Here is a 107,682-nt window from a genome sequence, read left to right on the forward strand (position 1 = left end):
CTTTGCGCCGATGATAGTGCTGCAACCAGTGTGAAAGTAGGTTATCGTCAGGCTTGTTATATAAAAAAACCCCGCTAGGTGCGGGGTTTTTTTTCGTCTGCAGCATTCATCGGATCAGATGCCCCAGGTGATGCTTTCATTTTCCGCCTTGGCCGAGCGCAGCATTTCCATCAAAGGGTAGGCGCGCTGCGAAAAATGCACTTTTTGCGCGCGCGCATGGGCGCCCGTTTCACCATCTTCCAGGGTTTCCGGGGTATGCGCATCGTGTTCGATGTCATTTTCCGGATGCAGTTTGCTTTCCGCGACTTCTTTTTCCAGCAGGGCCAGGGCATCGCCCGCTTCGGCAGGCGTGATGACGCCGCGCGTGGGGTTCTTGTGCAGGATGTCGAGGATGCGCTGGGCATGTTCCTGGTACATCAGCACTTCTGGGGAGGATTTGGATTTGAATGAGATCAACATAAGCGCTTTCTGAAACTTGTTGTTAGTGTCGAAACAATATCACGACTTGAAATGTCGCACAGGCCGTCCGTTTGCCCGGATTGCACATTTGCAAGCCGGATAGGTCCATCTGTTGGACAACGCACGCATTTACAAGAGCTCGCTTATCGTGAAAACACCCGTTTAAGCGATTGTTAAGTCTCAATCCAGTTTCACCGAGTCCATGAAGGTGTCGATGGTGTCGCGCGACAGCTTGCTTTCTTCGCCGAGAATGATGATCTGGAAGATGCGTTTGTCCTGCGCCACAAAACGCCCGACCAGCAGGACGGGCTTGCCTTGCTGCATCCCCGTCGCTTCGATGCTCAGCGAGCTGCGCTGATGCGTTCCGGCCGCCGTGCTGCTGGCCGTCGATGCCGATTTTTCGCTGCGCACGGTGCCGTTGATGTTTTTCAACAGGGCAGTCTGCATGGCGGGCAGGGCCGCTTGCGCCTGTTCCGGACTGTCGAGCACGGCGCTGCCGATGGCGAAGGTATTGCCATCGACCTCGCTGGCCGTCATGGTCAGGCTGACTTTCTTGCCATCGAGATCGATCTCGCGTGTCAGCACGGCCGGCTTGCCTGGAAACAAGGCCGTGAACTGGGCGTCGGGGCTGCGATAGTCGCGCCAGTCGAATTTCGGACTGCAGGCGGACAGGACGCTGGCAGCCGCGAGCGTCGCCAGGAAGAGGGCAAGTGATGTTTTTTTCATCAGCAGATGGTAGCAGCGCCGCCACTCACGCGCAATCGCGCACGTGTGGCGGGCACCGGCCACCTTATATTTCACGCAGCACGCGCCGATACTGGATCGCTTCGGCGACATGTGGCGGTGTGATGGCCGGGCTGCCCGCCAGGTCCGCGATGCTGCGCGCCACGCGTAATACCCGGTGGTAGGTGCGCGCGGACCAGTGCAATCGCGTCATGGCGCCATGCAGCAACTGTTCGCCATGCGTTTCCAGCCGACAATGCTGTTCGATTTCCGTGTTGCTCAGCCGCTGGTTCGTTTTTCCCTGGCGTGCCAGCTGCAGGGCATAGGCTGCCGCTACCCGCGTGGCGATGGCTTGCGTGCTTTCGCCGGCGCCGGCACGCCGCCCCAGCGCCGCGGGCGGCATGGCGGCCACTTCAATTTGCAGGTCGATACGGTCGAGCAGCGGGCCGGACAGGCGATTGTGATAACGCAGCACGGCGTCTGGCGTGCAGCGGCAACGGCCGGAAGCGTGGCCCAGATAGCCGCACGGGCAGGGATTCATGGCGGCGATCAACTGAAAGCGGGCGGGAAACTCCGCCTGGCGGGCCGCCCGTGAAATGCTGATCACACCCGATTCCATGGGCTGGCGCAAGACATCGAGCACCCGGCGCTGGAATTCGGCAATTTCGTCGAGAAACAGCACGCCGCAGTGGGCCAGCGAGATTTCGCCAGGCCGCGGCACGTTGCCGCCGCCCACCAGGGCTACGCCGGACGCCGTCTGATGCGGCGCGCGATAGGGGCGCCGTTTCCAGTGCTCCACTTTGAAGTGGCCGCCCAGCGAATGCACGGCAGCCGATTCCAGCGCCTCTTCATCACTCATGGGCGGCAGCACGCCGGGGAAGCGGCTGGCCAGCATGGTCTTGCCTGCGCCTGGAGGGCCAATCATCAGGACGTTATGGCCGCCTGCCGCCGCCACTTCCAGCGCCCGTCGCGCTTGCTGCTGCCCTTGCACATCGGCAAAGTCGGGATAGGGAAAAGCGTGCGCCGCCAGCACGGGCTGGTGGCGTTGCAAGGCCGTCTGGCTGGCGTGCGCGGCAAAGTGCGCGCAGACCTCGAGCAGGCTGTGGGCGGGATAGATGCAGGCATCGCTGACGAGGGCCGCTTCGTCCGCGTTCGCCCGCGGCAGGATGAAGGCGCGTGGTGCGCCCAACTGGCTGCGCTGCATGGCAAAGGTCATGGCCAGGGCGCCGCGGATGGGGCGCAGCTGGCCTGAGAGCGACAGTTCGCCCGCGAATTCATAGTGGTGTAATTGGTCGCCCGGCAACTGGCCGGAGGCGGCCAGGATGCCCAGCGCAATGGGCAGGTCGAAGCGGCCCGATTCCTTGGGCAGGTCGGCCGGCGCCAGATTGGCCGTGATGCGCCGCGCCGGCATCTCAAAGCCGCAGTTTTGCAGCGCGGCCCGCACGCGGTCGCGCGATTCTTTTACTTCCGTATCCGGCAGGCCGACAATCGTAAACGAAGGCAAGCCATTGGCAAGGTGGACTTCGACACTTACCTCGGGCGCCTCCATGCCGGACAGGGCGCGGCTTTTCAGGACGGCCAGACTCATCAGACTCCCCTGTAGCGCGGACGCGGGCAGTATCAGTCTAGCGCTTGAAACGGCATCAGGCTTGAGGTATGCCAGCAAGGCCGCCGATTACGGCGCCCTGCATACAACAGCGGTTCAGGCTTTTGGATCGTTCAGGCGCGTTTCCAGTTCGATCAGGCGCAATTCCAGTGCATCCAGCTTGGCGCGCGTCTTGGCCAGCACTTGCGCCTGGATATCGAATTCCTCGCGCGTGACCAGATCGAGGCGGGCGAAGCCCTGGGTCATCATCGATTTCACGTTTTTCTCGATATCCTTGGCCGGCGAGTTTTCGATGGCTTGATGGATCTTGCCTTGCAAGTCGTTAAAGAAGGTATTCATGTCCATGGTCAGTCCTTTTATGGTGCGGCCTGTGCATCGCACCATTGCGGTGCACAGCGGCGTTAATCTGGTGCGAAACTGGGCAAATTCACAATGCTTCAGCAGCCCATACCCGCATGCCGACAGGCTTGCAGGGTATGTATGGCCGGAAACGCACCTGTCAAGGTGGCAAGTGAGCTGGCACGTATTCTGCTAAAGAAGGTATGAACGCTTTGTGATCTCCAGCCAAGATTTTAAACCTCAACCGCTTTAAAAGTTCAATAAAAGGGAATCGCCATGAAGAATCTGTCCAAGAACATGACTTTAGCTGCAGCGTTGACGCTGGCCATGACCGCCGTGTGCGGTAGCGCCATGGCCCAGGATGCAGTGGCGGCGCCTGCTGCGGCCGAAGCCGTGCCTGATAACGTGGTTAGCTACAACGTGGCGCTGACCAGCGACTACCGTTACCGCGGCATTTCGCAAAGCCGCTTGAACCCGGCCATCAGCGGGGGTGCCGACTATACCCATAACCCGACGGGCCTGTATGTGGGCACCTGGCTGTCGAGCATCAAATGGATCAAGGATGGCGGCGGCGATACCGATCTGGAATGGGATATCTACGGCGGCAAGCGGGGCGAGATCAGCAAGGATTTTACCTATGACGTGGGCGGCCTGTACTATTTCTATCCCTCGAATGGTCTGAGCACCAATGCCAACACCTTCGAGCTGTACGGCCAACTCGGCTACGGCCCGATGTATATCAAATACTCGCATTCGACCACCAATCTGTTCGGTGTTGCCGACAGCAAGAACAGCGGCTACCTGGACGTGGGCGCCAACGTCGAGGTGCATGATGGCTACATGCTGAACCTGCATGTGGGCCGTCAGAAAGTCGAGCACAACGATTCCCTCAGCTACAGCGATTACAAGATCGGCGTGACCAAGGACTTTGGCATGGCGACCGTTTCCCTGGCTGCCGTCAAAGCCAACATCACGTCGCTGGCACCGAATGGCAAGAATCTGGCGAAATCGGGTCTCGTGCTGACCGTGTCCAAAACCTTTTAAGCGAGACTGCCATGAAAATGATTACCGCAATCATTAAACCGTTCAAATTGGACGAAGTACGCGAAGCTTTGTCGGCTATCAATGTGCAAGGCATAACCGTCACGGAAGTCAAAGGTTTCGGCCGCCAGAAAGGTCACACGGAACTCTACCGTGGCGCCGAGTATGTCGTTGATTTCTTGCCAAAGACCAAGATTGAAGCAGCCGTCGATGACGCTATTGTCGACCAGGCCATTGAAGCGATCGAAGGTGCCGCGCGTACCGGTAAAATCGGTGATGGCAAGATTTTCGTCTACAACCTGGAACAGGTCATCCGCATCCGTACCGGTGAAACCGGCAACGAAGCGCTCTAAGGGGAATATTGATGCATAAAAATATAACAAAATTGCTAGCCGGGATAGCCTGTCTGTGTGCGTTTGGCGTTGCCACGCCGAGCTTTGCCGATGCGCCCGCCAAGACGGAGGCGGCCACGACCACGGCCGTCGCCGCCCCTGCCGTCACGCCGGTGCCTGATGCAGCGCCTGCCGCCGCCGCGCCGGCCCCGGCCGCTGCCGCGCCAGCCGCCGCGCCCGTCGCCAACAAAGGCGACACCAGCTTCATGATGATCAGCACCTTGCTGGTGATCTTGATGACCATCCCCGGCCTGGCCCTGTTCTACGGCGGCCTGGTGCGCTCGAAAAACATGCTGTCGGTGCTGATGCAAGTGTTCATGGTGTTCGCGCTGGTCATCGTGCTATGGTGTATCTACGGCTACTCGATCGCCTTCACGGAAAAAACCGCCTTCTTCGGTGGCTTCGACCGCCTGTTCCTGAACGGCATCTGGGATCCGGCCAAGGGTACGTTTGCCGCCGCCGCCACCTTCAGCAAGGGCGTCGTCATCCCCGAGTTCGTCTTCGTGGCCTTCCAGGGCACGTTTGCCGCCATCACCTGCGCACTGATCGTCGGCGCCTTTGCCGAGCGCGCCAAGTTTTCCGCCGTGCTGGCCTTCGTCGTGCTGTGGTTCACGTTCGCCTACTTGCCAGCGGCCCACATGGTGTGGTTCTGGACCGGTCCTGACCTGATCACCAACGCCGCCACCTCGGCCAGCGAAGCCCTGAAGGCCGGCTGGATCTGGCAAAAAGGCGCGCTGGACTTCGCCGGCGGCACCGTCGTGCACATCAACGCCGCTGTCGCAGGCCTGGTGGGCGCCATCATGATCGGCAAACGCGTCGGTTACGGCCGCGAATCGATGGCACCGCACTCGCTGACGATGACCATGATAGGCGCATCGCTGTTGTGGGTGGGCTGGTTCGGTTTCAATGCCGGTTCCTCGCTGGAAGCAGGCGACGTGGCTGCCCTGGCCTTCGTCAATACGCTGTTGGCCACTGCTGCAGCGACCCTGTCGTGGGTATTTGGCGAATGGATCAGCAAAGGCAAGCCTTCGATGCTCGGTGGCGCATCGGGCGCCGTGGCCGGCCTGGTGGCGATCACCCCGGCGGCCGGCTTTGTCGGCCCGATGGGCGGCCTGGTCATCGGCTTGCTGGCCGGTGTCGTCTGCCTGTGGGGCGTGAATGGCCTGAAACGCCTGATCGGTGCCGACGATTCGCTCGACGTGTTCGGCGTGCATGGCGTGGGCGGCATCCTCGGCGCCCTGCTGACGGGTGTGTTTGCTGCGCCACAACTGGGCGGCCAGGGCGTTTTCGACTACGTCACCAACAAGATGTCGGCCGATCCGTACTCGATCGGCCATCAGGTGTGGGTGCAGGCGCAAGCGGTCGGCACCACCATCCTCTGGTCGGCCGTGGTCTCCGTCATCGCCTATAAACTGGTCGACATCGTCATCGGCCTGCGCGTACCGGAAGAAGAAGAGCGCGAAGGCCTCGATATCACGAGCCATGGCGAGCAAGCGTATCATGGTTAAATAGCAATCATCTGGCATGCCAGCGCCCCGGCGCGGCATGTCCGGCTGGAAAAGGCGCCTCATTGAGGTGCCTTTTTTTCGTTGTGGGAATGTAAAAGGTCTTTAAAACAAGGCTTTTGCCCCGATTTGGGGTACTTACACGGTAATATAGTCGGCAGTTCTGTGTGCTTTTTTGAATACTGCACATAATTTAAGGATGTAACTATGGTTCCCCATCTCGTCACGGCCCTGACCGGACCGCTGCTCGACCTCGAAAAAAAGATTCTGGCCGCGACGCCGGCCATTGAGCGCTGGTTTCGCATGGAGTGGCAAGAGCACACGCCGCCCTTCTATTGCTCGGTAGACTTGCGCAACGCCGGCTACAAGCTGGCGCCCGTCGATACGAATCTGTTCCCTGGCGGTTTTCATAATCTGGCCACGGAAATGCTGCCCCTGTCCGTGCAAGCGGCCATGGCCGCCATCGACAAGTATTGCCCGGACGCCCGCAACCTGCTGATCGTGCCGGAATTGCACAACACCACGCCGCAGTATCTGCAAAACGTGGCGCGCCTGATGCAGATCTTCCGCCAGACGGGACTGCACGTGCGCTTCGGCTCGTGGTCGCCCGAGATCACCCAGCCGACACCGCTGGCGTTGCCAGATGGCAACATGCTCGTCATCGAGCCGCTCGTGCGCCTGAACAATGGCCGCCGCCTGGGCTTGAAGGATTTCGACCCGTGCACGATTCTGCTGAATAACGACTTGTCGGACGGCATCCCCGATATCTTGCAAAATATTCATGAGCAAAGCCTGCTGCCGCCCTTGCATGCGGGCTGGGCCTTGCGCCGCAAGAGCAACCACTACACGGCCTACGATGAAGTGGTGAAAAAATTCGGCAAGATGATCGATGTCGACCCGTGGATGCTCAATCCCTTCCACGCCAAGTGCAGCGACGTCAATTTCCAGGAAGGCGAGGGCGAAGATGCGCTGGCCGCCAGCGTCGACGTGCTGCTGGCCAAGATCCGCAAGAAATACAAGGAATACGGTATCAAGGAAAAGCCGTTCGTCATCGTCAAGCCCGATGCGGGCACGTATGGCACCGGCATCATGACGGTGCGCGACGCCAGCGAAGTGCGCGACCTGTCGCGCAAGCAGCGCGAAAAAATGTCCATCGTCAAGGATGGCCAGCTGGTGACCGACGTGATCATCCAGGAAGGCGTGCCGACCTTTGAAAGCATCAAGGATGCCGTGGCCGAGCCCGTCGTCTACATGATCGACCGCTACGTGGTGGGCGGTTTCTATCGCGTGCATGCGGAGCGTGGCGTGGACCAGAACCTGAACGCGCCCGGCTCGCAGTACGTGCCGCTGGCGTTTGCCCAGCAGCACGCCGTGCCGGACTTGAAGGCCAAGCCGGGCACGGCCGCGCCGAACCGCTTCTATGTGTACGGCGTGGTGGCGCGCCTGGCCTTGCTGGCCGCATCGCTGGAAATGGAGCGCACGGACCCGAATCCCGAGGTGTATTGATCCATCACGGAGGCTTGCCAGGCGCGGCGACTACCGCGCCTGGCGATCTCGGCTAGAATCAAGCATTCCTTATCCAGGCTCCCCGATTGGACGCACCATGAAAATTGCATTCCTTGCCGACCCGCTGGCAGGCTTCAAGACTTACAAAGATTCCACCTTCGCCATGATGCGCGAGGCGGCCAAACGCGGCCACGCCGTGTATGCATTCGAACAGAAAGACATGGCGCTGGAAGAGGGCATCGTCACGGCATTGGTAAAACACATCGAGCTGACCGGCGACGAACACGACTGGTACAAGGTGCTCTCCACCGAGGAAGTGCGCCTGTCGACCCTGGACGCCATCATTGAGCGCAAGGATCCGCCGTTCGACATGGAATACGTGTACGGCACGTATCTGCTGGAACTGGCGGAAAAGCAGGGCGCTTGCGTCTTCAACAAGCCGTCCGCCATCCGCGACAACAATGAAAAGCTGGCCATTGCGCAGTTTTCCGAATTCACTTCGCCGACCCTGGTGACGTCGAACGAAGCGCGCCTGCGCGCCTTCCATGTCAAGCACCAGGACGTCATCTTCAAGCCGCTCGACGGCATGGGCGGCACGGGCATCTTCCGCGTCAAGGCCGATGGCCTGAACCTGGGCGCCATCATCGAGACGCTGACGGACAACGGCGCGCAAACCATCATGGCGCAGCGCTTTATCGCCGACATCGACAAGGGTGACAAGCGCATCCTCGTCATCGGCGGCAAGCCGGTGCCGTTTTCGCTGGCGCGCATTCCGCAGGCCGGCGAAGTACGCGGCAACCTGGCCGCCGGCGGCACGGGCGTGGCGCAGCCATTGACGGCGCGCGACCTGGAAATCGCAGAAAAGCTTGGGCCGATCCTGGCCGCGCGCGGCCTGATGCTGGTAGGATTGGACGTGATCGGCGACTATCTGACGGAAGTCAATGTCACCAGCCCGACCTGCTTCCAGGAAATCATGCAGCAGACGGGTTTTGACGTGGCGGCCATGTTTGTCGACGCCGTCGAGCATGGCGTTGCGCAAGCGCAGCAGCGCTAGAAGGTGAAATGACTATGGTAGGGATTTTGCTCATGACACATGCACCGCTGGGACAGGCCTTCATCGCCGCCTGTGCGCATGTGTTTCGGGGGCCAACGGAACGGTTTGAAGCCATCGACGTCGTCGCCGACCAGGATCTGGCCGAAGTGCAAAAGCTGGCGTCGGACGCCATCTGCCGCCTCGACGACGGTTCCGGCGTGCTGGTGATTACCGATGTGAAGGGCGGCACACCGTCGAACTGCTGCAACAAGCTGGCCGATGCGGGTCGCGTGGAAGTCATCGCTGGCATCAGCCTGCCGATGTTGCTGCGCGCCATCACGTATCGCCGCGACACGCTCGACGTGGTGGTGGAGATGGCGCTGGCCGGTGCGCAAAGCGGCGCCGTGCGCGTCGATAACCGCATTCGCGTGGGCGAGTAAAGAGTGACATGGCCGCCGCCCTGAAGGCGGCGGATTTTATAGGCCAAGGCTGGCAACAATGCAGTGCATTCAGGGATAGAGACCATACAAAAATGATTCAAAAAGAACTCGAAATCATCAACAAGCTGGGACTGCACGCACGCGCCTCCGCCAAATTTACCCAGCTCGCCGCCAAGTTCAAGAGCGACGTCTGGCTGACCCGCAACGCGCGCCGCATCAATGCCAAGTCCATCATGGGCGTGATGATGCTGGCCGCCGGCAAGGGCGCGAAAGTGACGCTGGAAGCCGAGGGCGATGATGAGCAGGCATGTGTCGATGCGCTCACCGCCCTGATTAATGACAGGTTTGGCGAAGGCGAGTAATGCTCGCCGAACGCAGCCGCAGCCGCATTCCGACAGGTCACCCCATGGCATCTTTCACGCTCCACGGCATCCCGGTCTCCCGCGGCATCGCCATTGGCCGCGCGCATCTGCTGGCGCCGGCCGCCCTTGACGTCAAACACTACCTGGTCGCCCAGGAACAGATCGAAGCCGAAGTCCAGCGCTTGCAAAACGCCATCGCCGCCGTCCACAAGGAACTGCAAACCTTGTGGAACGAGCTGCCGAAGGACGCCCCCACGGAACTGGGCGCCTTCATCGACGTGCATGCGCTGATCCTGTCGGACCCGTTGATCGCCGAAGCGCCGCTCGACATCATCCGCTCGCGCCACTACAACGCCGAATGGGCGCTGCTGACGCAAATCGATGAATTGTCGGCCCAGTTCGACGAAATCGAAGACCCGTATCTGCGCGAACGCAAGGCCGACATCCAGCAAGTGGCCGAACGCGTGCTGAAAGTCTTGCTGGGCACGGAACAGCTGCTGCCAAAAGCGGCCACGGCGGATGAGCTGGTGGCGCAGATGATCGTCGTCGCTCACGATATCTCGCCGGCCGACATGCTGCAGTTCCGCGACCGCTCCTTCATCGGCTTCATCACCGACGTGGGCGGGCAGAACTCGCACACGGCCATCGTCGCGCGCAGCCTGGATATCCCGGCCGCCGTCGGCATGTCGCAGGCATCGATGCTGATCGACCAGGACGACTGGCTGATCATCGACGGCGACGCCGGCGTCGTCATCGCCAACCCCAGCGCCCTGGTGCTGGAACAGTACCGCGAGCGCCAGACGGCCATGCAGCGCGCGCGCAAGAAGCTGGGCAAGCTGAAAAAGACGCCGGCCGTGACCAAATGCGGCACGCCCGTCACCCTGCTGGCGAATATCGAACTGCCCGAGGATTGCGCGTTTGCGCTGGAATCGGGCGCCAGCGGCGTGGGCCTGTTCCGCTCCGAATTCCTGTTCATGGGCCGCGCCCACAAGATTCCCACCGAGGACGAGCAATTCGAGGCTTACCGCAACACGGTGCAGTCGATGAAAGGGCGCGTGGTGACCATTCGCACGCTCGACATCGGCGCCGACAAGCCGCTCGACCAGGCCGACCATACGGCCTTGAATCCCGCGCTGGGCCTGCGCGCCATCCGTTACTGCCTGGCCGAGCCGCAACTGTTCCTGACGCAGCTGCGCGCGATCCTGCGCGCCTCGGCCTTTGGCAAGGTGCGCATCCTGATCCCCATGCTCGCGCATGCCTTCGAGATCGACCAGTCGCTGGCCATGATCGCGCAAGCGAAGGCCAGCCTGCGCGAGGAGGGCGTCAAGTTCGACGACGAGGTCGAGGTGGGCGCCATGATCGAGATCCCCGCCGCCGCGCTGGCCTTGCCCATGTTCGTCAAGCGCATGGATTTCCTGTCGATCGGCACGAATGATTTGATCCAGTACACGCTGGCCATCGACCGCGTCGACTATGAGGTGGCGCATTTGTACAATCCGCTGCACCCGGCCGTGCTGCAACTGATCTCCATGACGATCGCCGCCGGCCACAAGGCGGGCATCGATGTGGCCGTCTGCGGTGAAATGGCGGGTGACGTGAAGCTCACACGCTTGCTGCTGGGCATGGGCTTGCGCGAGTTTTCCATGCACCCGGCGCAGCTGTTGGCGGTCAAGCAAGAGATCCTCAACAGCGATCTGGGCCTGATTGCGCCACAAATGCGCAAAATTATGCGTTCCATGGAACCAAATGTGATCGCGGAAGCCGTACAACAGTTGCAGCTCATGTAAACTGTCACCTATCAGCATCAGGACACATCGCGCGCGGCAAGAGGTGTCCTGATGCTAAAGTTGCAGCACCTATCATCGCGGTGCTGCATCGACCATGGCCCGTGGGGCCGCCCCCCTTTTATAAACCGACACACATGTCATCCATTGGAATCGTTTCGCCGCAAACCATGTATTTTGCGCAACCCTTGCAGCTGCAAAGCGGCGCATCGCTGCAAGACTATATGTTGATGTATGAAACCTACGGCACCCTGAACGCCGACAAATCGAACGCGGTGCTGGTCTGCCACGCCCTGAACGCCTCGCACCACGTGGCCGGCGTCTACGCGGATGAACCGAAAAGCACGGGCTGGTGGGACAATATGGTCGGTCCCGGCAAGCCGCTCGACACGGATAAATTCTTCGTCATCGGCGTCAACAACCTCGGTTCCTGCTTCGGTTCGACGGGCCCCATGCACACCAATCCCGCCACCGGCAAGCCGTATGGCGCCGCTTTCCCCGTCGTCACGGTGGAAGACTGGGTCAGCGCGCAGGCGCGCCTGGCCGATGAACTGGGCATCACCCAGTTCGCCGCCGTGATGGGGGGGTCTTTGGGCGGCATGCAGGCGCTGGCGTGGAGCATCATGTTCCCCGAGCGTTTGCGCCACTGCGTGGTGATCGCCTCGACGGCCAAGCTGTCGGCGCAAAACATCGCCTTCAACGACGTGGCGCGCCAGGCCATCCTGTCCGACCCCGATTACCATGGCGGCGACTTCTATGCGCACGGCGTGGTGCCGAAGAATGGCTTGCGCGTGGCGCGCATGGTGGGCCACATCACGTATCTGTCGAATGACGACATGGCCGAAAAATTCGGCCGCAAGCTGCGCGACGCGGCGCAGACGGGCGACTACAAATTCGGTTTCGGCATCGACTTCGAGATCGAATCGTATTTGCGCTACCAGGGCGACAAGTTCTCCGAATACTTCGACGCGAACACCTACCTGCTCATTACCAAGGCGCTCGACTACTTCGATCCGGCGCGCGCGCATGGCGGCGACCTGGCCAAGGCCCTGTCGGGCACCAAGGCCAAGTTCTTCCTCGCCTCGTTTTCCACCGACTGGCGTTTTTCGCCCGAGCGCAGCCGCGAAATCGTCGAGGCGCTCGTCTGCAACCGCCGCCAGGTCACGTATGCGGAAATCGACGCGCCGCACGGCCACGACGCCTTCCTTCTGGAAGACGCGCGCTACATGAACATGGTGCGCGCCTATTATGGCCAGGTATGGAACGACATCGGCGCGGGCTTGCCCGCTCCCGCACAGCACACCGCCGTCCGCCAGGGCGCCAAGGAGACCGCATGACTTTTGACGAATTGAGCGCGCTGCGCCCCGACCTGGCCTTCATCGCCCACTGGGTGCCGAACAACGCGCACGTGCTGGATGTGGGCTGCGGCGAAGGCGTGATGCTGCAATATCTGCAAAGCGACAAGGAGTGCAGCGGCTATGGCATCGAGATTGCCGACGACAAGGTGCTGGCCAGCACCCGCCGTGGCGTGAACGTGATCCAGCAGGACATGGAAAAGGGTTTGTCGATTTTTGGCGACAACAGTTTTGATACGGTGCTGTGCCTGTCGTCCCTGCAGATGATGAAGCAGGTCGAGCCGCTGCTGCGCGACATCGTGCGCGTGGGCGCCGAAGCCATCGTCTCGTTCCCCAATTTCGCCTACTGGCCGCACCGCGTGGCGCTGCTGAAAGGGCGCATGCCCGTGTCGAAATCGCTGCCCTACCAGTGGTACGACACGCCGAACGTGCGCTGCGCAACCATCAACGACTTCCGCGAACTGGCCGAGGAATGCGGCCTGGAAGTGATCGAATGCGTGGCCCTGGCCGAAGGCAAGATGGTCTCCGTGCTGCCGAATCTGCGCGGCGACCTGGCCGTCTTCCGCCTGCGTAAAAAAGCGGTGCATTGATGAGCAAAAGCCCGGCGCCAGGATGGCGTTCCCATGCCAATGGCCGCATGCTGGCCGTGCTGGTGCTGGGCTTCAGTTCCGGCCTGCCCCTGTTCATCCTGCTGTATCTGCTGCAGGCATGGCTGGCCAAGTCGGGCCTGAACGTCAAGGCGCTGGGGCTGTTCGCCCTGGTGCAGTTCCCCTACATCTGGAAATTCCTGTGGGCGCCCCTGATGGACCGCTACCGCATCCTGGGACTGGGACGGCGGCGCGGCTGGATGGCGCTCACGCAAGTGGCGCTGTTCTTTGCCATCGGCGGCATGGGCATGCTGGACCCGCTCACGCAGATCGGCCTGATCGCGGCCGCTGCCGGCGGCGTGGCCTTCCTGTCGGCCAGCCAGGACATCGTCATCGACGCCTACCGGCGCGAAATCCTTTCCGACAATGAGCAGGGCCTGGGCGCGGCCGTCATCGTCAACGCGTATAAAGTGGCGGGCATGGTGCCGGGCGCGCTGTCGCTGATCCTGGCCGACCGCATGCCGTGGCAGCCCGTCTTCTGGATCACGGCCGCCTTCATGCTGCCGGGGTTTGTCTGCACCCTGCTGATCAAGGAACCCACCGTGTACGGCTCGCCGCCGAAGACCATGCGCGAAGCGATCATTCTGCCGTTCCAGGAATTCATCGCGCGCGATGGTTGGCGTAACGCAATGTGGATCCTCGCCTTCGTATTACTCTACAAAATCGGCGACAGCATGGCCACGGCGCTGGCGACGAAGTTTTACCTTGACCTGGGTTTTAGCATGACGCAGATCGGCCTGGCCGCCAATACCACGGGTTTCTGGGCCAGCCTGGCCGGTGGCGTGGTGGGCGGTGTGTGGATGCTCAAGCTGGGCATCAACCGGGGCTTGTGGGTGTTTGGCGCATTGCAGGCGATCGCGATTCTGGGCTTCGCCTGGCTGGCGCAGGTGGGGCCGAACACCATGCTATTGAGCGCCGTGATCGGTTTTGAAGCTTTCGCCAGCCTGGGCCTGGGCGCGGCCGCCTTTGTCGCGTTCCTGTCGCGCAGCACGGACCCGCGCTACACTGCCACGCAATATGCCTTGTTTTCCAGCCTGAGCGCCGTGCCGCGCACCCTGATCAACGCCTCGGTGGGTTTCCTCGTCGCCGAGCTGGGCTGGTTCTCGTTTTTCATCGTGTGCTTCTTCCTGGCCTTCCCGGCCATGATGATGCTGCCTAAAATCGCTCCATGGAGGTCTGCCAATGGCACCAATATCCCTTAAACGTTACACCGTCCTGGCCAGCCTGTGCGCGGCCACCGCACTGGCGCCCCTGTCCGTCCACGCACAGCAGGCGACGGTACAGGATGGCATCAAGGTGCGTCCCTTGTCGACTACGCGCATCTTTGCCGGCGGCGCCGATTTCAATGCGGAATCGAAGCAGCAATATACGCAGCTGGTCAACGAAGCGAAGCAAAAAAATGCGCTGGTTCCCGACAGCGATCCGCAAGTAAAACGCCTGCGTGCCATCGCCCAGCGCATCATCCCGTTCGCCACGCGCTGGAACGAGGCGGCGGCCAGCTGGAACTGGCAGGTCAACCTGCTCAACTCGGACGAGGTCAATGCCTTTTGCATGCCGGGCGGGCAGATCGCTTTTTACAGCGGCATCATCACCAAACTGAACCTGACCGACGATGAAGTCGCCGTCGTCATGGGCCATGAAATTTCGCACGCCCTGCGCGAACACTCGCAGGCGCAGGCTGGCAAGGGCAACCTGGCCGCCGTCGGCTCGAAGCTGGTGGGTGCGGGCCTGTCGGCCTGGCTCGGCGTCGACCCGAACCTGACCAGCACCGCCACGAACATGGCGGCCAAGGGCGTGATGCTGAAGTTCTCGCGCGACGATGAACGCGAAGCGGACCTGATCGGCATGGACCTGGCCGCGCGCGCCGGTTTCGATCCGCGCGCCGGCGTGGTGCTGTGGCAGAAGATGGCGGCCGTGAGCGCGGGTGCACCGCCGGAATTCCTCTCGACCCACCCGTCGGGCAAGGACCGCATTTCGCAGATGAACAGCCACATGGCGCAAGTGTTGCCCCTGTACGCGCGCAGCAAGGGCGTCAGCGTGGACGCTTTGCCGCCGTATCGCAGCAACGCCATCGCGCAGCGCTAGGATGTCCAGCCGCCACACCGCCGCACCCTTGCCCATGCGCGACGGCGTGGCGCCCAGCTACCTGTGGCTGCCGGACGGGCAGTGGCCCGATATGCTGTCGTTTCTGCTCGAGCGCTATCCGCAGATCAGCGCGGCGCAATGGCGGGACCGCATGGCGCGCGGTGAGGTGCTCAATGGCGACGGCGCCGTGCTGGCGCCCGATAGCGCGTACCGGCGCGGCATGCGCATTTTTTACTACCGCGAGCTGGAACGGGAAACACCGATCCCCTTCCAGGAAGCTATCCTGTTCCAGGATGAACACCTGGTGGTGGTCGACAAGCCGCACTTTCTACCCATGACGCCGGCCGGTCGCTTCGTGCAGGAGACCTTGCTGACGCGGCTGAAGAAAAACCTGGATTGCGCCGAGCTGACGCCGATCCACCGCCTCGACCGCGAGACGGCCGGCGTGGTGATTTTTTCGCGCCAGGTGACCAGCCGTGGCGCCTACCAGTCGCTGTTCCAGCGCCGCGAAGTGCGCAAGACGTACGAGGCGCTGGCGCCCGTGCTGGCGGGGCGCGATTTCCCATTCACCTACCGCAGCCGCATGGTCGAGGGCGAGCAGTTTTTCCTCATGCGCGAGGAAGCGGGCGAGCCGAATTCGGAAACCATCATCGAGGTGATCGAAGAGCGCGGCGACGTCAACCTGTACCGGCTGCAGCCGCACACGGGCCGCAAGCACCAGCTGCGCGTGCACCTGGCGTCGCTGGGCATCCCCATCGTCAACGATGCGTTTTACCCGGTGGCCCTGCCGTGCAAGGAAGACGACATGTCGCAGCCCTTGCAGCTGCTGGCGCGGGCCATCGAGTTCACGGATCCGTTGAGCGGCGAGCCGCGCCGTTTTGAAAGCCGGCGCAGCCTAGAAGCTTAACCCTTGATCGTGTAATCGATGATCAAGGGCGCATGGTCGGAAAAACGCTCGTCCTTGTAGACGCTGACCGTGTGCGCCTGGGCTGCGATGCCGGGTGTGGCGACGTGGTAATCGATGCGCCAGCCCACGTTTTTCGCATAGGCTTGTCCGCGGTTGCTCCACCACGTGTACTGGTCTTCGCGCTTGTCCAGGCCGCGGTGCACGTCGACGAAGCCCACTTCGTCGAAGACGCGCGTCAGCCAGGCCCGTTCCTCTGGCAGGAAGCCGGAATTCTTCTTGTTGCCCTTCCAGTTCTTCAGGTCGATTTCATGGTGGGCGATGTTCCAGTCGCCGCAGATGACCACTTCGCGGCCCAGCGCCTTCAATGCCAGCAAATGCGGCAGGAACAGCTCCATGAAGCGGAACTTGGCTTCCTGGCGCTCGGGGCCGGACGAGCCGGACGGGCAATACACGGAAATGACGGACAGCTTGCCAAAATCGCAGCGCACGTAGCGGCCTTCGGCATCGAATTCAGGGCTGCCGAAACCGATATGCACGGCGTCCGGTTCGACCTTGCTGTACACGCCCGTGCCGGAGTAACCCTTTTTCTCGGCATAGTGGAAATGGCCATGGTAGCCGTGCGGGTTGAGGAATTCCGGCGTCATGTCGGGCAGTTGCGCCTTCAATTCCTGCACGCAGATGAAATCGGCCGTCTGCGTGCCCATCCAGTTGAAAAAGCCTTTTTTGGCGGCGGAACGGATACCGTTCAGGTTGGCGGAGATAATTTTTGGCATAGGCTGAGAGTGAAAGGGCGTTGTACGGGGCCGGCGGGCGCGGCATGGCGATTGTCTCGCCGGTGCGCGCGGATTAAAATACAGGCACTTTTAAAAAATGAGGCTAATGTGAATAATTTACGCCAGCAGTTTATCGCGTTTTCAGTATCCAAGGGAGTCTTGCGGTTCGGCGAGTTCACCACCAAGGCCGGGCGCCAGTCGCCGTACTTCTTCAATGCGGGCCTGTTCCACGACGGCGCCACCCTGGCCGAGCTGGCGCAGTTCTACGCGCAGACCCTGCTCGACTCGGGCGTGGAGTTCGACATGCTGTTCGGTCCCGCCTACAAGGGAATCACCCTGGCGTCGGCCACCGCCGTGGCGCTGGCCGGCAAGGGCCGCAACACTTCGTTTGCCTTCAACCGCAAGGAAGCCAAGGACCACGGCGAAGGCGGCACCATCGTCGGCGCCAAGCTGCATGGCAAAGTCGTCATCATTGACGATGTGATCTCGGCCGGCACGTCGGTGCGCGAATCGGTGGACATGATCCGCGCCGCCGGCGCCGAGCCATGCGCCGTGCTGATCGCCCTGGACCGCATGGAGCGTTCCGGCCCGGACGGCCAGCTGTCGCCAAGTTCGGCCGTGCAGGAAGTGTCGAAACAGTACGGCATCCCCGTCATCTCGATCGGTAACCTGGATGACTTGTTCGGCTACCTGAATGGCGCGGGCGCCGATCCGGAATTGCTCAAGCATAAAGAGGCTGTTTCCGCCTACCGCACCCGCTACGGTATTTAAGTCGTCCTCTCCAGCAGCGCCCGCAGCCGCGGGTCGCTGCAGGCGGCAGCAGCTTGCGGGTGGCGTTGCAACAGCCGCCGCAGCAGCGCGCCACCGATGCCGCGCCGCCGGAATGGCGGCTTCACGAACAGCATGTTTACCGTCACTTCATCGGCGCGTTTGCTGATGTCGAGCATGGCCACCTGCTGGCCGTCGATCCACGCGCATAGTGCGCCGTCCCCTTGCCAGTCTATCCGCATCACGCCAGCCATGGTTTCAACGCCGCGTGCAAGCCCAGGGCAAACAGGCCGATAAAAAAGCACCGCTTGAATACTGGCTGCGCGATGCGCCTGCGCAGCCATTGACCGGCCAGCATGCCGGCCAGCGCTGGCAGCAGCTCATAGGCGGAAGCGCCGGCCGCGCCGAGGCTGAAGTCGCCGTGCAGGGCCAGGCTGGCCGCCAGCGCCACGGTCGACGCCGTAAACGCCAGGCCCAGCGCCTGCACCAGCGCATCGCGCGCCAGCCCCAGTCCCTGCAGATACGGCACGGCGGGGATGACGAACACGCCCGTGGCGGCCGTCACCAGTCCCGTCACCGCGCCCGCCAGAGGCCCCAGCCACGTTTCGCGCCGCGCCGGCACGCGCAGCTGCAGCGAGAATAATCCCGCCAGCGCATACAGCATCAGCGCCACGCCCAGCGCGACGACGGCCCAGGCGCCGCTGCCCTTCGGCAGCAGGGCGCCGCCCGCCAGGGTGCCTGCCATGATGGCGGCCAGCATGGGCCACAACCGTCGCAGCAGCGCCTGCAGGCCGGGGCCGGCCGCCAGCTGCCACACGTTCGTCACCATCGATGGCACGATCAGCAGGGCGGCCGCCTGCACGGGCGGCATGACGAGGCTGAGCGTGCCCATGGCCACCGTCGGCAAGCCTAGTCCGACTACGCCCTTGACGAAGCCAGCGACGAGGAAGCTGGCGCCGACGGCCAGCAGGAATGACGTCTCCATCTTTTCTATCCAGAGTGAACTGCGTGGATTTTGCGCTTGTCAGGGACTTTCGCCAAGGCGGATTATTTTGAGTCAGCCTTAGTAAAATACGAAGGCTGATAAGATGGCGAAAAGGAGAGCCGCCATGCGCTTTGATCTGGTCGATTTGCAGCTGTTTGTCAACGTGGTGGAGGCGGGCAGCCTGACGGCGGGCGCCGCGCGCAGCCATCTCGCATTGGCGTCGAGCAGCGCGCGCGTGCGCGGCATGGAAGAGATGCTGGGTATGCCCCTGCTGCTGCGCGGCCGGCGCGGCGTGGAACCGACGCCAGTGGGCCAGACCTTGCTGCATCACGCGCGCCTGGTGCTGCTGCAAATGGAGAAAATGCGCGGCGAACTCGGTGAATTTGCGCGCGGCTTGAAAGGGCAGTTGCGGCTGCTGTGCAATACGGCCGCGCTCAGCGAATTTTTGCCCGAAGCGCTAGGCGCTTTTCTCGACCGTCATCCGAACCTGACCATCGACCTGGAAGAGCGCCTCAGTTACGATATCGTCAAGGCCGTCTCGGAAGGACTGGCCGACATGGGCATCGTGTCCGATTCGGTCGACATGCGCGGCTTGCAGACGTTTTTGTTCCGCCCCGACCGGCTGGTGGTGATCGCCGCGGCCGACGGCGTGCATCACCGTGCCCTGGGCCAGGATGGCGTCGTCGACTTTGCCAGCGTGCTGGATCACGATTTCATCGGCCTGGCCGACGACAGCGCGATGCAGCAGTACCTGGGCATGCATGCGGCGCGCCTGGGGCGTCCGTTGAAGGTGCGCGTGCGCCTGCGCAGTTTCGATGCAGTCTGCCGCATGGTGGCCAGCGGCGTGGGCATCAGCGTGGTGCCGCTGGCGGCTGCCAGCCGCTGCCAGCAGACGATGGCGCTGCGCTGCCTGGAATTATCCGATCCCTGGTCGGTACGCAATCTGACGATCTGCGTGCGCCAGTTCAGTGAATTACCCCTGTATGCGCGCCAGTTGATCGATCATCTGAAGGCGTGACAGGGCATGACAGGAGCAGCGATGCGTTTTTCAGAAGACAAGATGGCCAGCCTGCGGTGCAGCGACCAGGTCGAGCGGCCGATCCACATCTGGCAGCCAGCAGCGCCACCACGTGCCGTGATCCTGGCGATCCACGGCGGCATGGCGCATGCGGGCGACTACGTCACGCCGGCGCTGGCCTTCCGCCAGCACGGCATCGCCACCGTCAGCTTCGACATGGTGGGCCACGATGGCCAGCGCAAGGTCGATATCCCTTCGTTCGATGCCTTCCTCGACGACGAGGAGTTGTTCCTCGCGTGGGTCAAGGCCACGTATCCAGGCGTGCCTATCTTCGTCATGGGCCACTCGATGGGCGGCCTGATCGCCACGCACCTGGGCTTGCGGCGCTTTGCGGGCGACCCGGCGCTCAAAGGCTTCATCATCTCGTCGCCGTATTATGTGAATGCGATTCCCGTGCCGAAGGTGTTGCAGATGCTGTCCGGATGGCTGGCGCAGCGTTTCCCCACGATGAAGGTACCGCTGGGGAACCTGACCATGCTGCTGACGCACGATCAGACCATCACCGCGCGCCATTTCCAGGATGAGCGTGACGGCATCCGCGCCAGTGCCGCATCGGTGCGCTTTGCCCATGCCTTGACGTCGGCGCAAAAGGAGCTGGCGGGCGGCTTGTCCGGCTGGCGCTTCCCCCTGTTCGCCGTGGTGGCCGGCGACGACAAGCTGGCCGACAGCCGCGCCACGGAAAGCATGCTGCGCAGCGTGCCCGATGGCCTGCTCGACTATCACTACTATCCAGCCAATTATCACGAGAATTTCAATGAAGTAAACCGCGACGTGATCTTTGCCGCCATCCTGGCGTGGATGGAGAAACTCCTGGCACCCGTAGCGCCGTGAGGCGCCAGTATCGTTATAATCGGATTCACTGAATTGATCGCCGGCGCATGCCGGCCCGGTCCCCGCGGCACAGGGGAATACTCAAGGAATGAACGATGCGCTTGCTGATTGCCCTGATACTCCCGTGGCTGACCTTTTTCACCATCGGCCGTCCGATCGCCGGCATCATTTGCCTGATCCTGCAAATCACCCTGATCGGCTGGCTGCCGGCGGCGATCTGGGCCGTGTATTCGCTGAGCCAGTACAAGACGGACCAGAAGATCGCCGAGGCCATGCGCCGGCGCTGATGCGGGGCTAAGTCTTGTTTAAGCTGCGCTTCCTATCTTGATTCAACCGACATGAGGAGAGTGAGATGGCACCAGACAGACGCGGTACCCTGACCCTGGCGGCGGCAATGCTGGCCGCCGGGCTGTTGCTGGGAAGTGCGGCGCAGGCGCAAAGCGACAGCGCACTGCCGCCCGTGCAGAAAAGCGGGGCGGTGGAATACCTGAGTGGCGGCATCGGCCTCGATGAATCGACGGCCATCAAGAGCGCCAGCCGGCACTGGCCCTTGAGCCTCGTGTTTTCCGTGCAGGCGGCGGGCAAGGCGGAATTTGCCTCCGACGTGAAGCTGACCATACGCGACGCCAAGGGCGCGCCAGTGCTGGAAACGACGGCCAGCGGACCGTTCCTGCTGGCGAAACTGGCGCCGGGCAGCTACAGCCTGCATGCCACCCTGGCCGGCAAGACGCTGGAGCGCAAGGTGCAGGTCAAGGCGGGCAGTTCCGCGCGGGTGGAGCTGGTCTGGCCGGCGGGAACGAATCAAGGTAAATCCTGATGGCTGGCGACGGCAAGGCACCTGAACTGGGCTTGTCGGCGCGGGGCTTGTCGGCACATATCCTGCCCACGTCGGCGACGATGGTCGGGGTGTGCATGACGGTGCTGTCGATCGGACACCTGGCGCCGCGCGGCGAGGTGCGCGTAGCCATCGACAAGCTGCTCGCTATCGATGCCATCGTATTTCTCGTCAGCGCCGTGCTCTCGTTCATGTCGCTGCGCCCCGGCCAGTCGCGCTTGCGCTACGAATGGTGGGGCGAGCTGCTGTTCATTTGCGGTCTGGCCCTGCTGGCGCTGGGCGCCGTGGTGCTGGCCTTCGTCATCAATTGAACCCGATCAGCTGACCGCGAGCACGCGCCCTTCGGCGGCGCTTTGCAGTGCCAGTTCGATCAGGCGTATCGTTGCCGCCGCATCTTCGGCTGCCACGGGCACCGCTGCGCCATGGCGGATGGCGTCGGCCATGCCCTGGTAAAAGTCCTGGTAGCGGCCCGCCTGCATCTCCAGGTGCTCGAACTGGCCGTCCGGCTGCGCGCCCAAATGCAGCGCACCGCGCACGGGGTCCATGCCCCAGCCAGGCTGTCCCGGCCTGCCGCCCGCCTTCAGGGCGTCTTCCTGCGGGTCGAGGCCAAACTTCACGAAACTGCCCTTGTCGCCATGCACGGCGAAGCGCGCCGTCGGCGCTTTTACAAGGCAGCCCGCTTGCAGCACCACGCGCAACCGGTCGTAGTACAACACAATGTGCATGTAGTCGACGGCTTGCGCGCCATCGCGCTGCAGGGCGATATCGGCGTACAGCTTTTCCGGCATGCCGAACAGCTGCATGGCCTGGTCCAGCATGTGCGGACCCAGGTCGTACAGCAAGCCGCCGCCGGGTGCGCCGGACTCGCGCCAGCGCTGGCGGATCTCGGGGCGGAAACGGTCGAAGTGCGATTCGACGCTGGCGATGCGCCCGAGGGTACCCTGTGCCAGCAGCGCTTTCAGGGTCAGGAAATCGCCATCCCAGCGGCGGTTGTGATACACGCTGAGCACCAGCTTGCGCTCTTTCGCCAGCGCGATCAGGCTCAGTGCCTCGGCACTGGAAATGGTGAAGGGCTTGTCGACCACCACGTGCTTGCCCGCTTGCAGGGCCGCTTGCGCCAGGCTGAAATGCGCTTCATTGGGCGCGGCGATGACGACCAGTTCGATCGATGGATCGGCAAACAGCTGCGCGGGCTGCGCATACACGGTGGCGTGCGGCCAATCCTTGTGCACGAGCTCCGGCTTGCTGGAGGCGACGGCCGTCAGTTCCAGGGCATCGATGGCGGACAGCACGGGAGCGTGGAAGGTGGAGCCGGCAAAGCCGTAGCCGACCAGGCCGGTTTTGATCTTGTTCATGGCGTGTTCACAGGTGCGTGGAAGAATCCATGATCATACCCGCAAGCGGGCGGCGGCAGCGCTGTTGCGATGTTGCTGCGCTGCCGCCGCCCCGACATTACTTCAGACTCCAGACGTATTGCACCTTCACGCTGGCGCTGACAGGCTTGCCGCCGGCGAGGGCCGGCTTGAACGTGCACTTGGCGATGCCGGTGCGCGCCGCTTCGTCGAGGGCCGGATGGCCGCTGCTTTTGACGACGCTCGAATTCATTACCTTGCCGGCGGCATCGACGTCGAAGGACATGTTGACCGTGCCCTCCTCCTTCGCCTGCAGTGATGCGGCTGGCCAGGCCGGTTTGCCACACACGCCAAAGTCGATGACGGGGCGGCGTTCCAGCACGGGCGCGCTGTCGGCGGCGACGGCCTGGCCGTAGATGCCGAGGCAGGCGCCGGCCAGGGCCAGCAGCGGCACGGCCGCCTTCCAGTTCAGGTTGTGTGGTGCGGGGCGCAGCAATCGTTTGATACGTGACATAAGATCTCCTCCGTTGGCCGCCTGGGCCAGGTGGTGGGTTGAGAACTGGAGACGTTCCAGTTCCGAGAGTGCAAGAGCCAGACGCCGCGGTTCGCCCAGTTGTCTTGCTGCGAAATCATCTGCAATGTGTTCGCGTTCGAGGCGCACGCCGCGTGAAATCCACCAGACGGCAGGGTGGAAGAACAGCAGCGCCTCGATGGCGTTTTGCAGCAGGTTGATCAGATAATCGTGGCGCCGGATGTGCGCCAGTTCGTGCGCCAGCAGCGCGTCGAGCAGGTGCGGCGGCATGCCGGTCAACAGTGCGGCGGGCACCAGCACCATGGGGCGCCAGATGCCGGCCGTGAGCGGGCTGGTGATGTTGTCGAGCACGCGCAGCCGCACGGGCCGCGTCACGCCCGCATCGTGCGCCATGTGCGACAGCCTTGCTTGCAGTGGTCCATGCGTGGCGCCCGTGTTCCTGGCGCTGCGTTCTATCCACAGCATGCCCAGCGCCATGCGCACGGCCAGCACGGCGGCGCACAAAGCCCACACGCCGACGACGGCGCGCAGCAGCAGATCCAGGTCGGGCAGGCTGTCGGGTGCCAGCAGGGCGGCCGGCAGCAAGGCGCTGGAGTACAGGGCGCCCGTGGCGTCGCCGCCGGCCAGGCGCAGATACAGGCCCGCCGCCGGCCATGCCAGGCAGGCCAGCAGGGCACCGCAACCGACGGCGTAGCGCGCTTCCGGACGCGCATTGCGCAGGGCCGCCCACGCCAGCGCCGTGGCGCAGCCGATCAGCAAGCCTTGCCACAGGAAGTGCAGCAGGGTCCAGCCCAGCGCTGGCACGAAGCCGCTCATGACTGATCGTCCTTGAGCATTTTTTCGATTTCTTCGCGTTCGGCGCGCGACACGCCCGTGCGCAGCGCCGCCAGCACCAGCGCCTTGGCCGAACCGGCAAAGGCCTTCTGCATCAATTCCTTGAGCAGGTTCGTCTGCAAGCTGTCCTGTGCCTGCGCCGGCGCATACACGTGCGAGCGCTGGCTTTCGTCGCGGATCAGCAAGCCCTTGCTGTGCATGATCTGCATCAGGCGCAGCACGGTGCCGTACGTGATGGCTGGCTTGGCCAGTGCCATCGCCTCGTGCACCTGCTTGGCCGTGGCGGCGCCCAGCGGCCACAGTGCCTGCAGCAGATCGAGTTCGGCTGCCGTCGGTTTCGGGATGTCGTGCGTCTTGGCCATGCGGTTTTCCTCTTGCCTGAAATTCAATATGGCTAGAGTAAACCGTGTAGACAAAAATGTATACTTTAATTTTAATAGGCCTTCAAACGCCTTTCAGTGCGCAGGAAAAGTCTAGACAAGGCTGTTTATACGCGATCTGTGCAGGCGAAAAAAAAGACGCCGCAGCGTCTTTTTTTTGGGGGCGGTGAAAAATTACCCCGCCAGCTTGGCCTTCAGCAACTCTGTCAGCTGGGCCGGGTTGGCCTTGCCTTTGGACGCTTTCATGGCCTGGCCGATCAGCGCGTTGATGGCCGCTTCCTTGCCGGCGCGGTACTGCTCCACCGACTTGGCGTTCGCCGCCAGCACTTCATCGACGATGGCTTCCAGGGCGCCAGAGTCCGAGATCTGCTTGAGACCCTTGGCGTCGATGATGGTGTCGACCAGGTTCTCGTCGCTGGACTTCGCTTCCCACATGCCGGCGAAGACTTCCTTTGCCGCCTTGTTCGAGATGGTGCCGTCGGCGATGCGCTTGAGCATGGCGGCCAGCTGCGCGGCGGAGACGGGGGCGTCGTCCAGGTCCACGCCTTCGCGGTTCAGGGTCGACGATACGTCGCCCATCAGCCAGTTGGCGGCGGCCTTGGCGTTTTCCTTGCCGGCCTTGTCGACGACGGCGACGAAATAGGTGGCCATGGCTTTCGATTGCGTGAGCACCAGCGCATCGTAGTCCGGCAGCGCGTATTCGCTGATGAAACGGGCGCGCATGGCGGCCGGCAGTTCCGGCATCGATGCCTTGACCGTGTCGATCCACGCTTGCGAGATGACCAGCGGCGGCAGGTCAGGGTCCGGGAAGTAGCGGTAATCCTGCGCGTCTTCCTTGCTGCGCATTTCGCGCGTTTCCTTGCGGTCCGGATCGTACAAACGCGTCGCCTGCACGACCTTGCCGCCGTCTTCGATCAGTTCGATCTGGCGGCGCACTTCGACGTGCACGGCTTCTTCGATGAAACGGAAGGAGTTCAGGTTCTTGATTTCGCAGCGGGTGCCGAATTCCTTCTGGCCGACGGGGCGCACGGAGACGTTGACGTCGCAGCGGAACGAACCTTCCTGCATGTTGCCGTCGCAAACGCCCAGCCACATGACCAGCGAGTGCAGGGCCTTGGCGTAGGCCACGGCTTCGGCTGCGCTGCGGATTTCCGGTTCCGAGACAATTTCCAGCAGCGGCGTGCCGGCGCGGTTCAAGTCGATGCCGCTCATGCCGGCATAGTCTTCGTGCAAGGACTTGCCGGCGTCTTCTTCCAGGTGGGCGCGCGTCAGGTTGACCGTCTTGGTGACGAATTCGCCATCCTTTTCGTAGCCGAAGGTCAGGGCGCCGCCGATGACGACGGGGTCTTCGAACTGGCTGATCTGGTAACCCTTGGGTGAATCAGGGTAAAAATAGTTTTTGCGCGCGAAGACCGAGTGCGGCGCGACGGTGGCGCCCACGGCCAAACCAAAACGGATTGCGCGGTCGACGGCTTGCTTGTTCATCACCGGCAGCACGCCTGGCAGCGCCAGGTCGACCGGGCTCGCTTGCGTGTTGGCGTCGGCGCCGTACTTGATCGGCGAACCGCTGAAAATTTTGGATTCGGTCGTGAGCTGCACGTGGTTCTCAAGACCGATGACGACTTCCCATTGCATAGTGTTCTCGCTTATTTTTTGGTGGCGCCGCCTGGGCGGCGCGTCTGTTCTTATTAAATACCGGCAGGGCTGCGCGTATGCCAGTCCGTCACTTGCTGGAACTGGTGGGCCACGTTCAGCAGCCTGGCTTCGCCAAAGTAATTGCCGATGATTTGCAGGCCGACGGGGCGCTTGCTGTTTTTCTCGCCTTCGCCAAAGCCGCAAGGGATCGACATGCCGGGCAGGCCGGCCAGGCTGGTCGACAGGGTGTAGATGTCGGCCAGGTAGTTCGCCACCGGGTCGTCCGTCTTGTCGCCCAGGTCCCAGGCGACGGTCGGCGCGACCGGTCCCATGATGACGTCGCAGACGGCGTTCGGGCCATTCAGGACGGCGTCGAAATCCTGCGCGATCAGGCGGCGGATCTTTTGCGCTTTCAAGTAGTAGGCGTCGTAGTAGCCGTGGCACAGCACATAGGTGCCGACCATGATGCGGCGCTGCACTTCCGGACCGAAACCCTGCGCGCGCGACTTCTTGTACATGTCCTGCAAGTCCTTGTACTCGGTGGCGCGGTGGCCGTAGCGCACGCCGTCGTAGCGCGACAGGTTCGACGACGCTTCGGCCGGGGCGATCATGTAGTAGGCGGGAATCGACAGGGCCGTGTTTGGCAGCGAGATGTCGACCAGGGTGGCGCCCAGCTTTTCATACTGCGCCAGCGCGCCGCGCACGGCCGCTTCCACGTCCTTGGCCAGGCCCTCGCCGAAGTATTCGCGCGGCACGCCGATGCGCAGGCCCGTGAGGGGTTGTCCCAGCTCGCGCGAAAAATCTTCCGCCACGCCGCCCTGTTCCGGCGACAGGCTGGTCGAGTCGCGCTCATCGAAGCCGGCCATGGCCGTGAGCAGCAGGGCGCAGTCTTCGGCCGAGCGGGCCATCGGGCCGCCCTGGTCCAGCGACGAGGCAAAGGCGATCATGCCGAAGCGCGAGACGCGGCCATACGTCGGCTTGATGCCGGTGATGCCGCAAAAAGCGGCAGGCTGGCGGATCGAGCCGCCCGTGTCGGTGCCGGTGGCCGCTGGCGTCAGGCCAGCCGCCACGGCGGCGGCCGAGCCGCCGGACGAGCCGCCTGGCACGGCGTTTTTGTCCCACGGATTTTGCACGGCGCCGAAGGCCGAGTTCTCGTTGCCGGAACCCATGGCGAATTCATCGCAGTTAACTTTACCCAGGGTGACCATGCCGGCCGCCTGGAATTTCTCCACCACGGTGGCGTCAAACGGGCTGGCGTAGTCGGCCAGCATTTTCGAGCCGGCCGTCGTGCGCCAGCCTTTCGTGACGAACAAGTCCTTGTGCGCGATCGGCACGCCCGTCAATGGCGTGGCCGTGCCGGCGGCGATGCGCGCATCCGCTTCGGCAGCTTGCGCCAGGGTCAGGGCACGGTCGACGTGCAAGAAGGCGTTCGAGTTGTCCGCTGCGATGCGGTCGAGGAAATGCGTCGCCAGCGCAACGGCGGAAATTTCCTTGTTCTGCAAGAGCGTGGACAGCTGTTTGATGGATTTTGTATGCATGGCGTTTCTATTTTGATATTCGACGGGAAGGCAACAGCATGGAGCGGCGCAGTTACTCGATCACTTTTGGCACGAGATACAGGCCATCCTGTACCTTCGGCGCCACGGCCTGGTAGGCGTCGCGGCGGTTTTGTTCCGTGGCGATGTCTTCGCGCAGGCGCAGGGCGATATTGTCCATGTGCGCGGCCAGTGGGTGGCTCAGGGGCGCCACGCCATCGGTATTGACGGCTTGCATTTGTTCCGCGAGTGCAAAAATCTTGTTCAATTGGGCCAAAGACGTGACGGCCTGGTCGTCGGCCATTTCAAGTTGGGCCAGGTGGGCGATGCGTTTTACGTCGGAGAGTGTCAGGGACATGGCGAATGGCGCGGAGTGCCGCGCATTAGTATTAAGTTGGCGTTTTGATAAAACGCGGGTATTTACTGCTATTTTGCTCACAAAAATCGAGGAATGCCGCGTAACTCGCGGCTGCAAGAGTCGCACTTTTCCATGGTTTTTGAGCAAATCGCATTCAAATTATAAGGTAGAATGGCGGGTTAATGCGTTGCCGGCGCTGATGGACCGCTGCCGCAGCATAGAAAAGATTGCGCAAGCGCCAAGCGAAACCCGAAAAAATCGCCTCCACGGATTTTCAGGGTGCCTGAAAGCGCCCGCTTTGAAACTCCCCATAAACAGCTTTTGCGCAGCTCGATGCGCTACAGGACACTCATGTTTGGTTTTTTACGCAGGTATATCTCCACCGATCTGGCCATTGACTTGGGCACGGCCAACACCCTTATTTATGTACGCGGCCTCGGTATCGTCCTGGACGAGCCATCCGTCGTCGCCATCCGCCAGGAAGGCGGTCCGAATGGCAAGAAGACCATTCAGGCAGTCGGCAAGGAAGCCAAGCAGATGCTGGGCAAAGTGCCGGGCAATATTGAAGCGATTCGTCCGATGAAAGATGGCGTGATCGCCGACTTCACCGTCACCGAGCAAATGCTCAAGCAATTCATCCGCATGGTGCACGACTCGAAATTCTTCCGTCCATCGCCGCGCATCATCATTTGCGTGCCGTGCGGTTCGACCCAGGTCGAACGCCGCGCGATCCGCGAATCGGCCCTGGGCGCCGGCGCCTCGCAGGTGTACCTGATCGAAGAACCGATGGCAGCGGCCATCGGCGCGGGCTTGCCCGTGTCCGAAGCGACCGGCTCGATGGTGGTCGACATCGGCGGCGGCACCACCGAAGTGGGCATCATTTCGCTGGGCGGCATGGTCTACAAGGGTTCCGTGCGCGTCGGCGGCGACAAATTCGATGAAGCCATCGTCAACTACATCCGCCGCAACTACGGCATGCTGATCGGCGAACAGACGGCTGAAGCCATCAAGAAGGCCATCGGTTCGGCTTTCCCTGGCTCGGAAGTGAAGGAAATGGAAGTCAAGGGCCGCAATCTGTCCGAAGGCATCCCGCGTTCGTTCACCATCTCCAGCAACGAGATCCTCGAAGCGCTGACCGACCCGTTGAACAACATCGTCTCGGCCGTGAAGAACGCGCTGGAACAGACGCCGCCGGAACTGGGTGCCGACATCGCCGAAAAAGGCATGATGTTGACGGGCGGCGGCGCACTGTTGCGCGACCTGGACCGCCTGCTGATGGAGGAAACCGGCCTGCCGGTGCTGGTGGCCGAGGATCCGCTCACCTGCGTGGTGCGCGGTTCCGGGATGGCACTGGAACGTATGGACAAGCTCGGCTCGATCTTCTCCTACGAATAATCTGACAGAAGGGCCGGAAACCAATCCGGCCTTTTTTTGGTTTTGGCGCCGGCGTCTGACCGGGGCCTGCACGTTGGCGCACTGCGCCTGGCCTGATCATTGGAAGTCATGGAATACAGTCCTCCGCCACTTTTCAAACAAGGCGCCTCCGCCCGCGTCAAGATGATGGTGTTCGCCGGCATTTCTATCGCCCTGCTGCTGGTCGATTCGCGCATGCACGCGCTGACGGCCGTGCGCCAGGCAGTCGGCACCGTGCTGTATCCGGTGCAGATGGCGGCGCTGGTGCCGCGCGACGTGGCGCTTGGCGTCGGCAATTACTTTTCTTCGCTGTCCGCCCTGGAAAAACAGGTGCGCGACCTGAAACACGAACAGATCGCCTCGGCGCAGATCCTGCAGCAGGCGCAGCTCAACATCGTTGAAAACAACCACTTGCGCAAATTGATGGAAGCGCGCGAGCGCGTGCCCGTCAAGACCATGATGGCTGAAGTGCTGTACGACACGCGCGATTCGGCCACGCGCAAGATCGTGCTCGATCGCGGTATCCAGCATGGCGTGGAACTGGGCCGCCCCGTGATCGACAACCTCGGTGTGGTGGGGCAGGTCACGCGCGTGTTCCCGTTCACCTCCGAAGTGACGCTCTTGACGGATGAAGAGCAGGCCATTCCCGTGCAGCTGCTGCGCAATGGCGTGCGCAGCGTGGCCATCGGGCGCGGCAAGTCCGGCACCATGGAGCTGCGCTTCACGGCCCCCAGCGCCGACATCCAGATCGGCGACATCGTCATTACCTCGGGCCTCGACGGCCTGTATCCTGCCGGCCTGGCCGTGGCGCGCGTGACCCTGGTCGAGCGCAATGCACATGGCCCGTTCGGCCGCGTCGTGTGCCAGCCGCTGGCCGGCATCGAACGCAACACCCAGCTGCTCATCCTGATGACGTCGCCCGAGATTCCACCGCGTCCGCCCGCTGAAGATATCAAGACGGGCCGCAAGATCGCCGGCAAGATGGCGCCGATCAAGGATCCGGCCAAGGATGCCGCCGCTGCGGTGCCTGCCGCCAAGCCGCCTGCCGCCAACGCGGCTGCGCCCGCGCCCGCAAAACCTGCGACGCCAGCGCCCGCACCCGCCGCCGTGCCACCGAAGGAAGCGACACGATGAACCGCCCGCATTACATCCTGCTGCCGGTCAGCCCCCTGTTCATCGGGTTTTCCCTGCTGTGCGCTTTTTTGCTGAATCTGCTGCCGTGGGGGCAGTTCGTCGGCGTGCCTGATTTCGTCGCGCTGGTGCTGGTCTTCTGGGGCATCCACCAGCCGCGCAAGGTCGGCATCGGCGTGGCGTTCTTCATGGGCCTCATGATGGACGTGCACGACTCGACCCTGCTGGGCGAGAATGCGCTGGCCTATACCTTGCTGTCGTACTTCGCCATCATGATGCACCGCCGCGTGCTGTGGTTCCCCATCCTGACGCAGGCGCTGCACGTGCTGCCACTGCTGCTGCTGACGCAGGCGCTGCAATTGCTGACGCGGCTGATCGTCTCGGGTCGCTTCCCCGGCTGGCTCAATTTCATCGAGAGCTTCGTCGCCGTGGCCCTATGGCCTTTTGTGACGTGGATCTTGCTGGCGCCGCAGCGCCGCGCCGTGGACCGCGACCATAACCGGCCGATCTGACGAGCGCCTGCCATGACTGAACTCAAGAACACCGAGCGCGAACTGCATTTTTTCCGCATGCGCCTGACCATCCTGGGCGCGCTCGTCTTCGTCTGCTTTTCGCTGCTGCTGGCGCGCTTCATCTGGCTGCAGGTGATCAAGCACGAAGACTATGCGACCAAGGCCGAGGACAATCGCATCGCCGTGGTGCCCATCGTGCCCACGCGCGGCCTGATCCTCGACCGCAACGGCGTGGTCCTGGCGCGCAATTACTCGGCCTATACGCTGGAAATCACGCCATCGAAACTGAGCGCCAGCCTCGATTCCGTGATCGACGAGCTGTCGACCCTGGTGCAGATCGACATCAAGGACCGCCGCCGTTTCAAGAAGCTGCTGGAAGAATCGAAGAACTTCGTCAGCGTGCCGCTGCGCACGCGATTGACGGACGAGGAAGTGGCGCGCTTCACGGCGCAGCGTTTCCGCTTCCCCGGCGTCGAGGTACAGGCGCGCTTGTTCCGCCAGTATCCGATGGGCGAGGTGGCCTCGCACGTGGTGGGCTTCATCGGCCGCATCAACCGCAACGAAGCCAAGGCGCTGGAAGAGGGCGAGGACGCGGCCAACTACAACGGCACCGACCATATCGGCAAGGAAGGCCTGGAAAAAAGCTACGAGAAGCAGCTGCATGGCACCACCGGCTACGAAGAAGTGGAAGTGTCGGCCGGCGGGCGCGCCATGCGCACCCTGTCGCGCACGGCGGCCACCCCTGGCAATAACCTGATCCTGTCGATTGACATCGAACTGCAAAAAGTGGTCGAGGAAGCGTTCGGCGAATGGCGCGGCGCGGCCGTGGCCATCGATCCGGCCACGGGCGACATTCTCGCCTACGTCTCCAAGCCAGGCTACGACCCCAACCTGTTCGTCGACGGCATCGACCAGCAAAGCTGGAACGAACTCAATACCTCGCTGGACCGGCCGATGGTCAACCGGCCCCTGTCCGGCACCTACGCGCCCGGCTCGACCTTCAAGCCCTTCATGGCGCTGGCCGCACTCGAATTGGGCAAGCGCACGCCGAGCCAGTCGATTTCCGACCCCGGTTTCTTCATCCTCGGCGGCCATACCTTCCGCGACGACAAGGTGGGCGGTCACGGCACGGTGGACATGCACAAGTCCATCGTCGTCTCGTGCAACACCTATTACTATCAGCTGGGCCGCGACATGGGCATCGACGCCATCCACGACTTCATGAAGCCGTTCGGCTTCGGCCAGCTGACGGGCATCGACCTGAATAACGAAAAGACGGGCGTGCTGCCGTCGACGGAATGGAAGCGCAACCGCTTCAAGACGCCGCAGCAGAAAAAATGGGTGGGCGGCGACACGATTTCGGTGAGTAACGGCTCCGGCTACAACTCGTATACGCCGCTGCAGATCGCCCACGCGACGGCCAACCTGGCCAACAACGGCGTGGTGATGAAGCCGCATCTGGTGAAAATCATCGAAGACGCGGCCACGCGCGCGCGCACCCTGACGGTACCCAAGGAAAGCTACCGCATTCCGCTCAAGCAGGAAAACATCGACACCATCAAGCGCGCCATGGTCGGCGTGACCAGCGAGCAGGGTGGCACGGCCGCGCGCATCTTCACCGGCGTGCAGTACACGGTGGGCGGCAAGACGGGGACGGCGCAGGTGGTGGGCATCAAGAAAAACGAGAAGTACAATGCCAAGCTGCTGGCCGAGCGCCTGCGCGACAACGCCTTGTTTACGGCCTTCGCGCCGGCCGACAAGCCGCGCATCGCGATTGCCATCGTGGTGGAAAACGCGGGCTTCGGCGCCGGCGTGGCCGCCCCGATCGCGCGCAAGGCGCTCGACTACTACCTGCTGGGCAAGCGTCCGAGCGACAAGGAAAAAGACACCACCAAGGTGCCCAAGGAAGATGTCGACGAAGTGCGCACCCTGGAAGAAATCACTGACGAGCAGGCCGCCCCGGCGACTCCTGCCAGGCAATAAGGAAGCACATGCCCATTAACGAGAGGCGCTCGCTGTGGCGGCGCGCCAAACCCTATCTGGCGGTGTTCGATCCGCCGCTGATGATCATCATCCTGATGCTGCTCAGCACCAGCTTGCTGACCCTGTATTCGGCCAGCATCGGCATCCCCGGCAAGATCGAAGACCACCTGCGCAACATCCTGCTGTGCTTTTTCGTCATGTGGGTGGCGGCCAACGTCACGCCGCAGATGATGATGCGCATCGCCGTGCCGGCATATACGGTGTCCGTGATCCTGCTGGTGGCCGTGGCGCTGTTCGGCACCATCAAGCTCGGTGCGCGGCGCTGGCTGCATATCGGCGTGATCGACATCCAGCCATCCGAATTCCTGAAGATCGCCACACCGCTGATGCTGGCCTGGTTCTTCCAGCACAATGCGGGCGCCCTGCGCTGGAAATCGTTCCTGATGGCGGCGATACTGTTGCTGGTGCCCGTCTATCTGATCGCGCGCCAGCCCGACCTGGGCACGGCGCTGCTGGTGGTGGCGGCCGGCTTTACCGTCATCTTCCTGGCCGGCCTGTCGTGGAAGGTGCTGGCCGGCTTGCTGATCACCTTTGTTTCCTGCCTGCCGATTGCCTGGTCGCACCTGCATGATTACCAGCGCGACCGCGTGATGATGCTGATCGACCCGACCAAGGACCCGCTGGGCAAGGGCTTCCATATCATCCAGTCCATCATCGCCATCGGTTCCGGCGGCATGACGGGCAAGGGCTGGACGCACGGCACGCAAGCCCACCTGGAGTTTGTTCCGGAACGCACGACCGATTTTATTTTTGCCGTGTATTCCGAGGAATTCGGCCTGGTTGGTAACTTGATCCTGATGCTGATGTATTTGCTGCTGGTGGGACGGGGGCTGATGATCGCCGCCAACGCCCCCAGTTTTTTCACTCGCCTGCTGGCAGGAGCGATCACCATGATTTTCTTTACTTACGCCTTCGTTAATATGGGTATGGTCAGCGGCATCGTGCCGGTGGTCGGCGTACCCCTTCCATTCCTCAGTTATGGCGGCACCGCGCTGCTGACCCTGGGCGTGGCCACCGGTATCCTGATGAGCATTCAGCGCCACCGCAAGCTGGTGCAGACCTGATGCGCGCGCCTTTCGATACCTTCGCCATGCGCGGATTGAGCCTGGCCGCTTTGCTGACCCTGGCCGCCTGTGGCACGACGCCGCAAAAGCCCGCATCGAATAACGTGCCGCTGCCATCCGGCGGCAAGGTCAAGGTGCCCGTGCGCCAGGATCCCACCCTGCCGGTATTGCCGGCGGCCGGCTCCGGGCGCGGCGGCTACTACAAGGATGATGGCCCGGGCGACAATCCGCCCGCCAACCTGCGCGACGTGCCCGACGCGGAAGTGCGCAACGAGCCGTATTCGACGCGCTCGAACCGCCCCTATGTCGTCTTCGGCAAGACGTACACGCCGATCACCGACAACGAACCTTTCAAGCAGAAGGGCACGGGCACCTGGTATGGCAAGAAATTCCATGGCCAGCGCACTTCGTCGGGCGAAATTTACGATATGTACAAGATGACGGCGGCCCATCCAACCTTGCCGATTCCGTCGTATGCGCGCGTGACGAGCATCGACAGCGGCGAGCAGGTGATCGTGCGCATCAACGACCGCGGCCCGTTCCACGCCACGCGCGTCATCGACGTGTCCTACACGGCGGCGCTGAAACTGGGCTTCCTTGGCAAGGGCAGCCATCAGGTGGTCGTCGAACGCCTGCTGCCAGCCGATATCGACGCCATCCTGGCGGCCCGTGCGGCGCCGAAGCCTGTACCTTCCGTGGTCGCCATCTCCATCGACACGCCCGTGGAAACGGGCGCCGTGGTGCAGCCGGAAGTGTCGTCGCAGATGCTGCCCGTCGATGCGACGGTGGCCATGCCGGCACCGGCGGCGCTGGCCAGCGGCTTTTATCTGCAGCTGGGCGCCTACTCGCGCGCCGACAATGCGGAATCGGGACGTTCGCGCCTGGCGCCGTATGCGGCGGGCCTGGGGACCCTGGGCGTGGTGCAGGCCGGTAACCTGTTCCGCCTGTACGGCGGACCGTTCTCCAGCCGCGCCGAAGCGGCACGGGCGGCGGCGAATTTACCGGAATCGACGGGCATCAAGCCTATTGTCATCCAACGCTAGCTACTTACAACTGCGCAATTCCTGCTCCGGGAATTGCGTTTTGATTTTCTCCAGCCGGGCGCGCGTGGCGGCGTCGAGGTCGCGGAACTGGTAAGCGAACTGCTTGCTGGCGCTGTAGCGCGGTGCGACGCGGGCGCTGTGCACGCCCTGTTTGTTGAGTGATGCCAGCTGGCTTTGCGCGCTGGTTTCCGACTTGAATACGCCCAGTGAAATGCCCCAGCGCAGCGGGCTGCTTTCATTCATGATGAAGTAATTCGTCACGCCCAGCTGCTTCAATTCGCCGGCCTTGCGGTCGGCGCCTTCCTTGCTGCCCTGCGGCGGGATGTACACCATGTAGCTGGAAATGTCCTGGCCTGCCACGTTGCGGCGCGACTGGCGGTCGCCCAGGTCCAGTGCCGCCACTTGCGCCTCGAAGCGGCGCCCGTCCGCCAGCAGGAAATTGCCCACTTCCGTACAGGCATACGATGGCGGCGGCGCCGGTGCCGCCGCAGGCTTCGCAGCCTCTTCGGCGGCTGGCGGCGCGGCGGATGCGGTGGCCTGCTCCTGCGTCAGCAAGCTGAGTTTATTCGCTTGCAGCTGGTTTTTCAGGCGCGCCGGCTCGCGCGTCTCCGTGCGAAAACTGCCCAGATAACCCTGGCCGATGGCCAGCACCAGCAGGTTGACGCCGGCCAGCAGCCAGAAGACGAATTTCAGCATACGTGGTTTCCTTGTGTTCCTGCGGCCCCGGCGCGCGCAGCCGCCTGCAGGCCGAGCATGACGATATTATCGACCAGGTGCAGCGGTACCGCCAGCGCCAGGGCCGGCGCGATGCGTGCTGCGGCGCCGCCCGACAACAGACAGGCGCTGGCGCCGTGCATGCGCACGGCCCGTTCGATGGCGCCCGCCTGGGCCGCCAGGCAGCCGGAGAGGATGGCGTCGTCCGTGTTGTCGGCAAAGCCGGCCGGCAGCGCGGCGTCGCTGGCGATTTGCGGCAGCTGCGCCGTATTGCGCGCCAGCGAGCTGGCCATCAATCCCAGTCCCGGCAAGATCATCCCGCCAAGGAAAACGCCATCGGCCGTGATGGCGTCGATGGTGGTGGCGGTGCCGCAATTGGCGACGATGACGGCCTGGCCAGGCGCCAGCGCGTGCGCGCCGATGGCGGCGGCAAAGCGGTCGCAGCCCAGCTGAGATGGCGTGCGGTAGCCGTTCGTCAGGCCCGCCAGCTGCGGCAGCGAGACAAAGTCGCGGGCCGCGACCGGCAGCATGGCGCGCAGGCGCGCGCCGATGATGGCGCCTGCCACATTCGACAGCAGCACCTCATGAATGGCGAGTGTCGCCCATTGCGCGGCCAGCGTGTCGATCTGCGCATGCGCGACGGCGCCGCTGGCCAGCCAGCCGCCGGCGGTACTGCCGGCGGCCACGAGTGCCCATTTGATGCGCGTATTGCCGGCGTCGATCAGCAGCAGCATGTGCTTACTCCCCCAGCAGGCGCAGGGACACGTCGCCGGACATGACTTCCTGCAGCCCGCCATCGGTGCGCAGCAGCAGGCGGCCCAGTTGGTCCACGCCGGCCGCCACGCCTTGCTGCAGCAGCTGGCCGTTGTCGAGAATTTTCACGTGCTGGCCCTGCCACGCGTGCAGCGCGTTCCAGCGCTCCGTGAAAGGCGCGAAGCCCGTGTCGTCGAATTCGGCCAGCACGCCGGCCAGGCGGCTCAAGAGCCCTGCCACCAGCGTATTGCGCTCCATCTGCGCCAGCCAGGGCACGGCCGAGACGCTGCGCCCGATCTGCCGTTCCAGTGCATCGGGCATCAGCAGATTGATGCCGCAGCCGATCACGGCCCACACGGCACCATCGGTCGTCTGCTGCGTCTCGACGAGGATGCCGGCCAGTTTATGGCCATCCTTGAGCAGATCGTTCGGCCACTTCAGTTGCACCGGCACGCCCAGCGCCGTCATGGTCTCGGCCAGCGCCACGCCGACGGCCAGCGGCAATCCCACCAGCTGGTGCAGCGGTCCCTTGAAGCGCCAGGCCAGCGAGAACATCAGGCTGGCGTCCGCCTGCGACACCCACGGCCGCCCGGCGCGCCCGCGTCCGGCCGTCTGCTGGCCGGCGATGCGCAGGGTGGGGCCGGCCAAGGTGGCGCAGCGCGCCAGCAGGTCGGCGTTGGTCGATCCCGTTTCGTCGACCACTTCAATTGCCACGTGGGAGGCGCCGGTGGCGCAATGGGCGGCGATGGCCGCGCTGTTCAGGTCTGAGTGCTTCGTCATGGGGAGGATATGGTTTTACTGGCTGTCGCCGGATGGCTTGCTGCGCGCTTTGTGCGGCGCGTTGGCGAAGGCCAGGTCGTAGACGGCATTGGGCAGCGCGCGCAGCAGCTTGGCGACGACGCCCATCTGCCACGGGATTACGCGATAGCTGTCGCCGTCGGCGATGGCGCGCGCGGCGCGTGCGGCGAATTTTTCGGCCGGCATCAAAAAGGGCATGCGGTAGGCGTTGTGGCGCGTCATCGGCGTGTCGATGTAGCCGGGCGTGATGGTGACGACCTTGACGCCAGCCGGTTTCAGTTCCAGGCGCAGCGATTCGCAGTAGCTGATGACGGCCGCTTTCGAGGCGCTGTAGGCTTCGGCGCCGGGCAGGCCGCGGATGCCGGCCACGCTGCCGATGCCCACCAGGCGTCCGCTGCCCTGGCTTTTCATGCTGGCGATGAAGGGCGCGAAGGTGGCGACGGTGGCCGTGACGTTGATGGCGATCAGGCGCGCGAAGGCGTCCAGGTCTTCCGCGTGCTCGCTCAGGGTGCCGTAGGACACGCCGGCGCTGGCGATGACGACGTCGATGCCGCCGGCATGGGCGATGAAGTCGGCGGCCGCGCTTTTCAGGGCGGCGTGATCGCACACATCGACGGCGTAGGCGCGGTGGCGTTCAGGGTGGGGCAGGGAGGCGATCAGTTGCTGCAGGGTGTCGCCGCGGCGGGCCAGCAAGCCCAGATGGGCGCCCTGACGCGCGTACTGCAGCGCCAGGGCGGCGCCCAAGCCGCTCGACGCGCCCGTGATGAATACGCTGTAAAGCACGCGTTGCATCAGACGATGCCCGGGCGCGCCAGGGAAGTGGCCATGCTTATTTCTTTTCCGCTTTGGCTTTCGCGACCAGCACGTCCATCACGCTGAGCGCCTGGGCGTTCAGCTGCTCTTCGTTCTTGGCCGATTTGCTGCCCTGATCGGCTTGCGACGGCGAGGTGATGTAGCGGCCATCGATGGCGATCATGGGCCAGAACGTCACGTTATAACCCTGCATCATGGCGTCCGCGCGGCGCACGCGGGCCGAGACACCCATGGAACGGTAGGTGTCGATGAATTTCTGGCGGTCCACGCCCTGTTTGGCGACGAAATCGAAAACGGCGTCGTCGGTGTTCAGGCGGTTGCGTTCCACGTGCATGGCGTGGAAGACGCTGGTGTGCAGCTTGTCGACCAGGCCCATGGCTTGCAGGGTGAAGAACAGCCGCTGCTGCGGCGCCACGCTGTCATCGCGCGACACGTGCACGCGCTTGAAGACGATGTTGTCGCCCTGTTTCTTGACCCAGGCCGCCAGCTGCGGTTCGAGCACGTTGCAATGCGGGCAGTAATAGGCGAAGAATTCCGTCACTTCGATTTTCTTGCCCGCTTCCGTCGCCTGCGGCGTGGGCAGGGTTTCGTACTCGACGCCGTTTTTCGGCTCGGCCGGCGAGGCCGATGCGCCCATGGCGGCCGTGCACAGTGCGACGGCGATCAGAATGTTCTTCAGAAAACGCATGCTGGTTCCTTATTTTTGGTTGCGGACGACGGCGACGTCGATGCCGTTTTCAGACAGTTTCGTGCGCGCGCGGTTCATCGCTTCGAGCTGGTTGAACGGTCCGACGCGCACGCGGTGCAGCACGCCGGCGTCGGTGCTGCGGTCGCTGATGGCCGCTTCGAAGCCGAGCAGCGCCAGTTTGCCGCGCGTGCTTTCGGCGTCCGACATGTCATGGAAGGCGCCGGCCTGCAGATAATAAATCCATTTGTCGCTGGCTGCATCGGCCTTGGCTTCTTTCACGTCGGCCTTGGCTTGCGGCGCTGCTGGTGCTGCCGCCGGCGTTTTCGGCGCCGGCTTGTCCTTCAACGTACCGATCAATTCCTGCAGCGCGTCCGGCGGCGGCGCCTTTGGCTGCTGCGCTGGCGCCGGTGCCGGGGCAGCTGGCTGCGTCGGCGTGACGATCTCGCGCGGCTCCTTGGAGAAGTCGCGCGCCGCTTCCTTGGCCGCTTCCTTGTTGCCGTACATCGGCTTGTTCGGATCGGCGATCTGGCCGGCCGTCGGTTCGGTCGATTTGCCGGCCTTGCCCGACTTGTCGGTGAAGGGCGAGGCGCCCTTGGTGATCACCAGGGCGACCACCACGGCGATGCCCAGGCCGATGACCAGGCCGATGATGATGCCGACCAGGGTATTGCCCTGCTGGCGCCGGGTCGAAGAGAAACGGGAAGCGTGATTCATTGACGGTTTGACCTTCGCGATTACATTTTGTTTGGCGCGGATACGCCGATCAGTGCCAGGCCGTTGCGCAGTACCTGGCGCGCGGCGATGACGAGGGCCAGGCGGGCCATCTTGACGGCTTCGTCCTCGACCAGCACTTTTTCGGCGAAGTAGAAGCTGTGCAGGTTGGCGGCCAGGTCGCGCAGGTAGAAGGCGACCTGGTGCGGTCCCAGTTCCGCTTGCGCACGCGCCAGCATTTCCGGGTAGGCGGCCAGGGTCGCCAGCAGGGTTGCTTCGGTCGGCGCCGTCAGTGGGGAAAGGTCGACGTTGGCGGCCGTGCTGGCATCGCCGCCCCAGTTTTCCAGGATGCGGCAGATGCGCGCATGCGCGTACTGCACGTAATAGACGGGGTTTTCATCGGTGGTTTTCAGCGCCACGTCGACGTCGAAGACGAATTCCGTGTCGGCCTTGCGCGAGATCAGGAAGAAGCGCACGGCGTCGCGGCCTTTGGCGATGTCGCCGCCGCCCGACCATTCGATCAGGTCGCGCACGGTGACGTAGGAGCCGGCGCGCTTCGAAATCTTGACTTCTTCGCCGTCCTTCATGACGGTGACCATCTTGTGCAGCACGTAGTCGGGGTAGCCTTGCGGGATGCCCATGTCGACCGCCTGCAGACCGGCGCGTACGCGCGCGATGGTGCCGTGGTGGTCGCTGCCCTGAATATTGATGGCTTGCACGAAGCCGCGCTGCCATTTCACCAGGTGGTACGCGACGTCCGGCACGAAATACGTGTAGGTGCCGTCCGTCTTGCGCATCACGCGGTCCTTGTCGTCGCCGAAGTCGGTGGTGCGCAGCCACAGCGCGCCATCCTGCTCGTAGGTGTGGCCCGCCTTGATCAGGGTTTCGACGGCGCTATTGACCTTGCCGTCCGCGTACAGCGACGATTCCAGGTAGTAATTGTCGAACTTCACGCCAAACGCCTGCAAGTCGATGTCCTGCTCGTTGCGCAGGTAAGTCACGGCGAACGGGCGGATCGAATCGATGTCTTCCACGTTGCCATTGGCCGACGCCGGCTGGCCATCGCTGGCCGAGACGGTCTTGCCGGCCTTGAAGTCGTTGGCGATGTCGGCGATGTAGTCGCCGTTGTAGGCGGACTCTGGCCATTCGGCATCGCCGGGCTTGAAGCCGCGCGCGCGCGCCTGCACGGAATTGGCCAGGGTCTGGATCTGCACGCCTGCGTCGTTATAGTAGAACTCGCGCGTCACCTGGTAGCCTTGCGCGTCGAACAGCGAGGACAGGGCGTCGCCCAGCGCCGCCTGGCGGCCGTGGCCCACGTGCAGCGGACCGGTCGGATTGGCCGAGACGAATTCCAGGATGACTTGCTTGCCGGCGCCTGCCGTGCTGCGGCCATAGCCGTCGGCTTCGCTCAGGATGGTTTTCACCACGGCCTGCTTGGCGGCGTTTGACACGCGCACGTTGATGAAGCCGGGACCGGCGATTTCCACTGCCTCGATCAGGCCCTTGCCGGCCGGGTTAGCCAGTACGGCCGTCACGATGGTTTGCGCCAGTTCGCGGGGATTCTGTTTCAGCTGCTTGGCCAGTTGCATGGCGATATTGCAGGCGACGTCGCCATGCGATGCATCGCGTGGTCGCTCGAGCACCACGGCAGGCGCTAGCGAAGTGCCGGCCAGGACGGGAGCGAGGGCGGCCTGGAACAGGGCGATGATTTCTTGTTTCTGTTGGGCGAGCATGAGCAGGATGGCGGCGGAACCGCGTTAAGAATGAATAGAATGAATCAAAAAGCAAAACGGACGGCCAGTACCCAAGCCGCCCAGACTGCGTTAATTATACTGGTTTGCTGCCGGGAACAATACGCTGGCAGGCAGTGTGCCCGTGCCGGCGCGTTTCACGATATTATCAGGACAGCATGCCCATGTTGGTGCACGAAAACATCAGCATGGGGCATTCTGCTTGTATATATGCAGTTTTTTGCCGCAATTTACAGGTATCGCTGCAATCGCCTGGGCCAGAGGGCGCCACAAACGCTACAATCGACCCTTTATTGATGACGCGCGGCCGCGACTTTGCCACCATGCAGCCCGCCGCGCGCAGCCACACCGGATAACTATGAACAAGCGCCCTACGCTGAAATTGAAAACCAAGCCGGCGCCAGGCCAGGCGCCTGCCGCACCGAAACTGCGTCCCAGCTACCATCCCGACCTGAAACCGGTCTTGCAGCCAGGCTTCCAACCCGATTTGCGCGCCGACTCGCTGGCGTTTTGCCTGCTGGGCGCGGCCAATGCCGTGGCGCAAGTGCGCACGGGCACGGCCCTGCCGCAGGCGCTGGCCAAGGTGTTTATGCAATCGAACGCCAGCCCGCAGGCGCGCGGCGCGATCCAGGATATTTCCTATCGCACCATGCGCCAGCTGGGCCGCAGCGAAACCCTGGTCGGCCTGATGACGTCGAAGGCGCCCGAGCCGCCGATGCTGGCCGCGCTGCTGTGCTGTGCGCTGTCGCTGATGTCGGCCGAGCCGGGCGAGCAGCCGTACGAAGAATTCACGGTGGTGGACCAGGCCGTCACGGTCGCCACCTCGCACCCTGACCTGGCGCACGCCAAGGGCATGGTGAATGCCGTGCTGCGCCGTTTCTTGCGCGAGCGCAAATCCTTGCTGGAAGCGGCCCTGCAGCAGCCGTTGGCGCAATGGAATTATCCGCAGTGGTGGATCGACTCGCTGCGCCTGGCTTATCCGCGCGACTGGCAAGCCATTTTGACGGCCGGCAATGCCGTGCCGCCCTTGACCCTGCGCGTGAACCGCCGCAAGAGTACGGTCGAAGCGTATCTGGCCGTGCTGGCGGAGGCGGGCATTGCCGCGCGCCAGGTGGGACCGTTCGCCGTGCGCCTGGACAAGCCGATCGGCGTGGCCCTGATTCCCGGCTTTGAGCAGGGCGTCGTCTCCGTGCAAGATGCTGGCGCGCAACTGGCCGCGCCGCTGCTGGACTTGCACGATGGCATGCGCGTGCTGGACGCCTGCGCGGCACCTGGCGGCAAGACGTGCCACATCCTGGAACTGGCCGACGTGCACGTGACGGCCATCGACGCGGACGCCAAGCGCCTGCCGCGCATCGCGGAAAACCTCGAGCGTCTGGGCCTGGACGCCACCCTGAAGGCGCAGGATGCGCAATCGAGCGCGTGGTGGGACGGCCAGCAGTTCGACCGCATCCTGGCCGACGTGCCGTGCACGGCCTCGGGCATCGTGCGCCGCCATCCGGACATTCGCTGGTTGCGCCGCAAGGGCGATGCGTTCCAACTTGCAACACTTTCATCCAAAATTCTGGACAACCTGTGGCAGATGCTGCGCCCCGATGGTAAATTGCTGTTCGTGACATGTTCATTGTGGCCGCAAGAATCCGAGGCACAGGCGGCGGCATTTGCGGTACGCAATAATGCAACCCGATTGACAGCGCCTGGCCAGCTGTTGCCGACTGGCAGCGCGGAGCAGGACCACGACGGTTTGTTCTATGCGCTCTTCCAAAAAAATGCGGCTTGAGCGATTCGTCGAACCTTATCCTACGGACTACACCGGCACACTTGTGACAACACGACTCTTCCGACTCCTGGCCCTGCTGCTGATGCTGGCATGTACCATGCCACGCGCGCATGCCGCCGACATGGTCGACATCACCCGTGCCTACATCGAGTCGGGCGAAGAGGGCTACAAGCTGGCCGCCACGTATTCCTTCGAGCTCAATCACGACCTCGATGATGCGGTACAGCATGGCGTGCCGCTGTATTTCACGACCGAAATCGAACTGACCCGGCCCCGCTGGTACTGGTTCGATGAAAAAGCCATCGTGGCGCGCCAGACCAGCAAACTGTCCTACAACGTGCTCACGCGCCAGTATCATGTGTCTGGCGTTGGCTTGCAGCAAAGCTTCCCCACGCTCGACGATGCGCTGTTCCTGATCCGCCGTCCCAGCCGCTGGCTGGTGGCGCGGCGCGGCGAGCTGAAAGTGGGGCAGACGTATAACGTCACCTTGCGCATGGGCATGGACCGCGACTACCTGCCCAAGCCGATACAGGTCAATGCCTTCAATAACAGCGACTGGCGCCTGGCTTCGAATAAAAAAACCTTCTTGTATACGGCGGAGTAGTGAGTCAAGCATTGCGCTATCTGCTGGTGGTGGGCGGCGGCATTGTCAGTATCCTGCTGTTCCTGCTGGCGTCGGCTTCCGACAATTCCGGCTTTTTCGACCGTTACTACACCTGGCTGCTGGGCCTGAACGCGGCTGTCGCCGTGTCGCTGCTGGCGCTGGTGGGCATTTCCCTGGCCCGCCTGTACGCGCGCTACAAGAGCGGCAAGTTCGGCTCCAAGCTGATGACGCGCCTGGTGATGCTGTTCGCCGCCGTCGGCATCCTGCCGGGCCTGGTGATTTTCCTTGTGTCAGTGCAATTTGTTTCCCACTCGATCGAATCCTGGTTCAACGTCAAGATCGAAGCGGCGCTGGAATCGGGGATTGAGCTGGGCCGTGCCGGCCTCGACGCGGCCTTGGTCGAGCTCGACCACCGGGGCCGCAAGGCCGTCGAAGAAATGGGCGCCGACCCGGTGGCCGGCCCGGCCGTGCTGACCAGTCTGCTGCGCGAAGAGGGCATGCAAAATGCCATGCTCGTCAGCGGCGACGGTGTGCTGCTGGCCAGCGCCGGGCCGCACAGCGCGGCCGACTTGCCGACGCCGGCCATGCTGGTGCAGGCGGCCTTGCCGGCCGGCTATGCCTCGGCCGAAGGGGGGCTGGAGTTGCACGATGATGGCGCGGAATCGGGTGGCGGTGGTTTCCGCTCGGGCCTGCCAGCGTCGCTGGAAACGGCGGCCAGCCTGCGCCTGCGCGTGCTGGTAGCCGTGCCGGGACCGTCCGTCTCGCCCCGCTATTTGCAACTGCTGCAATCGGTGCCGCCCAAGCTGGCGACGAACGGCGAGGTGCTGCGCGCCGCCTACAGCGAATACAAGGAACGTTTCGTCGCGCGCGTGGGCTTGCGCAAGATGTATATGGAAATCCTCACCCTGACCTTGCTGCTGGCCATCTTTGGCGCCATCGGCAGCGCTTTCCTGATCGCGGGCAACCTGGCCCAGCCCCTGCTGCTGCTGGCCGAAGGCACGCGCGCCGTGGCCGAGGGTGACCTGTCGCCGCGTCCCATCGTTGCCACCAAGGATGAACTGGGCACCCTGACGCAGTCGTTCAACATCATGACGCGCCAGTTGCTCGATGCGCGCACGGCTGTGGAAAGCAACCGCGCCGCCTTGCAAAACGCCAAGGCCCACCTGGAATCGGTGCTGGCGAACATGTCGGCCGGCGTGATGGTGCTCGACGGCGACTTCAAACTGGTGACCTGCAATGAATCGGTTGAGCGCATCCTGCAGCATTCGGGCATGAGCATGGTGGGCCAGCCGCTGGCGCATATTGTTGGAATGGAAGAGTTTGGCGGCGCCATCATCAGCGCCTTCACGGCGCAAAGCGCGCAATCGGCGTCGGGCCGCAACCAGCAGCGATTGCACTGGCAGCGGCAGATCGAGATTCCGCGCCGCCTGGGCAGTAGTGCCGACGAGCATGACATCACCTTGCTGGCGCGCGGCTCGCGCCTGCCGCTGGAGTCCGGCAGCGGCTACATCGTCGTCTTCGATGATATTTCCGACGTGATTTCCGCGCAGCGCTCGATCGCCTGGGGCGAGGTGGCGCGCCGCCTGGCGCATGAAATCAAGAATCCGCTCACGCCGATCCAGCTGTCGGCCGAGCGCCTGCAGATGAAGCTCGAAGGCAAGCTGGAGCAGCTCGATGCCGATCTGCTCAACCGCGCCACCACCACCATCGTCAAGCAGGTCGATGCGATGAAGCGCATGGTCGACGACTTCCGCGACTATGCGCGCACGCCGCCGGCCGTGCTCACGCCGCTGCGCCTGAACGAGCTGATCGAGGAAATCCTGAACCTGTACCTGCGCGGCGACGATGGCGACATCATCCACCCGCTGCTGGCGCCGAATCTGCCGATGGTGATGGGCGATCCGACCCAGTTGCGCCAGGTGATCCATAACCTGCTGCAGAATGCGCAGGACGCGATGGCCGACCTGCCGCCGGACTCGCCGCATCCGCGGATTGACGTAAGGACGGAAGCAATTCATTATCGCAGTGCGGACGGCGGCGTGAATATCGCCGTGCGGCTGGCCATCAGCGACAATGGCCCTGGTTTCGCGCCAAAAATCCTGGCACGGGCTTTCGAGCCCTACGTGACCTCGAAGGCGCGCGGCACGGGATTGGGCCTGGCGATGGTCAAGAAAATTATCGATGAACACGGCGGACGCATCGATATCGAGAACCGGGTCGACGGCAATGGCGCTTCGGTGGTCATTTTGCTGTTAAAGTTAGCTCCCGACACTCCTGCCCAGGAATTCCTGGCGTGAGGGTCTGGTTTAGTATTTAAAACACTAATAAAATCATAGTTGTCCGCCGTGTGCATCTTGTGCGCGACGGCCGGCGAAATGAGGAAGGCAAGACACGAATGGCAAACATACTCGTAGTGGATGATGAAATGGGTATCCGTGAGTTGCTCTCGGAAATTTTGGGCGACGAAGGACATGCTATCCAGCTGGCCGAAAATGCGCAGCAGGCACGCGAAGCGCGTGCCGCCGGTGCGCCGGATCTGGTATTGCTGGATATCTGGATGCCCGACACCGATGGCGTCACCTTGCTCAAGGAATGGCAGCGCGACGGTTTGCTGACCATGCCGGTGATCATGATGTCGGGCCACGCCACCATCGATACGGCGGTCGAGGCGACGCGCATCGGCGCCATGAACTTCCTGGAAAAACCGATTGCCCTGCAAAAACTGCTGAAGGCGGTCCAGCAAGGCTTGACGCGGGCACAGGAAACCGTGCGCGCGCCGAGCGTGGCAGCGCGTCCCGTGGCGCCCGTGGTGGCCGAGGAAAGCAGCCATCCCGTGCCCAGCTTTGGCGGCAGCGCGCCGCAACAGCTGATGGTACGCCCAGGCATCGCCGTCCCGGCGGTGGCCGAAGGCCATGGCTACAACCTGTCGTTCGACTTGCCCCTGCGCGAGGCGCGCGACGCGTTCGAGCGCATGTATTTCGAACACCACCTGGGTCGCGAAGGCGGCAGCATGACCCGCGTGGCGGAAAAAACGGGCCTGGAGCGCACCCATTTGTACCGCAAGCTGAAACAGCTGGGCGTCGAACCGGGCAAGCTGGCCAAGAAAAGCCTGTGACGGCAGCCGTGCGGCGTCCGACGCCGCTGACCCTGGTCAGCGGTGGACGCGCCGCCGGGCGCGAGGCTGCCATCGCGCAAGCCTTGCCGCCGAACCAGCCGGCCGCCGTGATCCTCGAAGGCCTTGCCGATGGCAACGCCATCCTGGCCGACCTGGCCGAGCAAGTTTCCCCTTCTCCATCATTTCCCTTGCAACTGTTGCGCATCGCACCCGGTTGCCTGTGCTGCAGCGGCAATCTCGTATTGCGTGTAACATTGAATCGTCTGCTGCGCCATCCACCCGCGCACTTGTTCATCAGCCTGGCTGACGCCACGCACATCGAACAATTGCGCACCTGGCTCACCGCCAGTCCCTACGATGCCTTGCTGGCGCTGCAAGCGGACATCGTGCTTGCCTGACGATTTTTCGATCGACTTACCGCAGTCGCAGTTTGCATCTCGTTACAACTCTGTAGCCCGCAGGGTGGCCTGGCCGCTTGAAATGGCGGCGTGTGAACCCCACCTCTGTCCTGAAACCGCAGGAGCTTCTCCTGCTTGAGCGAAGGATGCAAAATGAACCTGATCTATAACAGCGAACAATACAGCGTCGTGGAATTCGGCATCGACGGCGACCTGGAAGCCCTGCGCTTTGGCGGCTATGAAATCGTCGACAAGGGGGGCAAACGCGAGACATTTATCGCCGGCATCCTGGCGCAAAACTTTCGCCGCGACGTCACGGAGCTGATCGCCAGCGAACCCAGCATGGAAGAGATCGATGAATTCCTGGGCAGCTACGATTCCCTCATGAGCCAGCCCGTGCTGTTGCACTGATCGGATGGCCATCGCCGCCATACCAATCCGCCAGGCGGCGTGGTATGGTGGCCGTGTTATCCCGCTGCAAACAGACCATGTGCCAACTTCTCGGAATGAATTGCAATGTCCCCACGGACATTGTCTTTAGTTTTACCGGCTTCGCCATGCGCGGCGGCCATACCGATACCCACCATGACGGCTGGGGCATCGCCTTTTTCGAAGGCGCCGGCGTGCGCCATTTCGTCGACCACCAGGCGGCCATCGCCTCGCCAGTGGCCGAACTGATCAAGCGCTACCCGATCAAGTCGCGCAATGTCATCGCGCATATCCGCAAGGCCACGCAAGGCCAGGTGGCGCTGGAAAACTGCCACCCCTTCGTGCGCGAACTGTGGGGCCGCTACTGGGTCTTTGCCCACAATGGCGATTTGAAGGAATTCCATCCCGTGCTGACGGGCAGTTACCGCCCCGTCGGCTGCACCGACAGCGAACTGGCTTTCTGCTACCTGCTGCAGGAATTGCACGCGCGCTTTGGCGACGCTCCGCCGGCCTTGCCGCAACTGCATGCGGCCCTGGGGGAGTTGTTGCCCAGCATCGCTGCCCACGGCACCTTCAACATGATGCTGTCGAGCGGCGAGGCGCTGTTTGCCCATTGCTCGACCAGCTTGCACTATCTGGTGCGACAACATCCGTTTCCAACTGCTAAACTCTCCGATGAAGACCTGAGCGTGGACTTTTCCCAGGTCACGACACCGCAGGACAGAGTGGCCGTGATCGTTACCCAGCCGCTGACGACAAATGAGCAATGGACGGCGTTTGCGCCGGGCGAGTTGAAATTATTTGTCGACGGGATGGTGCAAGACACGCCAGTGCCCTAATTTGTTGACGACAATAAACTGGATTGCTGCCAAAATACCCACAGCGCGGGCGGAATTCAGCTAAAGTATTGTCAATAGTGAACCTTGATACGGGCGCGGCGCGGCCGGTGTCACTCGACGTGATTGATGAAGAGTTAATGATCGATATTTCCAGCAACGACATCACCCCGAAACCCTTGCGCGTGCGCGAGTTCTATCTGGGGCGACAACCTATTCTTGACCGCAATCAAGCCCTGTTTGGCTATGAGTTGCTATTCCGCAACGCTCCGGTCGGTCCCGCCAACATTACCAGCGACCTGTCCGCCACGGCGTCCGTCATCGCCCACGCTTCCCAGCTGGGCATGGAAAAGGTCATCGGCGACGCGCTCGGTTTCGTCAACGTCGATGCCGACGTGATCATGAGCGACATCTTCGTCTTCCTGCCGCGTGAAAAAGTGGTGCTGGAAATCGTCGAATCGATGCCCGTCACGCCGGAAGTGCGCGCGCGCATCAGTGAACTGGTGGGCCATGGCTTCACCTTTGCGCTGGAAAACGTCGTCTCCGACACGGCGCAAGTGCAGGAACTGCTGCCGCTGGTGCAATACGTCAAGATGGACATGAGCACGGTCGATCCGAAAGTGCTGGCGGCCCTGGCGCCCCGTTTCAAGCAGGAAAACAAGAAACTGGTGGCGGAAAAGGTCGAGACGCGCGAAGAATTCAAATCGGGCCTGGACCTGGGCTTCGATTACTTCCAGGGTTATTACTTTGCCAAGCCCGCCATCATGACGGGCAAGAAGCTGTCGCCGTCGCAACTGGCCGTCATGGAACTGATGACACTGGTGACGTCCGACGCCGACAATATGGACATCGAGCGCGCCATCAAGCGCGACGTGTCGCTGGCCCTGAACCTGCTGCGCCTGGTCAATACGCCGGCCGTGGGCGCGCGCCAGCGCATCGATTCGCTGAGCCAGGCCGTCACCGTGCTGGGCCGCCGCCAATTGCAGCGCTGGCTGCAAATCATGCTGTATGCGGAGCCAAGCAAGCGCGGTCATAGCATGACGCCGCTGCTGATGCTGGCCACCACGCGCGGCCGTTTGCTGGAATTGCTTGCGCATAAACTGCGCCCCAACCACGCCCATTCGGCCGATATCGCCTTTACGGTCGGCATCATGTCGCTGATGGATACCCTGTTCGGCGTGCCGATGTCGGAAATCCTCAGCCAGATCGAAGTCATCGACGAAGTGGCCGAAGCGCTGCTGTCGCGCGAAGGTTTCTATGGCGACCTGCTGCGCCTGGCCGAATGCATCGAGCGCATCGAAGACATGGAAGGCGAGATCGTGCCAACCCTGCGCGACCTGGCCATGTCGCCGGACGACCTGGTGGAGCTGGAAATGGCCGCCTACGAATGGAGCGATAACGTTGTAAGGTATGCGCTGTAGGTCGGATTAGCGCGGCCGCCAGGCCACGCGTAATCCGACAACATTGTTGGCGATGACTGTGGTGTCGGATTACGCGCAAGCGCTAATCCGACCTACGCGACCCGTCCAAAAAAACAGCCCTGCACGGCGTCGCCGTGACAGGGCTTTTTTGCGCCGCTACGCCGCCGCACCTGGCCAGTGCTTGTGCAGCTCGGGGTCGGTGCGCAATTCCCACAGGGCCAGCACGACGACGGCGATACCGACGATCAGCTCGTTCCACATGACGACGGGCTGATCGGCCAGCCGCAGCACCCACGGCGAGGCCGCCACCCACACGCCCACCAGCAGGTTGACGACGACGGCCCAGAAATAGGTCTTGTACAGGTCGAAGGCGGCCAGACCGGCGATCACCAGGCCCGAGACAAAGGCGTTGATCATCTGCGGTGACCCCTCGGGGTAGGAAAAGGCCCAGGGCGAGACGACGAGCCACAGGCCCAGCAACAGGATCACCTGATCCTGCCAGCGTTTCAGTTTGAAGTTGCTTGCCATATTACCTCCTTGCCAATTGAGAACGGGCCGGAGCGGGCATGCAGCATGCCGGCCGGCATACTGCGTTAGTGCGCTGCGGCGCGCGAAAAGTTCCGCGCGCCTTCTCACCGCTTATGACAGGTTCGGCGACAGCCAGCGTTCCACGTCCTCGATATTGGCGCCACGGCGCTTGGCCATGTCTTCCACCTGGTCCATGCCGATCTTGCCGACGACGAAGTATTTCGATTCCGGGTGGGCAAAATAGAAGCCGGACACGGCCGCGCCGGGGAACATGGCGTACGATTCCGTCAGCTGCATGCCGATTTCCTCGGCCTGCATGACCTCGAACATCTGTTTCTTGACCGTGTGCTCGGGGCACGCGGGGTAGCCTGGCGCCGGGCGGATGCCGACATATTTCTCGGCGATCATGTCGTCGTTGCCCAGGTGTTCATCCGGCACATAGCCCCACAAATCCTTGCGTACGCGCTCGTGCAGGTATTCGGCAAACGCCTCGGCCAGGCGGTCGGCCAGCGATTTGAGCATGATGGACGAGTAATCGTCGTGCGCATCCTCGAAGCGTTTTTCGTACTTTTCAATGCCCAGGCCGGACGTGACGGCGAACATGCCGATGTAATCTTTCACGCCCGATGCCTTCGGCGCAATGAAATCGGCCAGGCACTGGTTTGGACGCTGCACGCCGTCGACCACGGGTTTGACGCCCTGCTGGCGCATGCCGTAGTAGGTGAACGCCACGCTACTGCGCGTATCGTCCGTGTACACCTCGATATCGTCGTCATTGACGCTGTTGGCCGGCAGCAAGGACACGACGCCATTGGCCGTCAGCCAGCGTCCGTCGATGAGCTTTTTCAGCAAGGCCTGGCCTTCCGCGTACACCTTGGTGGCCGCGTCGCCCACCACTTCATCCGTCAAAATGGCGGGGAAGGGGCCAGCCAGGTCCCAGGTCTGGAAGAACGGGCCCCAGTCGATATAGTTGGCCAGGGTGGCCAGGTCGACATTTTTAAACAGGCGGCGGCCGATGAACTTTGGTTTCACGGGCGTGCAGGCGCCGTCGAAAGGCACGACCATCCGGTTGGCACGCGCTTGCGCCAGCGGCAGGATGGGCAGGGCCTTCTTGTTGGCGTGCTGCTCGCGGATGCGCGCGTAGTCGAGTTCGATGTCTTCCACGTACTTGTCGCGCTGTTCCGGCGTCAACAGCGACTGCGCCACGGACACGGAACGCGAGGCATCCGGCACGTAGATCACGGGGCCTTCGTAGTTATGCGCGATTTTCACGGCCGTGTGGGCGCGGCTGGTGGTGGCGCCGCCGATCAGCAGGGGAATCTTGAGCATGCGGAAATGTTCGTCGCGCTGCATTTCCTTGGCGACATACGCCATTTCTTCCAGGGACGGCGTGATCAGGCCAGACAGACCAATGATGTCGGCGTTTTCCACCTTGGCGCGGGCCAGGATTTCCGAGCACGGCACCATCACGCCCATGTTCACCACTTCGAAGTTATTGCATTGCAGAACGACGGTCACGATGTTCTTGCCGATGTCATGCACGTCGCCTTTCACGGTCGCCATGATGATCTTGCCCTTCGGCTTGGCGACGATACCCGTGCGCTTTTCTTCCAGCAGCTTTTCTTCCTCGATAAACGGGATCAAGTGGGCCACGGCCTGTTTCATCACGCGCGCCGATTTCACCACTTGCGGCAGGAACATCTTGCCCTGGCCAAACAGGTCGCCGACCACGTCCATGCCGGCCATCAGCGGCCCCTCGATCACGTGGATCGGGCGCCCGCCATTGTGCAGCAGCTCCTGGCGCGCTTCTTCCGTGTCTTCCACGATGAATTGCGTGATGCCGTGCACCAGCGCATGCGACAGGCGCGCCTGCACCGTGCCTTCGCGCCAGGCCAGGGTTTGCGCCTCGGCCTTGCCGCCCGCCTTCAGGGTGCCGGCAAATTCGATCATGCGCTCGGTCGAGTCTTCGCGGCGGTTCAGCACCACGTCTTCCACGCGCTCGCGCAATTCCGGGTCCAGGTTGTCGTAGACGCCCACCATGCCGGCGTTGACGATGCCCATGGTCATGCCGGCCTTGATGGCGTGGTACAGGAAGACCGTGTGGATGGCTTCGCGGGCGGGATCGTTGCCGCGAAAACTGAAGGACACGTTCGATACGCCGCCCGAGATCTTCGCGTACGGCAAGTTTTCCTTGATCCAGCGCGTGGCGTTGATGAAGTCGACGGCGTAGTTGTTGTGCTCTTCGATGCCGGTGGCGACGGCAAAGATGTTCGGGTCGAAAATGATGTCTTCCGGCGGGAAGTCCAGCGCGTCGATCAGCAGCTGATACGCGCGCGCGCAAATCTCGATCTTGCGCTCGAAGGTGTCGGCCTGGCCCTTCTCATCGAAGGCCATGACGATGACGGCCGCGCCATAGCGGCGGCACAGTTTCGCCTGGCGCAGGAATTCCTCTTCGCCTTCCTTCATGGAAATCGAGTTGACGATGGCCTTGCCCTGCACGCATTTCAGGCCCGCTTCGATGACCGACCATTTCGACGAGTCGACCATGATGGGCACGCGCGAAATATCGGGTTCCGAGGCGATCAGGTTCAAAAAGCGCGTCATGGCGGCCAGCGAATCGAGCATCGCTTCATCCATGTTGATGTCGATCACTTGCGCGCCGTTTTCCACTTGCTGGCGCGCCACGGACAGGGCTTCGTCGTATTGCTCGTTGAGAATCATGCGCGCGAACGCTTTCGAACCCGTGACGTTGGTGCGCTCGCCCACGTTGACGAACAGCGACTCGTCATTGACGACGAACGGTTCCAGGCCCGCCAGGCGCAAGTCGTGCGATGGCGCCGGTACGGTGCGCGGGGTGTTTTTCGACAGCAATGCGCCGATGGCGGCGATGTGCTCGGGCGTGGTGCCGCAGCAGCCGCCCGCCATGTTCAAAAAGCCCGCGTCGGCAAATTCGCGCAGCAGGGCGGACGTGTCGGCTGGCAACTCGTCAAAGCCCGTGTCGCTCATGGGGTTGGGCAAGCCCGCGTTCGGGTAGATGCAGACGAAAGTGTCGGCGATCTTGGCCAGCTCTTCCGCGTACGGACGCATCAGGGCGGCGCCCAGCGCGCAGTTCAGGCCGATGGTCAGCGGTTTTGCGTGGCGCACGGAATTCCAGAAGGCGGGCACGGTCTGGCCCGACAGGATGCGTCCCGACGCATCCGTGACGGTGCCGGAAATCATCAAGGGCAGGCGCACGACGGTCGGGTTTTGCTCGTAGAACAGGTCGATGGCGAACAGGGCCGCCTTGCAGTTGAGGGTATCGAAAATGGTTTCCACCAGCAGCACGTCGGCGCCGCCTTCCACCAGGCCCTGCGTCTGCTGCAGGTAGGCGGCCACCAGCTGGTCGAAACTGACGTTGCGCGCGGCCGGGTCGTTCACGTCGGGCGAGATCGACGCCGTCTTCGGCGTGGGCCCGAGGGCGCCGGCGACGAAGCGCGGCTTGTGCGGGGTGGAATACTTGTCGCAGGCGGCGCGCGCCAGTTTTGCCGCCTGCACGTTCATTTCATAGGCCAGGTGGGCCATGTGGTAATCGTCTTGCGCGATGGTCGTGGCGCCGAAGGTATTCGTTTCGATCAGGTCGGCGCCGGCCGCCAGGTAGCGCTCGTGGATTTCCTGGATGATGTGCGGCTGCGTCAGGGTCAGCAATTCATTATTGCCCTTGACGAACAGTTCGCGCGCGCCACTGTCGGCCGGCGCGGTGAAATCGATGAAGCGGCCGGCGGGGCCGCCACGGTACGCTTCTTCGTCGAGCTTGTATTGCTGGATGATCGTGCCCATCGCGCCGTCGAGAATCATGATCCGTCGCGCAAGAATGGCGCGCAAGGTGGCTTCGGTCGGGGACATGGCGGGGATCACGGTATCGTTCATTTCATGCTTTCAATAGGCAAACGGGCGGCGGCGCGGCGACAAGACAGGTACGAGGCGGATGCGGCCAGCAGGATCAGCTGACGGAGAGTGCCGGCCGGGTAGGGCAGGCAGAAGGTGGCAATCGCCTGATTTCACCGGGTCTAAAATTATACGGCATCAGGCTGCTTTGGTTTTAAGCAAAAGCGGCCGTTCGCCCCACGGCAGGCGTGGTTGCAACACATTGCAACACATCGCCCTCCGCCACGCCAGCTTCTGAAAATTACATTCCTGAAAATCTTACTCAAAACGTTAATTTTTCCGCCAAAGTTGGCAGGGAGATACTGCTCTCTAGACTGTGGAAAAATTTCCACATTATTTGCGCCATATCCGCATATTTTTAATGAGCCGAATAGCAATAGCTGCAAAGGAAAGTAATTTCGATTTAAGTCAATACAGAGTGAAGCCAATAATGCTCAAAATAAAATTTGCCAAGACGATATTTTAATTATTATCAAAACCAATTGAATCAAAAGCATTAATAGTTGTCTTTAGGAATCGAATTAACCCATAATATTGGTTCTTCGAAAATAAATTCTCACCAAAAGTCACCAATATGTCACATTTATCTCGTGTCCTCCCCGGCATCGCGCTGCATCAACATGGTTGCCAGCCATGAAAAACCATTTGCTTGTAGCATTGTTTGTCATGCTGGGCCTGTCCGCCTGCGGCGGCGGGGGCGGTGGTGGTGGCGACACGGTGGTGGCGACCACCTCGGGTACGCCCGTCCTGATTCCCGCCGTGACGGCCGTCTCGGCGGCGAATGTCGCCATCGGTGGCAGCCTGGTGGTGACGGGCACGAATCTGAGCCGTGTGACGGCTTTCCAGGTGGGTGGCGTGAACGTTGCCGCCAGTGCCAGCAGCGACACCAGCGTGACTCTGGCCATGCCGGGCGTGCCCGTCACGGGCGCCTTGAGCCTGGTCAGCGCCAGCGGCACGGCGGCCACCAGCTATAACGTCACTGTGTACCTGCCATTGAGCGTGGGCAGCGTCGCACCGGCGACGGGCGGTGTCGGTTCCAGCGTGACGATCACGGGCGCCGGCATGGGCGCCGTGACGGCGGTACAGTTTGGCAATGGCGCGGCGGCAACGCCGCAAAGCCAGACGGCCAGCAGCGTGACGGTGGTAGTGCCTGCGGGCGCCGCGACTGGCGCGCTGACGGTGCGCGGCCCCTACAACGATGTCGCCAGCGGCGACGCGTACACGGTCCTGGCCAGCGTGGCGGTGACGTCGATCTCGTCGGTCGTCAACGGCACGACCTTGTCGGTGACGTTGCAGGGCAGCAATCTCGATCAGGTCAGCTCGGCTTCGGTGGGCAATACGCCTGCCGTCATCGTCAGCGCCAGCGCCAGCCAGCTGCTGCTGTCCGCGCCAGCCTCGGCAACGGGCAACGTGATGTTGTCGGCCGCGTCGCGCATCGCCGTGAATGCGGGCACGGTGTCGGCCTTTACCTTGGGCAGTATTGATTTCGCGCAAGTACTGAATTTGAACGCCAGCAATACAGCCTTGCGCCTGACGCGCGGCAAGCCGGCCGCCGTGCGCGTGTCCGTGCTGGGCGCGCAAGTGGGCCAGACCAGCCCGGCTGTCACCTTGAATGCGACGGCCGCCAATGGCAGCAATCTGGGCAGCATCGCGATGACGGGGCCGGCGCTCTTGCCGGCGACGAAGAACGATGACAGTTTCAATGGCAACTTCAGTGCCGTCCTGCCTTCCGGCTGGATCTTGCCCGGCGTGCGCGTGCGCGTGACGGCTGTCGGCAATGATGGCGTGCAAGTGAGCCAGGAAGCGGCGCCTGCGGTGGCCAGCCTGGCCAAAATTCGTCTGGTGCTCGTGCCCTTGAGCACCGATGATGGCGTGGCGCAACTGCCTGACGCCGAGGTGATCCGCGCCGCGCTGCTGCGCGTGTATCCGTATGCGACGGAAAATATCAGCATCACGACGCGCACTGCGCTGAGCATGCCAGGCAGCAGCACGGCCGACAGCTGGTGGAGCGATACCCTGGGCAAGCTGGAAAACCAGCGCGCGCTGGAAGACAGCGGCGCCTATTATTATGGTTTCGTGCCGAAGATGTCCGTCAACAACGCCGCCGGCCTGGCCTATATCAACCAGCGCAGCAGCGGCAGCGACTTCACGTCGGCCATCGGCCTCGATGCCAGTTCCAACCGCATCGCAGCGGTCGACCCCTTCGGCAATCAATGGCCTCTATGGCTGACCACGCTCGTGCATGAGCTGGGCCACAACCACTCGCTGCAGCACGTAGCCTGCGGCGGTCCAGCCAATGCGGCTCCCGACTACCCGTATGCCAATGGCGATCTGGGTCCGCAAGCGCTGTACAACAGCAACTACGCGGGCAGCATCGGCCAGCTGAGCAAGGCAGTCTATGGCAGCACGCCGATGAAGGACGTGATGAGCTATTGCAGCGGCGCCTGGTTCTCCGACTACAGCTATGCGCGGGTGCAGCAATTCCTGGAAAAACGCAGCACGCAAGTTACGGGCAGCAATGTGCTGGCCGCCAGCATGTCCGTGGCCGAGAATGGCTATCTGACGATTTCCGGCCGCATCACGCCATCGGGCGTGGGTCTGCGTCCCGCCGTTGCTTCGTCGGTGCGCATCGGCGTCGCTGCCAGTGGCAGCGGCCATGCTTATACCTTGCGCGTGCTGACGGCGTCGGGGCAGACTATCGACTTGCCCTTCGATGCCGTCTCCGTGGCCGACCATGGCGGTAACGCCATGAGCCATTTCCGCGTCAGCTTCGCCAACCCGGGCGATATCAGCGACGTGCAAGTGCTGCAAAACGGCAAGGCTTTAGCCAAGCTGGAGCGCCCGGCGCGCCGCAGCAAGGTCGCCGCCAACGATGCCACGTTCGATGCGACACAAAGCGGCGGCAAGCTGGCGCTGGTCTGGAATGCCCAGTCGGAACCGTATGCCGCCGTGCTGTACGTGGCCGCCGATGGCCGCAAGACGGTGGTCGCCACTGACTTGACGGGTGGCAAAGCCAGCGTCGACGTGAGCGCCTTGCCGGCCGGCGGCCGTTTCGAGGTCAGCCTGTCGTCGTCCGTGGGCGCACGCCTGATGAAGGTGCAGCGCCGCTAAGCCAGGGCGCTGGATGCAACAAGGGCTTGCCGCGGCAAGCCCTTTTTTTATGTGCGCAGCATTCGTGCGCAAACTGCACAAATCCTGTGCCGCGCGCAGGCTGCCATTTCTCATCCCGCCTGCCTAGAATGGGACTTCATCCACTTGCGGAGCATCCCATGCCCATCCTGAACCTGCGTTTGTCCACCGCGCCCGATGCGCGCCAGTCGGCCGCCATCGCCGCCACCCTGAGCCAATTGACGGCGCAGCTGTTGCACAAGGCGCCCGAACTGACGTCGGTGGCGATCAGCCATCTTGACGCGGCGCACTGGTTTGTCGGCGGGCCATCCTTGCAAGCGCAAGGCAAGGCCAGTTTTTTCCTCGATATCCTGATCAGCGATGAAACGAATACGGCCGCCGAAAAGGCCGCGTATATCGCTGCCGTGTTCGCCGCCATGCGGGAGTATCTCGGTGCCTTGCATGACGTCAGCTACATCCACGTGCATGACGCGCGCCAGGCGGCCTGGGGCTACGGCGGCTTGACGCAGCAGTTCCGCGCCGTGCGCAAGGTGCTGCAGCAGCCGTAATCAATCCCAGCGGCGATCTTGATAGTGTTGCACGGCAAAATCGATGAAGGCCCTGACCTTGGGCGACAGCTGGCGGCTGTGCGGATACAGCGCGTACAGGGTGCGTGGACGCAAGGTGTAGCCGGGTAGCACTTCCACCAGCTGGCCGCTGCGCAGCGCGTCGCGCACGATGAAGGCGGCCGCGCCGGCAATCCCCATGCCGCCCACGGCCGCTTCGCGCAAGGCGACGCTGGTATTGGCTTGCAGGCTGCCGCGCACGGCCACCTTGTGCGCGGCGCCGTCGTTATCCGTGAACGACCACTCCGCCGGCTTGTCGCCGGAGGTGTACATCAGGCAATTGTGCTGCGCCAGCTCTTGCGGCGTGGCCGGATGGCCATGGCGCGCCAGGTAGGCGGGCGCGGCGACGGCCACCGTGCGGCTGCTGGCCAGCTGGCGCGCCACCAAGGTGGAATCGGGCAAGCCGCGCGCCAGGCGCAGTGCCACATCGAAGCCATCGTCGATCAGGTCGACGATGCGGTCATTGCAGACGAGGTCGATGTGGATGTGCGGGTATTGGCGGCTGAAATCGGGCAGCCAGGCGGCCAGTTCCAGTGTGCCGAAAGCCATCGGCGCATTGATGCGCAGGCTGCCGGACGGCTGCGCCTGGTGCATGGCGACGGCGCGGTCGGCCGCGTCAAGGGCGTCGAGGATGTCGCGGCTGGCCAGGTAGTATTCCTGGCCGGCGGCCGTCAGGGCGAAGCGGCGCGTGGTGCGGTTGAGCAGCTGGGCGCCCAGCTGGCTTTCCAGCTGGCGGATCTGGCGCGAGACGATGGAGTGGGAAATGCCCAGCGCGGCACCCGCGGCCGTGAAGCTGCCCAGTTCCACGACGCGGCGCAGGGCGCGCAGGGCGGTCAGCTGGTCCATGGGCGCGTGTTGCGGGTATCGGTTACTAATTAAACGAAGCGCTTGCCGTCGAGGGGGAAGCCCTTGATGAATTCGGCCGCGGGCAAACGCTTGCCGCCCGGTTTTTGCAGTTCCGTCAGGCGCAGCGACCCATTGCCGCAAGCGACGACGATGCCGTGCTGGGCGTCGGCCGCCAGCACCTGGCCGGGCGCTTCCTTGCTGTCCGCTTCGATTACCTCGGCGGCCCAGATCTTGACGGTGGTGCCATCGACCTGGCCGCAGGCGCCGGGAAACGGATTGAAGGCGCGGATTTTCAGGCCCAGTTCCAGCGCCGGCAAGCTGAAATCGAGCGCCGCTTCTTCCTTGGCGATTTTCGCCGCGTAGGTCACGCCCGCCTCCGGCTGCGGCACGGCTTCGAGCGGCTGCTGCTGCATCTTGCGCAGGGTTTCGACGATCATCTTGCCGCCCAGGGCGGCCAGCTTGTCGTGCAGGGTGGCGGTGGAGTCGCCCGCTTCGATGGGCGTGCGCTCGATGGCCAGCATCGGCCCCGTATCGAGGCCTTCTTCCATCTGCATGATGGTCACGCCCGTTTCATCGTCACCGGCTTCGATGGCGCGGTGGATGGGCGCGGCGCCGCGCCAGCGCGGCAGCAAGGAACCGTGGATATTGATGCAGGGTTTGATGTCGAGCGTGCTGCGCGGCAAGATCAAGCCGTAGGCCGCCACCACCATGACATCGTAGTCCGTGGCCAGCAGGCGCTCGTGGGCCGCCTTCGCTTCGGCGGCGCGCTGCGGGTCCTTGCTGTCCATGCGCAGGGACAAGGGCTGCAGCACCTCGATGCCGTGCTGCTGTGCGTACTGCTTGACGGCCGAGGCGTGCAATTGCATGCCGCGTCCGGCAGGGCGGTCGGGCTGGGTCAGCACCAGCGGAATCTCGAATCCCGCTTCGTGCAAGTCTTTCAGAGCCGTGGCGGCGAATTCAGGCGTGCCTGCGAAGATCACTTTCATATGGTTCCTTGACGTGAGGTGCGCAGGCCCGCGCCCGAGGGCGCCAGGCTGGCGTGGTAAGACGACTACTGTTGCTGCTTAGTCTATCAGCAGTAGCTTAGAAACGGCGGTTCTGTGCACGCAAGCTGGCTTCGCGCTCGAGACCACGGATTTCCTTGATCATCTTGGTCTTGATGCGGTTGCGCTTGAGCGGCGACAGGTATTCGACGAATACCTTGCCCAGCAAGTGATCCATCTCATGCTGGATGCAGACGGCCAGCAAGCCATCGGCTTCCAGTTCGAACTGCTTGCCGTGGCGGTCCTGGGCGCGCACCTTGATGCGGGCCGGGCGCTCGACGCCATCGTAGACGCCAGGTACGGACAGACAGCCTTCGTCGTAGACCTGCTTTTCCTCGCTGGCCCAGGTGATTTCCGGGTTGACGAACACTTGCAGCTGGTTTTTCTCTTCGGTGGTGTCGATCACCATCATCTGGATATGTTCGTCCACTTGCGACGCGGCCAGACCGACGCCTGGGGCGTCGTACATGGTTTCAGCCATGTCGTCGATCAGGGTTTGCAGGCGCGCGTCAAATTCGGTGACGGGCTTGGCGATCGTGTGCAGGCGCGGATCGGGGTAACGCAGGATATTTAATATGGACATACGGATTCGACTGGTTAAGGTGGGCGCCGGTGCGCCGGATTATTCATGCCTGGGCCATGCGAACGATGGCAGGGCTATTTTATTTTTGAGTACGCTACGGTTGGGCGCGTGTGGCGCAACGGCGCGGCAGATGCGTTTGCCAGTGCGCTATTCGTTTGCTGCAAAGGGAAATTTTATCACAGACGCCCCTTTCCCTGTGGACGGCGGGCCGTTTTGCACGGCCATTGCACGCATTGTTGCGCGCGTCGGTATCGCGTGCGCGCCATGGCGCTAGCATGGAATGGCACCGTACACAGCGAGGTTGTCATGCATGCAATTGCAACGACGGCAGACACGGCCACGGAACTGGCGGGCTGGCTGCGCCTGCAGCACCTGCCCGGCGTGGGTCCCGTGGCGGCGCGCGCCTTGCTGGCCCGCTTCGGCTTGCCGCCGGCCATCTTCGCCGCATCATTCGAGGCCTTGCGCGAAGTGGTACCGGCCAGCGTGGCGCGCGCCATCGCGCAGCCGCCCAAGCCGGTGGCCAACAGCCAGCTCGAACTCACCCTGCAATGGCTGCAGCGGCCCGGCAACGCCGTGCTGACCCTGGCCGATGCCGCGTATCCGCCCCTGCTGCTGGAAATCGCCGATCCGCCGCTCTTGTTATATGTACGGGGGCGGGCCGAACTGCTGTCGCGTCCCGGTGTGGCCATCATCGGCAGCCGCAATGCCAGCGCGCAAGGCATGCAGAATGCGGCAGCCTTTGCGCAAGCCCTCAGCGCGGCAGGCTTGACCATTATTTCCGGGCTGGCGCTGGGCATCGACACGCACGCGCACGAGGGCGGTTTGCGCGGCGCGGGCGGCACGGTGGCCGTGATCGGCACGGGCGCCGATCTGGTGTATCCGCGACGTAACCTTGATCTGGCGCAAAGAATCGCCGAACAAGGCTGCATCGTCAGCGAGTATGCGCTGGGTTTGCCGGCCATGCCAGGTAACTTTCCGCGCCGCAATCGCCTGATCAGCGGCCTGGCGCGCGGCGTGCTGGTGATCGAGGCGGCCGCGCAATCGGGTTCATTGATCACGGCGCGCCTGGCCGGCGAGCAGGGGCGCGACGTATATGCCTTGCCCGGTTCCATCCATGCGACGTTGGCCAAGGGTTGCCATGCACTCATCAAGCAGGGCGCCAAGCTGGTCGAGTCGGCGGACGATGTGCTGCAGGAACTGCAATGGCTGGGCGGCGTTCCCCACGTGCCGCCAACGGTGGAAGACGAACCGCCGCTGCTGGCCGCGCTGGGCCACGATCCCCTCGACGCCGATACCCTGGCCGCGCGCAGCGGTCTGGCCATGGGCGCGCTGATGGGCGAATTGCTGGCGCTGGAGCTGGCGGGCCGGGTGGAACGCTTGCCGGGAGGACTGTTTCAACGCTGCAAATGACAGCTAGGCACTTGTGTGGCGGCCTTGCCGCACGGGCGCGCTTTGTCTGTGCACACCCTTGTGTCTTAGCGAACTTAGCTGCTAGAGTAGAGCCATGTTCGATATCCTGGTGTACCTCTACGAGACTTACTATCGCCCCGATGCCTGCCCCGAGCCGGCGGTCCTGGCGCGCAAACTGTCGGCCGTCGGTTTCGACGACGTGGAGATTTCCGAGGCGCTCGTCTGGCTGACGGACTTGAACGCCATGGCCGGCGTCGAACAGACCCTGACGGCCAGTTCCACGGGCACGCGCTTCTATGTGCAGCAGGAAAGCGACGTGCTGGGCACGGCCGCCATCGGCTTCATCCAGTTCCTCGAAAGCGCCAAAGTGCTCTCGCCCTTGCAGCGCGAAATCGTCATCGAACGGGCGCTGGCGCTCGACGAGGCGCCCGTGTCGCTGGGCAAGCTGAAAGTCATCGTGCTGATGCTGCTGTGGAGCCAGGGCAAGGAACCGGACGCCCTGATGTTCGACGACTTGTTTGTCGACGATGAAGATCTTCCCCCGCGCCTGCTGCACTAGTTTCTACACCCCCCCCGCCGCACCTGGCGCCGCTGCCGCGCCATCTCCCTTACTATATGCTGCGGCACCGCGCACGCCAGACCATTCTGTTTGCGCCTGCGCATTCTTGCTTGCAGATAACTTGCCGAATTCTTCAATAGGCGCTTATCATTGGCCGCTTGACAAGACCACAAGTCACAAGGCCTTGCGCAGACAAAAGCGTCGGCGCCTGGCAATGCACTGTATGATGCGCATGCTGAAACTATCCTAGAGCATTTTTCGAGACTAAAAAATATGACAAAAACCCTCATCATCGCCGAGAAGCCTTCTGTCGCGAACGATATCGCGAAGACGCTTGGCGGCTTCACCAAGCACGATGAGTACTTTGAATCGGATGAATACGTCCTGTCGTCGGCGGTCGGCCACTTGCTGGAGATCGCCGTACCGGAAGAATTCGACGTGAAGCGCGGCAAATGGAGTTTCGCGCACTTGCCGATGATTCCACCGTATTTCGCGCTGAACCCGATCGCCAAGACGGAAGCGCGTCTCAAAGTATTAAACAAGCTGATCAAACGTAAAGACGTTACCACCCTCATCAACGCATGCGATGCGGGGCGCGAAGGCGAGCTGATTTTCCGCCTGATCGCGCAAAACGCGAAAGCCAAGCAACCGGTCAAGCGCCTGTGGCTGCAGTCGATGACGCCGGGCGCCATCCGCGACGGTTTCTCGCACCTGCGCAGCGACGAAGAAATGCTGCCGCTGGCGGACGCGGCCCGCTGCCGCTCGGAAGCCGATTGGTTGATCGGCATCAATGGCACGCGTGCCATGACGGCGTTCAATTCAAAAGAAGGCGGCTTTTACCTGACCACCGTGGGTCGCGTGCAAACGCCAACCCTGTCCATCGTCGTCGAACGCGAAGATAAAATTAAAAAATTCGTGCCGCGCGACTTCTGGGAAGTGCGCGCCGAATTCGTTTGCGCGGCCGGTATCTATGAAGGCCGCTGGCTGGACACGAAATTCAAGAAGGACGAGAACGATCCCGAGAAGCGCGCCGAGCGCCTGTGGAGCAAGACGGCTGCCGATTCGATCGCCACCGCCTGCCGCGGCCGCCAAGGCAATGTCACGGAAGAATCGAAACCGACCACCTCGATGGCGCCTGGCCTGTTCGACCTGACCAGCCTGCAGCGCGAAGCGAACTCGCGTTTCGGTTTCTCCGCTAAAAATACCCTGGGCCTGGCCCAGGCGCTGTATGAAAAGCACAAGGTGCTGACGTATCCGCGTACCGATTCGCGCCACCTGCCGGAAGACTACATGCCGACCGTGCTGCAGGCGCTGGAAACGGTCAAGGAAAACAGCAACTACCACCAGTTCGCCAAGCAGATCATCGACAAGGGCTGGGTCAAGCCGAACAAGCGCATCTTCGACAACACGAAGATCTCGGATCACTTCGCGATCATCCCGACGACGATCGCGCCAAAGAATTTGTCCGAGCCGGAACAGAAGTTGTACGACCTGGTCACGCGCCGCTTCATGGCCGTGTTCTTCCCGCCTGCGGAATTCCAGGTCACCACGCGCTACACGGAAGTGTCCGGCCATCAGTTCAAGACTGAAGGCAAGGTCATGACCAATCCGGGCTGGCTGGCCATCTACGGCAAGGAAGCCTCGACGGACGCCGACAAGGAAAGCAATGGCAACGGCAATCTGGTGCCAGTGGCCAAGGGCGAGAAAGTACAGACGGAAAGCGTCAACGCGAATGGCCTGGTGACGAAACCGCCTGCGCGCTTCACGGAGGCGACCTTGCTGTCGGCCATGGAAGGCGCCGGCAAGCTGATCGACGACGACGAGTTGCGCGATGCGATGGCTGGCAAGGGCCTCGGCACGCCAGCGACGCGCGCGGCCACCATCGAAGGCTTGCTGACGGAACGCTATCTGATCCGCGAAGGCCGCGAACTGATCCCGACGGCCAAGGCGTCGCAGCTGATGACCTTGTTGAAAGGCCTGGGCGTCAACGAATTGACGGCGCCGGAGTTGACGGGCGAGTGGGAATACAAGCTGTCGCAGATGGAAAAAGGCAAGATTTCGCGCGAAGAATTCATGCGCGAAATCGCGCAGATGACGCAAATCATCGTCAAGCGCGCCAAGGAATACGACAACGACACGATTCCCGGCGACTACGCGACCCTGGAAACGCCATGCCCGAATTGCAGCGGCGTGGTGAAGGAAAACTACCGTCGTTTCGCCTGCACCAAGTGCGAATTTTCGATGAGCAAGACGCCGGGTTCGCGCCAGTTCGAAATCGCCGAAGTGGAACAATTGCTGAAGGACCGCACCATCGGCCCGCTGCAAGGCTTCCGCTCGAAGATGGGCCGTCCGTTCGCCGCCATCCTGCGCATCGTGCGCGATGAAGAGATCAAGAACTTCAAGCTGGAATTCGATTTCGGCCAGAACGACGAGAGCGAAGATGGCGAAGGCGTCGATTTCACGGGCCAGACGCCCGTGGGACCTTGCCCCAAGTGCAATGCCGGCGTGTACGAAATGGGCCTGGCCTATGTATGCGAACACAGCATGGCCAAGCCGAAGACGTGCGACTTCCGCAGCGGCCGCATCATCTTGCAGCAGGAAATCTTGCCGGAACAAATGGCAAAACTGCTCAACGATGGCAAGACGGATTTGTTGCCTGGGTTCGTATCCCAGCGTACCCGTCGTCCGTTCAAGGCCTTCCTCGTGCGCGGCAAGGATGGCAAGGTGAGCTTCGAGTTTGAAGAGCGCAAGGCCAAGCCGGGCGCGAAGACGAAGGCGGCAGCCGTCGAGGCCGAAGGCGAAGAAGGCGCGGCGCCAGCGAAGAAAACGGCGGTCAAAAAGGCTGCCGTGAAGAAAGCGCCAGCGAAGAAAGCTGCGGCCGTGAAAAAGCCGGCCGCCAAGAAGGCGCCGGCGAAGAAAGCGGCAGCGGCGGAGTAATCTAGCCTCAGCCAGACAAAAGCCAGGGATGTCCCTGGCTTTTTTTACGTCCCGATTTTAGTTGGCGCTTAGTCCAGGTAGTCGGAATACTCGCGCTGCGCGTAGTTCTGCAAATTCGCCCACGGCTGCGCCTTGCTGACGGTCGGCTGCAGCTTGACGTCGACCCGGCGATAGAAGGTATTCGCGCGGTCGCCGCTTTCGATGACCAGGGGAATCTGCTTTTGCTCATCCCACAGGATGCGCTGGAACACGCCATTCTTTTCCACTTCGCGCCAGCGCGCGCCCGTCACGGTCGACGCCTGTTTCGACAGCGGCATGGCGGCCACCAGTTTCGGGTCCAGCAGGTAAAAACTGTTTTCCCAGGAGCCGTCGAAATTGACGTTTTCGTACTCGGCTTTGGGGATGGCGACGACGATTTTGTCATGCGCATCGATGTATTCCACGCGCACGGTATTCTTTTCCAGCATCACGTGGCGCGGGATCAGCACGGGATTGAAGTGCTTGTGTTCATGCTGCGTGGCCTTCAGCGCCACTTTCCTGTTGTCGCCGTGGTTGTGGCCCGCATGCGCATCGCTCGACGGCGCCAGCACGCGCTCGACCCACACGTGGCCGGGGCGGCGCAGCATCTTTTCTTCGTAGCGGCTCTCGCGCGTTACGCCTTCCGGCGTCAGGACACGGCTGTAATAGGTGATGCCCAGGTCCAGGTCGGCAGGAGCGGACGGCGTGGCGGTGGCGGCTTGCGCGCTGGCGGCAAAGCCGGCGGCGAGGAGGACGGCGATCAGGGACGATTTCATGGTGTTGCCTTTACGTGCAGAGGGGCGGAGGGCTTGCGCCATCCGCCCCGGTGGGGTTGCCGTGTTGATGTGGATCAGAAGCCGAACGCCGCCTTCAGCAAGTCAAACACCTTGGTGTTGTCCAGGGTGCCCTTGAAGGGTTTCGCGCCGGCGCCCGTGGCCAGCAGCTTGACGTCGCCGCCGCCGTGGGTTTCGCTGGCCAGACGCACGCCTGTTTCTTGCAGATAGTTGTCTTTCAGGGCCGTGGCGCTGTCGACGTTGCTGCGCAGGGCAGGGCGGTTCGGGCCATTGCCGAACACCAGGGTGGTGTAGGTATTGCCATCGGCATCCTTGCTCGGCTGGTTATCCTTGTAGCCGCGGTTGATGTCGAGGATATTGTTGCCGCGCTTGCCATAGCCGTTGAAGGCCAGGGTGTGGTCATGGTCGGCCGTGACGACGATCAGGGTATTGGCCAGGGTCGGATCGGTTTCCTTGATCTTGGCGATGGCGGCCTTGATGGCGTCGTCGAAGGCGATGGTGTCCGTCAGCGCGCGCTTGGCGTTGATGCCGTGCAAGGCGTGGTCGATGCGGCCGCCTTCAACCATCAGGAAATAGCCGTTCGCGTTTTTCGACAGCAAGTCGATGGCCTTGAGGGTCATTTCCGACAGGCTAGGCTGGGTCGCGCCTTCGCCCAGCGGTGGCGTGGCCGTGCGGTCCAGTTCATATTCCAGGTGGCTGCGGGTGCTGTACAGGCCGATGAATTTTTTCCCGCCAGGTGCCGCCGCCATTTCCGCTTTCGTCGCGGCCACGGTGTAGCCCTTGGCGGCAAATTCCGTCAGCAGGTTGCGGCCATCGGCGCGGCCATACTTGTTGCTTGCCGACCAAGGCGTGAAGTGGTTGCGGCCGCCGCCCATCAGCACGTCGACGCCATCGCCCAGCGCCGTGTTGTAGCCCGCGCCGCCTGGCGTCGCTTGCGCGGCGATCGCGTATTGCGCATTGCGGTTGCAGATGTGCGAGAACGTCGTCGCCGGCGTGGCGTGCGTCAGTTCCGTGGTGGTGATGGCGCCCACGGCCTTGCCCTTGGCTTTCGCCAGTTCCAGGATGGTTGGCGCGCTCTTGCCGCCGGCCGGGCAGTTGTCCACGCCCAGGTTGCCGTTGGCGTCGCGGCCGGGCTCTTTGGCGATCGTCTCCTGCGCCATCGAGATGACTTCATTGTTCATCTTGACGCCGGTCATGTAGGCGGCCATCGATGGCGCGCTGTCCGTCGTTTGCGCATCGTTCGAGAACGTCTTGATGCGCGCCGTACGCTCCAGCGTGTCCATCGTCAGGCTGCCGTCTTCGCCGTATTGGTAGATGCGCGACGCCGTCACGACGGACGGGCCCATGCCGTCGCCGAGGAAGAAGATGACGTTCTTGGCGTCGGCGGCGTAGGCGCTGGCAACGCTGGCAGCCACGAGCGTGGTCAACAGCGACAGTTTCAAGGCGGATTTCAATGCTGGTTTCATATGCTTGTCCAATTCTTGTCTCTTGGGGATTACAGACCGCCGGCCGTCTTGACCAGGCCGAATACTTTGGTGTTGTCGATGGTGCCCAGGAAGGTTTCCGAACCCTTGCCGATGGCGCCCAGGAAGACGTCGGTGCCACCGTGGGTTTCATTGCCGATGGCCGTGCGGATCACCGCTTCCTGATGGTAATTATTGGCGCTGGTGACGGTTTCATCGAGGCTGGCCATGGCGGCGCGGCTCGATTGCGTGCGGTTTTCGCCATTGCCGAAGCCGATGATCGAATACGGAGCACCGTCCAGGTCTTTTTCGACCGCGCCAGTGACGTAGTTCTTCACCACGCCCAGCACGCCAGGGTTGCCGGCAGCCGTCTTGCCCGTGCGCTTGGCGTAGCCGTTCAGTACCAGGGTGTGGTCATGGTCGGCCGTGACGACGATCAGGGTATTGGCCAGGGTCGGGTCGGTCAGCTTGGCTTTCTCGATGGCGGCCTTGATGGCGTTGTCGAACGCGACGGTGTCTTGCAGCGCTTTCTTGGCTGTCGTTTCGTGCAGCGCATGGTCGATGCGGCCGCCTTCGACCATCAGGAAGTAACCCTTCTTGTTCTTGGCCAATACGTCCATGGCCTTGGTGGTCATTTCCGCCAGGCTCGGTTCCTTGGCCGCATCGCGGTCCAGGTCGTAGCTCATGTGGCTGGACGTGAACACGCCGAACAAACGCTCCGTCTTGGCCGCATCGACGGCCTTGAAGTCGGTGGCGTTGTTGGCGACCGTGTAGCTTTTGGCCTTCAGTTCGGCGACCAGGTCGCGCCCGTCGGAACGCTTGCCGCCATCCTTGAACGGCTTGAAGAATTGCGCGCCGCCGCCGAGGACCACGTCCAGGCCAGCGGTGCCCAGCGCGCTGTTGTAGCCGGTGCCGCCCGGTACCAGGGCCGCGGCGATATCGTTTTCCAGGTCGCGGTGGCAGATGTGCGAATAGGTCGCCGCTGGCGTGGCGTGCGTCACGCGCGCCGTGCTGACGACGCCGGCGGCAAAGCCCTTGGCCTTGGCCAGTTCCAGCAGGGTGGTGGCGGGCGTGCCGTTGCCGGTGCCGCATTTGTTGACCAGCTTGTTGCCGTTCGCATCCGTGCCCGGATCGATGGCGACCGTATTGGCCGACATCGAGATGACTTCATTGTTCATCTTGACGCCGGTCATGTAGGCGGCCATCGATGGCGCGCTGTCCGTCACTTGCGCGTCGTTCGAGAAGGTTTTCACGAAGGCCGTTTCCGGCAGGGTATCCATGGTCAGCGCACCTTCTTCGCCCACCGAATAGATGCGCGCGGCCGTCATGGTGGTCAGGCCCATGCCATCGCCGAGGAAGAAGATGACGTTTTTCGGTGGTGCTTCGACCACTGCCTCTTCTTTTTTTGCATCGCTGCCGCAGGCGGCCAGCATCAGGGTGATGGCGACGCTGCAGCCAGCGACGGAAATTTTTCTGCGTGTCATGTGGTTCATCCGGCTAGGTTGGAAAGAGCTGGCAAGATAACAATCCAATGTGACGCCATCATGACGCTGTGACACATTTGGCCACGCCGGTGCGCGTCCCCCGGTCGTGTTGTTTTAGCGCACGTCCTCGATAGAAAAGTACATCGTACCGCGTAAGGCCGCCGCTGCCCGCCTGTGAGCGCAGGGCTGGCCGCGAGGTGGTGGTGGGCAGTCGATATCTATATTCCGTAACAACACAGTATTTTGAAGAAATTTAGGACTAGTCTTATTTTCAATATAGGGGATGTGAGGAAAGATAGAACTGCAAGTGCTTTTTTCTTGCAATGCCGTTTTAACATCCGAAGAGTGGCATGAAAGTAAGTGATTTTCATGCTTCATGCAAAAGTGGGCGCTTAAATCATTCTTTGTAGGTCGACCATTTTAAATAAATTGATCAGTGCATCAGATGTAATTATATTTTAATGGTTTAAGTCTGATTTAAATTTTCGTTAATTTTATGGGATTACTCCTTCAAGTGAAGGTGTTAAAAAAGGATTAAAGATGCAAGTATTGACTATGGATGAAGTAATGATGGTGTCTGGCGGTGATCGTGGCGATGCAACTGCTGGAGGCGCTGTTAATGGTGCTGCGGCTGGTGCTGGCGCCAGTTATGCTATCGCACGTGGTGCTGGTTATGGTATGCGGGCCGGACTTGGTTTGGGCGCGTTAGGTATGATTGGTGGTGCTGTCATTGGTGGTGGAATTGGTTACATCGCTTATCGTATAGCAAACTAATATAATTAACGAAGTTGCACGGTGAGCATGCTGCAGGGCATGCTCATTTTAGGAGAAATAAATGATTGACAATGATTTAAAAAAACATAACATTTCAGGATTCGTTATATTCATTTTAATCATTGTATTTTCATCTGCTAGTCTTCCCGCTATATTTGGGAAAGCAGTCACGGTATCTCCGATGTTGATATTTGTAATGGTGATTCTTAGCAGCTTGCCACATTACATAAAGCCAAAAAATAAAAAAGTGGATGATGAGGCATTAATTTTTGGCAAGATTTTTTTTATAAATTTATCGATCTCTGCATTCCTTTCTATTTTGGCGATATTCATATATAAATTTGCACTTACATTTAATTAGATAGTTATAATTTTCTAACAGCGGGTTGAATAACTTGACGGAAAGTTAGCGGATGCAGCAGCAACCATCCCATGGCCAGGTAAATCATGTTTCCGACACGTCAATGCGCTGTTCGTAGTCGTGCACCAGGCGCCGGTAACGCATCAGCCACGCGAACGTTCGCTCGACCACCCAGCGCGTTGGCTGAACAGTGAAACCTTGCTGCCCCTGCAGGCGGCGCACGACTTCGACAGTAAAGTCGAGAAACGCGGCCTTGTCCATCAACTGTCTGCGATCGTATGCTGCATCCCCAAACAGATGATTTACCCATGGCCAGCGTTTGATCAAACCATCAAGCACCATCTGTGCACCAGTGGAGTCGGCAATGTCGGCTGGCGTCAAGTTGATCGCCAGCAAGCGGCCATCTGTGTGACTGCAGTGTGACTGCAATATGACGTTTGCGCCCGCTGAGTTTCTTGTTGGCGTCATAACCTCGTTCGCGCGCCGGGGGCCTTCACGCTCTGGCTATCGATAATGCCAGCACTTGGCAGCACCTCCCGCTCATTGCACAAGCGATCCCGCATCAGCGCCAAGTCATGAATGGTACGAAACAGCATGCGTCGCATCAGCCGCCGAAACCAGTAATAAACTGTCTGATACGGCGGGAAATCATTAGGCAGCATGCGCCACTCGCACCCGGATCGCAACATGTAACGCAGCGCATTGATCACTGCGCGCAAATCCGTCTTGCGAGGCCTTCCCGTCTTCGCTTGCTTTGGCAACAGCGGCGCGATCAGGCGCCACTCTTCATCTTTCACATCCGTGGGATAGCCACGTTTGAGTGCCGTCCTCACCTGCTGATGCCGGCTTCGATTCTCTTGCGTCCACATCGTCAATCGCTCCAAAACATCAGGATGCTTTGACCCGAAAGTTACTATGAAGTTTTTAAACCGTCACATGTACGCATTGATTAATTGATCAGACGCCGCGCACGCCGGACAATCTTGCTGACGCCGTCGAGTGCAACGAGCAGGTGCTGCTGATGTGGCATGGCGAACTGGCGGAGTAATGGCGGCATGCAGTGGCACGGCAGTTTTCATTCATCCGAATTAAGCAATAAACTATTGCGCTTTAACGGGTTTTTCTACCGAACCGAGCAACGTAAGATGCAGTCATCCTAATCATCTTGTGAAGGCAGATCATGTTCACCAAAACCATCAGCAGCGTTCTCGTTTCCACCGTGTTTGCCGTCGGCGCCGCCTCGGCCGCCGCCAGCGCCCCCCTGACCCTGGAAGTCTTCAACCCGGGCGAAGCGGCCATCTTTCCCGTCGCTTCTGTATTGGTTGCGGGCAAGCATGACGCCGTGCTGATCGATGCGCAGTTTTCGCGCGCCGAAGCGCAAAAGCTGGTGGAAAAGATTCGCGCCAGCGGCAAGAAACTGACGACGGTATATATCAGCCACAGCGATCCCGATTTTTACTTTGGTCTCGACGTGATCAAGGCGGCTTTCCCGCAGGCAAAGATCGTCGCCACGCCGGAAACGGTCGCGGAAATTCGCCGCAAGGCCGACGCCAAAGTCGCCTACTGGGGCCCTATCCTGAAAGACAATGCGCCGAAAAGCATCGTCATTCCGGAAGCGTTGACGGGCAAGCGCATCAGCCTGGAAGGCCAGTCGCTGGACATCGCCGGCCCGACGCCGGCGCGCACCTATGTGTGGATTCCATCGATCAAGGCCGTCGTCGGCGGCGTGGTGCTGTTTGGCAACTTGCACGTGTGGACGGCCGATACGCAAAGCCTGCAATCGCGCCAGGACTGGCTCAAGACCCTGGACGGCATCGCCGCCCTGAAACCCGTCACCGTCGTGCCGGGCCACTTCAAGGTCGGTTCGCCCCTGACGCCGGACAGCATCGGTTTTACGCGCGACTACCTGGTGACGTTTGAAGCGGAAACGGCCAAGGCCGCCAATTCGGCCGCCCTGATCGAGGCGATGAAAATGCGCTATCCGAAGCTGGGCCTCGATGGCGCTTTAGAGACCAGCGCGAAAGTGGCGAAGGGTGAGATGAAATGGTAAGCGGCAACCAGGAAACCGGCACGCCCACACTGCACTACATTTTCGACCCGCTGTGCGGCTGGTGCTACGGCGCCGCCCCGCTGGTCGAGGCGGCGCGCGCCGTGCCCGGCCTGACGGTGGCCTTCCACGGCGGCGGCATGATGACGGGCAGCAATCGCCGCCAGATCACGCCCGCATGGCGCGGCTATGTGCTGCCGCATGACCGGCGCATCGAGCAATTGTCAGGCCAGCCATTCGGCGATGCTTATATGAATGGCTTGCTGAACGACACGACGGCCATGATGGATTCCGAACCGCCGATCACGGCCATCCTGGCAGCGGAAGTCCTGGCTGGCAAGGGCCTGGACATGCTGCAGCGCGTGCAGCGCGCCCATTACGTGGACGGCTTGCGCATCGCCGACCTGCCCGTGCTGGTGACCCTGGCGCAAGAGCTGGGCCTGGATGGCGCCGCCTTCCAGGCCGAGTATGCGCGGCAGGCGGGCGCCGCCACACAGCGGCATATCGATGCCAGCCGCGCCTTGCTGGCGCAGGTGGGTGGGCAGGGCTTTCCCACCTTCGTGCTCGACGATGGCAGCGGGAAATTGTCCGTGATCGATATCGGCGGCTTCCTGGGCCAGCCGGCGAAGTTGCAGGCGCAGCTCGGCGGCGTGTGTGACGCCCAAGGTTGCGCATTGTAAATATCTATCGGATCGATAAAATCAATTAACTTTTCCTTTGCTGTTGACCTCGTTACACTAGTTCCATTAGTCAACAACGAAGGAAAAGCAGCCATGAGTCAACAGCCGCCATTCAGTACCGCCTCGGGCATTCCCGTCGCCGACAACCAGAACTCCATCAGTGCCGGCCCCCGTGGCCCGCTGCTGCTGCAAGACTTCCACCTGATCGAAAAACTCCAGCATTTCAACCGCGAGCGCATCCCTGAGCGCGTCGTGCACGCCAAAGGTTCGGGCGCCTACGGCACCTTTACCGTCACGCACGACATTTCGCGCTACACCAAGGCCAAATTGTTTGCTGAAGTGGGCAAGCAGACGGCCACCTTCGCGCGCTTTTCCACCGTCGGCGGCGAACGCGGCAGTGCAGACACGGAACGCGACCCGCGCGGTTTCGCCGTGCGTTTCTACACGGAAGAGGGCAACTGGGATTTGGTTGGCAACAACACGCCGATGTTCTTCATCAAGGACCCGATCAAGTTCCCCGATTTCGTCCACACGCAAAAGCGCGATCCGCAAAGCAACTTGAAATCGGCCGAAATGATGTTCGATTTCTGGAGCCATGCGCCGGAAAGCCTGCACCAAGTCACCATGCTGTTCTCGGACCGCGGCACGCCGGACGGCTACCGTCATATGGATGGCTTCGGCAGTCATACGTATAGCCTGATCAATGCCGACGGCCAGCGCGTGTACGTGAAATGGCACTTCAAGACGCGCCAGGGCATCAAGAATTTGCCTGCGGCGGAAGCGGGCCGCCTGGCCGGCGCCGATCCCGATTACGCCCAGCGCGACCTGTTCGGCGCCATCGAACGCGGCGATTTCCCCCAGTGGGAAGTCAAGCTGCAGGTGGCGACGCAGGAGCAACTCGATGCATGGGAGCAGCGCACGGGCTGGAACCCGTTCGACCTGACGAAAGTGTGGCCGCACGCGGACTTCCCGCTGCTGCCCGTGGGTATTTTCGAGCTGAACCGCAACCCGGACAATTACCACGCGGAAGTCGAGCAAGCTGCCTTTTCGCCGGCCAACGCCGTGCCCGGCATGGGTTACTCGCCGGACAAGATGCTGCAAGGCCGCTTGTTCGCCTACCATGACGCCCAGTTGTACCGCGTCGGCACGAATCACCAGCATCTGCCCGTGAATGCGGCCCGCTGCCCCTTCCACAACCAGCAGCGCGACGGCGGCATGGCGATTCACAATGGCGGCGCGGCGCGCAATTACGCCAACGTGGCGGCGGCGGGCACGCAGCCGCAAGGGCTGGGCCATGGTGAACCGGCGCTGGCGCTCGATGGGGGCGCGGCGCGCTACGATGGGCGCGGTGTGGAAGATGACTTTACGCAAGCTGGCAATCTGTTCCGCTTGATGTCTGACCAGGCGAAGCAAAACCTGTTCGACAACCTGGCAGGTCCGTTGAGCCAGGTGCGGCCGGAAACCTTGCAGCGTCAACTCGGCCACTTCGACCGGGCCGATGCGGCCTACGGCGCCGGCGTGCGCGCCGCCTTGCAGGCACGCGGCGTGACCGTGTAAGCGGATGTTGCAGGCGGAACAAGTGTGTTCCGCCTGTTGTTGATGCAGCACAAATTAGAATGGGATACCAAATATTGCCGTATGGACATATTTGCCTTCCATGCGTAGACTTGTTGGTCTGATGATCGCGCCGCCTTCCTGGCGGCGTCCTGACTAGAAAGTCTTGCAATATGAATATGGCGAAGCTGTCGGTGCATGGGGACGACCCCACGCTCAAATCCATTCTCGAAGTCTTGCCCACGGATCCGGAACGGCAATGGCGCAAGGGCGAGGCGAAGGGCGCGAATCGCGTGCATCTCGATTCCGGATTTGAAGTGCTGATCGCGCAGGCGCCGAAATCGCAAGTGTTGCCCTCGCGCATACGTAGCTATCTGGCCGAATGCCGTTCGCGCGGCGTCAGCTTCACGATGCCGCGCATCGTGGCCGAGCTGCAACTGGAACTGAACGGCGACGATACGCTCGACACGCCGCTGGACCTAAGCCTGGCCGACATGCAGCATCTGACGGAAATGGGCATCAGCCTGAGCCTGGTGACGCGCCGCGCCGCAGTCTGATGAGCGCCTGATATTCAAAAAAATGGCCACCTGTTCAGGGTGGCCATTTTTCGTCATGGTTCTTCGAGCTCGACGGTGACCATATTGTCGTCCGGCTTGCGGTCGATCAGCTTGTTGTCGGGATCGATGCCCGCCTTGCCGGGCCGGCTGCCGACGATGACGGTGTAGCTCGCCTCGCGCGCCGTCATGCGCAGGCGTTCGCGCAGCAGCGGATGGTCGTTCGCGTCGTCGACGCCGATCTCGATCCAGTCGTGCAGGGGTGCATCGTGTTCCTCTCCCTGTTCGCCCGCCGTCAATTTGCTGGCCTGCACCTTGACGGTGACGGCATACTTGCCATCGCTGCGTTTGGTGCCCGTGGCCGACAGGGCGCGATTGTCGAACAGCACGATTTTCTCGAACAGGTCGTCGATCAGGTAAGCCTGCTCGGGCGGCGTGACCAGGCGCAAGCCCTGTATTAGGGCCGTCACGCTGGCATACGGCGGGCCTTTCTGGCCATGGGTCTTGAGCAAGTCGCGCAGCACGCCGTTGACCTTGTCCTCGCCGATGATATCTTGCAGCAAGTACATGGCCAGGCTGCCTTTGTGGTAGTGGATGTAGGCCTGGTTTTCATTCTCGGCCAGCGGCAATTCCTTCTTGCGCTCTTCGCTGCGCCCCATCAGGTATTGATTCAGGTCATAGCGCAGGAAGCGGCGCATCTTGGCCGGCCCCACGCTTTTCTTCATCACCATCAGGGCCGAATATTCGGCCAGGGTTTCGCTGAGCACGGTAGCACCCCGCGTATTGCCACCCACCAATTGATGCGCCCACCACTGGTGCGCCACTTCATGCGCCGTGACGTAGAACGGATAGTCGAGGTCCTTGGGGTTCTTGTCGTCCACCCTGGCGATGAAGCCCAGCCCTTCCGAATACGGTATCGTGTTCGGGAACGATTGCGCGAACGTGGCGTAGCGGGGGAATTCGACGATGCGCAGGATCTTGTGCTGGTAGGGGCCGAAGTTCTTCGTGTAGTACTCGAGCGCTTCCTTGCTGCCGCGCACGAAGCGATCAAGGTTGTACTCATGGCCAGGATGGTAGTACACGTCGATGGCCACGTCCTGCCAGCGCTCGTGCCTGACGGCGTAGCGGGCCGACTGGAAGGCGTAGAAATTCAGGATCGGCTGCTCCATCGTGTAGTGGAAGTAATGGCGGCCCTTGGCGATCCAGTCGTTGTCCAGCATGCCCGGCGCGATGGCCGTCTGGCCGTCGACGGTGCTGACGGTGGCGTCAAAGTTGATGCGGTCGGCGTCGTTGCTGACGTAATTGTCGGCCAGTCCCTTCGCATCGTCGCGCGGCAAGGCCCGTTCGCGCGCGGGCAAGCCGTGTTTCTTGCGGTCGCGCGGGTCCGTCAATTCCTGCTGCGGCTGGTAACCGATGTGCGGCAGCACGGCATTCGTGAAGAAGGTGCCGTTGGCCACCACGGGCGTGTCCTGGCCCAGGCCGAAGATGCCGCGCGGCGCGTAGCGGACGTCGAAATCGAGGCCCAGGGTGGCGCCCGGCGCCAGCGGCGCGGCCAGGCGGTAGCTGTAAAAGCCCAGCTTGCCGTCATCGAGGCCGGGATGCACGCGGGCATCGAAACGCAGGCGCATGGTGGAGGTCGGGTCTTGCTGCACAAAAATGTGGCTGATCGGCAGGCTGGTCTTGTTTTGCAGCACATAGCGGCCCGTGACGGTGAGGCTGCGCTGCGCCGGGTAGATCGCCACGTCGAGTTTCACGTCGGTGATTCTCGGTTGCGGCGTGGCGGCAAACTTGCGGTACTGGCGCTCGATGCTGGCGCGGTCCGCATCGCGGGAAAATTCGGACTGGTAATCGTTGGCCACGTGGAAAACATAGAACAGCACGCCGCCGGCGCCGACGAAGATCAGGGCGCCGCCGGCAAAGCTGGCCAGCACGCCCTGCGTCAGGCCGTGGCGCGCCAGGCGCAGGCGGATGCGCCAGCTGTCCTGCGCGCCGCGGGGCCAGAACAGCAGCGACAGCACCGTCAGCATGATGGCCGCGCCGCTCCAGTACAGCAAGTACCAGCGTTCGCGCAACAGATAGTGGCCGGCGCCGTTCATGGCCGAATACACGAAGTCTGGCGTGCTGGCGTACAGCAGCAGCGGGTCGCCCAGGCCCAGCGAGGAAAAGCTGATGCTGGCGATGTGGTACAGGATCATGGCGAAATACGCCAGGTACTTGTGATTGATCAACACCTGCAAAAAGATGGCCAGCACGGCGATCAGCGCATAGTAGGGCAGGTGCGACAGGAACAGCGATTCCAGGTACAGGCCGGGGTCGAGGCGGTAATAACCCTTGAAGACCTGGATCGACATGCCGCACAGCATGATGACCAGGCTCAGCAAGGCTTGCAGGCTGATCAGCGCAAACAGTTTCGACAGCAGGGGCAGCCAGTTCGGCACGGGCAGGGCGTCGAGCATCAGATACGTGCCCGCCTCGCGTTCGCGCCACACCAGCTCGCCCGCATAGAAAGTGGTAATGACCAGCATGAACAGGGCGAACGAGGCGTTGACCATGTCCAGCACCTTTTCCGTCACGGGATAGGTATTCGTGCCGTAAATGGAGCCCATGTCGAGCGCGCCCGCATACATGGTCAGCACGCCGGCCAGCACGATGACGACAAAATAGATGTTTTTGATGGTTTCGCGCAGGTTCAGCCAGCTCATCTTGACGAGCAGGGCGGCCAGATTGCGCTGCGCGAAGTCCGGTGTTTCCTGCGTCGACAGCGAGGCGTTTGACAGGCGCTGCGGCGCCTCGCCTTCGCTGCGGCGCTTGCCGGCGCCCGCGTCCGTCGTGGCGTGGAACTGGAAGCGCCAGTAGCCGAGCAGCAAGGCCACGAGGGCGAAGCCGGACCAGATGGCGCGGTTCAGCAGGTACACGCCTTCCAGCGTGACGAGGCGCGTGTTGCGCTCCGCATTCGGCCAGTATTCCGTCAGGCGTATCAGCGCCGTGGTGCCGAAGGGGTCGATCAGGGCGGCCAGGGTCTTGTAGTCGAGGTCGCGCGCCAGCGACGGCGCCACCAGATAGCCGATCAGCATGACTACCGAGCTGATGTACACGGGCAGCATGCGCCGCGTCAGGGCCGCGATGACGAAGAAGATGGCGCCGAAGATGAACAGATTCGGCAGCAGGGTAAACACGTACGGCATCAGATAGGCCAGCGCCCGCTGCGGCCCCAGCCTTTCCGGATCGATGCCGGGCAGCCAGGCGCCCAGCCAGGCGCCGATGACGATGCTGGAAAACACTACCGCCAGCACCAGCCAGGCGCCGAGGAAGCGGCCAAACACGTACTGGTATTTTTTGATCGGCGCGCTGAAGAAGAAATGCTGCATGCCGTACTCGAAATCCTGCTGCACCGAGCGGCCCATCATGGCGGCCACGACCACGGCGCCGAAGCAGCCCAGCACGCTGCACGTAAAAGCCAGCGAGCGCGGTGCGTTGATCAGGAACTTGCCGCCGAAACTGATGCTCGCTTCCTTGAAGACGCCGCCGGCGGCCGCCATCCACAGCATGGCCAGCGCCAGGAACATGGCGAAATACACCCAGGTGGACAGCAGCTTGAGCCGCTGTCGCGCTTCAAAGCGGGCGATGGCAAACATGGCCGCCCCCTCAGTCGCACTGCGGGGCGACGCGATGGCGCCCGGCAATGGTGGCGAAATACAGGTCTTCCAGGTCGCCGATGGCTTCCTCGAAGCCGTCGCCCGGGTCGTCGTCGCTGTAGACGTGGATCAGGGTGCGGCCCGACAGCAAGCGCGTGGAAATGACGGCGTGGCGCTGCTGGAAGCTGGCCAGCTCTTTCTTTTCGACAAAACGCGCCCAGATCTTGCAGCTGACTTCGTCGATCAGTTCCTGGGTCTTGCCGCACAGCAGCAAATGGCCCTTGTTGATGATGGCCATGTTGGCGCACAGGTCGGCCACGTCGGACACGATGTGGGTCGACAGGATCACCGTCTTGTCTTCGCCGATGTCGGACAGCAGATTGTGGAAGCGCACGCGCTCCTGCGGGTCGAGGCCGGCGGTCGGCTCGTCGACGATGATCAGTTTCGGGTCGCCCAGCAGCGCTTGCGCGATGCCGAAGCGCTGGCGCATGCCGCCGGAAAAGCTGCCCAGGCGCTGGTGGCGCACGTCGAACAGATTGGTTTGCTGCAACAGGCCATCGACGACCTCGCGCCGGCGCGCCCGCTGCGACAGCCCTTTTAACGTGGCGAAGTGGTCGAGCAGTTCGTAGGCCGTCACTTTCGGGTACAGGCCGAAGTCTTGCGGCAGGTAGCCCAGCATGCGGCGGATCTCGTCCTTGTCGTCGAGCACGTCGTAGTCGCCGAAGAAGATGGAACCGGAATCGCATTCCTGCAGGGTGGCCAGGGTGCGCATCAGGGTCGACTTGCCGGCGCCGTTCGGGCCCAGCAAGCCAAACATCCCGGGCGGTATCGTCAGCGACACGTTATCCAGCGCCACCACGCCATTCGCGTAGGTCTTCGACAATTTGCGAATCTGCAATTCCATACAACTCCTTGCTCATGCTGTTGCGGCCCCATGCTGCGGAGCTTATCTATGCTGGCATTGTATTGAATTTAAGACGTGCTGGGCAGTTGCATGCGATACACGGCATTTTCACGTGCCCAGAGTGCGGATGGGCGGGGTGGACGGCACCCCGCCGCAAGCCATTTGCAGGTTTAATTTCGGAAAAGTACCGATTCGCGGTTAAACCACCAGCGGCACAGCATCAGCAGCGCGCCCGCGATCACCGTGGTCGAGGCCAGGATCACGCCGAACATGCGGTAATCCATGGTGCCCTTGACCAGTTCCTTCATGGCCAGCGACACGTTGGTCAGCGGTACCATGGCCCACATCCAGTTCAGCTCGACGCCGGGCAGCATGGCCGCCACCGTGGGCAGGATGACGAACAGCATCAATGGCGTGATCATGCCGGCCGCTTCCTTGTAGCTTTTTGCGTAGATCGAGATCGACAGCAGCAGCGAGGCGAAGATGGCGGCCGTCGGCACCAGCATCAGGGTCACCATGGCCAGGTCGGGCAAGCCGATGCTGCGCACCATGACGGCCATGTTGCCTTCGAGCGAACTGCCGAAGATGGCCAGCAGGGCGCCCATGCTGCCCACCATCAGCACGGCCGAGGTCATGCCCACCGTAAACAGCACGAGGAACTTGGCCAGCACGATGGCGCTGCGCGGCACGGGCGCCAGCAGCAGGGTTTCCAGGGTGCCCCGTTCCTTTTCGCCGGCGCCCAGGTCGATGGCCGGATACATGGCCGCCGTCAGGCACACCATCAGCAGCAGATACGGCAGCATGCCGCCGACGATGGCGCCCATCTGCTCGCGTTCGTTGGCCGTCGATTGCTTGTCGAGCACGATGGGATTGAGGGCAAAGGCCAGCTGGGCCGGGCTCAGGTTCAGGGCCGACAGCGCGCTTTCGCGCAGGCTGGCGTTATACGCCTCGACGATCTCGCGCACCCGCTGCTGGGTCACGTCGACCGTGCTGGCGCTGTTGTAGTGCAACACCACCTTGGCTTGCTGCTGTTGCTGCAGCGCCTCTTCAAACCGGGGCGGAATGACGACGGCGAACTTGATCGTGTCGTCGCCGATGGCGCGGCGGATGTCGCCCTCGCTGGCCAGCGGCACTTCGCGCAAGTTGTGCTGCTGGGCAAAACGCGCGCTCAGGCCCGGCGAATGGTCCTTGCCGAACAGCGCATAGCGCATTTCCGCCGTCTTGGCGTTCTTGAACATATTGCTGGAAACATAAGCGAAGCCGCCAAAGATCAGCGGCATGGCAAAGATGGGGATGAGGATGGTGAAAATCAGCGTCTTGCGGTCGCGCGTGAGTTCCAGCAACTCTTTCAGATAAATGGTCCACATGGATCAGGCTCCCTGGTTGATGACGCTGACAAAGGCGTCGTACAAGTCCGCGCTGCCGCCCAGGTGGCGCAGTTCGTCGACCGTGCCATTGAAGGCGGTGGTGCCGCGGTTGATGATGCAGACGCGGTCGCACAGCTTTTCCACTTCGTGCAGGTGGTGCGTGGAAAAGATCAGCGGCACGCGCAGCGCCTTGTAGCTGGCGATGAAGTCGAGCAGGATCTTGGCCGACATCACGTCCAGCCCGGTGGTCGGCTCGTCGAGGATCACCACTTGCGGCTCGTGCACGACGGTGCGGGCGATTGCGCACTTCTGCTTCATGCCCGTCGATAATTGATCGGCCCGCTTGGCGCCGTATTCCTCCATCTGCAGCAGGGAGAACAGTTCGTCGCAGCGGCGTTTCAGCTTGTCGGCCGGCATGCCGTGCAGGCGGCCAAAGTATTCCACGTTCTCGCGCGCCGTCAGGCGGCCGTACAGTCCCGTCGAGCCGGACAGGAAACCGATGCTCTGGCGCGCCACCAGCGGTTGCTGCAGGACATCGACGCCATTGACGAGGGCGCTGCCCGCGTCCGCTTGCAAGGCCGTCGACAGCAGGCGCAGGGTGGTGGTCTTGCCGGCGCCATTCGGCCCCAGCAGTCCCAGCACTTCGCCGGGGGCGCAGCTGAAACTGACGTCGCGCACGGCGTGAAACCAGCCCTCATGTTCGCGCGGATCGCTGACGTGCATGGCCTTGCCTTTGTGGGGCGGCATGCGGAAACGTTTTGCCAGGTGCTTGACCTCAATCATGTGCTTCATCCATTTAACGGTGAAGAACGAGAGTAGCATGCAAAAAATGTAACTTGCAAGGTGGAAATATCGTTTGGTCTATTGAAAAAAACAGCATCTTCATGCAAGCTGGCCCGGTGGGCGCCGGCGGACGGCGCGGGAGAGCGCAATGCGAACGATCGATCAGGCGATGCAGGACAAGGTACTGGCCGTGGCCCGCGCCGGTATGACCAGTGCCGAAGCCATCGGTTTCTTCCGCGTCAGCCTGGGGCTGTATTACCTGGCCGGCCTGATGACGGAGGAAGCGCTCGACTTCAAAGAGATAGACGCGAAATACAACCGTTTCATTTACCACTCGCTCGGTGGCGGGCACAGCATCGCCAGCGTGCTGCAATTCATGAGCGGCGAGAAAGTCTTGCGCGTGCTGCAATCGGAGCGTTTTCGCGCCGCGTTTGCCGAGTTCTGCCCGGACATCCCCGTCGACAGCATTTCTTTCCTGATTTCACTGAACCTGGGCGTGGCGAAAAGCCTGTCCGGCCTGGACGCCGTCGGCCCCGTGGTGGACTGGATCGAGCAGGAAAAAGCGCGCACAAGTCAATAAAGCCCCGTTCACCCTGCGCGCGGCGTGGGGACTGCCGGCCCTGATCGTCCTATAATTCATGCTTTACTACTCATGAGCATAGCCACGATGACCGCGAACCGCCATTTTGACCCCCTGGATCGTTTGATTGTTGGCGCCGACAAGGCCCTGCGCGTCATGGCGGGCGTGGCCTCGGCCTCGCGCCCCACGCCGGCCGCGCATGCGCCCGATGCGGAACTGAGCCCGGCCGAACAGCGCCACAGCGCCGGCTTGATGCGCGTCAATCATGTGGGCGAAGTGTGCGCGCAAGCCCTGTACAACTCGCAGGCGCGCTATGCGCACAGCCCGGCCATCCGCGCCCAGTTCGACGAAGCGGGACGCGAAGAGGAAGATCATCTGGCCTGGACGGCGCAGCGCCTGACGGAGCTGGGCTCGCGTCTGAGCCTGCTCAATCCCCTGTGGTATGCGGGTTCGTTTGCGCTGGGCACCATCGCCGCGCGCATGGGCGACGGCCGCAGCCTGGGTTTTGTGGTGGAAACGGAACGCCAGGTGGAAGCGCACCTGGCCAGCCACTTGCAGGAATTGCCGCCGCAGGACGCCAAGTCGCGCGCCATTGTGAAACAGATGGCCATCGACGAAGTGGAACACGGCGCCGCCGCCCAGCGCCTGGGCGCCATCGATACCCCGGCACCGGTGAAGGCGCTGATGGGCATCATGGGGAAAGTGATGACGAAAACCGCGTATTACATTTGACAGGTCGGGTAGGTCGGATTAGGCCGCAGGCCGTAATCCGACAACATTGTTGGCGCTACCGGTATCGTCGGATTACGCGCTTGCGCGCTAATCCGACCTACTCCTCGATGATTTCGAAGGAGTGGGTGATTTCCGCCGTCTTGGCCAGCATGATCGACGCCGAGCAATATTTGTCATGCGACAAGGCCACGGCCCGTTCCACGGCCGTCGGTTTCAGGGCCTTGCCCCGCACGGTGAAATGGAAGTGGATCTTGGTAAACACTTTCGGATCGGTGTCGGCGCGCTCGGCCTTCAGGGTCACTTCGCAGCCTTTGATGTCTTCGCGTCCGCGTTTCAGGATCAGCACCACGTCATAGGCGGTGCAGCCGCCCGTGCCCAGCAAGACCATTTCCATGGGGCGTGGCGCCAGGTTGTGGCCGCCGCCATCGGGCGCGCCATCCATGGTCACCAGGTGGCCGGAACCCGTTTCTGCCCGAAAACTCATGCCCGACGGGCCATTCCAGCTGACTTTGCATTCCATCGTACTCTCCGAAAATTGTAAGCGTTTTGTATTGTAATAGAGGAATGCTCATCCATGTGCCGGCCGCCGGCCCGCAGCCGGCCTCGATTGCGGCTTGACGCGGCAAGGCAAAGCCGCTTATACTTGTCGGCTTTCCGTTCGCTCAGGAAAAGTAAATAAGGCAGAGTCCGCATAGCAGCATCGGCGGAACCACCATTTGAGCGTGTAATCTATTAGGAAGTCAACATGAAAACATTTTCCGCTAAAGGACATGAAGTCCAGCGCGATTGGTTCGTGGTTGACGCGACGGACAAAGTCCTCGGACGTGTTGCCAGCGAAGTGGCACTCCGACTGCGCGGCAAACACAAACCAGAATTTACTCCTCACGTCGATACCGGCGACTTTATCGTCGTCATCAACGCAGGCAAACTGCGTGTGACCGGTACCAAAGCTACTGAGAAAATTTACTACCGTCACTCTGGCTATCCAGGCGGCATCTACGAAACCAACTTCCAGAAAATGCAACAGCGTTTTCCAGGTCGCGCGCTTGAGAAAGCGGTCAAGGGCATGCTGCCTAAAGGCCCACTCGGCTACGCAATGATCAAGAAGCTGAAAGTGTACGCGGAAGGTTCCCATCCGCACGCTGCTCAGCAACCTAAAGCACTTGTTCTCTAAGGAACTGACATGATCGGTAATTACAATTATGGAACCGGCCGTCGCAAAAGTGCAGTGGCTCGGGTTTTTATCAAAGTTGGCACAGGCTTGATCGTTGTTAACGGCAAACCAGCAAACGAATACTTTTCGCGCGAAACGGGTCTGATGGTCATCCGTCAACCTCTGGAACTGACCGGCAATGTCGAGCGTTTCGACATCAAAGTCAACGTCCATGGCGGCGGTGAGTCGGGCCAGGCTGGTGCAGTTCGTCACGGCATCACCCGCGCTCTGATCGACTACGATGCAGCGTTGAAACCGGAACTGGCGAAAGCCGGCTTCGTGACCCGCGATGCACGTGAAGTCGAGCGTAAAAAAGTTGGTCTGCGCAAAGCACGTCGCGCAAAGCAATTCTCGAAGCGTTAATTTCTACGCTACAGCACCTTCCGGGGTGCTGGTCGAAAAGCCGCTGGACTTCGGTCCCGCGGCTTTTTTGCATTTCAGCGGGATGCGCCGTTGCGCTGTAAAATACGCGAAAACCCGCAGGGGCAGCGTTTCCCCTCATCTTTATGCAATCTTATGCAATCTATACACAAGGAAAGAACATGATCAAAGTTGGCATCGTCGGCGGCACTGGATACACGGGCGTGGAATTGCTGCGCTTGCTCGCTACCCATCCAGATGTCGAGTTGACGGCGATTACCTCGCGCAAGGAAGATGGCTTGCCCGTTGCTGACATGTATCCTTCCCTGCGTGGCCACGTGAAACTGGCTTTTTCCTCGCCGGACAAGGCGAATCTGGAGCAGTGCGACGTGGTCTTCTTTGCCACCCCGCATGGTGTTGCCATGGCGCAAGCGCCAGCCCTGCTGGCCGCCGGCGTGAAAGTCATCGACCTGGCCGCCGACTTCCGCCTGAAAGACCAGGCCAAGTTCGAGCAGTGGTACAAGATTCCCCACACGGCGCCCGAGCTGATCGAGCAAGCCGTGTATGGCTTGCCGGAACTGAACCGTGAAGACATCAAGCAAGCCACGCTGATCGCCAACCCCGGTTGCTACCCGACCACCATGCAGCTGGGCTTTTACCCGCTGCTGAAAGCTGGCCTGGTCAATGCTGGCAGCCTGATCGCCGACTGCAAGTCGGGCGTGTCCGGCGCCGGCCGCAAGGCGGAAATCGGCATCCTGTTCTCGGAAAGCAGCGACAGCTTCAAGGCCTATGGCGTGGCCGGCCACCGCCACCTGCCGGAAACGACGGCGCAATTGCAGCGCTTCACGGACGAGAAAGTGGCGCTGACCTTCACGCCGCACCTGGTGCCGATGATACGCGGCATGCATTCGACCCTGTACGCGCAGCTGAACAAGGATGTCAGCAATGAAGAATTGCAATCCTTGTTCGAAGCGCAATACAAGGATGAGCCTTTCGTCGACGTGATGCCTTTCGGCTCGCACCCGGAAACACGCTCCACGCGCGGCTCGAACATGTTGCGCCTGGCCTTGCACCGTCCTGAAGGCGGCAATACCGTCATCGTGCTGGTGGTGCAGGACAATCTGGTCAAGGGCGCGTCGGGCCAGGCCGTGCAATGCATGAACTTGATGTTTGGCTTGAAAGAAACGGCCGGTTTGCAACACATCGCCGTGATGCCGTAACGATAGGCGACGGTGCTTGCGCGGGTCCGGCGCCTTTTTGCCGGACCTGTGATAAATTGGACTGCCACGTACCCCGACAGGATGACGTTCATGTTCGAGCGCAACGCGAAAAACCCCATCGACACCTTGATCGGCGCTGCCACGCGGATCGAGGGCGACCTGCTGTTTTGCGGCGGCCTGCGCATCGACGGCCATGTGCGCGGCAATGTCACGGGCGAGCCGGGCGAGCCCACGTACGTGGTGCTGGGCGAGGCGGGCCGCATCGATGGCGAAGTGCGCTGCTCGAGCCTGGTCGTCAGCGGCGAGATCAATGGTCCCGTGTATGTGTCCGAAATGCTTGAAATCCAGCCAAAAGCCCGCATTGTAGGAGAGGTCTATTACAAGGTGCTGGAAATGCACAGCGGCGCCCTGGTGCAAGGCAAGCTCAGCCGGCACGACAGCGCCGACCCCGTGCTGCACCTGGCCGTATCGGAAATGTGAGCAGGAACAACACCGTCCAGCCGCATCAGCGGCGGCCGCAGCGCGAGTTGCGCCAACAGTCTATAATGACTTAATGTTTTCTAGTAGGAGTGCCTGATATGAATGCCGTCGCTGAAATGCAAGATGTGATCCCTTCCCCTATTATCTTTACCGATAGCGCCGCTGAAAAAGTCGCGCAGCTGATCGAAGAAGAAGGCAATCCCGACCTGAAATTGCGCGTATTCGTGCAGGGCGGCGGCTGCTCCGGCTTCCAGTATGGCTTCACCTTCGACGAAATCGTCAACGAAGATGACACCACCATGGTCAAGAACGGCGTCCAGCTGTTGATCGATTCCATGAGCTACCAGTACCTGGTCGGCGCGGAAATCGACTACAAGGATGACCTGGAAGGCGCGCAGTTCGTGATCAAGAATCCTACCGCGACGTCGACCTGCGGTTGCGGTTCGTCCTTCTCCGTTTAAGTACTAAACGGGGCAAGCAAGAAAATAGCGGATCATCGATCCGCTATTTGTGTTTCTACATCTGCTCAACGCGGATACAGCGCACCGAGCACGCGTAAGCCCGCCGCTCCCGTCACGGCCGGCAAATTGCCCGGCTTGCGCTGCGTAAAACGCCAGGCCAGCCAGGCAAAGGCCAGCGCCTCGACCTGGCTGGGCGCCACGCCCAGCGCTTCGGTCGATTCCACCGCCATGCCCGGCAATGCACGGGCCAGCGCCGCCATCAGGCTGGCGTTCTGCGCGCCGCCGCCACATACATAGAGCGTTTCCGCCTGCGCACCGTCGCGCAGGATGGCGTGCGCCAGGCTGGCGGCCGTCAGCTGCGTCAGGGTCGCCTGCACGTCGGCAGGCAGGGCGGCTGGATAGCTGGCCAGCTTGCTATTCAGCCAGTCGGCATGGAACAGGTCGCGTCCCGTGCTTTTCGGCGCCGGCAAGTCAAAATACGGGTCGTTGAGCAATTCCGCCAGCAGGGCGGGGATGACCTGGCCTGTCGCTGCCCAGGCGCCGTCGGCGTCGTAGGGCTGGCCCAGGTGTTGCAAAACCCATCCATCCATCAGCGCATTGCCGGGCCCCGTGTCGTAGCCCGTCACCGTGCCGTCCGCGTGCAGCACGCTGATATTGCTGATGCCGCCGATATTGGCCAGCACGCGCGTGTGGCCTGGTAAATTGAAAATGGCCTGGTGAAAAGCGGGCACCAGCGGCGCTCCCTGGCCGCCGGCCGCCACGTCGCGGCTGCGCAAGTCGGCGATGACGTCGATGCCCGTCAGTTCAGCCAGCAGGGCCGGGTTGTTCAGCTGGCGCGTAAAGCCCAGCTCGGGGCGATGGCGGATGGTCTGGCCATGTGCGCCGATGGCGGCGACGGCGTCCGGGCCGATCCCCGCGTTGCTCAGGAGCATGGCGACGCAATCCGCGTAATGGCGCACGAGTTGATTTGCCGCCAGCGCTTCGCGTTCGATTTCATTCTGGCCGGCACTTTGCAACGCCATCAGGTCGGCGCGCAGGCTGGCGGGGAAGGGAATGTACGCGTCGCCCAGGCTGCGCGTGCCGCCATCGTCGGAAAAGTCGACCAGCGCGCCGTCGACGCCATCGAGGCTGGTGCCCGACATTAAACCGATATACAGCATGGAGTGTTCCTTGAGTGCGTCAGTGATGGATGCATTGTGCCGGATTTTCCTGCACACATAAAACAAAGGCACCGGCCATGTGCATGGGCGGTGCCTTTATATGTTGCCCGAAGGCGGTGTTGCTTAGCGCGAAGCCAGTGCCGTGTCGTTCGGACGCAGCAGGGTGAAGCGGTGCATCATGTCAGCCGACACCATGCGGAAGCGGCTCAGCTCAGCGGCCGTCAATGGCGCCTGGGCTTGTACGTTCAGCTTGCTTGGGTCTTGTGCCACGCCGCCAACGCGGAATTCATAGTGCAAATGGGCGCCCGTCGACCAGCCGGTGGTGCCGACGTAGCCGATCACATCGCCCTGGCTGACTTTTTGACCTTTTTTCAGGCCCGAAGCGAAGCGGCTCATGTGTGCGTAGGCGGTGGTGTAGTTGGCCCAGTGTTTCAGGACAACAACATTGCCATAGCCGTTTTGGCTGCCGACGGAATCGACCACGCCGTCGCCCGAAGCGCGGATAGGGGTGCCCGTTGCTGCAGCGAAATCGATACCCTTGTGCGCTTTCCAGTTGCCGGAAATCGGGTGCACGCGCATGGAGAAGCCGGACGAGATGCGGGAGAATTCGAGGGGGGATTTCAGGAAGGCTTTTTTGAGGGACTTGCCGTCGAAACTGTAGTAACCGCCGCCTTGCTTGCTGGCTGGGTCTTCGAACCAAACGGACTGGTAAGTCGTGCCGCGGTTGGTGAATTCACCGGCCAGGATGCGGCCCGCTCGGACGAATTCGCCATCTTGCCAGAATGTTTCGTAGACAACATTGAACGAGTCGCCGCGTTTCAGGTCGGAGCGGAAATCGATATTGGTGGAGAACATTTCCACGATTTGCGCGGAAATCGAGTCTGGCAGGCGGGTGCCGTCCAGGCTGGAGTCGGTGGCGGCGAACAGGGTGGAAGTAATCTTGCGCGCGTGCATTTCAACGCGGCGTTCCAGCTGGGCTGCCACTTCCGTGGCCACGAACTTGTCGCCCTTGCGGGTGATCAGGATGTTCTTGACCGATTTGTCCGTGCCGTCGACGAGGGTGGCGCGCATCCAGTTGAGGTCGCCGTTTTCGGACGTTTGCGCTTGCACGCGCTTGCCCGATTTCAGCAACATCACGCCGCGCGCGATCTTGTCGGTTTTGATGAAATTGGCAGCCGCCGGATCATCCACGCCGAGACGGGTCAGCAAGGTGGCGAGGGTATCGCCAGCGCGGACTTTTTCTTCGTGGGTGAAATTCTGGTCGACCTGTTCCATCGCGGAAATTTGCGAAGCGAGATCAGGCATTTCCAGGTTCTGGGCGATGGACGTGACCGGCAAGTCGGATGCGTCGGGCGCCATGGGCGACACAGCGACCGCGCCGAAGGCGGCCACGGCGAGCAGCACCGCGGAAGCACCAATAATGCGTGCCTTGCGGGTCGTCGTCAGCTGTGTGTACAAGCGTGAGCCTGTGATTTTATGTATAGGGTTCATGCAATCAGTTAAAATTTGCCCTTGAACGATTCGTGAACTAGTGCTCTTTGTTATTGTTATTTTGGTTCGTTTTCATACGGCAAGATTGATGGGATCGAGCATTATAGCAAACTCCGCAAACCTACTACCATTTTGAGATCTACAGTCAAATTTTATGGAAATCAACACCACCGCATCGCCTACAAAGGCTAACGCCGCTCAGACCGCGCTTGTGCTGTCGGACAGAGTACAAGAAGCCCTCGCGATTACCAAGCGTGGCGTCGACGAACTCTTGATCGAAAGCGAATTTGCGCAAAAATTAGCCCGCTCCGAGAAAACCGGTGTTCCACTGCGCATCAAACTGGGCCTGGACCCGACTGCACCCGACTTGCATCTGGGTCACACTGTCGTGCTGAACAAGATGCGCCAGCTGCAAAACCTCGGCCATCAAGTCATTTTCCTCATCGGCGACTTCACGTCCATGATCGGCGACCCTTCGGGCCGCAACGTCACGCGCCCGCCGTTGACCAAGGAACAGATCGAGATTAACGCGATGACGTATTTCGCGCAAGCATCTTTAGTGCTGGACGCCAGCAAGACGGAAATTCGCTATAACTCCGAGTGGTGCGATCCGCTGGGCGCGCGCGGCATCATCCAGCTCGCTTCCCACTACACGGTGGCGCGCATGATCGAGCGCGACGACTTCACCAAGCGCTTCCAGGGCGGCATTCCTATTTCCGTCCATGAATTCCTGTACCCGCTGATGCAAGGTTACGACTCGGTGGCCCTGAAATCGGACCTGGAACTGGGCGGCACGGACCAGAAGTTCAACCTGCTGGTAGGCCGCGAACTGCAAAAGCAGTATGGACAGGAGCAGCAGTGTATTTTGACCATGCCGCTGCTGGAAGGTTTGGACGGCGTGGAAAAAATGTCCAAGTCGAAGAATAACTACATCGGCATCACGGAACCGGGCAACACCATGTTCGCCAAGCTGATGAGCATTTCCGACGTCATGATGTGGCGCTACTACGAGCTGCTGTCGTGGCGCTCGATCGCCGAACTGGCGCAGCTGAAGCGCGAAGTCGAGGAAGGCCGCAATCCGCGCGATGCCAAGGTTGCGCTGGCGCAAGAGATCGTCGCCCGCTTCCACTCGCAGCAGGCGGCCGAAGATGCGCTGGCCGACTTCGTCAACCGCTCGAAGGGCGGCATCCCCGACGATATTCCGGAAGTGAGCCTGGCTGGCGCGCCGCTGGGCATCCCGCAACTGCTGAAACAGGCTGGCCTGTGCCCGTCCACGTCGGAAGCCATGCGCAAGATCGACCAGGGCGGCGTGCGCATCGATGGCACCGTCATCAGCGACAAGGGCTTGCAAGTGGCCGCCGGCCAGTTCGTGTTGCAAGTTGGCAAGCGCAGTTTCGCGCGCGTCACCTTGACGGCATGATCGCGCTGCTGCAGCGCGTGACCCAGGCGAAGGTCGATGTTGCCGGCGCCACCATCGGCGCCATCGACGCCGGCCTGATGGTGCTCGTGTGCGCGGAGCGGGGCGATACGGAGAAGGAGGCGGACGCCCTGCTGAGCAAGCTGCTCGGTTACCGCGTGTTTGCCGACGAGGCGGGCAAGATGAACCGCAGCGTGACGGACGTGGCCGGCGGCCTGCTGCTGGTGCCCCAGTTTACCCTGGCGGCCGACACCAAGTCCGGCACGCGCCCGTCATTCACGCCGGCGGCCGCGCCGCAGGACGGCTTGCGCCTGTTCACGCATTTCGTGGACCAGGCGCGCAGCCGCCATGCGACCGTGCAAACGGGGCAGTTTGGCGCCGACATGCAAGTGTCGCTCACCAATGACGGCCCCGTCACGTTCTGGCTACAAGTGAACGCAAAGCAATAACTATAAAGAGGAGCAAGCGATGAAATTGTGGAGCGAGACGTTTCGTGATGGCGGCCTGATGCCGGCCGACTATGCTTTTGCCGAGATCGATCCGGCCAGCCGCGTGCGCCTCGCCGGCAACCGCAATCCCCATCTGGCCTGGGACGAGGTGCCCAACGGCACCGAGTCTCTGGCCCTCTTTTGCATCGACCCTGATGCGCCGCAAGACGCCAGCCTGGCCAATGTTGAAGGCCAGGCCCTGTCGCTGACGGCGCTGCGCGGCGATTTTTATCATTGGAGCTTGCTCGATATTCCCCTGGCCATGCGCGCGATTGCCGCCGGAGAGTTTTCCAGCGGCATCACGCCGCGCGGCAAGGCTGCGAGTTCTGGCCTGCGCCAGGGCCTCAACGATTACACGGGCTGGTTTGCCGGCGATGCCGCCATGGCTGGCGATTATTACGGCTATGATGGCCCGTGCCCGCCGTGGAATGACGAGCGCATCCACCACTATATCTTCCGCCTGTATGCGCTCGACGTGCCACAGTTGGCCTTGCCCGAGCGTTTTACAGGGCAGCAAGCGCATGCCGCCCTGTACGGCCACATCCTCGACGAAGCCCAGCTCGTCGTCGCCTATTCGCTCAATCCCGAGTTGGCAATTACCCTGAAGAAATAAAGCATGAGCACCACGATTTTATTGATACGCCATGGCGAAACGGCCTGGAATGCGGGCCGCCGCCTGCAGGGCCATATCGACATCGCCTTGAACGAGGCGGGCCTGGCGCAAGCGGCCGCGCTGGGGCAGGCGCTGGCGGACGAACCGCTGGCCGCCATCCTCGCCAGCGATTTGCAGCGCGCGCGGCAGACGGCGCAAGCCGTGGCCGACGTGAAAGATTTACCCGTGCAAACGGACTCCTTGCTGCGCGAGCGCTGCTATGGCGCTTTCGAAGGCTTGCTGTATGCGGACATTGCCGCGCGCTATCCGCACGAGTATGCGCAATGGCAATCGCGCCAGATCGACGCCGTGATGCCGTCGGGCGAGCGCCAGGCCGAAAGTTTCCGCCAGTTTTATGCGCGCGCGAATGGCGCCATCGCCCGCTGGGCCCGGCAGTACGACGGTCAGACGATCGCCATCGTGGCCCACGGCGGCGTGCTCGAGTGCGCCTACCGCGAGGCGGTCGGCATGACGCTCGACAGCCCGCGCGACTTCCAAGTCAAAAATGCCAGCGTCAACCGTTTTTCTTACGCGGACGGCAAGCTGCATTTGGTGCACTGGGGAAATATCGAGCACCTGAGCGCGCCCGCGATGGACGAGCTGGGCTAAGCCCTATAAGCGGCCCCATCGTCACTCTGACGCACTGAGCTAAAAAAATAGTGCTTATTAATTAGGCAGGGAATCGGTTAAAATAGCAGGTTCCTCCGTCCATTCCAGGTTCCTCAGTGCAAATCGGCCCTCACATTCTGCGCAATAACGTTTTCGTCGCTCCCATGGCGGGCGTGACGGATCGGCCTTTCCGCCAGTTGTGCAAGCAGTTGGGGGCAGGCTACGCCGTGTCGGAGATGGCGGCGTCGAATCCGCGCCTGTGGGCAACGGAAAAAAGCTCGCGGCGTACGGACCACGAAGGCGAAATGGAGCCGAAAGCCGTGCAGATTGCCGGCGCCGATCCGCAAGACCTGGCCGACTGCGCCAAGTTCAACGTGGACCGGGGCGCGCAGATCATCGACATCAACATGGGTTGCCCCGTCAAAAAGGTGTGCAACAGCTGGTGCGGTTCGGCCCTGCTGCAAAACGAAAGCCTGGTGGAAAAAATCTTGCACGCCGTCGTCAACGCCGTCGACGTGCCCGTCACCCTGAAATTTCGCACGGGCTGGAACCGCGAAAACAAGAACGCCTTGAAAATCGCCCGCATCGCCGAGCAAGCCGGCATCCAGATGCTGACCCTGCACGGCCGTACGCGCGCCGATGGCTACAAGGGCGATGCCGAATATGAAACCATTGCCGCCGTGAAAGCATCGGTGGGCATTCCCGTGGTGGCCAACGGCGACATTACCAGTCCGGAAAAGGCCCGCTTTGTGCTCGATCAAACGGGCGCCGATGCCGTCATGATCGGCCGCGCGGCGCAGGGCAGGCCGTGGATTTGCCGTGAAATCGACCATTTTTTGCGCACCGGTACTTTATTGCCGGCGCCGTACGTGGATGAAGTGCGTAGCCTGATGGATGAGCATTTGCGCGCCCATTACGCGTTTTACGGGGAATTTCTCGGCGTGCGCACGGCGCGCAAGCACATCGGCTGGTATGTGAAGGATCTGGAGGGCGGCGAAGCGTTCCGGCAGCAAATGAACTTGCTGGAGTCGACGGACGCGCAGTTGCTGGCCGTCGATCAATTTTTTGAGTCGCAATGGAAATTTGGCGAACGGTTACAATACCGCCTCTCCGAATCCAGTGAAAGTGGCCTGATCGATGTGATCAAACCGATGGCCACGGCAGCATGAGCAGATAGCAACAAGCAGGGTAGTCAGTTGTCGGCAGTACAAGGGCGAGCGCCTATACAGAGCGTCATGCAATATTAATTACAACACCGAGGCAAGAGGGCAGCACGCGGACCGCATGAGCGGCGCGGTGCCGGATGGCCAGGTGTTCAGCCGGTTGAAGCATACAAATGAGCAAAGAAAGCATTCAGGAAGTCGTACAGAAAAGTCTAGAAGATTACTTCAATGACCTGGGCGAACAGCAAGCATCGAATATCTACGACATGGTCGTGCTGACCGTGGAAAAACCCATCCTGGAAGTCGTGATGACACGCGCCGATGGCAACCAGTCGCACGCCGCGCAGATGCTGGGCATCAACCGCAATACCCTGCGCAAGAAATTGCAGGAGCACGGTTTGCTGTAATGCCGGCATGCAAGTGACGCCAAGATTTGAATCCGCCGCAGCGGGCCCAGCCTGATAGCTGACCGCTGTGCCATTCGCCAAGAACACTTAACCACCTAGCCACAGCCATGATCAAACAAGCTCTCCTCTCCGTTTCCGACAAGACCGGCGTTCTCGAATTCGCCCGCGCCCTGTCCGCCCTCGGCGTCAACCTCCTGTCCACGGGCGGCACCGCCAAATTGCTGGCAGACAACGGTGTTCCTGTGACGGAAGTTGCCGATTACACGGGTTTCCCGGAGATGCTCGATGGCCGTGTGAAAACCCTGCACCCGAAAGTGCACGGCGGTATCCTGGCGCGCCGCGATTTCCCTGAACATATGTCGAAACTGGTCGAGCACGACATGCCGACCATCGACATGGTGGTGGTCAACCTGTACCCGTTCCAGGGCACGGTCGCCAAGGCCGATTGCACCCTGGAAGACGCGATCGAAAACATCGATATCGGCGGCCCGACCATGCTGCGTTCGGCGGCCAAGAACCACAAGGACGTGGTCGTCATCTGCGACCCGACCGACTACGACGCGGTGCTGGCGGAAATGCGCTCGGCCGACGGCAAGGCAGGCGACGTCAGCTATGACACCAAGTTCATGCTGGCGAAAAAAGTCTTTGCGCACACGGCGCAATACGATGGCGCCATCACCAACTACCTGACCAGCCTGGGCCCGACGAAGGTGCACGCCGAGCGCGGCGCTTATCCGCAAATCCTGAACGTGGCCTTTGAAAAAGTGCAAGACATGCGCTACGGTGAAAACCCGCACCAGAGCGCCGCCTTCTACCGCGACCTCGTCACCACCGACGGCGCGCTGGCCAACTATCGCCAGCTGCAAGGTAAGGAATTGTCGTACAACAACATCGCCGACGCTGATGCTGCCTGGGAATGCGTGAAGAGCATGGGCGGCTTCGAGCAAAGCGCCGCTTGCGTCATCGTCAAGCACGCGAATCCATGCGGCGTCGCCCTGGGCAAGAATGCGGCGGAAGCGTATGCGCGCGCCCTGCAGACGGACCCGACCTCGGCATTCGGCGGCATCATCGCCTTCAACACGGAACTCGACGGCGCCACCGCCGGCGAAATCGCCAAGCTGTTCGTGGAAGTGCTGATCGCTCCGTCGTTCTCCGCCGAAGCGAAACAGATTCTGTCGAGCAAGCAAAACGTGCGCATGCTGGAAATCCCGCTGGGCAGCGGCGTGCACGCCATGGACTTCAAGCGCGTCGGTGGCGGCTTGCTGGTGCAATCGCCGGACGCGAAAAACGTCGGTATCGGCGACTTGCGCGTGGTCAGCAAACTGCAGCCAACGCCGCAGCAACTGGCCGACCTGATGTTTGCCTGGAAAGTGGCGAAATTCGTCAAGTCGAACGCCATCGTCTTCTGCGGCAATAACATGACGCTGGGCGTGGGCGCCGGCCAGATGAGCCGTATCGACTCGGCCCGCATCGCTTCCATCAAGGCGCAAAACGCCGGCCTGTCGCTGACCGGTTCCGTGGTGGCGTCGGACGCCTTCTTCCCGTTCCGCGACGGCCTCGACGTCGTCGTCGACGCGGGCGCGACCTGCGTCATCCACCCGGGCGGCTCCATGCGCGACCAGGAAGTGATCGATGCGGCGGATGAGCGTGGCGTCGTGATGTTGTACACGGGTACGCGTCATTTCCGTCATTAATTAAACCCAACGGCAAATGCTGGGGTCAGACCCGCCGGGTCTGACCCCGGATGTTGCTTGTGGGGTGAAGATGTATAGAACGGCAGGCACCGGTTATTCACCGGTGCCTGCCGTATTCATTATAGAATCTGGCGATGATTATTCTTGGCATCGATCCTGGCCTGCGCACGACCGGCTTTGGGGTCATTGAAAAACTTGGCAACAAGCTGCGCTATATCGCGTCGGGGACCGTCAAGACGGGTTCCGAAGGGGAATTGCCGCCGCGCCTGAAGGTCATCCTGCGGGGCGTGAGCGAGATCGTCGGCACCTACCAGCCCGATTGCGCTGCCATCGAAAAAGTGTTTGTCAACGTCAATCCCCAATCGACCTTGCTGCTGGGCCAGGCGCGTGGCGCGGCCATTTGCGCGCTCGTCCATGCTGATCTGTCGGTGGCCGAGTACACGGCGCTGCAAGTGAAACAGGCTGTCACGGGCCACGGCAAGGCGGCCAAGGAGCAGGTGCAGGACATGGTGTCGCGGCTGCTGTCCTTGCCTGGCTTGCCCGGCACGGATGCGGCTGATGCCCTGGGCGTGGCCATTTGCCATGCCAACAGCATCGATGCGCTGGCCATGCTCGGGGCGCTGGCGCCGCAACTGCAGGGCTTGCGCATGAAGCGCGGCCGTTTAGTTGGATAATCACTCTGAAATTTAACATTAGGAACACGCGATGATAGGCCGTCTCTCCGGTATTTTGCTTGAAAAGAATCCGCCACAATTGCTGGTCGATTGCCAGGGCGTCGGCTATGAAGTCGACGTGCCGATGAGCACCTTTTACAACTTGCCCCACGTGGGCGAAAAAGTCGTGCTGTTTACGCACCAGGCCATCCGCGAAGATGCCCACCTGCTGTTTGGCTTCGGCAATGCGGCCGAGCGTGCCGTGTTCCGCCAGTTGATCAAGATCACGGGCGTGGGCGCGCGCATGGCCTTGTCGATTCTCTCCGGCATGACGATTGCCGACCTGGCGCAAGCCATTACCCTGCAGGATTCCGGCCGTCTGGTCAAAGTGCCGGGCATCGGCAAGAAGACGGCGGAACGGCTGTTGCTGGAATTGAAGGGCAAGATCGGTGCCGATCTTGGTCCGCTGGGCGCGCACGCGGCGCCGGACGCCCAGTCGGACATCCTCAACGCGCTCGTCGCGCTCGGTTACTCGGACAAGGAAGCGCTGGCCGCCGTGAAGAACGTGCCGGCCGGTACCGGCGTGTCGGACGGCATCAAACTGGCGCTGAAAGCGCTGTCGAAAGGCTGATAGGGCATGAGCATCCAGACCGACAGCTTCACGGAACAGCGCATCATCGATGCGGCGCCCATCTCGCACAACGAAGAGGCGATCGAACGGGCCTTGCGTCCCAAGCAGCTCGATGAGTATGTAGGGCAGGAAAAGATCCGCGACCAGCTGGAAATTTTCATCACGGCCGCGCGCCAGCGCAAGGAAGCGCTCGACCACACTTTGCTGTTCGGCCCGCCGGGCCTGGGCAAGACGACCCTGGCGCACATCATCGCGCGCGAAATGGGCGTCAATTTGCGCCAGACTTCCGGCCCCGTGCTGGAGCGCCCGGGCGACCTGGCGGCGATCCTGACGAACCTGGAAGCGAACGACGTCCTGTTCATCGATGAAATCCACCGCCTGTCGCCGGTTGTCGAGGAAATTTTATATCCGGCGCTTGAGGATTATCAAATCGATATCATGATCGGCGAAGGCCCGGCCGCCCGTTCCGTGAAACTCGATCTGCAACCGTTTACATTAGTTGGCGCCACCACGCGCGCCGGCATGCTGACCAACCCGCTGCGCGACCGCTTCGGCATCGTCGCGCGCCTGGAGTTTTACAACACGGGCGAATTGACGAAGATCGTCACGCGCAGCGCCGCCTTGCTGAAAGCGCCCATCGACCCGGAAGGCGCGCACGAGATCGCCCAGCGCGCGCGCGGCACGCCCCGCATCGCCAACCGCCTGCTGCGCCGCGTGCGCGATTTCGCGGAAGTCAAAAGCAATGGCGAGATCACCAAGGTGGTGGCCGACCGCGCGCTGGCCATGCTCGACGTCGATTCCGCTGGCTTCGACGTGATGGACCGCAAGCTGCTTGAAGCCGTGCTGTTCAAGTTCGGCGGCGGCCCCGTCGGCATAGGGAACCTGGCGGCCGCCATCGGCGAAGCGGCCGATACCATCGAGGACGTGCTGGAACCATATCTGATACAGCAAGGCTTTTTGCAGCGCACGCCCCGTGGCCGTGTCGCCACGCCGGCCGCCTATTTGCACTTCGGCGTCAGCGCGCCGCGCATGGGCCCGGGCGGCGAAGCGTGGGAACTGTGATGGCGCAAGAAGGTATGCCGGGTATGCAAATCTGGATCGACGCGGACGCCTGTCCCGTCGTCATCAAGGAAATCCTGTACAGGGTCGCCGACCGCCTGGAGTTGCCGCTCACCCTGGTCGCCAACCAGGGCTTGCGCGTGCCGCCCTCGCGTTTCATCCGTACCGTGCAAGTGCCGTCGGGCGCCGACGTGGCCGACCAGGAAATCGTGCGGCTGTTGAATCCCGGCGACCTCGTCATCACAGGCGACATTCCGCTGGCCGCCGACGTGCTGACCAAGGGCGGTTTTGCGCTGAATCCGCGCGGCGAGTTTTACACGAAGGACAATATCGCCCAGCAACTGACGATGCGCGCCTTCATGGAAGAGTTGCGCAGCGGCGGCGTGGACACGGGCGGCCCGGCCGCCTTCAGCCAGTCCGACCGGCAACAGTTCGCCAACAGCCTGGACCGGCACCTGAGCAAGCATCACCGCAAGCCGGCGCCAGCGCCATAATCCGAGGACGAAAAAAAACCGGCGCAAGCCGGTTTTTTACGTGCATCTAACTTAGCGTGCAACTTTTTTCGTGCCCACCACTTCCACCGTGACGCGGCGGTTCTTGGCGCGGCCGGCGGCACTCGTGTTGTCGGCCACGGGCTGGGTTTCTCCCTTGCCTTCCGTGTAGACGCGGTTCGTTTCCACGCCTTGCGCCACCAGATAGGCCTTGACGGCTTCGGCGCGGCGCTGCGACAGTTTCTGGTTGTAGGCGTCCGGGCCGACGGCATCCGTATGGCCGACCGTGACGATGACTTCCAGATCCATGTCCGACAACTGGCCCAGCAACTGGTCCAGCGCCGCCTTGCCTTGCGGCTTGAGTGTCGATTGATCGAAATCAAACAGCGCTTCGGAAGCAAACGACACTTTTTCCGACACGGGTGCCGGTGCCGGTGCGGCCACGATGACAGGCGCCGGCATGGCGACGACAGGGGCAACTTCGGGTGCCGGCTGGTAGGCGGGCGTGGCGCTGGCCGGGCGGCCCAGTTTATACACGAGGCTGACGGAGTACAGGTCCGCATCGCCGCGGTTGCCGACGGCGTCGTTCAGGCGATAGCGCTCGACTTCGCCGCGCAAGGCCAGTGCTTCGCTGAACTTGTATTCCAGGCCCAGGCCCAGCTTGGCGTTGAGCTTGCGCTCGCTGGCATGGGTATTGGTCGAACCCAGCAGGCGGTTGCCGCTGAACTCCGTGTTGGTCTTGGTGTAGTGCATGCCGACACGGCCCAGCAGGGACAGGCGCTGCGACAGGGGCAGCTGGCCCAGCAAGTCCAGGTTCACGCCGCGAAAGCCCGCTTGTCCGTTCAGCACGCCGTTGCCGCTGGTGGTCGACTTGAAATCGAACTTGCCCAGGTCAAAGTAGCCCGCTTCCACGGCGAAATACTGGTTCAACTGGCGGCCGACAAACAGTTTATAGCCGGTGTCGCGCTGGTCCTTGCTGAAACCGGTGACGGTTTCGCCGTTGGCGGCCAGGCTGGCGCGCAGGCGCGGCTCGTCGATGTTGGCGCGCGACTGGCCCACGCCCGCGCCGATGTACCAGGCGCTGTTGGCCCAGTCCGGGTTGATGAAAGTGTTGTCCTGCGCCTGCGCCGATTGCGCCGCCAGCAAGGCGCCGGTCATGACGCTCAGTGCGCCCAATGTGTGTGCGATAGTCATGGTCATGTCCCGGTTATTTGGTGATCTGGTTATTGCGCAGGGTAACGGCAGCAGCCGTCAGCACGCGGCCATTGAGCAGGGTCGTGTTGTCGCCCACCGTGATGGCAGCCGACTGGCCCAGGATATTGCCCTTGAAGACGCTATTCGCGGCCAGGGTGGTCGGGCCGACGGGCAGCCAGCTGACGTTGTCGGCCGTGGCGCCATTGTTCAGGGCAACCACCGAGTTGACGGTCGAGTTCAAGGTCAGCGCCGTGCGGAAGATGTACACGCCAGGACCGTTCAGTGTCAGGGTGCCCGTGATGCTGATGGCGCCCGCATAGCAATACACACCGGGACCGAAGGTCTGGCCACCGAGGTCGATGCCGCCGGCAAAGCTGACGTCGCAGCTACGGCTGTTGCCGTCCGTGATCGCCGCCTGCAGGTCCGTCATGGCACCGGCCAGGATGGCACCTGACTTGTAGTTGGTAAAGCCGGCCGCCTGGGTCGGATCGGTGGTCTGCGACGGCGCACCGACGTCGCCCGTGATCAGGGTGGTGCCGCCCGAATTGTTCGTGATCGAGGTGCCGGCCAGCACGCCGAACGGTGCCGCGCGGCCCAGGACGATCGGATTGAGGACGGGCGGGATGGCCACTGCTGTGACGGTCAGCAGCGCGCTGCCCGACTGGCCGCCGGCCGTGGCCGTGATGCTGCTGGTGCCGGCGGCGATGCCGGTGGCGACGCCCGTGTTCAGTACCGTGGCATTGGCAACCGTGCCCGAGGTCCAGGCGGCGCCGTTGGTGATGATGGCGTTCGAGCTGTCCGAATACGTTGCGGTGGCAATGAATTGTTGCGTGGCGCCGACAGCGATGCTGGCGGTGGCCGGCGTGACGGCGATGCTGACCACGGTAATGGCAGGCACGGTGACGGTGGTGCTGGCCGTCTTGCCGTTGAAGCTGGCATTCATGACGCTGCTACCAAAGATAACGCCGGTGACGAGGCCGCTGCTGGCGACGGTGGCCGCAGCTGGCGTGGCGGACACAAAGCTGCTGCCGGCCGTGACGTCAGCCGTGCTGTTGTCCGAGTAGGTGGCAATGACGGCCAGCTGGCGCGTCGCGGCCACTGGCACGGTCGGGTTTTGCGGCGTGACGGCGATCGACAGCAAGGTGGCTGGCGAGACGGTCAACTGGGCTGCCGCGCTCTTGCCGCCGAACGCGGCGCTGATGTTGCTGCTGCCGGCGGCGATGCCCGTGCTCAAGCCTGTGGCGGCATTGACTGTCGCGCTGGCCGGCGTGGCCGACGTCCAGGCCGACTTGGCGCTGACGTCTTGCGAGGAGCCGTCGCTATACGTGGCGATGGCCGTGAATTGCTGGCCGGCGCCGATGGCGACCGTGGCCGTGGCTGGTGTGACGACGAGGCTGGACAGGGTAGCGCCCGGCAAGCCGAGGATGGGATCGCGCCCCTGGTCGCCGCCACCGCAGCCGGCAAGGGCGGCCATGGTCAGCAGACCTGCCGAGACGAGCAGCGGGGTCATGTATCGCTTGAAGATGTTCATGTGTTTCCTTTGTGCATGGGCAAATATTTGCCGGGCATCCGCCGATGGGGTCATCCGCAGAGCCATGCCGCCCTTCGCTACAGGGCGATGGCGTCACAGGCATGCACTATTTCATTTAGGAAACTTCAAGTATGTTCGGTGGCGCGCATAGCTTGTCCTGGTTTGGAAATGGGGACGAAAGGACACGATTCGGCCTGAAAAACAACGCCAGTGTGCGGAAGGCAGGCGCAAAAAAGCCGGCGCATGGCCGGCTTCGACAGGGCGGGGTGGTTGCTTACTCTTCGCGCACCCACGTCTGCGAGCGGCCAAACATCGGCACGCCGACATAGCCGCGCACTTGCAGCTTGGTGCCGCCTTCAATCAGCTCGGCCTTGCTCTTGTAGACCTTGCCGGTGGCCGGGTCCGTGATCTCGCCGCCCGTCCATTCCTTGCCGTCATATTTCAGGCCGGACAGGATCACCAGGCCGATGATGGGCTGGTCCTTGTTGGCGCCCGCGCACTTGTCGCACTTGGGATTTTGATCTTCATTCGGGGCACGGAACAGCTTGTCGATCTTGCCTTGCAAGACGCCGTTGTTTTCCGTGATGACGACGAGGGATTTCGGCTTGCCGCTGGCGTCGTCGATGGTTTTCCACGTGCCCACGGGGGTATAGTTGCCGTCGCGCGCGGTGGCGCTGCCGGCGATGGCCAGGGCGGCCACCAGTACGCTTGCTTTGAATACTTTATGCATCGCTAGTCTCCATTGGTTTTTTGATCGTGTCACGAACAGTTATATACCAAGGCAAGACCAGCAGTGCTGCGCGGCGTCACTGGGACGGCCGCGCAATCCTTCCAAACTTGCCTTATGCGCTGGCTAGTTTAGCAAACTGTTCGCGCAGTTTTTCAATTGTCGCCGAAAAACTGAGCAAACGCTCGTTTTCTTGCGCAACAATGGCGGCCGGCGCGCGCGCGACAAAGCTTTCATTGCCCAATTTGCTGTTGACTTTGGCAATTTCCGCTTCGATGCGGGCGATTTCCTTGCCCAGGCGCTCACGTTCGGCAGCCACGTCGATTTCCACTTTCAGCATCAGCTTGGTGGTGCCGACGATGGCGACGGCTGCTGGCGAGTCCGGCAACGCATCGACGATCTGCACTTCCGCCAGCTTGCCCAGCGACTGGATGTACGGTGCGTACGACGCCAGCGCGGCCTTTTCAGTGGCATTGCCCGCTTCGACGATCAGCGGCACGCGCACGGAAGGCGAGATCTGCATTTCGCCGCGCAGGTTGCGCGTCGCGTCCGTCAAGGCTTTCAGCTGCTGCATCCACGCTTCCGCGCTTTCATCGATCTTGTCGGTGTTGGCGATCGGATACGGTTGCATCATGATGGAATCGCCTTCCGCCTTCAAGGTCTTGCCGGCCAAAGGCGCCACCGTCTGCCACAGGGCTTCCGTGACGAACGGGATGATCGGATGGGCCAGGCGCAGCACCACTTCCAGCACGCGCAGCAGGGTGTGGCGGGTGGCGCGCTGCTGGCCTTCCGTACCTTGCTGTACTTGCACCTTGGCTACTTCCAGGTACCAGTCGCAATACTCGTCCCACACGAACTTATAGATCGATGCGGCGATATTGTCGAAACGGAAGTCTTCAAAGCCCTTGGCCACGTCCAGTTCCGCCTTTTGCAGCAGGGAAATAATCCACTTGTCCGCTTGCGACAGGTCGGCGTCATTTGGCGTGCAATCCTTGCCTTCCGTATTCATCATGACGAAACGGGTGGCGTTCCACATCTTGTTGCAGAAGTTGCGGTAGCCTTCGCAGCGGCCCAGGTCGAAATTGATGTTGCGGCCCAGCGAGGCATAGCTGGCCATGGTGAAGCGCACGGCATCCGTGCCGTAGGCCGAAATGCCTTCCGGGAATTCCTTGCGCGTTGCCTTGGTGATCTTTTCCGCGTCGCGCGGATTCATCAGGCCCGTGGTGCGCTTGACGATCAAGCCTTCCAGGTCGATGCCGTCGATCAGGTCGATCGGGTCCAGGGTGTTGCCTTTCGACTTGGACATTTTTTGCCCCGTCGAATCGCGCACCAGGCCGTGCACGTAGACGGTTTCAAACGGTACCTTGCCCGTGAAGTGCGCCGTCATCATGACCATGCGCGCCACCCAGAAGAAGATGATGTCGAAACCCGTCACCAGCACGGATGATGGCAGGAACGCCTTCATGTCCGGCGTTTCTTCAGGCCAACCCATGGTCGAGAACGGCACCAGGGCGGACGAGAACCACGTGTCGAGCACGTCGTCGTCGCGCTTCAAGGGGCCCGTGCTGCCGGCCGCCTGCGCCTTGGCTTGTGCCTCGGCTTCCGTCTTGGCAACGAAGATATTGCCGGCGTCGTCGTACCACGCCGGGATTTGATGGCCCCACCACAGCTGGCGCGAGATGCACCAGTCCTGGATGTTGTTGAGCCATTGGTTGTAGGTGGTGCTCCAGTTTTCCGGCACGAACTTGATTTCGCCGTTGGCGACCTTGTCCAGCGCCGTCTCGGCGATCGACTTGCCTGGGAAGAACGTGCCTTCCGGGGCTGGTTTGCTCATGGCGACAAACCACTGGTCCGTCAGCATCGGCTCGATGACGACGCCCGTGCGGTCGCCGCGCGGCACCATCAGCTTGTGCGGTTTGACCTGTTCCAGCAAGCCTTGCGCGTCGAGGTCGGCGACGATCTGCTTGCGCGCGGCAAAGCGGTCCATGCCGCGGTAGGCTTCCGGCGCGTCGTCGGTGATCTTCGCGTCCAGCGTCAGGATGACGATCTGCGCCAGTTTGTGGCGCTGGCCCACGGCGTAATCGTTCATGTCGTGCGCGGGGGTAATCTTCACGCAGCCCGTGCCGAATTCCTTGTCGACGTATTCGTCGGCGATGATGGGGATTTCGCGGTCGGTCAGCGGGAGTTTGAGCATCTTGCCCACCAGCGGCAGGTAGCGCTCGTCCGTCGGATCGACGGCCACGGCCACGTCGCCCAGCATGGTTTCAGGACGGGTGGTGGCCACCGTCAGGAAACCACTGCCGTCGGCCAGCGGGTACTTGATGTACCACATGGAACCGTCTTCTTCTTCGGACACCACTTCCAGGTCGGACACCGCCGTGCCCAGTACGGGATCCCAGTTCACCAGGCGCTTGCCGCGGTAGATCAGGCCTTGCTCGAACAGGCGTACGAAGACGTCGGTGACGACTTTCGAGCGCGGCTCGTCCATCGTGAAGTATTCGCGCTGCCAGTCGGCCGAGGCGCCCAGGCGGCGCATCTGGCCGGTGATGATGGAACCGGATTTTTCTTTCCATTCCCACACTTTTTCCACGAACTTCTCGCGGCCCAGGTCATGGCGCGAAATCTTTTGCGCGTCCAGCTGGCGTTGCACGACGATTTGCGTGGCGATGCCCGCGTGGTCGGTGCCGGGAATCCAGGCCGTGTTGTGGCCCAGCATGCGGTGGTAGCGGGTCAGGCCATCCATGATGGTCTGGTTGAACGCATGGCCCATGTGCAGGGTGCCGGTGACGTTCGGCGGCGGCAACTGGATGCTGAAGGAAGGTTTTCCGGCATCGAGGGTGGCGGTGAAGTAACCGCGCTGTTCCCACTCGGTGCGCCAGAATTGTTCAATGTCGGCGGGCTCGAAAGACTTGGCTAATTCCATGATTTGGCGTGTGATTGGCAAAAGGAACCATTATAAGGGGTGCATAAAGCATGCGCAGCAAATAGCGGGCCTGGATGAGCCGAAAAGCCGCGCACGATTGAGCAATATTGCTGCATTGTATTTTTTCTAAGCTATCATCTTTGCAACATTATTTGAAAACTCAGGCAATCATGAAAAAATTGTGGCAATTGGCCGTGCTCGGCGCTGGATTGGCTGCCGGTGGCGCGTGCGCCGGCGTTCCGGAGGGGATGGCGGCTCTGCAGGATGGGCGCTGCAGCAAGGCCGTGGCGCAATTGCGCGGACCGGCGCAAGGTGGCAATGTCGAGGCGCAAAAGGTCCTCGCCGATATCTACATGGGCGAGAAAGGATGCCGGGACGTGGAGCGCAGCGAGGTCGAAGCGGAGCGCTGGTATCTGCTGGCGGCCAAGGGCGGCGATCGCGCCGCGCAGGAGGCGCTGGTTTTCATGTATGCATACGCGCCGGGCCGCATGCTCAATCCATCGCGCGCGCGGCCCTGGTTGGGCGTCATGGCCGCGCAGGGTGAGGGCAAGCCGCTGCAGGACCTGGCACAAATGTATGAGCGGGGCGAAGGCGGGCCGGTCGACCGGGTGCTGTCGTATGCGCTCAACCTGCTGGCGCTGCAAGACAAGGAGTGGAGCGGTGCGGCCGCGATGGAGAAGTCCCTGCCGGCGCGCCGTGGGAGGATGTCGCCGGACCAGGTCGACGAGGCCGTGCACCTGGCCGGCCTTTGGCAGCGCGGCGCGCCTCTGCCGACGACGTCGCAGACGGGACAGCGTTCGCCGCAGGATTGGTACCGCCACGCCGCCGAGGGTGGCGACATGGAAGCCGCTTACCAGCTGGGTTTGCTGTGCTGGAAAGGCACGGGCGGCCTGGATGAAAAGCAGGCCGCCCGCTGGCTGCGCAAGGCTGCCGAAAGCGGCATTGTCAAGGCCCAGCTGCAGCTGGCCGTGCTGTATGGCGAGGAGGCGGGCGTGCCGCAGGACTATGTGCTCGCATCCATGCTGAGCCAGTTGGCGGCGGCGGGCGGCGCGACGGGCGCCGGCGACGCCGTGGCCCGCTGGACAAAGAAACTGAATGCGGCGCAACAGGCCGAGGCGCAGCAGCTGGCGCGGGCATGGAAAGTGGGCATGCCGTTGCCGCAGGTTTCGGTGCATGGCATGGAACGCTTGATCAATTATGTGCGCGAGGCACGCAACAAGCTGCCGCCGACGCCAGAGGTGACGGCGCTGTTCAAGGCTGCCAAAGAGGGCGACGAAGCTGCCTTTGGCAAGCTGCTGGCCGGCGTCGCCGAGCCGGGCGCCTATGCGCTCGACAGGAGTCCCTTGCTGAACTATTTGATTTCGCCTCCATCGAGCATGTACAAAGCCGAAGCGGCATGGCTGAATGCGCAAACCCGGCAGGACGACGATCAGCAGCGACTGGCGCAGGCGCCGCTGCAGGCGCGCCGCCAGGCGCTGCGTGAGCAGTACGCCGCGCTGTTGCCCGCCAAGCTGCGCATGATGACGCTGCTGTTGCAACGCGGCGTGCCGCTCGGCGAAGGCGATACGCTTTACCACGCCGCACCGCTGCATCTGGCTGCCCTGTACGGCAATGCCGCAATGGTGCGCCTGTTGCTGGCGCATGGCGCCGATGTGCGGCAATACGGCGGCGAAAACCACACGCAGGCGCCGCTGGAATACGCCTTGCAGCAGGAGGATGCGGACATCTTGCCGGAATTGATCGACGCGAAAGAACGTACGGCCAGCATGATCGCCATGCTCGACGCAGGCGCGGGCCGGCCCTATTTGCTGGTAGACCAATACCTGGCAGAGAAAAAGGCCAAGAAAGGCGGGGCTGCGCAGCCAGCGGAACGGCCGCTGGCCGATTCTTTGCTATGGGGGCCCTTGCTGCGCCTGACGCGCGGCACCGAAGTGCTCGATAAAATGCTGGCCACCGGCACCACGCCAAATACTGATGAGCAGGAAAAGTCGCTGTACGCCTATGCCGCCGAAGCGGGCAACGCCGGCGCGCTGGACTGGCTCAAGCAGCGCGTGCCCCGGCATGACGCGAAGGGAAATGACCGCTGGCTCGACGCTGCGATGCGCGCCATGTACAACTACCAGCCGACGTCCGAGGACGTGCTGCGCCAACTGGTGGTGCCCGGCATGCCATGGCAGCAAGTCGGACCCGCCGCCGAAGTTTCTTACAAGGGACAGCAGGCGGCGCTCGATTCGCGGCGTCTGGAAAAGGAGACGCTGCTGTGGCAT

General features: G+C 62.1%; 102 protein-coding genes and 1 pseudogene. 63 read left to right on the top strand and 40 right to left on the bottom strand.

The window, feature by feature from the left end:
- Positions 1 to 114: 114 nt before the first annotated feature.
- From HWE17_RS13600 to HWE17_RS13615, 4 genes are all read right to left on the bottom strand, one after another.
- Positions 115 to 459: a DUF1840 domain-containing protein gene (locus tag HWE17_RS13600; protein WP_034749443.1), complete on the bottom strand. Its 345-nt coding sequence runs from the start codon at positions 457 to 459 to the stop codon at positions 115 to 117.
- Between the two features lie 180 nt (positions 460 to 639).
- On the bottom strand, positions 640 to 1,185 hold the full coding sequence (locus HWE17_RS13605; RefSeq protein WP_217916779.1) for a hypothetical protein: 546 nt from the start codon (positions 1,183 to 1,185) through the stop codon (positions 640 to 642).
- 64 nt (positions 1,186 to 1,249) lie between these two features.
- Positions 1,250 to 2,770 (bottom strand): YifB family Mg chelatase-like AAA ATPase, encoded by a 1,521-nt coding sequence (locus HWE17_RS13610; RefSeq protein ID WP_176389109.1) that lies wholly within the window; start codon positions 2,768 to 2,770, stop codon positions 1,250 to 1,252.
- A 114-nt stretch (positions 2,771 to 2,884) separates the two neighbouring features.
- Positions 2,885 to 3,133, bottom strand: coding sequence for an accessory factor UbiK family protein (locus HWE17_RS13615; protein WP_035824443.1), 249 nt, complete (start codon positions 3,131 to 3,133; stop codon positions 2,885 to 2,887).
- A 270-nt stretch (positions 3,134 to 3,403) separates the two neighbouring features.
- Here HWE17_RS13615 and HWE17_RS13620 point away from each other — a divergent pair, with 270 nt between their 5' ends.
- The 13 genes from HWE17_RS13620 (at position 3,404) to HWE17_RS13680 (ending at position 16,184) form a co-directional block, all read left to right on the top strand.
- Positions 3,404 to 4,171, top strand: a complete 768-nt coding sequence (locus HWE17_RS13620) for a TorF family putative porin (RefSeq protein ID WP_176389110.1) — start codon at positions 3,404 to 3,406, stop codon at positions 4,169 to 4,171.
- 11 nt (positions 4,172 to 4,182) lie between these two features.
- On the top strand, positions 4,183 to 4,521 hold the full coding sequence (locus tag HWE17_RS13625) for a P-II family nitrogen regulator (protein WP_010393464.1): 339 nt from the start codon (positions 4,183 to 4,185) through the stop codon (positions 4,519 to 4,521).
- Between the two features lie 11 nt (positions 4,522 to 4,532).
- The gene (locus HWE17_RS13630) at positions 4,533 to 6,068 is read left to right on the top strand and encodes an ammonium transporter (RefSeq protein ID WP_035824447.1); all 1,536 of its coding nucleotides are present in this window, start codon (positions 4,533 to 4,535) and stop codon (positions 6,066 to 6,068) included.
- A 204-nt stretch (positions 6,069 to 6,272) separates the two neighbouring features.
- Positions 6,273 to 7,571 (top strand): glutamate--cysteine ligase, encoded by a 1,299-nt coding sequence (gene gshA, locus HWE17_RS13635; protein WP_034784679.1) that lies wholly within the window; start codon positions 6,273 to 6,275, stop codon positions 7,569 to 7,571.
- Positions 7,572 to 7,668: 97 nt separating this feature from the next.
- Positions 7,669 to 8,625, top strand: a complete 957-nt coding sequence (gene gshB, locus HWE17_RS13640; RefSeq protein ID WP_035824449.1) for a glutathione synthase — start codon at positions 7,669 to 7,671, stop codon at positions 8,623 to 8,625.
- A 14-nt stretch (positions 8,626 to 8,639) separates the two neighbouring features.
- A complete protein-coding gene (locus HWE17_RS13645) occupies positions 8,640 to 9,044 on the top strand; it encodes a PTS sugar transporter subunit IIA (protein ID WP_035824452.1) in 405 nt (134 codons plus the stop codon).
- Between the two features lie 92 nt (positions 9,045 to 9,136).
- On the top strand, positions 9,137 to 9,406 hold the full coding sequence (locus HWE17_RS13650; RefSeq protein WP_010393142.1) for an HPr family phosphocarrier protein: 270 nt from the start codon (positions 9,137 to 9,139) through the stop codon (positions 9,404 to 9,406).
- Positions 9,407 to 9,450: 44 nt separating this feature from the next.
- Positions 9,451 to 11,193: a phosphoenolpyruvate--protein phosphotransferase gene (gene ptsP / locus HWE17_RS13655; RefSeq protein ID WP_035828605.1), complete on the top strand. Its 1,743-nt coding sequence runs from the start codon at positions 9,451 to 9,453 to the stop codon at positions 11,191 to 11,193.
- A gap of 134 nt (positions 11,194 to 11,327) precedes the next feature.
- Positions 11,328 to 12,527: a homoserine O-acetyltransferase gene (locus HWE17_RS13660; RefSeq protein ID WP_176389111.1), complete on the top strand. Its 1,200-nt coding sequence runs from the start codon at positions 11,328 to 11,330 to the stop codon at positions 12,525 to 12,527.
- Positions 12,524 to 13,135, top strand: a complete 612-nt coding sequence (metW, locus tag HWE17_RS13665) for a methionine biosynthesis protein MetW (protein WP_034749410.1) — start codon at positions 12,524 to 12,526, stop codon at positions 13,133 to 13,135. The genes HWE17_RS13660 and metW overlap by 4 nt, the downstream gene beginning before the upstream one ends.
- Entirely contained in the window at positions 13,135 to 14,394 is a 1,260-nt protein-coding gene (locus HWE17_RS13670; protein ID WP_176389112.1) for an AmpG family muropeptide MFS transporter, read from the top strand. The genes metW and HWE17_RS13670 overlap by 1 nt, the downstream gene beginning before the upstream one ends.
- Positions 14,375 to 15,277 (top strand): M48 family metallopeptidase, encoded by a 903-nt coding sequence (locus HWE17_RS13675; RefSeq protein ID WP_176389113.1) that lies wholly within the window; start codon positions 14,375 to 14,377, stop codon positions 15,275 to 15,277. The genes HWE17_RS13670 and HWE17_RS13675 overlap by 20 nt, the downstream gene beginning before the upstream one ends.
- A gap of 1 nt (position 15,278) precedes the next feature.
- Positions 15,279 to 16,184, top strand: a complete 906-nt coding sequence (locus tag HWE17_RS13680; protein ID WP_255206238.1) for an RluA family pseudouridine synthase — start codon at positions 15,279 to 15,281, stop codon at positions 16,182 to 16,184.
- Here HWE17_RS13680 and HWE17_RS13685 read toward each other — a convergent pair.
- On the bottom strand, positions 16,181 to 16,957 hold the full coding sequence (locus HWE17_RS13685; RefSeq protein ID WP_176389114.1) for an exodeoxyribonuclease III: 777 nt from the start codon (positions 16,955 to 16,957) through the stop codon (positions 16,181 to 16,183). The two genes, HWE17_RS13680 and HWE17_RS13685, sit on opposite strands and share 4 nt — an antisense overlap.
- A gap of 108 nt (positions 16,958 to 17,065) precedes the next feature.
- Between HWE17_RS13685 and pyrE the strand changes: the two genes are divergently transcribed.
- On the top strand, positions 17,066 to 17,728 hold the full coding sequence (gene pyrE / locus HWE17_RS13690) for an orotate phosphoribosyltransferase (RefSeq protein ID WP_035824465.1): 663 nt from the start codon (positions 17,066 to 17,068) through the stop codon (positions 17,726 to 17,728).
- On the opposite strand, the gene HWE17_RS13695 is transcribed toward pyrE, so the two are convergent.
- Together HWE17_RS13695 and HWE17_RS13700 are read right to left on the bottom strand one after the other, a co-directional pair.
- Positions 17,725 to 18,069, bottom strand: coding sequence for a GNAT family N-acetyltransferase (locus tag HWE17_RS13695; protein ID WP_369681734.1), 345 nt, complete (start codon positions 18,067 to 18,069; stop codon positions 17,725 to 17,727). The two genes, pyrE and HWE17_RS13695, sit on opposite strands and share 4 nt — an antisense overlap.
- The gene (locus HWE17_RS13700) at positions 17,967 to 18,710 is read right to left on the bottom strand and encodes a sulfite exporter TauE/SafE family protein (RefSeq protein ID WP_176389116.1); all 744 of its coding nucleotides are present in this window, start codon (positions 18,708 to 18,710) and stop codon (positions 17,967 to 17,969) included. The genes HWE17_RS13695 and HWE17_RS13700 overlap by 103 nt, the downstream gene beginning before the upstream one ends.
- Before the next feature lie 124 nt (positions 18,711 to 18,834).
- On the opposite strand from HWE17_RS13700, the gene HWE17_RS13705 reads away from it, so the two are divergent.
- The 5 genes from HWE17_RS13705 (at position 18,835) to HWE17_RS13725 (ending at position 21,765) form a co-directional block, all read left to right on the top strand.
- A complete protein-coding gene (locus tag HWE17_RS13705) occupies positions 18,835 to 19,728 on the top strand; it encodes a LysR substrate-binding domain-containing protein (RefSeq protein WP_034749390.1) in 894 nt (297 codons plus the stop codon).
- 21 nt (positions 19,729 to 19,749) lie between these two features.
- On the top strand, positions 19,750 to 20,619 hold the full coding sequence (locus tag HWE17_RS13710) for an alpha/beta fold hydrolase (RefSeq protein ID WP_176389117.1): 870 nt from the start codon (positions 19,750 to 19,752) through the stop codon (positions 20,617 to 20,619).
- 95 nt (positions 20,620 to 20,714) lie between these two features.
- Positions 20,715 to 20,906: a YqaE/Pmp3 family membrane protein gene (locus tag HWE17_RS13715; protein WP_035824477.1), complete on the top strand. Its 192-nt coding sequence runs from the start codon at positions 20,715 to 20,717 to the stop codon at positions 20,904 to 20,906.
- 65 nt (positions 20,907 to 20,971) lie between these two features.
- On the top strand, positions 20,972 to 21,436 hold the full coding sequence (locus tag HWE17_RS13720) for a carboxypeptidase-like regulatory domain-containing protein (protein WP_176389118.1): 465 nt from the start codon (positions 20,972 to 20,974) through the stop codon (positions 21,434 to 21,436).
- On the top strand, positions 21,436 to 21,765 hold the full coding sequence (locus tag HWE17_RS13725) for a hypothetical protein (protein ID WP_255206239.1): 330 nt from the start codon (positions 21,436 to 21,438) through the stop codon (positions 21,763 to 21,765). The genes HWE17_RS13720 and HWE17_RS13725 overlap by 1 nt, the downstream gene beginning before the upstream one ends.
- Before the next feature lie 6 nt (positions 21,766 to 21,771).
- Here the strand turns inward: HWE17_RS13725 and HWE17_RS13730 are convergent, their stop codons facing one another.
- The 6 genes from HWE17_RS13730 to gatC all read right to left on the bottom strand — a co-directional run bounded on the left by HWE17_RS13730 (position 21,772) and on the right by gatC (position 28,080).
- Positions 21,772 to 22,809 carry an oxidoreductase gene (locus HWE17_RS13730; RefSeq protein WP_176389119.1) on the bottom strand — a complete coding sequence of 346 codons (1,038 nt, stop codon included), beginning with the start codon at positions 22,807 to 22,809 and terminating at the stop codon, positions 21,772 to 21,774.
- Positions 22,810 to 22,906: 97 nt separating this feature from the next.
- Complete coding sequence (locus tag HWE17_RS13735; RefSeq protein WP_176389120.1) at positions 22,907 to 24,154, bottom strand: M56 family metallopeptidase; 1,248 nt, start codon at positions 24,152 to 24,154, stop codon at positions 22,907 to 22,909.
- Positions 24,151 to 24,534 (bottom strand): BlaI/MecI/CopY family transcriptional regulator, encoded by a 384-nt coding sequence (locus tag HWE17_RS13740; protein ID WP_176389121.1) that lies wholly within the window; start codon positions 24,532 to 24,534, stop codon positions 24,151 to 24,153. Before HWE17_RS13740 ends, HWE17_RS13735 begins: the two co-directional genes overlap by 4 nt.
- A 192-nt stretch (positions 24,535 to 24,726) precedes the next feature.
- A complete protein-coding gene (gene gatB, locus HWE17_RS13745; RefSeq protein ID WP_369681736.1) occupies positions 24,727 to 26,202 on the bottom strand; it encodes an Asp-tRNA(Asn)/Glu-tRNA(Gln) amidotransferase subunit GatB in 1,476 nt (491 codons plus the stop codon).
- Positions 26,203 to 26,240: 38 nt separating this feature from the next.
- A complete protein-coding gene (gene gatA / locus HWE17_RS28670) occupies positions 26,241 to 27,725 on the bottom strand; it encodes an Asp-tRNA(Asn)/Glu-tRNA(Gln) amidotransferase subunit GatA (RefSeq protein WP_369681735.1) in 1,485 nt (494 codons plus the stop codon).
- A 52-nt stretch (positions 27,726 to 27,777) separates the two neighbouring features.
- Positions 27,778 to 28,080, bottom strand: coding sequence for an Asp-tRNA(Asn)/Glu-tRNA(Gln) amidotransferase subunit GatC (gene gatC, locus HWE17_RS13750; RefSeq protein ID WP_034784699.1), 303 nt, complete (start codon positions 28,078 to 28,080; stop codon positions 27,778 to 27,780).
- Between the two features lie 351 nt (positions 28,081 to 28,431).
- On the opposite strand from gatC, the gene HWE17_RS13755 reads away from it, so the two are divergent.
- From HWE17_RS13755 to HWE17_RS13780, 6 genes are all read left to right on the top strand, one after another.
- Positions 28,432 to 29,475, top strand: a complete 1,044-nt coding sequence (locus HWE17_RS13755) for a rod shape-determining protein (protein WP_010393186.1) — start codon at positions 28,432 to 28,434, stop codon at positions 29,473 to 29,475.
- 108 nt (positions 29,476 to 29,583) lie between these two features.
- A complete protein-coding gene (mreC, locus tag HWE17_RS13760; RefSeq protein WP_176389123.1) occupies positions 29,584 to 30,627 on the top strand; it encodes a rod shape-determining protein MreC in 1,044 nt (347 codons plus the stop codon).
- On the top strand, positions 30,624 to 31,136 hold the full coding sequence (gene mreD, locus HWE17_RS13765) for a rod shape-determining protein MreD (protein ID WP_035824494.1): 513 nt from the start codon (positions 30,624 to 30,626) through the stop codon (positions 31,134 to 31,136). The genes mreC and mreD overlap by 4 nt, the downstream gene beginning before the upstream one ends.
- 12 nt (positions 31,137 to 31,148) lie before the next feature.
- The gene (mrdA, locus tag HWE17_RS13770) at positions 31,149 to 33,119 is read left to right on the top strand and encodes a penicillin-binding protein 2 (RefSeq protein WP_035824496.1); all 1,971 of its coding nucleotides are present in this window, start codon (positions 31,149 to 31,151) and stop codon (positions 33,117 to 33,119) included.
- Positions 33,120 to 33,127: 8 nt separating this feature from the next.
- Positions 33,128 to 34,243 carry a rod shape-determining protein RodA gene (rodA, locus tag HWE17_RS13775; RefSeq protein ID WP_035824498.1) on the top strand — a complete coding sequence of 372 codons (1,116 nt, stop codon included), beginning with the start codon at positions 33,128 to 33,130 and terminating at the stop codon, positions 34,241 to 34,243.
- Positions 34,243 to 35,286, top strand: a complete 1,044-nt coding sequence (locus HWE17_RS13780; protein ID WP_035824500.1) for a septal ring lytic transglycosylase RlpA family protein — start codon at positions 34,243 to 34,245, stop codon at positions 35,284 to 35,286. The genes rodA and HWE17_RS13780 overlap by 1 nt, the downstream gene beginning before the upstream one ends.
- Here the strand turns inward: HWE17_RS13780 and HWE17_RS13785 are convergent, their stop codons facing one another.
- The 7 genes from HWE17_RS13785 to argS are packed head-to-tail and all read right to left on the bottom strand — an operon-like array spanning position 35,287 to position 41,496.
- Positions 35,287 to 35,982: an SPOR domain-containing protein gene (locus HWE17_RS13785; RefSeq protein ID WP_176389124.1), complete on the bottom strand. Its 696-nt coding sequence runs from the start codon at positions 35,980 to 35,982 to the stop codon at positions 35,287 to 35,289.
- Entirely contained in the window at positions 35,976 to 36,734 is a 759-nt protein-coding gene (locus HWE17_RS13790; protein WP_176389125.1) for a type III pantothenate kinase, read from the bottom strand. Before HWE17_RS13790 ends, HWE17_RS13785 begins: the two co-directional genes overlap by 7 nt.
- A gap of 4 nt (positions 36,735 to 36,738) precedes the next feature.
- Positions 36,739 to 37,533, bottom strand: a complete 795-nt coding sequence (locus tag HWE17_RS13795; RefSeq protein ID WP_176389126.1) for a biotin--[acetyl-CoA-carboxylase] ligase — start codon at positions 37,531 to 37,533, stop codon at positions 36,739 to 36,741.
- A 15-nt stretch (positions 37,534 to 37,548) separates the two neighbouring features.
- The gene (locus tag HWE17_RS13800) at positions 37,549 to 38,343 is read right to left on the bottom strand and encodes an SDR family oxidoreductase (protein ID WP_176389127.1); all 795 of its coding nucleotides are present in this window, start codon (positions 38,341 to 38,343) and stop codon (positions 37,549 to 37,551) included.
- 37 nt (positions 38,344 to 38,380) lie between these two features.
- The gene (locus tag HWE17_RS13805; protein ID WP_176389128.1) at positions 38,381 to 39,052 is read right to left on the bottom strand and encodes a thiol:disulfide interchange protein DsbA/DsbL; all 672 of its coding nucleotides are present in this window, start codon (positions 39,050 to 39,052) and stop codon (positions 38,381 to 38,383) included.
- A 9-nt stretch (positions 39,053 to 39,061) separates the two neighbouring features.
- Positions 39,062 to 39,766, bottom strand: a complete 705-nt coding sequence (locus HWE17_RS13810; protein WP_176389129.1) for an SPOR domain-containing protein — start codon at positions 39,764 to 39,766, stop codon at positions 39,062 to 39,064.
- A gap of 20 nt (positions 39,767 to 39,786) precedes the next feature.
- Positions 39,787 to 41,496: an arginine--tRNA ligase gene (argS, locus tag HWE17_RS13815; RefSeq protein ID WP_176389130.1), complete on the bottom strand. Its 1,710-nt coding sequence runs from the start codon at positions 41,494 to 41,496 to the stop codon at positions 39,787 to 39,789.
- Between the two features lie 376 nt (positions 41,497 to 41,872).
- Here argS and rsmB point away from each other — a divergent pair, with 376 nt between their 5' ends.
- From rsmB to HWE17_RS13855, 8 genes are all read left to right on the top strand, one after another.
- Entirely contained in the window at positions 41,873 to 43,294 is a 1,422-nt protein-coding gene (gene rsmB, locus HWE17_RS13820; protein ID WP_176389131.1) for a 16S rRNA (cytosine(967)-C(5))-methyltransferase RsmB, read from the top strand.
- Between the two features lie 97 nt (positions 43,295 to 43,391).
- Positions 43,392 to 43,898, top strand: a complete 507-nt coding sequence (locus HWE17_RS13825; RefSeq protein ID WP_225243733.1) for a DUF4390 domain-containing protein — start codon at positions 43,392 to 43,394, stop codon at positions 43,896 to 43,898.
- On the top strand, positions 43,898 to 46,195 hold the full coding sequence (locus HWE17_RS13830) for a PAS domain-containing sensor histidine kinase (protein ID WP_099403349.1): 2,298 nt from the start codon (positions 43,898 to 43,900) through the stop codon (positions 46,193 to 46,195). The genes HWE17_RS13825 and HWE17_RS13830 overlap by 1 nt, the downstream gene beginning before the upstream one ends.
- Before the next feature lie 98 nt (positions 46,196 to 46,293).
- A complete protein-coding gene (locus HWE17_RS13835) occupies positions 46,294 to 47,013 on the top strand; it encodes a response regulator (protein WP_035824525.1) in 720 nt (239 codons plus the stop codon).
- A complete protein-coding gene (locus HWE17_RS13840) occupies positions 47,010 to 47,411 on the top strand; it encodes a GTPase (protein WP_176389132.1) in 402 nt (133 codons plus the stop codon). The genes HWE17_RS13835 and HWE17_RS13840 overlap by 4 nt, the downstream gene beginning before the upstream one ends.
- A 153-nt stretch (positions 47,412 to 47,564) precedes the next feature.
- Complete coding sequence (locus HWE17_RS13845) at positions 47,565 to 47,822, top strand: DUF3567 domain-containing protein (RefSeq protein ID WP_035824528.1); 258 nt, start codon at positions 47,565 to 47,567, stop codon at positions 47,820 to 47,822.
- 77 nt (positions 47,823 to 47,899) lie between these two features.
- On the top strand, positions 47,900 to 48,679 hold the full coding sequence (locus HWE17_RS13850) for a class II glutamine amidotransferase (RefSeq protein WP_081922850.1): 780 nt from the start codon (positions 47,900 to 47,902) through the stop codon (positions 48,677 to 48,679).
- A gap of 137 nt (positions 48,680 to 48,816) precedes the next feature.
- A complete protein-coding gene (locus HWE17_RS13855) occupies positions 48,817 to 50,097 on the top strand; it encodes an EAL and HDOD domain-containing protein (RefSeq protein WP_035824533.1) in 1,281 nt (426 codons plus the stop codon).
- A 156-nt stretch (positions 50,098 to 50,253) separates the two neighbouring features.
- Here HWE17_RS13855 and HWE17_RS13860 read toward each other — a convergent pair whose 3' ends face one another.
- The gene (locus tag HWE17_RS13860) at positions 50,254 to 50,625 is read right to left on the bottom strand and encodes an SPW repeat protein (RefSeq protein WP_099403347.1); all 372 of its coding nucleotides are present in this window, start codon (positions 50,623 to 50,625) and stop codon (positions 50,254 to 50,256) included.
- 111 nt (positions 50,626 to 50,736) lie between these two features.
- A complete protein-coding gene (gene metH / locus HWE17_RS13865; RefSeq protein WP_176389133.1) occupies positions 50,737 to 54,531 on the bottom strand; it encodes a methionine synthase in 3,795 nt (1,264 codons plus the stop codon).
- Positions 54,532 to 55,182: 651 nt separating this feature from the next.
- Here metH and HWE17_RS13870 point away from each other — a divergent pair.
- Complete coding sequence (locus HWE17_RS13870; RefSeq protein WP_176389134.1) at positions 55,183 to 57,660, top strand: IPT/TIG domain-containing protein; 2,478 nt, start codon at positions 55,183 to 55,185, stop codon at positions 57,658 to 57,660.
- Between the two features lie 158 nt (positions 57,661 to 57,818).
- Positions 57,819 to 58,226 (top strand): 4-oxalocrotonate tautomerase family protein, encoded by a 408-nt coding sequence (locus HWE17_RS13875; protein WP_176389135.1) that lies wholly within the window; start codon positions 57,819 to 57,821, stop codon positions 58,224 to 58,226.
- Here the strand turns inward: HWE17_RS13875 and HWE17_RS13880 are convergent, their stop codons facing one another.
- The 3 genes from HWE17_RS13880 to def all read right to left on the bottom strand — a co-directional run bounded on the left by HWE17_RS13880 (position 58,227) and on the right by def (position 60,755).
- Positions 58,227 to 59,129, bottom strand: a complete 903-nt coding sequence (locus tag HWE17_RS13880; protein WP_176389136.1) for a LysR family transcriptional regulator — start codon at positions 59,127 to 59,129, stop codon at positions 58,227 to 58,229.
- A 29-nt stretch (positions 59,130 to 59,158) separates the two neighbouring features.
- The gene (fmt, locus tag HWE17_RS13885) at positions 59,159 to 60,115 is read right to left on the bottom strand and encodes a methionyl-tRNA formyltransferase (protein ID WP_176389137.1); all 957 of its coding nucleotides are present in this window, start codon (positions 60,113 to 60,115) and stop codon (positions 59,159 to 59,161) included.
- A gap of 97 nt (positions 60,116 to 60,212) precedes the next feature.
- On the bottom strand, positions 60,213 to 60,755 hold the full coding sequence (gene def, locus HWE17_RS13890; RefSeq protein ID WP_099379962.1) for a peptide deformylase: 543 nt from the start codon (positions 60,753 to 60,755) through the stop codon (positions 60,213 to 60,215).
- A 306-nt stretch (positions 60,756 to 61,061) separates the two neighbouring features.
- On the opposite strand from def, the gene dprA reads away from it, so the two are divergent.
- From dprA to HWE17_RS13905, 3 genes are all read left to right on the top strand, one after another.
- Positions 61,062 to 62,165 (top strand): DNA-processing protein DprA, encoded by a 1,104-nt coding sequence (gene dprA / locus HWE17_RS13895; RefSeq protein WP_176389138.1) that lies wholly within the window; start codon positions 61,062 to 61,064, stop codon positions 62,163 to 62,165.
- Positions 62,166 to 62,259: 94 nt separating this feature from the next.
- Positions 62,260 to 62,724: a DUF494 family protein gene (locus HWE17_RS13900; protein ID WP_034749287.1), complete on the top strand. Its 465-nt coding sequence runs from the start codon at positions 62,260 to 62,262 to the stop codon at positions 62,722 to 62,724.
- 273 nt (positions 62,725 to 62,997) lie between these two features.
- On the top strand, positions 62,998 to 65,661 hold the full coding sequence (locus HWE17_RS13905) for a DNA topoisomerase III (RefSeq protein ID WP_176389139.1): 2,664 nt from the start codon (positions 62,998 to 63,000) through the stop codon (positions 65,659 to 65,661).
- 68 nt (positions 65,662 to 65,729) lie between these two features.
- On the opposite strand, the gene HWE17_RS13910 is transcribed toward HWE17_RS13905, so the two are convergent.
- The 3 genes from HWE17_RS13910 to HWE17_RS13920 all read right to left on the bottom strand — a co-directional run bounded on the left by HWE17_RS13910 (position 65,730) and on the right by HWE17_RS13920 (position 69,369).
- Positions 65,730 to 66,455, bottom strand: coding sequence for a hypothetical protein (locus HWE17_RS13910; RefSeq protein ID WP_176389140.1), 726 nt, complete (start codon positions 66,453 to 66,455; stop codon positions 65,730 to 65,732).
- Between the two features lie 74 nt (positions 66,456 to 66,529).
- Complete coding sequence (locus tag HWE17_RS13915; protein ID WP_176389155.1) at positions 66,530 to 67,909, bottom strand: alkaline phosphatase; 1,380 nt, start codon at positions 67,907 to 67,909, stop codon at positions 66,530 to 66,532.
- 59 nt (positions 67,910 to 67,968) lie between these two features.
- A complete protein-coding gene (locus tag HWE17_RS13920) occupies positions 67,969 to 69,369 on the bottom strand; it encodes an alkaline phosphatase (protein ID WP_255206241.1) in 1,401 nt (466 codons plus the stop codon).
- 591 nt (positions 69,370 to 69,960) lie between these two features.
- Between HWE17_RS13920 and HWE17_RS13925 the strand changes: the two genes are divergently transcribed.
- Positions 69,961 to 70,194: a bacteriocin gene (locus tag HWE17_RS13925; protein ID WP_152598841.1), complete on the top strand. Its 234-nt coding sequence runs from the start codon at positions 69,961 to 69,963 to the stop codon at positions 70,192 to 70,194.
- A 61-nt stretch (positions 70,195 to 70,255) separates the two neighbouring features.
- Entirely contained in the window at positions 70,256 to 70,555 is a 300-nt protein-coding gene (locus HWE17_RS13930; protein ID WP_152598842.1) for a hypothetical protein, read from the top strand.
- Between the two features lie 4 nt (positions 70,556 to 70,559).
- Here the strand turns inward: HWE17_RS13930 and HWE17_RS13935 are convergent.
- A pseudogene (locus HWE17_RS13935) lies at positions 70,560 to 71,424 on the bottom strand (IS5 family transposase).
- Between the two features lie 311 nt (positions 71,425 to 71,735).
- Between HWE17_RS13935 and HWE17_RS13940 the strand changes: the two are divergent.
- The 4 genes from HWE17_RS13940 to HWE17_RS13955 all read left to right on the top strand — a co-directional run bounded on the left by HWE17_RS13940 (position 71,736) and on the right by HWE17_RS13955 (position 75,393).
- Entirely contained in the window at positions 71,736 to 72,605 is an 870-nt protein-coding gene (locus tag HWE17_RS13940) for an MBL fold metallo-hydrolase (RefSeq protein ID WP_176389141.1), read from the top strand.
- The gene (locus HWE17_RS13945) at positions 72,599 to 73,282 is read left to right on the top strand and encodes a DsbA family protein (RefSeq protein ID WP_176389142.1); all 684 of its coding nucleotides are present in this window, start codon (positions 72,599 to 72,601) and stop codon (positions 73,280 to 73,282) included. Before HWE17_RS13940 ends, HWE17_RS13945 begins: the two co-directional genes overlap by 7 nt.
- A 93-nt stretch (positions 73,283 to 73,375) precedes the next feature.
- Entirely contained in the window at positions 73,376 to 74,839 is a 1,464-nt protein-coding gene (locus HWE17_RS13950) for a catalase (RefSeq protein WP_176389143.1), read from the top strand.
- A gap of 170 nt (positions 74,840 to 75,009) precedes the next feature.
- Positions 75,010 to 75,393 carry a hypothetical protein gene (locus tag HWE17_RS13955; protein ID WP_176389144.1) on the top strand — a complete coding sequence of 128 codons (384 nt, stop codon included), beginning with the start codon at positions 75,010 to 75,012 and terminating at the stop codon, positions 75,391 to 75,393.
- 53 nt (positions 75,394 to 75,446) lie between these two features.
- Here the strand turns inward: HWE17_RS13955 and HWE17_RS13960 are convergent, their stop codons facing one another.
- From HWE17_RS13960 to HWE17_RS13975, 4 genes are all read right to left on the bottom strand, one after another.
- Positions 75,447 to 79,025 carry a M1 family aminopeptidase gene (locus tag HWE17_RS13960; protein ID WP_176389145.1) on the bottom strand — a complete coding sequence of 1,193 codons (3,579 nt, stop codon included), beginning with the start codon at positions 79,023 to 79,025 and terminating at the stop codon, positions 75,447 to 75,449.
- Between the two features lie 10 nt (positions 79,026 to 79,035).
- Positions 79,036 to 79,929: an ABC transporter ATP-binding protein gene (locus HWE17_RS13965; protein WP_035824559.1), complete on the bottom strand. Its 894-nt coding sequence runs from the start codon at positions 79,927 to 79,929 to the stop codon at positions 79,036 to 79,038.
- 170 nt (positions 79,930 to 80,099) lie between these two features.
- Positions 80,100 to 81,296 carry an ABC transporter permease gene (locus tag HWE17_RS13970; RefSeq protein WP_035824561.1) on the bottom strand — a complete coding sequence of 399 codons (1,197 nt, stop codon included), beginning with the start codon at positions 81,294 to 81,296 and terminating at the stop codon, positions 80,100 to 80,102.
- A 3-nt stretch (positions 81,297 to 81,299) separates the two neighbouring features.
- A complete protein-coding gene (locus HWE17_RS13975) occupies positions 81,300 to 82,079 on the bottom strand; it encodes an ATP-binding cassette domain-containing protein (protein WP_035828613.1) in 780 nt (259 codons plus the stop codon).
- Positions 82,080 to 82,227: 148 nt separating this feature from the next.
- Here HWE17_RS13975 and HWE17_RS13980 point away from each other — a divergent pair, with 148 nt between their 5' ends.
- Positions 82,228 to 82,659, top strand: coding sequence for a hypothetical protein (locus HWE17_RS13980; protein ID WP_035824565.1), 432 nt, complete (start codon positions 82,228 to 82,230; stop codon positions 82,657 to 82,659).
- Between the two features lie 87 nt (positions 82,660 to 82,746).
- Positions 82,747 to 83,391, top strand: a complete 645-nt coding sequence (gene coq7 / locus HWE17_RS13985; protein ID WP_035824568.1) for a 2-polyprenyl-3-methyl-6-methoxy-1,4-benzoquinone monooxygenase — start codon at positions 82,747 to 82,749, stop codon at positions 83,389 to 83,391.
- A gap of 97 nt (positions 83,392 to 83,488) precedes the next feature.
- On the opposite strand, the gene HWE17_RS13990 is transcribed toward coq7, so the two are convergent.
- Positions 83,489 to 83,911, bottom strand: coding sequence for an OsmC family protein (locus tag HWE17_RS13990; RefSeq protein ID WP_035824569.1), 423 nt, complete (start codon positions 83,909 to 83,911; stop codon positions 83,489 to 83,491).
- A gap of 225 nt (positions 83,912 to 84,136) precedes the next feature.
- Here HWE17_RS13990 and rplM point away from each other — a divergent pair, with 225 nt between their 5' ends.
- From rplM to erpA, 5 genes are all read left to right on the top strand, one after another.
- Positions 84,137 to 84,565 carry a 50S ribosomal protein L13 gene (gene rplM / locus HWE17_RS13995; RefSeq protein ID WP_010393282.1) on the top strand — a complete coding sequence of 143 codons (429 nt, stop codon included), beginning with the start codon at positions 84,137 to 84,139 and terminating at the stop codon, positions 84,563 to 84,565.
- Between the two features lie 9 nt (positions 84,566 to 84,574).
- Positions 84,575 to 84,967 carry a 30S ribosomal protein S9 gene (gene rpsI / locus HWE17_RS14000; protein WP_010393285.1) on the top strand — a complete coding sequence of 131 codons (393 nt, stop codon included), beginning with the start codon at positions 84,575 to 84,577 and terminating at the stop codon, positions 84,965 to 84,967.
- Between the two features lie 179 nt (positions 84,968 to 85,146).
- Positions 85,147 to 86,184: an N-acetyl-gamma-glutamyl-phosphate reductase gene (argC, locus tag HWE17_RS14005; RefSeq protein WP_176389146.1), complete on the top strand. Its 1,038-nt coding sequence runs from the start codon at positions 85,147 to 85,149 to the stop codon at positions 86,182 to 86,184.
- 90 nt (positions 86,185 to 86,274) lie between these two features.
- Positions 86,275 to 86,664: a polymer-forming cytoskeletal protein gene (locus tag HWE17_RS14010; RefSeq protein WP_035828615.1), complete on the top strand. Its 390-nt coding sequence runs from the start codon at positions 86,275 to 86,277 to the stop codon at positions 86,662 to 86,664.
- Between the two features lie 98 nt (positions 86,665 to 86,762).
- On the top strand, positions 86,763 to 87,125 hold the full coding sequence (gene erpA / locus HWE17_RS14015; RefSeq protein ID WP_029496047.1) for an iron-sulfur cluster insertion protein ErpA: 363 nt from the start codon (positions 86,763 to 86,765) through the stop codon (positions 87,123 to 87,125).
- A gap of 65 nt (positions 87,126 to 87,190) precedes the next feature.
- Here the strand turns inward: erpA and HWE17_RS14020 are convergent, their stop codons facing one another.
- Positions 87,191 to 88,285, bottom strand: a complete 1,095-nt coding sequence (locus HWE17_RS14020) for an anhydro-N-acetylmuramic acid kinase (RefSeq protein ID WP_176389147.1) — start codon at positions 88,283 to 88,285, stop codon at positions 87,191 to 87,193.
- Between the two features lie 123 nt (positions 88,286 to 88,408).
- The gene (locus HWE17_RS14025) at positions 88,409 to 89,776 is read right to left on the bottom strand and encodes a M23 family metallopeptidase (RefSeq protein WP_035824576.1); all 1,368 of its coding nucleotides are present in this window, start codon (positions 89,774 to 89,776) and stop codon (positions 88,409 to 88,411) included.
- Positions 89,777 to 89,930: 154 nt separating this feature from the next.
- Between HWE17_RS14025 and tyrS the strand changes: the two genes are divergently transcribed.
- The 11 genes from tyrS (at position 89,931) to HWE17_RS14080 (ending at position 99,043) form a co-directional block, all read left to right on the top strand.
- Positions 89,931 to 91,196, top strand: a complete 1,266-nt coding sequence (gene tyrS, locus HWE17_RS14030) for a tyrosine--tRNA ligase (RefSeq protein WP_035824578.1) — start codon at positions 89,931 to 89,933, stop codon at positions 91,194 to 91,196.
- Positions 91,193 to 91,642, top strand: coding sequence for a D-aminoacyl-tRNA deacylase (gene dtd / locus HWE17_RS14035; protein WP_099403329.1), 450 nt, complete (start codon positions 91,193 to 91,195; stop codon positions 91,640 to 91,642). Before tyrS ends, dtd begins: the two co-directional genes overlap by 4 nt.
- Positions 91,643 to 91,661: 19 nt before the next feature.
- Entirely contained in the window at positions 91,662 to 92,294 is a 633-nt protein-coding gene (locus tag HWE17_RS14040; RefSeq protein WP_035824583.1) for a YbhB/YbcL family Raf kinase inhibitor-like protein, read from the top strand.
- Positions 92,295 to 92,297: 3 nt separating this feature from the next.
- Positions 92,298 to 92,942, top strand: a complete 645-nt coding sequence (locus tag HWE17_RS14045; RefSeq protein ID WP_176389148.1) for a histidine phosphatase family protein — start codon at positions 92,298 to 92,300, stop codon at positions 92,940 to 92,942.
- Between the two features lie 116 nt (positions 92,943 to 93,058).
- A complete protein-coding gene (dusB, locus tag HWE17_RS14050; protein ID WP_099379940.1) occupies positions 93,059 to 94,111 on the top strand; it encodes a tRNA dihydrouridine synthase DusB in 1,053 nt (350 codons plus the stop codon).
- Positions 94,112 to 94,278: 167 nt separating this feature from the next.
- A complete protein-coding gene (locus HWE17_RS14055) occupies positions 94,279 to 94,512 on the top strand; it encodes a helix-turn-helix domain-containing protein (RefSeq protein ID WP_008445162.1) in 234 nt (77 codons plus the stop codon).
- Positions 94,513 to 94,619: 107 nt separating this feature from the next.
- On the top strand, positions 94,620 to 96,206 hold the full coding sequence (gene purH / locus HWE17_RS14060; protein ID WP_035824592.1) for a bifunctional phosphoribosylaminoimidazolecarboxamide formyltransferase/IMP cyclohydrolase: 1,587 nt from the start codon (positions 94,620 to 94,622) through the stop codon (positions 96,204 to 96,206).
- 134 nt (positions 96,207 to 96,340) lie between these two features.
- Positions 96,341 to 96,880: a crossover junction endodeoxyribonuclease RuvC gene (ruvC, locus tag HWE17_RS14065; protein ID WP_176389149.1), complete on the top strand. Its 540-nt coding sequence runs from the start codon at positions 96,341 to 96,343 to the stop codon at positions 96,878 to 96,880.
- Positions 96,881 to 96,911: 31 nt separating this feature from the next.
- Positions 96,912 to 97,490 carry a Holliday junction branch migration protein RuvA gene (gene ruvA / locus HWE17_RS14070; protein WP_035824598.1) on the top strand — a complete coding sequence of 193 codons (579 nt, stop codon included), beginning with the start codon at positions 96,912 to 96,914 and terminating at the stop codon, positions 97,488 to 97,490.
- 6 nt (positions 97,491 to 97,496) lie between these two features.
- Positions 97,497 to 98,552, top strand: a complete 1,056-nt coding sequence (gene ruvB, locus HWE17_RS14075) for a Holliday junction branch migration DNA helicase RuvB (protein WP_034749202.1) — start codon at positions 97,497 to 97,499, stop codon at positions 98,550 to 98,552.
- A 23-nt stretch (positions 98,553 to 98,575) separates the two neighbouring features.
- The gene (locus HWE17_RS14080; RefSeq protein WP_035828617.1) at positions 98,576 to 99,043 is read left to right on the top strand and encodes a YaiI/YqxD family protein; all 468 of its coding nucleotides are present in this window, start codon (positions 98,576 to 98,578) and stop codon (positions 99,041 to 99,043) included.
- 51 nt (positions 99,044 to 99,094) lie between these two features.
- Here HWE17_RS14080 and HWE17_RS14085 read toward each other — a convergent pair whose 3' ends face one another.
- The 4 genes from HWE17_RS14085 to HWE17_RS14100 form a co-directional block, all read right to left on the bottom strand.
- Complete coding sequence (locus HWE17_RS14085; RefSeq protein WP_176389150.1) at positions 99,095 to 100,234, bottom strand: OmpA family protein; 1,140 nt, start codon at positions 100,232 to 100,234, stop codon at positions 99,095 to 99,097.
- Between the two features lie 13 nt (positions 100,235 to 100,247).
- Positions 100,248 to 101,765, bottom strand: coding sequence for an ice-binding family protein (locus tag HWE17_RS14090; protein ID WP_176389151.1), 1,518 nt, complete (start codon positions 101,763 to 101,765; stop codon positions 100,248 to 100,250).
- A gap of 274 nt (positions 101,766 to 102,039) precedes the next feature.
- Positions 102,040 to 102,495: a DUF2147 domain-containing protein gene (locus HWE17_RS14095; RefSeq protein ID WP_176389152.1), complete on the bottom strand. Its 456-nt coding sequence runs from the start codon at positions 102,493 to 102,495 to the stop codon at positions 102,040 to 102,042.
- Positions 102,496 to 102,607: 112 nt separating this feature from the next.
- Positions 102,608 to 105,415 carry a valine--tRNA ligase gene (locus HWE17_RS14100; protein WP_035824605.1) on the bottom strand — a complete coding sequence of 936 codons (2,808 nt, stop codon included), beginning with the start codon at positions 105,413 to 105,415 and terminating at the stop codon, positions 102,608 to 102,610.
- Between the two features lie 170 nt (positions 105,416 to 105,585).
- Between HWE17_RS14100 and HWE17_RS14105 the strand changes: the two genes are divergently transcribed.
- A partial coding sequence (locus HWE17_RS14105; RefSeq protein WP_176389153.1) for a tetratricopeptide repeat protein occupies positions 105,586 to 107,682 on the top strand: 2,097 nt, incomplete at its 3' end.

Origin of the sequence: Janthinobacterium sp. BJB401 (assembly GCF_013372745.1) — a bacterium.
GTDB lineage: Bacteria > Pseudomonadota > Gammaproteobacteria > Burkholderiales > Burkholderiaceae_D > Janthinobacterium > Janthinobacterium rivuli.

Coding starts and splice junctions, on each gene's coding strand:
- HWE17_RS13600 (WP_034749443.1), bottom strand. CDS start 459: ATGTTGATCTCATTCAAATCCAAATCCTCCCCAGAAGTGCTGATGTAC.
- HWE17_RS13605 (WP_217916779.1), bottom strand. CDS start 1,185: ATGAAAAAAACATCACTTGCCCTCTTCCTGGCGACGCTCGCGGCTGCC.
- HWE17_RS13610 (WP_176389109.1), bottom strand. CDS start 2,770: ATGAGTCTGGCCGTCCTGAAAAGCCGCGCCCTGTCCGGCATGGAGGCG.
- HWE17_RS13615 (WP_035824443.1), bottom strand. CDS start 3,133: ATGGACATGAATACCTTCTTTAACGACTTGCAAGGCAAGATCCATCAA.
- HWE17_RS13620 (WP_176389110.1), top strand. CDS start 3,404: ATGAAGAATCTGTCCAAGAACATGACTTTAGCTGCAGCGTTGACGCTG.
- HWE17_RS13625 (WP_010393464.1), top strand. CDS start 4,183: ATGAAAATGATTACCGCAATCATTAAACCGTTCAAATTGGACGAAGTA.
- HWE17_RS13630 (WP_035824447.1), top strand. CDS start 4,533: ATGCATAAAAATATAACAAAATTGCTAGCCGGGATAGCCTGTCTGTGT.
- gshA (WP_034784679.1), top strand. CDS start 6,273: ATGGTTCCCCATCTCGTCACGGCCCTGACCGGACCGCTGCTCGACCTC.
- gshB (WP_035824449.1), top strand. CDS start 7,669: ATGAAAATTGCATTCCTTGCCGACCCGCTGGCAGGCTTCAAGACTTAC.
- HWE17_RS13645 (WP_035824452.1), top strand. CDS start 8,640: ATGGTAGGGATTTTGCTCATGACACATGCACCGCTGGGACAGGCCTTC.
- HWE17_RS13650 (WP_010393142.1), top strand. CDS start 9,137: ATGATTCAAAAAGAACTCGAAATCATCAACAAGCTGGGACTGCACGCA.
- ptsP (WP_035828605.1), top strand. CDS start 9,451: ATGGCATCTTTCACGCTCCACGGCATCCCGGTCTCCCGCGGCATCGCC.
- HWE17_RS13660 (WP_176389111.1), top strand. CDS start 11,328: ATGTCATCCATTGGAATCGTTTCGCCGCAAACCATGTATTTTGCGCAA.
- metW (WP_034749410.1), top strand. CDS start 12,524: ATGACTTTTGACGAATTGAGCGCGCTGCGCCCCGACCTGGCCTTCATC.
- HWE17_RS13670 (WP_176389112.1), top strand. CDS start 13,135: ATGAGCAAAAGCCCGGCGCCAGGATGGCGTTCCCATGCCAATGGCCGC.
- HWE17_RS13675 (WP_176389113.1), top strand. CDS start 14,375: ATGGCACCAATATCCCTTAAACGTTACACCGTCCTGGCCAGCCTGTGC.
- HWE17_RS13680 (WP_255206238.1), top strand. CDS start 15,279: ATGTCCAGCCGCCACACCGCCGCACCCTTGCCCATGCGCGACGGCGTG.
- HWE17_RS13685 (WP_176389114.1), bottom strand. CDS start 16,957: ATGCCAAAAATTATCTCCGCCAACCTGAACGGTATCCGTTCCGCCGCC.
- HWE17_RS13695 (WP_369681734.1), bottom strand. CDS start 18,069: ATGGCTGCGCAGGCGCATCGCGCAGCCAGTATTCAAGCGGTGCTTTTT.
- HWE17_RS13700 (WP_176389116.1), bottom strand. CDS start 18,710: ATGGAGACGTCATTCCTGCTGGCCGTCGGCGCCAGCTTCCTCGTCGCT.
- HWE17_RS13705 (WP_034749390.1), top strand. CDS start 18,835: ATGCGCTTTGATCTGGTCGATTTGCAGCTGTTTGTCAACGTGGTGGAG.
- HWE17_RS13710 (WP_176389117.1), top strand. CDS start 19,750: ATGCGTTTTTCAGAAGACAAGATGGCCAGCCTGCGGTGCAGCGACCAG.
- HWE17_RS13715 (WP_035824477.1), top strand. CDS start 20,715: ATGCGCTTGCTGATTGCCCTGATACTCCCGTGGCTGACCTTTTTCACC.
- HWE17_RS13720 (WP_176389118.1), top strand. CDS start 20,972: ATGGCACCAGACAGACGCGGTACCCTGACCCTGGCGGCGGCAATGCTG.
- HWE17_RS13725 (WP_255206239.1), top strand. CDS start 21,436: ATGGCTGGCGACGGCAAGGCACCTGAACTGGGCTTGTCGGCGCGGGGC.
- HWE17_RS13730 (WP_176389119.1), bottom strand. CDS start 22,809: ATGAACAAGATCAAAACCGGCCTGGTCGGCTACGGCTTTGCCGGCTCC.
- HWE17_RS13735 (WP_176389120.1), bottom strand. CDS start 24,154: ATGAGCGGCTTCGTGCCAGCGCTGGGCTGGACCCTGCTGCACTTCCTG.
- HWE17_RS13740 (WP_176389121.1), bottom strand. CDS start 24,534: ATGGCCAAGACGCACGACATCCCGAAACCGACGGCAGCCGAACTCGAT.
- gatA (WP_369681735.1), bottom strand. CDS start 27,725: ATGCATACAAAATCCATCAAACAGCTGTCCACGCTCTTGCAGAACAAG.
- gatC (WP_034784699.1), bottom strand. CDS start 28,080: ATGTCCCTGACACTCTCCGACGTAAAACGCATCGCCCACCTGGCCCAA.
- HWE17_RS13755 (WP_010393186.1), top strand. CDS start 28,432: ATGTTTGGTTTTTTACGCAGGTATATCTCCACCGATCTGGCCATTGAC.
- mreC (WP_176389123.1), top strand. CDS start 29,584: ATGGAATACAGTCCTCCGCCACTTTTCAAACAAGGCGCCTCCGCCCGC.
- mreD (WP_035824494.1), top strand. CDS start 30,624: ATGAACCGCCCGCATTACATCCTGCTGCCGGTCAGCCCCCTGTTCATC.
- mrdA (WP_035824496.1), top strand. CDS start 31,149: ATGACTGAACTCAAGAACACCGAGCGCGAACTGCATTTTTTCCGCATG.
- rodA (WP_035824498.1), top strand. CDS start 33,128: ATGCCCATTAACGAGAGGCGCTCGCTGTGGCGGCGCGCCAAACCCTAT.
- HWE17_RS13780 (WP_035824500.1), top strand. CDS start 34,243: ATGCGCGCGCCTTTCGATACCTTCGCCATGCGCGGATTGAGCCTGGCC.
- HWE17_RS13785 (WP_176389124.1), bottom strand. CDS start 35,982: ATGCTGAAATTCGTCTTCTGGCTGCTGGCCGGCGTCAACCTGCTGGTG.
- HWE17_RS13790 (WP_176389125.1), bottom strand. CDS start 36,734: ATGCTGCTGCTGATCGACGCCGGCAATACGCGCATCAAATGGGCACTC.
- HWE17_RS13795 (WP_176389126.1), bottom strand. CDS start 37,533: ATGACGAAGCACTCAGACCTGAACAGCGCGGCCATCGCCGCCCATTGC.
- HWE17_RS13800 (WP_176389127.1), bottom strand. CDS start 38,343: ATGCAACGCGTGCTTTACAGCGTATTCATCACGGGCGCGTCGAGCGGC.
- HWE17_RS13805 (WP_176389128.1), bottom strand. CDS start 39,052: ATGCGTTTTCTGAAGAACATTCTGATCGCCGTCGCACTGTGCACGGCC.
- HWE17_RS13810 (WP_176389129.1), bottom strand. CDS start 39,766: ATGAATCACGCTTCCCGTTTCTCTTCGACCCGGCGCCAGCAGGGCAAT.
- argS (WP_176389130.1), bottom strand. CDS start 41,496: ATGCTCGCCCAACAGAAACAAGAAATCATCGCCCTGTTCCAGGCCGCC.
- rsmB (WP_176389131.1), top strand. CDS start 41,873: ATGAACAAGCGCCCTACGCTGAAATTGAAAACCAAGCCGGCGCCAGGC.
- HWE17_RS13825 (WP_225243733.1), top strand. CDS start 43,392: ATGCCACGCGCGCATGCCGCCGACATGGTCGACATCACCCGTGCCTAC.
- HWE17_RS13835 (WP_035824525.1), top strand. CDS start 46,294: ATGGCAAACATACTCGTAGTGGATGATGAAATGGGTATCCGTGAGTTG.
- HWE17_RS13845 (WP_035824528.1), top strand. CDS start 47,565: ATGAACCTGATCTATAACAGCGAACAATACAGCGTCGTGGAATTCGGC.
- HWE17_RS13850 (WP_081922850.1), top strand. CDS start 47,900: ATGTGCCAACTTCTCGGAATGAATTGCAATGTCCCCACGGACATTGTC.
- HWE17_RS13855 (WP_035824533.1), top strand. CDS start 48,817: ATGATCGATATTTCCAGCAACGACATCACCCCGAAACCCTTGCGCGTG.
- HWE17_RS13860 (WP_099403347.1), bottom strand. CDS start 50,625: ATGGCAAGCAACTTCAAACTGAAACGCTGGCAGGATCAGGTGATCCTG.
- metH (WP_176389133.1), bottom strand. CDS start 54,531: ATGAACGATACCGTGATCCCCGCCATGTCCCCGACCGAAGCCACCTTG.
- HWE17_RS13870 (WP_176389134.1), top strand. CDS start 55,183: ATGAAAAACCATTTGCTTGTAGCATTGTTTGTCATGCTGGGCCTGTCC.
- HWE17_RS13875 (WP_176389135.1), top strand. CDS start 57,819: ATGCCCATCCTGAACCTGCGTTTGTCCACCGCGCCCGATGCGCGCCAG.
- HWE17_RS13880 (WP_176389136.1), bottom strand. CDS start 59,129: ATGGACCAGCTGACCGCCCTGCGCGCCCTGCGCCGCGTCGTGGAACTG.
- fmt (WP_176389137.1), bottom strand. CDS start 60,115: ATGAAAGTGATCTTCGCAGGCACGCCTGAATTCGCCGCCACGGCTCTG.
- def (WP_099379962.1), bottom strand. CDS start 60,755: ATGTCCATATTAAATATCCTGCGTTACCCCGATCCGCGCCTGCACACG.
- dprA (WP_176389138.1), top strand. CDS start 61,062: ATGCATGCAATTGCAACGACGGCAGACACGGCCACGGAACTGGCGGGC.
- HWE17_RS13900 (WP_034749287.1), top strand. CDS start 62,260: ATGTTCGATATCCTGGTGTACCTCTACGAGACTTACTATCGCCCCGAT.
- HWE17_RS13905 (WP_176389139.1), top strand. CDS start 62,998: ATGACAAAAACCCTCATCATCGCCGAGAAGCCTTCTGTCGCGAACGAT.
- HWE17_RS13910 (WP_176389140.1), bottom strand. CDS start 66,455: ATGAAATCGTCCCTGATCGCCGTCCTCCTCGCCGCCGGCTTTGCCGCC.
- HWE17_RS13920 (WP_255206241.1), bottom strand. CDS start 69,369: ATGCTGGCCGCCTGCGGCAGCGATGCAAAAAAAGAAGAGGCAGTGGTC.
- HWE17_RS13925 (WP_152598841.1), top strand. CDS start 69,961: ATGCAAGTATTGACTATGGATGAAGTAATGATGGTGTCTGGCGGTGAT.
- HWE17_RS13930 (WP_152598842.1), top strand. CDS start 70,256: ATGATTGACAATGATTTAAAAAAACATAACATTTCAGGATTCGTTATA.
- HWE17_RS13940 (WP_176389141.1), top strand. CDS start 71,736: ATGTTCACCAAAACCATCAGCAGCGTTCTCGTTTCCACCGTGTTTGCC.
- HWE17_RS13945 (WP_176389142.1), top strand. CDS start 72,599: ATGGTAAGCGGCAACCAGGAAACCGGCACGCCCACACTGCACTACATT.
- HWE17_RS13950 (WP_176389143.1), top strand. CDS start 73,376: ATGAGTCAACAGCCGCCATTCAGTACCGCCTCGGGCATTCCCGTCGCC.
- HWE17_RS13955 (WP_176389144.1), top strand. CDS start 75,010: ATGAATATGGCGAAGCTGTCGGTGCATGGGGACGACCCCACGCTCAAA.
- HWE17_RS13960 (WP_176389145.1), bottom strand. CDS start 79,025: ATGTTTGCCATCGCCCGCTTTGAAGCGCGACAGCGGCTCAAGCTGCTG.
- HWE17_RS13965 (WP_035824559.1), bottom strand. CDS start 79,929: ATGGAATTGCAGATTCGCAAATTGTCGAAGACCTACGCGAATGGCGTG.
- HWE17_RS13970 (WP_035824561.1), bottom strand. CDS start 81,296: ATGTGGACCATTTATCTGAAAGAGTTGCTGGAACTCACGCGCGACCGC.
- HWE17_RS13975 (WP_035828613.1), bottom strand. CDS start 82,079: ATGATTGAGGTCAAGCACCTGGCAAAACGTTTCCGCATGCCGCCCCAC.
- HWE17_RS13980 (WP_035824565.1), top strand. CDS start 82,228: ATGCGAACGATCGATCAGGCGATGCAGGACAAGGTACTGGCCGTGGCC.
- coq7 (WP_035824568.1), top strand. CDS start 82,747: ATGACCGCGAACCGCCATTTTGACCCCCTGGATCGTTTGATTGTTGGC.
- HWE17_RS13990 (WP_035824569.1), bottom strand. CDS start 83,911: ATGGAATGCAAAGTCAGCTGGAATGGCCCGTCGGGCATGAGTTTTCGG.
- rplM (WP_010393282.1), top strand. CDS start 84,137: ATGAAAACATTTTCCGCTAAAGGACATGAAGTCCAGCGCGATTGGTTC.
- rpsI (WP_010393285.1), top strand. CDS start 84,575: ATGATCGGTAATTACAATTATGGAACCGGCCGTCGCAAAAGTGCAGTG.
- argC (WP_176389146.1), top strand. CDS start 85,147: ATGATCAAAGTTGGCATCGTCGGCGGCACTGGATACACGGGCGTGGAA.
- HWE17_RS14010 (WP_035828615.1), top strand. CDS start 86,275: ATGTTCGAGCGCAACGCGAAAAACCCCATCGACACCTTGATCGGCGCT.
- erpA (WP_029496047.1), top strand. CDS start 86,763: ATGAATGCCGTCGCTGAAATGCAAGATGTGATCCCTTCCCCTATTATC.
- HWE17_RS14020 (WP_176389147.1), bottom strand. CDS start 88,285: ATGCTGTATATCGGTTTAATGTCGGGCACCAGCCTCGATGGCGTCGAC.
- HWE17_RS14025 (WP_035824576.1), bottom strand. CDS start 89,776: ATGAACCCTATACATAAAATCACAGGCTCACGCTTGTACACACAGCTG.
- tyrS (WP_035824578.1), top strand. CDS start 89,931: ATGGAAATCAACACCACCGCATCGCCTACAAAGGCTAACGCCGCTCAG.
- dtd (WP_099403329.1), top strand. CDS start 91,193: ATGATCGCGCTGCTGCAGCGCGTGACCCAGGCGAAGGTCGATGTTGCC.
- HWE17_RS14040 (WP_035824583.1), top strand. CDS start 91,662: ATGAAATTGTGGAGCGAGACGTTTCGTGATGGCGGCCTGATGCCGGCC.
- HWE17_RS14045 (WP_176389148.1), top strand. CDS start 92,298: ATGAGCACCACGATTTTATTGATACGCCATGGCGAAACGGCCTGGAAT.
- HWE17_RS14055 (WP_008445162.1), top strand. CDS start 94,279: ATGAGCAAAGAAAGCATTCAGGAAGTCGTACAGAAAAGTCTAGAAGAT.
- purH (WP_035824592.1), top strand. CDS start 94,620: ATGATCAAACAAGCTCTCCTCTCCGTTTCCGACAAGACCGGCGTTCTC.
- ruvC (WP_176389149.1), top strand. CDS start 96,341: ATGATTATTCTTGGCATCGATCCTGGCCTGCGCACGACCGGCTTTGGG.
- ruvA (WP_035824598.1), top strand. CDS start 96,912: ATGATAGGCCGTCTCTCCGGTATTTTGCTTGAAAAGAATCCGCCACAA.
- ruvB (WP_034749202.1), top strand. CDS start 97,497: ATGAGCATCCAGACCGACAGCTTCACGGAACAGCGCATCATCGATGCG.
- HWE17_RS14080 (WP_035828617.1), top strand. CDS start 98,576: ATGCAAATCTGGATCGACGCGGACGCCTGTCCCGTCGTCATCAAGGAA.
- HWE17_RS14085 (WP_176389150.1), bottom strand. CDS start 100,234: ATGACTATCGCACACACATTGGGCGCACTGAGCGTCATGACCGGCGCC.
- HWE17_RS14090 (WP_176389151.1), bottom strand. CDS start 101,765: ATGAACATCTTCAAGCGATACATGACCCCGCTGCTCGTCTCGGCAGGT.
- HWE17_RS14095 (WP_176389152.1), bottom strand. CDS start 102,495: ATGCATAAAGTATTCAAAGCAAGCGTACTGGTGGCCGCCCTGGCCATC.
- HWE17_RS14100 (WP_035824605.1), bottom strand. CDS start 105,415: ATGGAATTAGCCAAGTCTTTCGAGCCCGCCGACATTGAACAATTCTGG.